The following is a 115343-nucleotide window of genomic DNA, read 5'->3' as shown; positions in this document are numbered from 1 at the left end:
TGAAGGCTGAACTCCGGAATGAATTCGGCGCCCGGAAGCTGGTCGAGCAGGTTCAGCGCGACGTCAAGGCCCAGCCCAGGGGCAGAGATTCGATCGATTGCCACGTAACTCGGCCGTCGATCCAAATTGGCGAGCAACTCACGAACCGATCGGCGGGTGACGGGATCGACCGCCTCTGCTCCAACCTCGGCCAGGGGTGAGAGCACGAATCGTCGAACGGCGAACCGCGGATGCGGAACGATCAGTTCAGGAGTTTCAATGATCTGATCACCAAAGAGGATCAGATCCAGGTCGAGAGTGCGGGCATCCCACCGGACCTCGCGAACCCTCCCCGCGTGGTGCTCGACCTCGATCAAGAGACGGTGGAGGGCGAACGGGTCGAGCGTGGTTTCCAGCGCCGCGGCGGCGTTAAGGAAGGCCCCCTGGCCGCCGGGGCCGCCGACGGGGGGTGTCTCGAGATACCGGCTGACCCCCCGAATCACGACCTCACGAGATTGAGCAAGTTCGGCGATTGCTTGGTCGAGGATCTCCGATCGATGGCCGAGGTTGCTGCCGAGGGCGATCGAGGCCAGGGTGGTGCCCATCGTGATCGCCCCGACCCGGTTCAGAAGGAAAGTTTGCTGATGCGAGCGACCGCTTCTTCGAGACGAGGCGAGTCGACGGTCAGCGCCATCCGGAAGAAGCCGTTGCCGGCATCACCGAAGCCCAGACCCGGAGTGGTGACGAGATCGGCTTGTTCGAGCAACTTGGAGCAGGTGCTCGTCGAGTCGTACCCGGCGGGGCAGGGGATCCAGACGTAGAAGGTCGCGGCCGGGGTCGGCACGTTCCAGCCGAGGTTTTTCAGGCCGGAGACCAGCACGTCCCGCCGCTCCTTGTAGAGGGCTCGGATCGGCGGCGTGATCGTTTCGTAATGGTCGAGCGCCGTGACGGCGGCCATCTGCACGGCGGTGAAGATGCCCGAGTCGCTATTGGCTTTCACCTGTCCGAGGGCCGAGACGAGCGGGGCACCGCCGACGGCGAATCCGACTCGCCAGCCTGTCATGTTGAAGGTTTTCGAGAGGCTGTGGAACTCGACGGCCACTTCTTTCGCGCCGGGAACCTGAAGGATGCTCGGCGGGGGTTCGTCGAAGTAGACCTCGGAGTAGGCAGCGTCCTGGGCGACGACGAACCCGTGCTCGCGGGCGAGGGCGACGACCTTCTCGAAGAAGGGGAGATCGGCCGATCCGGCGGTTGGGTTGTTCGGGTAGTTGAGGAACATCAGCCGGGCTCGCTTCCAGACGTCGGCCGGCACGGCGTCGAGGTCGGGGCGGAAGCCGAGGCCCGGCTCCAGCGGCATGATGAACGGCTCACCGCCGGCGAATTGGACGGCGGAGCGGTACACGGGGTAGCGAGGGTCAGGAACTAGCCCTACATCCCCAGGGTTAATCACCGCAAGGGGGAAGTGGGCCAGAGCTTCCTTCGAGCCGATTGTCGGCAGGATCTCGGTTTCGGGGTCGAGATTGACACCGTAGCGGCGGGAGAAGAACGAGGCGATCGAGCGTCGCAGTTCGGGAGACCCTTGATCGAGCGCGTACTGGTGAAAGCTCGGATTCTCGACGTGTTGCTGGAGGCTGCGGACGATCGGTTCGGGAGTTGGCTTGTCCGGATCGCCGACGCCCAGGTTGATCACATCGCGGCCGGCGGCGATGGCGGCTTTCTTCTTCTTGTCGATTTCGGCGAACAGGTAGGGGGGGAGCTGGCGGAGCCGCTCGGACTTGACGAAGGTTTCTGGCATCGTGATCTTCCGAGGAAGGCGTTCGAGGGGCGGCAACGCACCGCGAACAGTTTGCGAGGAGTCGAGCAGGGAGGAATTGAAGCGATCAGGACGCCATCGCTTCTTCGGGAATATTCTCGTTGCTGTAGATATTTTGAACGTCGTCGTTGTCGTCGAGCAGGTCGCGGAGCTTGAGCATCTTCTTCCCGTTCTCGACATCGAGATCGACCGTGGTTTGAGGCAGATAGCTGGTCTCTGCGCTCTCGGTGGGAATCTCGTGGTCTTCGAGCGCTTTACGGACGTCGTCGAAGGCCTTGGGATCGCTGGTGACGACATAGTAGTCGCCATCGCGTTTCAGGTCATCGGCCCCGGCTTCCAGGACGATCTCCATGAGCCGATCTTCTTCGACCTTTGCGGCCTCGACCAGAAACAGCCCCTTGTAATCGAACAGATAGCTGACGCAGCCGGTCGAGCCGAGGTTCCCGCCGCAGATGTCGAAGGCGCGACGGACCTCGCCGGCGGTGCGGTTTCGGTTGTCGGTCAGGATTTCACAAAGGACGGCGACTCCACCGGGGCCGTAGCCTTCGTAAATCACCTCCTCGTAGCTCTCGGCACCGAGTTCGCCGGTGGCCTTCTTGATTGACCGTTCGATGTTGTCTTTTGGACAACTGACGCCCTTGGCCTTGTCGATCGCATAGCGAAGGCGGAGGTTCGTGACCGGATCGGGGCCACCGGTGCGGGCGGCCACGTAGATGGCGCGGCAGAGCTTGCTAAAGAGCTTGCCACGCTTGGCGTCGACGGCGTTCTTGCGGGCTGCGACGTTTGCGGCGTGGGAGTGACCAGCCATCTGGGTATGAGACTCCAGGATCGGGCGAACCACCGAGAACGCGAGAGCAAGGATTGAGCTGAATCGGGCGAATCGACCGGCCGATCGCCAGAAGGCTCAGGCTTGCAACGCAACGGGAGGTGGATCGTCAAAGGTTCGGGAAGCTTGAGGACCACTCAGGGGTTGATCGTGTCGGTGTTGGCGTCGGAGGGGGGAGGTGGGTCGTCGTCTCCGAGGGCCTGGAGCTTTTCTCGGATCGACTCGAGCGTCGGGTCGGGAGGGTCGGCATCTTCCGCCAGGGATTCGGCTCGTTTCCAGGCATCGCGGGCTTCGTTGCGACGATCGAGCACGAAGTACACATCGCCCAGATGGTCGAGATTTACGGCGGAAGCTCTCAGGCGAACCGCCTCCTCCAGGTGGGTCAGTGCATCTTCTGGACGCCCGAGCTTGTAGAGGACCCATCCCAGACTATCGAGGTAAGCGCTGTTGGAGGGGTCGGCGTCAACTGCCTTGCGGATGAGTTCCTCGGCTCGATCCAGGTTGATTCCCCGTTCGGCCCAGAGGTAGCCAAGATCGTTGTTTAACCAGGGGTCATCCGGCTGTTCTTCGAGCAGTTGCAGGAGGATCCGCTCCCCCTCCTCGAATCGGTCAGCCGAAGCGAGGGCGTTTGCCGTCCAGATTTTGGACAGGCGAATGGCCTCGGGATTGCCGGCAAATCGCTCGGGAATGCCTTGATAGAGATCCAGGGCTTCCTCGAATCGTTTCAGGCGTTGCAAGGCGTATCCCACGAGCTGAATCATGGGGAGATCGTTCGGCTGGCGATCGAGGATCTTCCGGCCGCTTTCGAGCGCTTCCTCGATCTGGCCCGCGTCGAACTGCAATTCGGCCATGCGGGCAAGGAGTTGGGGTTGTTCCTGAAGTTCGGGATAGCGCTTGAGAAGTTGCTCGAACGTCTCAACGGCTTCTCCCGGTTGTCCGGCGGCCACCAGCGAATCGGCCAGTTCCAGATGGTTCTGCGGAGACGGATCCTGTTCGAGACTCAGGCGATCGAGTTCGACTCGCTGGTCGAGCTGGTCGGATCGGGACGCGATTTCCGAGAGCAGCTCGATCCCCACCTTCCCGAGACGAGGGGGATCTTCGTTCAACAAGGCAATCCCGGCGTCGAGGATCTCTCCTGCCAGTTCCGGATCGGTTCCGATCAAGCGGAGTTGGGTTTCGATCGCCAGACGGCCACTCCGCTGAGTGCTGGCGGTTTCGAAGAGGAGGATCAGTTCTTCAAGTTTCCCTTGCTCTCGAAGCGATTGAGCCAGCGTGGCCAATCCCTCCGGGTCGGGCTGATCGCTGATGAGGTTCTGATAAAGGCGTTGGGCTTCATCGCGGCGACCCTCGGCCTCGTACCGTTCGGCAAGCGCATACCGAAGTAGGAAGTTGGACGGATCAACCTTCGACGCTTGCTCAAGCCTGGGGATGATTTCGTCGGTTCGATTCAGAACGGTCAGCACCTGAATGAGCACATCGAACGTCACCCGTCCCGGTGGCCGATCCTTGACGATCGGTTCGAGCAACGAGAGTGCTTCCTCGGGCCGATTCGCTCGGAGCAATGCTTGCGCCAGGTACAAGGGGGTCTGCTGGCTGTCCGGGTCATACACCAGGCTGCGACGAAGGGCGACGATGGCCAGATCGAAACGGCCCGCGTTGAAGAAGGTCTCCCCAAAGCGACGGTAGGCATCAGCCTCGACTTCCCCGAAGACGTCCTGAACCTGGGCTGGGGTCAGTCGAGTCGCCTCTCGGGCGTCAAGCAACTGCACAAGCTGAGCGAAGGGTTCGACGGCCTGATCGAACCGCTGCGCATCGGCATACAGACGACCGAGTTCGTGCAAGACCACAAGCCGAGCCTGGCAAAAGTCTGGAAGCTCGGGATTCTCAAGCACGGATCGGAGGAGTTGCTCGGCCGCTTCGTCGTTATTTGACGTTCGGTAGTGGCGGACAAGCCGTCGAATCGTTTCTGCGTCTTCCGGCTCGGCCTCGAGTGCGGCCAGACCGGTTTCGAGCCCTTTTTGGATGCGGTCTTCACCACCAAGTCCGAAATAGAGCCGACTCAACCGTCTGAGAATCGCGACAGAGTCGGGTTCCAGTTGCCGGGCCTTCTCAAGCAGCTCAACTGCATCCGTCCATTCGCGACGAGCTTCGAGGGCTCGTCCCGCAGCATAAAGCCGCAGGGTGTCAAACCGTTCGATATCCTCGGCCGTCCGGGGGGAACGGGGAATAAAGAGATCCGGTTGATCAATCAGTGGATGCGATTGCCCACCACCGACGGCTTCAATCCCAACGGACGTCTCATCCCCTTCCTGAATTCCAGGGGGCAACGAGAATCCCATGAGGACGACGATCAACGCATGGACGCAGTGGGAACCGATCATGATCCTTGGTGATCCTCCACTGATCCCGGTCCCTTGAAGTCACCAACTTCGGAGACCGTTGAACCTGGGTCGGACACTGCATCACAGAACTCATTGCCGGCGCGATCGAGCCGCTGGCTCGATTGCCAGATGATTGTTGTTATCGTAGCACGACCACTCACGCCCTGCCAAGTCCGCGCGCTTCCTGATGAGCGACTCTCGTTTCTGCAGTCGCCTCATCGTGGCGACAAGACCTCGGGGTACTCGAACTCCCGGTGTCCCGACCAGCAAGACGCCGTGTCGTTCTTCGAAGGCGGCAACCACCTCCGGACTCGCCACCCGGCTTGAGACGAACTCCGTACGGCTCTGAGAATTGATCCGCGTGCCCATGCGTGGCGAGCTGTCGAAGCGCTGCATGAATGACGGAGCCATTCATCGATGTCGCCTGAAGCGATTGGGGAATTCTGCGAGGACGAGTCTTGAAGTCCTGAACAAACCGGCCAGCCTTCTTGGAGTTAATGACGAGGCGGAGGGTCAAATCGCCCTCGCAGTGCCTTCGCGTCACTCCAGAGTGATCGGAGCTCGTCTCGGTCGCCACGTTGAAGGGCATCTTTGAAGCGATCGAGCGTTTCTTGAAAGTCCTCAAGGGCCGATCGAAGATGTTCTGGATTCTCAAGAAAAATCGCGACCCAGAGGTCTGGGTCCGATGCGGCCACCCGAGTTCCGTCTCGATAGGCCCCTGCTGCCAGTGACAAATGCTCAGCCGGGATACTTAGCGCCAACGCCGCGGCAACGACATGAGGAAGGTGACTGGTCCGGGCCAGGGCTTCGTCGTGGGCATCGGGGTCGAGAGTGACGGTTCGACAACCGATTGCCGACCAGAACGATTCGGCCCGGCTGAACCGGTCCGAAGGCGTTCGATTCGTGGGAGTTAAGGCGCAGACCCGTCCGTCGAGCAAGTCGGCTCGCGACGCGGCGGCCCCTCGACGCTCCGAGCCCGCAAGGGGATGGGCTCCGACAAACACACGACGTGCTCGATCATCGCGCTCGACGGCATCGACAATCCGACGCTTGGTACTGCCGGCGTCCGTAATCAGAACCTCGGGACGACTTGCGGCCGCAAGTCGTCGGACATCGTCCGCAATCCGGTCGGTCGGCGTGCAAACCACGACGATGTCAGCCTGATCGACAGCGTCATGAAGTTCGGTCGTCCCTTCGTCAATCGTTCCCAGCCGTTTTGCCTCGTCGAGCCGTTCTGTGTCACGGCCCAGACCGATCACCCGATCCGCCAGGCCTCGGCTCTTGAGGGCCAGTCCGATTGATCCCCCAATCAGACCGACTCCGACAATCGTCACCGTCCCGAACTGTCCCAATCTGACCTCCTGAGACTCACTGGCTGATCTTGCCTGTACCGACCTCACCACAACGAACCCATTCGGAACACTCCTCTGATCGTCCTCTTGAGTGCGCCTTCTCCTCGATCGAGGAATCGGGTCATCATTGACCCAAAATCGATACGAACCGCACAACAATCCCCCGATCCAGGGAGAACTGTCAGAACCTTCCACTTCAATCGTACCAGGGTCTTGCTGCCGGAAGGATGATACCCTAGAATTCTGATCCTTGAAGGCGCCGTAGCCAAGTGGTAAGGCAGCGGATTGCAAATCCGTTATTCCCCGGTTCGAATCCGGGCGGCGCCTCTTTGAATAGATCTTGAGATTGTTGGCGAGAGGACCCGAGGTGATTCGTTCACCTCGGGTTTTTTACATGGTGGGAACAGCCTGAGAAGGTTCTGAAATCGAATCGTGAGGCAGAGGAAAGGGGAGGCACGGTTTCAGCGAGAAACAGAGAACTCCCCTTGTAATTAAGTCAGGAGTGGAATCAGGTTAGGTGCCGGTCGATTTCGGGGAGCAGGCGGGCGAAGTCGAGATGCTCCGGGCAGGCAGCCTGGGCGGCGGAGAGGTCGGCGTGGGACCAGTCTCGGGCCTCCGCAGAGAGGCGGGCGTACTGGCGGCGAGCCTCAGTGCGATCGCCCAGGTTCCGGGAATAGGTAAGGAAGCGGGTGAGATCGCCGAGGGCGGCACGAGTGCCGGCGGCAAGAGAGCATCGGCCGTCGCAGTTCGCGCAGAGGGTCGGGCCATGAGCGAGGGTGGCGTCTCGTAATCGGTTGAGGTCGGCAGTTTCCAGGGGTTCGAAACGCTGGGCGGCATCAACGTTTTCGCGAATTTGTTCGGTATTCCGCATGGAACAGCAAACACTGCTGATCCGTTCGTCACTCCAGATGGCATGAAGAAGTCCCTGGAACGGGGTGAGGTTGCGCTCCTTGAGGGTCGGGACGCGCTCAACAACGTCATCCAGGATGTTACCTTGCGGAGCATCACCGAAGAACTGGCCGGCGATCTGCTTCATGGAGATCAGGCCGATTCCTTGCTCCCAGCAGGCGTCGATCGCGCGGTTGAGTGGGGCATCCTTGTCGAGCCAGGGACGGTACTGCAACATGATGGCATCGACATGCCCCGCCTTGGCGGCTGCCTGGAGAATCTGCGGACGGTCCTTGTGGTGAGTGGAAAAGCCGACAAATCGCGCTTTCCCAGACTTTCGGATCGTTTCGGCGGTTTCTTTAAACTCCTGGCTTGAAACCATGTTGATGGCGTCGTCGAGCGAGTGATCATCTCCCAGTCCATGGATAAAGAAGAGATCGATGAAGTCGGTTCCGAGCGCCTCCAACCGGCGGTCGAGCTGCTCAATCAGATCTTTCGGAGTACGTGGCGTGTCCTTGGTGACGAGGAAAATCTGCTTGCGCACTTCAGGGGCTTGTTCGAACCATCGTCTCAGGTTGCCTTCTGTTCCATAAACACGAGCCGTGTCGAACATGCGGATGCCGCTGGCAAAGGCGAAGCGTAAGAGTCGGTCGTAGCTCGGTCCTCGAATGGCTCCTTGATTGAGCATGGTGACCTCGACCCCTGTCTTTCCGAGCGGGCGTCGAGGGAACGCTGCCTCTGCGGGGGGAGCGACCTCCTGCGATCGAGTTCCCGAGGCGGCGCCCACAACCGCGGCGGATGCGAATGCACCTGCCTGGAGAAATTGACGACGGTCGGTCGATTGAGTCGAGTCGTGGTCCATCGGATGATCATCCTAACGTGTATGAGAACAAAGATCAGAAACGCCGACACTCGGTGAGACAGGCTTCGGATCAGGCGGATCGATCGTCCAGGGAGACCACTGGGCGTTCCTGGGGACCGACGTACACGCTCAAGGGTCGAACAATCCGATTCCCCGGGAGTTGTTCCATGACATGGGCACACCAGCCGGTCACGCGGGCCATCGCAAAGATGGGTGTAAACATCGGAATGTCGAAACCGAGGAGTGCGTAGGTCGGTCCGGCCGGAAAATCGAGATTCGCGGGTATGCCTTTCTGATCGCGAACGGTTTGCTCGACGATCTCGGAGATGGCGATCCATCGCGAATCGCCCGTGGCCTGAGCAACACGATCGCGGTAGGTCTTCATGGTGGGAACGCGAGAGTCACCCAGGCGGTAAACGCGGTGGCCAAACCCCATGATTTTGCGACGATCTGCGAGCGCCTTGAGAACCCAGTCGCGTGCCCGGTCCGGAGTCTCAATCTCGGTGAGCATCTCCATCACGGCCTCATTGGCTCCACCGTGCAGCGGACCCTTGAGTGATCCGATGGCGGCAGTAATCGCCGAGCCGAGATCGGACAATGATGAGGCCACAACCCGAGCGGTGAAGGTCGACGCGTTGAAGCCGTGCTCGGCATAAAGGGTCAAGGAGGCGTCGAACGCCTTCACCAGGTCCGCACTCGGAACCTGCTCGAAGCACATCCAGAAGAAATTCTCGGCCGCGGGCAGTTCCGGGTGGGGAGGGATTGGGGTTTTCCCCTGCCGGATGCGGTAATCGGTCGCGACGATCGTGGGCAACTTTGCAACAAACAGATTGGATTTTCGAAGCAAACCTGCGTGATCTTCGGGACCCGAGAACGGGTCGGACATGCTCAGAAAACTCACGGCGGTTCGCAACGAGTCCATCGGGTGATGGCCCACCGGAGCTGCTTGCAAGACCGCGAGTGTTCCGTCGTCAATCGCTCGGTTCTGACGTTCGAAGTCGGTGAACACCTTGAGATTCGTTTGGTCAGGAAGTTCGCCATGCAGGAGCAGGTATGCGACCTCCTCGAAACGGCAGTGCTCGGCGAGTGCCGCAACCGGATAACCCCGATAAAGCAGGGTTTGTCGTTCGGGAATCACCTCCGAGATCGCTGTCTCGTCAAAGATGACTCCTTCGAGTCCCTTCTTTGCTCGGAACGGATCGACGTTCATATCATCTCCGGAAAAGCAGCCCACCTGTTCATTCCTGAGGGGATGCAAAATTGAAGAGATCACGATCAAAGGTCGCGTACGATTCGTAGTCGAGCAGGTCGTAAAGATCGTTGCGAGGTTGCATCATATCAAAAAGTTCGCGTTGGGTTCCGTGCTCAGCGATTGTACGAAGCCCTGATTCGACCGCAAACATTGCCAGACGGAGCGCGGTCACCGGATACAGCACAATATTGTAGCCAAGTTCGCCAAGGGTTTCTGTATCAAGAAGTTCCGATTTTCCGAATTCGGTCATGTTTGCGATTAGGGGAGCGCTGATTGCGCTGCGGAACTGCTCGAATTCCTTACGATCCCGCAATGCTTCTGGGAAAATGGCATCGGCTCCGGCGTCGAGATAGCGTCGGGCTCGGTCGATAGCACCGTCGATCCCCTCCGAGGCTCGGGAGTCGGTGCGAGCGATCAAGAGAAAATTGGGGTCGCGACGAGCCTCGGCGGCGGCTCGAATTTTTTGGACCATCTCCTCGGGAGTCACGAGTTGTTTGTGGTCAAGGTGACCGCAACGCTTCGGGTTGCGTTGATCCTCGAGATGGCAACCGCACAGCCCAAGATCCTCCAGCACCTGAATGGTTCGTGCGGCGTTAAGAGGTTCGCCGAAACCGGTGTCGATATCCACGATTGCCGGAAGATTCGTAATCCGAGCGATGGCATGGCTGCGAGAGGAAACCTCACTCAGGGTCGTCAGACCGATATCCGGTAATCCGAGATCGGCCGCGAGCACTGCGCCGGATAGATAGATCCCTTCGAAGCCAAGGCGCTCGATCATCAGGGCGACCAGTGGCGAGAAGGCTCCCGGAAACCGAAGAAGATCGCCTCGGGAGAGTGCTTGCCTGAGCGTCTGCCGTTTCTGAGACGGTGTCTGATGGGCGTGAAGCATCAGAAGATCCCCTTGGCTGAGGTGCCGGGGGGCCCGAGGCGGTCGGCGGGCACCTCGACCGAGAGACGATCAAGATCACCAGGGGCGAGATCTCCGAGTTCGAAACAGACACGAAGAAATCGTTCGGATTCGTCCGAATCAACAATTGCCTGGGTGAGACGTCGGAACTTGTCCAGATAGCCGTCACGAGCGAAGGGCCGAAGTCCCCGCGAGTGAGCGTGGGCGACTTCCAGTTGCTCGGTGATGACCTCACCATCCTTCATCCGAATCTCGACCCGTCCTCCGAACGCCTTACGATCTGGGTCGGGATCATGGTATCGAGCCGTCCAGAATGGATCTTCCACGGTCTCAATTTTCCGCCAGAGCCGGACGGTTTCGGGCCGGGAGGCACGCTCAGGTCGATAACTCTCCACGTGATGCCATCGGCCATCCTCGAGCGCAACCGCGAAGATGTACATGACGCTGTGGTCGAGCGTCTCTCGTGACGCTGAGGGATCGAACTTCTGAGGATCTCCTGAGCCGGTCCCTATGACGTAGTGGGTATGATGGCTTGTGTAGATCCGAATCGAATCAATGGCTTCGAGGTCGGGAATGCGATCCCTCAGATCAAAGGCAAGATCGATCAGGGCCTGAGCTTGATACTCGGCCGAATGTTCTTTGGTGTAGGTTTCCAGGATGGCGCGGCGAGGTTCGTCATCGTCGGGAAGATGAACGAGATAAGCGGCGTCCGGGCCGTTCAGAAATCGGGCAATAACACTATCTTCACCTTCGTAAATCGGCGATGGACTGGTTTCCCCTCTCATGCATCGATCGACCGCCTCGATCGCGAGCTTCCCGGCGTGAGCGGGAGCGTACGCCTTCCAGGAGGAAATCTCCCCTTTCCGAGACTGCCGAGAGGTCACGCAGACGTGAACGACTTGCTGGATGGCCTGGTAGATCACCTCGCAATCGAGGCCGAGCATCGCACCGATTCCGGCAACCTGCGCCGGCCCGAGATGGGCGATGTGGTCCACCTTATGCTCGTGGAGACAAATCGCCTTCACCAGGGCAACGTGAACCTCATAACTCGCCACGATGCCTCGGAGCAGATCGGCCCCCGATCGGTCGCATTGCTGCGCCACGGCAAGAAGTGGAGGGATTGAGTCGGCGGGGTGTGCGTAGTCGGCCGCGAGAAATGTGTCGTGCATGTCCAGTTCGCGGACGGCGGTGCCGTTGGCCCAGGCGGCCCACTCGGCATGGTAGCGGGCATTTCGGGGAAGCCCAAAGACGGTCGCACCCAGGGGGCGAGGGTGGGCGATCGCTTGCTGTCGAGCAGTGATGACGGGTTTCCGAGCCAGGGCCGCACAGGCAACCCCGGCATTGTCGATCAGGCGATTGATCACCATATCCACCACGTCCGGATCGGGTGGAGGAGTGTTGGCCGCGACCCGAGCGAGGTTCCAGGCAAGTTGCTCTGAACGGTCAGGGGTCTGTGCTGAGGGATAAACTCGAACTCGAATCGCTTGCATGAGTTTCTGTCACTTCGAGAGAGTGCCAGCCCCGATTCCTCCTGAGTCGGTTCGGAGCGTCTGTCGAACGGCAAGGCATTGCTGTCATCATAAGTGAGTCCTCACCGACCCGATAGAGGCCGGTCTCGGGAGGCTAAGCCAGACCAAGAACGCCGAGCTTCGCTCAAACTTCATGAGCCCGGAGCGATAAGTTGCGGTATCCTTGTCCCTGCTCGCGGAACGAGGCCGGAGCCAACCTGGGAAGTACGCACGTTGGACGACCTTGCATCACGATCGAGGATGCAAACGAACGGTTCCAAGACTCAATCCAATCTCAGAACTCGGGAATCCGCCATGCTCGATTTGAGACACCTCCGGGACGCTGCACGATCCGAAGGCGGCGTGTCGCGTCGGCTTTTCCTGTCTTACGCATCGGCCCTCGCCGCCGTGCCCTTGTTGGGAACTCGAGCCGAGGGACGAGTTTTTCGACGGCCTGCGTTTGATCGTGACCCGTTCAGCTTGGGCGTGGCTTCGGGCGATCCCGAACCGACCGGAGTGGTCCTCTGGACGCGCTTGGCTCCCGATCCATTGACACCGGACGGTGGGATGCCTTCCGACCTCATTGAAGTTCAGTGGGAGGTCGCGACCGACGAGGCCATGCAGCAGGTGGTCCAGCAAGGCACCACCGTGGCCACGCCACAACTCGCCCATTCGGTCCATGTCGAAGTGAACGGGCTTAAGCCCGACCGTTGGTACTGGTACCGCTTCCGGGCGGGTGATGCCGAAAGCTCGATCGGCCGGGCCCGTACAATGCCGGCGCTCATGGACGTGCCCGATCGCTTACGGTTTGCCTTTGCATCATGCCAGCATTATGAGTCGGGGCTCTACACGGCGTATGAGCACATGGCGAACGACGAGCTCGACCTCGTTTTTCACCTTGGTGATTATATCTACGAAGGCGCGGGACGAGATGGTCAGATCCGGAAGCACGAGGGCCCGGAGCTGGAGACGCTGGCGGACTATCGAATCCGTCACGCGCAGTACAAGACAGACCCAATGTTGCAAGCCATGCATCAGGCGTGCCCCTGGGTCGTCACCTGGGATGACCATGAATTTGACAATAACTGTGCTGCCGACATCTCGGAACAACCCGATGTGGATCCCGTCGATTTCCTGCTGAGGCGGGCAAATGCCTACCAGGCGTATTACGAGATGATGCCCCTGCGTCGTCGTTCGTTACCACACGGGCCGGACATGCAGTTGTATCGCACCATCACATTTGGGCGGCTCGCCAATTTCCAGGTACTCGACACGCGCCAGTATCGAACCGACCAACCGAACGACGACCGGCGAAGTCCCTTGAACGAGGAGGCACTCGACCGTCGCAACTCCTTGCTGGGCGATCGTCAGTACGGCTGGCTTCAGGCCTCGCTGCTCGATTCGAGTTCAACCTGGAACGTCCTGGCGCAGCAGGTCATGATGGGCATGGTCGGTTTCCCGACCGACGATGGCCAAATCGTTTACTCCATGGACCAGTGGCCCGGCGCGGCTTCCGAGCGGATGGCCCTGATGCGATTCCTGCAGGATCGCAAGGTTCCCAATCCGGTCGTTCTCACCGGCGATATCCACTCGAACTGGGCCAACGATCTCCGGGTTGATGACCGTGAGCCGGACGCCTCCATTGTGGCGAGTGAGTTCGTGTGCACCTCGATCTCGAGCGGCGGCAACGGGCGAGCGACGATTCCAGATCTGGAAAAGCGGCTTGCCATGAACCCTGGAGTGCAGTTCTTCAACGCCCAGCGCGGCTATGTTCGATGCACCGTGACCCCGGAATCCTGGAAGAGCGATTATCAGGTCGTGGAGGATGTGACCAAGCCTGGTGCCCCGGCGGTCACAAAGGGGTCCTTCGTCATCGAGGCCGGTCGGCCTGGAATTGAGCCAGCCTGATCGCTCACAACGCTCCTGGGGTGTGGCAGTTCGTGCTCGATCAGAACTCCCCGACCAGGATGCGAGGAAACGCGCCCTTGCAAACCCCCGCGGCGTCCTTCCCTGGACGACGGGGGTTTGCTCATTGCCTGAGCGATTACTTCAAGGGGCTGAACTCCGTGGGTACAAGCATCCAACGCTCGACCGAGGCGGCCAGCGGCACCCCGTCGGGTTGGCTCTCCTCTCGGACCTGATTCCAGGCCGGATCACCCCGGAAGGACTCCCACGCATTCAGGGCTCTGGGATAGCTTGGGTGCGCGAGAAAATAGACCAGGGTAGTGGTGGCTCCCTGATCAGCCTCGATCGGCATCGTGTAGAGAATGTTGGTCATCCCATGCTTGGCAAAGAGTCCCATGGTGTGTTCACGAAACCTTTGATTCAGCGCATCGAGTTTGCCAGGACTCGCAACGTAGCGTCTCAGTTCGAAGAGCCGGCGGTCGTCATCGGAAACGTCCGTCTTCGCCCGATCCTCGGGGTTGATTGACGAGACGGCACGACCACCGATCGCGGGGAGAGCAGGGCTGTAGTCGGTCGGACTGAGGTAAACGGTTTCGACGTCCGTGACAACTTCGTTGTGGATGCGTTTCTCGCGCTCGAAGGCATTGATCCATTCGGGATCAGTGGCAAAATTTTTCCAGCAAAGCTCAGCGGCCCTCATGCTTGGAAACCCGACGAGGTAGACGAGGCGATCGTCTCCCTCGTCCGATTCATGCGGCGTCCATGCGCCAATCAGCGTAATGCCATGTTTCTGAAACAAGGGAAGATTGACGCGTTGAAAACGCTCGACCAGGACATCGAGTTTCTCCGGTGCCGTGGTATACGAACGGAGTTGGTAAGTCATCGCAGGATCTTCCGCTCCTCTTGCGGAAGCAAGTCCTAGGGTGATCGTGAGGATCGAGTACGAAGCCAGGAGCATGAGGCGTGTCATCAGCAGCGTCTCCCCAAAGAGTTCTGAACCGCTGACCGTTCTATCCGTCTCGTTGATCGGAGGTCAAGAAGGAGCAAGCTCTGAATACGACGAAAGGAACGGAGAACGCATCGCGGCCCGGCAAGGCGATGCCTTGTCGGGCCACAGCGTCGTAACGCTTGATGGTGTCATCTGTGATGAGTGTTCCGAGAAACACCTTCGGTTTGGACCCTCAACGGGAGGGGTCGAGGCTCCCTTCCGTCTCATCCCGATTCGAAGGGGCAGGCTGAGCACCCGAGGGAATCCCGAGCGCTTCCCAATCCAGGTCGTCAAAGGCGCCCGTGGGATCGCCAGAGAATTGTTCGGTTTCCGACGGAGTTGATCCAGGCAACTGGCCGTTGAATTGCTCCCGCAACGACTGGTGAAGCTCTGCAAACTTCGGATAGAGGTCCTGGCGGTACAGAGCCTTTTCTTCTGGCGTCTCCGCCGCGCCGAACTGGAGGTTGTAGAACCGCATGAAATTCAGGAGGGTCGGCAGCGTAACCTGATCAACATCTGCTGCCTCGTCGATCACCTGCTTGACCTCGGGTTCTTCAAGCATCGCAATCATCGCAGCCTGGGCTTTGAGGTGTCTGAGAGCCTCCGCCGCCTTCGGGCCTTCGAGGTTGGCCTGCTCGATGGTTCGATACATCTCACCGAGGACTGCCCGAGCCTCAGAAAGCAATTCGCTTGGCACGGATTCTCCCTCCGGGATCTCGATGATCCGTTCGACCCTGTCCTCGTAGCGGTCACGGAGGGGGGCCAGGGCTTCAGCGCGGAGCGCAGCTGGCCAACCAGAGCCATCTGAAGTCAGCCGTCGCAGCGAGATGGCTGTTCCTCGGTGCGTGAACATAAAGGGGATTTTTTGGATCGACTTCCCAGGGATCGTCATGCCTTCGGCCGCATCCCGAACGACCGAATCGGGGATCGCCGGGTTGTCGATCTCGTAAAGGATCGTGTTGATCGCGTCGCCGGATTCGATGTCACGCGTGTTGGGGTCGTTTGTCCGACGATCCCTCAATTCCTCTCGGGCTTCCTCAACCCGTTCCTCGCTCTCCTGACGGGCGGCCGCGGCGCGGAGGCGGTGAAGCCGTGCCGATTGATACAGATACTCATTGAGTTCGATGAAGGACTGGGTGCGAACCGCGTCCGCCTGAGCAGACCGAAGATCACCCGCTCCCAGTCCTCGAGCAAAGGCCCCCATCCCCCGGAAGCCACTCCCGACCACCGTCTCGCCGCCCCAGCCGCCCCAGCCGTAGCCGCCGTAGATTCCGCCGGGGGCGATCTGACTGTGCGCCTCCGAAGAGAGTGTGAAGGCGAGCATTGCAACGAGAGGAGTGGCGAGTTGGCAGATCCAGGGACGATCTGAACGCCGGAAACGAAATCGATTCGCCATTTCTGATGTCTCCATGCAGGATCATTCGATGTCCGTGCGTCAGGGTGATCGCAATACGGACCTGAAGTGATCAACGCATCCGCAAGTCGTATGCCGAAAGGCTGGGGAGACGATTACAGAATGAGGCAATCATCGGTGAGCACAAAGTGGAACAGAAGATGCTGGTGTTTTGGTTGGTCCCGTCGCACCTCGAATCACGAACATCGCTTCGGTGAACGTGAATCAATCGGTGCGACGAGGCGTGTCTACGACACAAGAGGTCAAGGTGCCAACACAAAGCGACATGACGAGAGGAACAAGAATGAGCGTCAACGTGCGATTGTTCGCGGCAACATGGGTCGCTGGAAGTTTTCTGACCACCGTCTCCTTCGGCCAAGTCGTCGAAGTACGCCCCGCACCTCAGCCAGGACAACAGGTTCCTGCAGATCCCGCGATTCTTGAGGATGATGAGCAATCGACGACCACCGATGCCTTTGCTGGGCTCCGCCGTGTCAGTGAGCTGCTGGGTGGAGAGGCTCGCGGGCCCGGCGATGAAGGCCGCATCGCTGCCATCAGTGACCTGATCATGGATGGGCAGGGGCAGCCCCATTACGTCCTGCTCAGCCGAGGCGGTCTTGCCGGTGTGGGTGGTGACAAGATTGCCGTGCCGTTTCAGGTCGGAACCTTCATTCACAACGAGGATCAGAACTGGCACTATCAGTTAAACATGACGGGTGATCAACTCGACCAGGCTCCGGTTCTGGAGGAGGGCTCGCTTGCCCCCCTTCGTGATCCGAATTGGGTTCGAGTCAACCGCCAGTTCTTCAAAGCCGAGGTCATCGGAGATGAGGCGGGGACCGGAGACGATTCCTTCCTCTTCCGCGCTGATGCTCTGGTCGGTGCTGAGGTCCGTGGTCAAGACGAAGAGGATTCGATTGCGAATGTGGATGATGTGATCCTCGGCCCAGATTTTCGAGCCACTTACGTTATCCTTGGCTACGGTGGAGTCGCGGGGCTCGGAAAAAATCAGGTTCCCGTGCCGTTCTCGATGCTTCAGCTCGATGCCGAAGCCGATGATGATCGGTATGAACTTGTCGTGACCGTTCAGACGACCAAGGAACGCCTGCAGAGTGAGACTGCCCCGACCCTCGACGGGAATGAGGAGCGAATGCTCGACCCGACCTTCCTGGATCGAGTTCATGAGTACTTTGGTGTAAATCCATCGTGATCTGAGGGTCAATGGACCATCAGGAACACTGCTGGATGTTCTTTCCTGGCCGGTTTCTGAGAGGAACCGGCCAGAAACGTCACCGCTGGATCAATCCCTCGATCCAGCGGTTATGTTGTTCAGACAGTCCGGAACGAGATGCTTGGCGATTCGCAAACCACGTTGTCTTGGGTCAGGATCGACCAATCCCAAAATAGGTGAATCCCTGCTCGATCATACGGTCGGGCTCGTACAGGTTGCGACCATCGAAGACAACGGGGGTTCGCAGCAACCGCCGCATGATTTCGAAGTCAGGGTTTCGGAACTCATTCCATTCGGTCACGATGGCCAGGGCATCGGCCTGATTGAGGCAATCGTACGGGCGATCGCAGAAGGTCACACGATCACCATAAATTTCCTTGACGTTGGGCATGGCCTCCGGGTCGTGCGCACGAACCGAGGCCCCGGCCGCGAGCATGGCGTCGATCAGGACCAGGGCTGGGGCTTCTCGAATGTCATCGGTTTTCGGCTTGAAGGCCAATCCCCAGACGGCAATCGTTTTCCCTTTCAGGCCCTCCGTGCCGCCGAAATAGTCTGTCACCTTGCGCGGGAGGACCGTTTTCTGTGCTTCGTTGACCAGATCGACGGCCTCCATCATGAGGCTGGGCATCTCCTTCGAGCGGGCCATGTGGACCATCGCCCGCACGTCTTTCGGGAAGCAACTGCCGCCGTAGCCGACCCCTGGATGCAAGAAGTGGAAGCCGATCCGCTGGTCGTGGCCGATGCCCCGGCGCACGTCGTTGATGTCGGCCTCATAGGCTTCGCAGAGGTTCGCCATTTCGTTGATGAAGCTGATTTTCACGGCAAGCATGCAATTGGCCACATACTTGGTCATCTCCGCCGACTCGGGAGACATGACCAGAAAGGGCCGATCGGTTCTCAAGAACGGCGCATAGAGTTCGTGGAGTTTCTCGGCAACCTCAGGTTTTCGAACACCAATGACGACCCGGTCGGGCTTGGTGAAGTCCTCGATCGCCGCCCCTTCTTTCAAGAACTCGGGATTGCTCGCGACATGAAACGGAACGTCGGTTAAAAGCGACATCCGACGGGTCAGCTCGGCATTGGTCCCGACCGGGACCGTGCTTTTGATGACGATCGTTTTCGGCTCATTGTGGTCGGAAAGATGACGGGCAATCTCTTCTCCCACGGCCCAGACACCGCCGAGGTTTGCTCCTCCATCATCCCCCTGAGGAGTTCCCACGGCGATGAAGATGAGTTCCGCGTCTGCGATCCCTTCGGCCAGATTGGTCGTGAATTTCAGCCGACCGTCTTTGTAGTTTCGATGAACCAGTTCACTCAGGCCCGGCTCGTAGATCGGAATCTGGCCCTTTTGCAACCCGGTGATCTTTTCTTCAATTTTGTCTACGCAGACCACATCGTTGCCACTGTCGGCCAGGCAGGTACCTTGAACCAGGCCGACATATCCGGTGCCGATGACGGCGATCTTCACGGCGATCCGTCCTCAGTTGGTGTGGAGCAGGGGTGACCCGGTCCTCGGTGGATCGTTTCAGGATCCGAAACCGCATGGTCCGGACGAGTCTTCTTGAGAGAATATAGGACCTGCTACGGAGTCTGATGAACCGAGCGTTCCTTCTTCCCAAGAATTGATCGGGCTCGCGGGCGTCGATTGCATGATCCGCGTTCGATCTTCTGGGCAAAGGGGCATTATCTGACAGCGATCGTGATCCAGCAAGCCCGGTTGAATTGCCTGTCAAGGGGGGCTCCCTTTCCGACAGGATCAGATTTGATTGTGTTCAATCTTGAACTGATCGAGCATCCTGAGTAACTCCGCTCGAACGACGTCACGACCCTGCTGTTCCCAAAGCTCAAGCCATCGATCATCGGACCAGGCGCGTAGAAGGGCTCGGCGGGTTGCTTCCTCGCGGATCTGCTGGAGAACCAGCGGCCTGAGTTCGACCAGAAGCTTTACATGATCGGAAGCAGCTGGGCCGATGGCCCGCGCGGCTCGATCGCGCAGGGCCGATGCCAGGGCTGGACCGGCTCCGGAGGTCGAGACACTCAGCATGATCGGCCCCGATCGCCAGGAGGCGGGGACCGAAAAGTCACCCGATGCCGGTTCACTCGCCGAGTTCACGAGCAGGCCCCGACGATGGGCGTCACGAACGACCTCGGAATTCACCTCGGGACTCGCCGCGGCGAAGACCAGGACCGCGTCTCGAAGGTGGGCGTCCTGGTACGCTTCCCTCACGACTGAAAGGTCTGAAGGAGGTTCGGCCCCCCATCCTGCCGGATCGATCCCCTTGACCCTTGCTCCCGCTTCCAGTAGCCCGAGTGTCTTTCGGCGTCCAACTGCCCCGAGCCCCACCACGACCGCCAGACGACCGGCGAGGTGGAAGACCATTGGATACCCTGACATCAACGAATGCTCCACGTGTTTCGATCACTGAACGAGAGAGCGCCCATTCGAGTGGTTCTGCTCTTCACGTCCGTTCCTGACGCAATCAGAAGACGAAATCAGGCCCTTGGATTCCAGTTCGTGTCAGGGGGCACCACGTTGACGATGAGTCTCAGCCTGGATTCGGATTGGAGTTGAAGCTCGCCTCGTGGAATCGATTGGATTCCCGGTGGTCCATCGGACTCGGCCGGTTCATCGACATCAGCCAACGCAACGATTATGCTTCGGTCGAGAGAAACTGCCCGCGTTGAGGAGATTGTACCCGATGCCGACCCGTCGTACCTTCCTCCGTCAAGTCTCCGTAGGAACTGCCCTGGCGGGAACTCACCTAAGCCGTCCAGGTATTTCCCGAGGTGAGATTGTTCATGTCGAGGCTCCTGTCCGCGCCGTGACCACCGGCCCAAAGGCCCATTTCTTCGGCTACTACGATAAGTGCCCCTGGGACCTGACCGGACGCTTTCTGCTCGGGATGCAAATTGACTACTGCGACCGTCAGCCCGACCCGGGGGATAAGCTGACCGTCGGCATGATCGATCTCGAAGACGGTGACCGATTCCTTCCGATCGACCGCACGGCCGCCTGGTCCTGGCAACAGGGGACGATGCTCCAGTGGCTCGGCTCAGCGGCTGATCGTGAAATCATCTACAATCAGGTTGACGGCGATCGGTATGTTTCGGTGATTCGAGATGTTCACTCGGGGGAAACTCGAACGCTGCCTCGGCCGATCTACGCAGTGGATGCCTCCGCAACAACCGCCGTGACCCTTGACTTCGATCGCCTGAACCGCCTTCGCCCCGGCTACGGGTACAATGCCCTACCCGAGGCACATCCGGACGACCCCGCCCCGGAATCGGCGGGTATCTACGCGATGGATCTGGGCACGGGAGCGAATCAGTTGATCATTCCGATCGCCTGGGCGGCCTCGCACAAGCCCGACGATCGCTTCACGAGCGACTCACACCACTGGTTCAATCATCTGCAATTTAACCCTTCCGGCAGCTTCTTCATCTTTCTCCACCGCTGGGGAAAGTCTGGAACGCGCTGGGGAACACGGATGTATGTCGCCCGGCCCGACGGGACCGACATTCGCCTGATTCAAGATACCGGGATGGTCTCCCACTTCGATTGGCGAGACGACCGGACAATCCTTGCCTGGAGCGTCTCGCCCGACGGAGTGAACGCCTTCTATCTGTTCGACATTGAGACGGGAGCCATCGAGCCGATGGGCCAGGATGTCTTGCCCCGAGACGGCCACTGCTCCTACTCCCCCGATCGCCGATGGGTCCTGAACGACACCTATCCGGACTCCGATCGAATGCAGACCCTCATGGTTTACCGACCCGAGGACAACCTTCGCGTCGAGGTGGGTTCCTTCTACCTTTCTCCAAAACTCACCGGACCCTTCCGGTGCGATCTGCACCCGCGCTGGAACCGAGACGGGACGAAAGTCTGCATCGACTCGGCACACATCGACGAGACAAGGCAACTCTATGTCCTTGATGTTTCGGAGGTGACCCGCGCCTGAGTCCTCATCCATCAGGGGCGAGCCGCATGACGGCTCGCCCCAATCGATGGAGGGGCCAGGCCGAAGGCTCAGACCTCTCCCCCGGCCCGTTCAGACACCATCACGTCCACGACGTCCGGGCCGTTCGGGGCGATCTTCTTGAAGACGCTCGACCTCCTTGCGGAGCTGCTCGAGTTGCTCCGACAATTCTTCGAGCTGACGCTCGAGCTCGGGGGAGATCGGGGCTTCCATCAACTCTCGGGGCTGATTCGGCAATCGAGGGCGGCCAGGGACAGGACCAGGCCGAATCGCCCCGGTCTCGGGGTCGATCATGATACCGGGACCGAAGAAACGCATCCCGGAAGGGGCTCGGGGACCGCGAGGCCCTCCTGGCGGTGTCGGAGGAACCACAACCTTCTCCGGGGTGGCCTCGATGGTCACTTCCTCGCCGTCTCGGAGGAGCTCCAGGCTGATGGGCTTTCCTCCGGATCGCTGGACCAACTCGGCGAGTTCGGTGATCCCGTCGATTGGCTCGCCATCGAGTGAGATCAGCACGTCATTAGCCTTGAGCCCAGCCTTCTCGGCGGCGCTCTCGGCGGTGACTTCCATGACGATCACCCCCTGACCTTCCTCCAGACCGAGCTGAGCGCGGATTGCATCATCAGGTTCGTTGATCACAATGCCAAGGCGGAAGGCTTCCTCGGCCTTGGGCTCTTCGAGTTCCTGGCCCTTGTCCTGCTCGATCTCGATTGTGACGGATTGCTTCTCCCCTCGTCTCATCAAGGTGACGGAGATCGAGTCGCCTTCGATTGCTTCGAGGGCCTTCTCGATGTCGGCAACCTCCTGAATGTCGGTCTCGCCGATCTTCAGCAGGATGTCATTTGGCTCAATCACTCCTGCGGAGGGGCTGTTCTCCGCAACAACATCGACAACCATGCCTCCGGACTCGGGGAGGTCGAGATGCGATCGGAGGACCTCCGGGACGGGTCGAAGCATCAGGCCGAGTTTCGCCATCGCCGGTGAGTCGAACCGGAATCCCTGGATGAATCGCTCGGGGCCGGCCTCCTGGTACAGTTCGGCCAGTCGATCGAGCGGCATGTCGCGGAACTGGCCGGGATAGCGGCGCTGCATGGACTGCAGTTGCCGCATCGCCTCATTCATCCGCTCCATCTGCTCGGCGTCGAGACGACGCCCCTGGAATCTGCGGAGCTGCAAGGGCTGTTGACCTTCCTCCCGATTCCCTCGGGGGCCCTCAGCCTCCTGTGCCTGGGACGTCCCCAGAAACGCGAGGCAGAGGCCAAAGGCAAGGATCACTTGGAAGGGTCTGAAGGTCATCATTTCTGGATTCCTCCGAGAATCGGGTTTCATGACCGGTCCGTTGCTGGCCACGGATCGGTCATCGGGTCGGCATCAGTAGGTCATCTGAGCTTTCGAGCGGAACAGAACCTCGTCGACGGGGATGGTCAGATAGCGGCCTTCCTCGTCGATCTGGACCGAGACGAGCCTGCGCTGCGATTGGACTTCGTAGCCGAGCTGTTCCCAGCTCTTTCGGAATTCCTCGGGAACGAACGACGGCTGATCGCGGAGCCAATGGTCGTCGAGTCCAGGACCCGTCAGGACCGGCAGCTCAAAAACCGGCGCCTCTGGGTTGGAGTCGGTGGGGAAGCTGACGTAGCCGATGGCCTGAATCTCGGCTTCCCAGGGAGAGCGATCCGCCGTGGCTTCGATCTCGTCTGTCTTGAGACCACGCTCCTCGGTCGGATCACGCAGGCGTTCCACTCCGGAAACGGTGGCAACGCGTTCCGCTGGAATCGCCCCCGTTCCGACGGTCAGACGTCCGAGCAGAAACGCAGTGCCGATCAGGCCCGCCGCCAGGGTCATCGGGAACAGGAGGGATCGGGCCGAAGCCTTCGGCCGAGCCAGAATGGGAGGGTTCGATTGCGCGGGCTGAACCGTCATTGGGCCGAACGACTCGCGCCAGGCCTGTGCTTCGAGGAAGGCCAGCGCGCACCGTCGCCAGCCGTCCGGTTCGGTGTTGATCCGGGAGAGCAAGGCCCTCCGTTCGTTGGCCGTCAACGAGCCATCGGCCAGCCTGTCGAGGTCCTCGGTCCGGATCGGTTGTGGGGTCGCTTGAGCGTCCATTGGCAGTGGCATCTTCACCGTGAGGGTGAGTCGGTCCAGGATTTTGGTTGGAGCAGAAGACAGAACTCACGACCCAGGCTTCGCAGCGATCCGATTCACTCGGTTGGCCGCAGAGATCGGTCGAGCTTCCCACGCAGACGGGCTCGGGCCCGATGCAAGCGGGCTTCCACGGCCGACTCGGAGAGCCCGAGCCGATGAGCAAGCTCTCGGCACGACCAGTCTTCCGTGTACTTCAACAGCAGGAGTTCGCGGTCCTTCGGCGCCAGTTCATCGACCGCGCGACGGACCAGGGCATCGCGTTCGGTGGCCATCAACCAATCGAGCGGATCGCGTTGTTCGGTGGTTGAGCCTTCCTGGGCGATCTCGGTATAGCGGGCGGTGAGCTTGCGACGGCGGCCCTGGGATCGCCGATAGAGCAACGCCTGCCGAACCGCCAACCCGTAAAGCCAGGCGCCGATTCGAGCGGGGTCCGCGACGGCCGATCGCTGGGCAACAGCCGCTAGTGAGACCTCTTGCAACACCTCCTCAACGCCTTGCGGCTCTCCCAGCCGGGCGCGAATGACCGTACGGAGCCACCGACCGTGTTCGGCCAGCACAGCCGACCAGTCAAAGGGCTCCGGCCCGGACGCCGAACCAATCGTGAGTGAGGAAGAAGGGAGTGCAGCCATTCCAAGGGGAATCGTTGCCGCAGTCGCCCGCTCCTTGCGAACTTTTTTTGATCCCTTGGGTCTAAACTACCGCAACGATCATTCTGAATGCGGCGCAAACCCAACTGGCAATGGGGATTCCGGTGGTGAATGGTTCGGAAAATCCCCAGAGGCATCCACCACAAAGGTGGGCCAGGTGGATGATCGGAAATCCTCGGTCGCTCGGCTTGGATGGCGTGAGGAATGTCGCGACGACTTATGGGGTTGCTTCCGTGGCTCGCCAGAGTGCAATTCGCCGCAAGGTGACGCGAGCGGCGGAGATCAGGTCATCCCCCTCGGCCTCGAAGTGCTGGGAGACGGCCCGATCCCCGATCATCGGCACCACGCATCGAAAAATGACCGGGCCGCCGAATTCTCCCTCAACCCAGAAGCGGCCAACCCCGAGGTCCTCCATCTGAGCACGGACCTCGGCCCAATCGGACTGCCCTTCTGGTTCGCTTGAACGACTTGCGAGCCGAACGCTTGGGTCGATGGCGGCCGGCTGAGGAGGTTCCTCACCTGGGGAAGATGCAACCGCTTCAAACGGATTGGTTGCGGGAGGGGCTTCCGAATCGTTCGACGCTGCTGCCTGAGTCGGCTCGAAAGGTTCATCGGTGGCAGCAAGACCCGCCGATGCTTTCTGAGATGCGGTGGCTTCCTCAGGCGATCTGTCCTGATCCTCTGACCCCGTCATCCCTCGATCCGCAAGTTTCCGACGGGCGAGTTCGAGCAGAGAAGGGGGGGCCTCCGGGAGCTCTCGCGGGGTGGTCGTCGTGGGGTCGGGAGAGGCGGCATCCAGGGGAGAGGACTGGGTGGCGATCGTGGGACCAAGGGGAGCTTTGACCGTCGGCGCGGACTCTTCTTCCAGCTCCTCAGGAGAGAGAGCGTCGTGCGAAGGGGTTGCCTCGACCCTCAACGACGAGGATGCAAACGGTGAGGAGTCCGCGACCGGGAGCGGCGATCGAACCGAATCGGATTGATCCGTGTTGGTTCTGGGGCTGTCTAGGAGGTTGCTCGTGTCCAGTTCTGCGACAGGCGACTCGCTTGCAAGGGCCTCCTGATTGCCGGACAACTGCTTTGGCAGATGCTTCGAGAGAGAGGCGAGGTGTTGACGTCCCCACTCCAGGCCGGGGCCGTTCACCAGGGCACCCCCAGCGAAGGCGGCGAAGATCAAAAAGAACGCGAACAGGCCCTGTCGCACGTCGGCCTCCTTGCCCGACCCCGCCGTGGTCGTTCATCACGGAACACTCGCGGCGGCCGGCGACTCAAGCGTTGGCTAACCCCGTCGAATCCCTTTCTGGGAGCCGCATCAGTAGCAGAATCCGACAAACCTCGCAAGGTTGTCCGGCGCGTCGCCGGAGGGGCGGTCGAGGAACCCGAACCGGGAGATCCAGACCATGAGACCATCTAGATCCACCAGAATCGACCAATCATCCGGGGTGATTCGTCGTGGTCGCCTCAGGTCAAGGCCGGCGTCTTGTGAGAGGGTCGAGGTGTCCAACCCGCAGCCTTCCCTCAGGGAAGACTCCCACCATTATCCGGGATCTGCTACCCTGAAAACCATGAGAGGCGCGATGGTCCGTGCCCTGATGTGGCCGATCCGAGCCCTCCTCCAGACGATTGACTGGATGGGGAGAGCGGCGTCGTTGCTGCTCGGTTTCCTGCTGATGGTCGGGGGGGCAGCCCTCCTTGCCGGGCCGCTGATGCTCTTGGGGATTCCCCTGTTCCTGCTGGGGTTATTTCTGACACTTCGTGCCCTGGGTTAATCGGTCAAGACCGCTCCACGTCACTCTCAGGTCAGAACACCGACGCCTTCGCCTTCGACCACGTCGTTCGAATGAATTGACCGGGCCGGGATCGAGATTCATGGAGCCGATCTATCTCGACCACAACGCCTCCGCCCCGCTTGACCCAGAGGTCCTTGAGGCCATGCGGCCGTTCTGGCTGGCAGCGGGGAACCCGGAGAGCAGACACTCCCTGGGTCGGTTCCCGAGGCGGGCCTACGAGCACGCTCGCGAAACAATCGCCGCCATCCTGAATGCCGGTCCCTCGGAGGTGATCTTCACGTCGGGGGGGACTGAATCGAACAACCTGGCCATCTTCGGGCTTGTCGGAGACGAGCAACGAGGTTGCTCGCAGCATTTGGTGACGAGCCCAATCGAACATCCGGCAGTTTCCGAGCCCGTGCAGCATCTCGAATCCCGGGGTGTTGGTGTCGATCGGGCAGAGGTCGGGACCGATGGTCGGGTCGATGTCGAGGCCATGGCCGATCGACTTCGCCCGGCGAGCACGCTGGCGACCCTCATCCTCGCACAGAACGAGACGGGGGTGCTTCAAGACGTTGGCCGTCTGGCCGATCGTGCCAGGGAACAAGGAGTCCCGGTTCATACCGACGCGGTGCAGGCGGTCGGGCGGGTGCCGGTCGATTTCCGGGCCCTCGGCGTAGCGACTCTGGCCGCCAGTGCTCACAAGTTTCACGGGCCGGTTGGGGTTGGAGTGCTGCTGGTTCGATCCGACGTCTCACTCGCCCCCAGAGTCTTCGGGGGTGGCCAGCAGTCGGGCAGGCGGGCCGGGACTCCGGCCGTGGCACTCGCGGTGGGCATGGCCGAGGCACTGCAGCGCTGGCATCGTGACGCCGAAGAACGAAGGGATCGCTGGACCCGATTGAGGGATCGTCTGGAATCGTTGCTTCTCGCTGGGCTCGGACCGGACCAGGTGGTCCGAACGGGGCCGGAAGCCTCCGATGCCCGACTCCCTCAGACACTTCACGTAGGCTTTCCCGATCTGGATGGTGATGCCTTGCTCATGCAGCTTGACCTTGCCGGGGTGGCCGCGTCACTCGGATCGGCCTGCGCCAGTGGGTCGACCCAACCTTCCCCGACCTTGCTGGCGATGAAGATTCCGGACAATCGCTTGCGGTCGTCGGTGCGATTCAGCCTCGGCGCGACGACGACTGAGGACGAGATCGACGAGGCGGCTCGCCGGATCATCGCTGTGGTTCGTCGGATTCGCCCGGCTTGAGGAATCAAGCTCCCCGCTCGGAACGCCCCCGCGACCAATCACGAGCCCGGCCCTCGCCCGATCCATCGGGTTCAGGCCGGGTGATCCTCTCCTTGTTATTTCGGGGGATTCTGACACAGCTGGGCGCGTGCCTGGAGTTCATGAACCGCATGCTCCATCGCCTTGAGGGCCGCAATGGTCTCTCGGGAAACCTCGAGATGACCGTCAATCAGCAACTGGATTTGCTCTTGAAACAGTTTCTGATTTTCAACATTTTGGCTCATCAAGCGGTTGATTTGCTCCTGAAATGACGACTGCGATGCCACGGCTCGCGCATTGAACACATCGGTAATCTGGCTCAGGCTAATCTGGGTACGCTCCTGTTGTTTGAGAAAGAGGATGACGGTCACAATCAAGGCCGCGACGCTACCACCGCCTGGCAGCATCTTCAGCAATTCGACTTCCACGATCGGACTCTCCGGCTTGCAGGTGCAACGCTCGTGCGAGAGTGGTAAGAGTGCTCCTCCCTCGGGTCGTGTCCTGGGCTCGGGCCGCCGATCCGGTCAATCCCCAACGGAACGGGTGTTGTCAACAAGTGAGAACGTGCTCGTCCTGGATCTCCGCGAAGCGACCGGTGCGGCGAATGCTCCTGAAACCACCCTGAATGAAAAAAAGGAGGGGGCTGGCTGGAGTCGTCGGCAAACGGGTCACTGACTTCCGGAAATCGTCCGTCAGGAAAACGTGGGGGACGATGTCTTCGTCTCCCTGCTAATAAGATCACTTTCCGCTGGCACCCTTAGGCACTTTTTTCCGAATTCTTTTTCGATCCGCGATTCAACGATCACAGAACGAAACCTCGACCGCCGCAGCCAGTCGGATCAACTGCACTCCGAGGACGGGCCGGGGGCGTTCGAGGATTTCATCAGAGGATCGGTTGCAAAGGGGCTGAGCGCATCGGCCATGTCCTTGGCCGTTGGCCAGCGATCCGACGGGTTTTTCTCAAGGGCTCGTCGGATGATCCGATCCAGGGCATCCGGGACGTCTCTCCGGTGGACTCGGAGGGGCACCGCCGGGTGTTCGAGCGTCTTGTTGATGGCGTCGGCGTTCTTCGGATCGAAATCCAGGAAGGGGTAACGACCGCTGAGCAGGTAATACAGGGTTGCCCCAGCGCTGTAGATGTCGGCGGCCCCCTTTACGTCTCGGAACCCCCGGATGTGATCGGGGGAAAGGAAGCCCATCGAGCCGCCGAAGTCTCCCTCAATGGTCATGCCGTTGAAGCCGGCCTCATCGCGAAAGTTCTTGGCCAGACCGAAATCGGAGAGCTTCACCAGAGGGCGACGGACCCCACCCATCACCAGCACGTTTGAGGGTTTAATGTCTCGGTGGACGAACCCGCGCTGATGGGCGTGATCGAGAGCCAGAAGCAGTTGCTTGCCGATCGAGGCAATGGCCTGAATTGGCGGTGGACCAGGTAGCGCGTCGACCCAGTCGCGGGCTCCCTTGCCGTCGATGAACTCCATGAGTAATTGAAACTGGCCTTCATCCTCGATGGCTTCAAAAAAGGCGACTATGTTGCGGTGCCGCAAGTTCCGCATGACGTTCATTTCCCGAAGGAAATACGCGCGGATGCGATCTCCCGCGGCCACGACGGGGATCATCACCTTCAAGGCGACGGGAAGATTGTCCGCTTCTCGACGGGCGAGGAAGACTTCTCCCATGCCTCCACCGCCGATGTAGCGTTCGATCCAGTAGCCTTTTGGAGGCTGAGGATAGCGCCTTCGACGATCCGCGCATGCCCGGCAATACCACTCGACGACTTCTCCCGGCATGGCCGAGATCGTCAAATCAGCCGGTGCCGGAGTGGCGCACCCCCGGCACACGATCGGCAGCACTCCCGACGATTCAATGACGACCTGAAAGGCACTGTTGCCGGCGGCGATGGTGTCGCCATCCTGCAATCGCGTACATTCCACCCGAACCCCGTTGACCCGGATGCCATTAGTGCTGCCCAGGTCGCGCACCAGGCAGAGCGGTGGGTTGACTTCAACGAGGAAATGGTGGCGAGAAAGAAACGGGTCCTCAGGCATGGAGCACTGCGCGTCGGTCGCTCGGCCCACCGAAAACGCTGCGTGACGATCGAAATGAAACGTCTGCCCCTCGTGCGGCCCGGTGGAGACTCGCAGTTCCACATTCATGAGGGTCAGGACTCCGATGCCGGACCGATCGACAGCTCTTCGATGGAGCAGGCTCTGCCTGTCACCGACAATTCCTAAGCAGCAGCACGTTTCGTTGCGAGCGTTCAAGCCCCGAAGCTTCGTGAATTGCCTCAGCGGCTCTGATGCTCCCGGGCCAACTCCCGAAGCCGTCGGAGGTCCAGCTTGCCCGAGCCAAGCACCGGAATCGCATCGATGGGCACGAAGTCCTCGGCCGACGGAATCCAGAGTTTGGGCAGCGGACCTTCCTGCAGCTTTCGAACGAGCTCCTTCGGTTCGAGGGGCATCTCGGGCGTATGAAGCACGATCAGGCGTTCGCCTCGCTTCGGGTCTGGCACGGAGGTCACGGCCGTCACGGCCTCAACCCCCCCGACCAGTTCCTGAATGGCCGATTCGACTGCGCCGTGCGGTACCATCTCGCCGGCGACCTTCGAGAATCGATTGAGCCGATCGGTAATGATGATGAATCCGTCATCATCCACCCGCCCCAGGTCGCCTGTCCAGTACCAACCGTCTTTCAGGACCTCGGCGGTCGCTTCTGGCCGGTTCAGGTACCCCGGCATCACCTGGGGCCCTTTGACGCAGATGATCCCCTCACTGCCGCGAGGCAGGTCTTCGCCCGATTCCGCGTCCACGGTCTTGATGAGCGTTCCCGGGATCGGCTGACCGACCGTTCCCGGTCGATTCCCGGCAACCGGCTGCCCGTTCAAGGACCGGTGCTGCAGCGGAGTATTGACCGAGACGACCGGCCCGGTTTCGGTGCAACCGTAACCCTCGAGCGGTTCAATTCCCCAGAGTTCCTTGATTTGCTGGGCCAGCTCGGGTTTGAGCTTCTCGGCCCCGAGAACCAGCAAGCGAACCGTACTGAAGTCCTCTCGCTTGCAGCGTTTCAGGTAGCTTCGGACGAAGGTCGGAGTCGCCAGGATCACCGTTGCCTTGTGTTCTCGGGTCAACTTGGCCACGACCTGCGCATCGAGCGGGTTCGGGTGATACACCGCTTTCAGGCCAAGACATGAGACGGTCCAGAGCGGAACCGTGTAACCGAACGAGTGGAAGAACGGCAAGATCCCCAACACCACGTCTTCCGGGACGAGTTCAATCTGAGTCCGAATCTGTTCGGCGTTCGAAAGAATATTGCGGTGGGTCAGGACCACTCCCTTCGGCTGGCCGGTCGACCCCGAAGTGAAGATGATGGTTGCAGGAGCATCGAGGTTTTCGTCCCGAAGTCCAGGGAGGAACGCTCCCAGTGCCGAGGTCGGCACGAGCATCGCCACCGCGGCGGCCCACGCCTTGTCGCTCGGGCGGACGAGTTTCGCCACGTCCTCCAAGACGATGATCTCACCCTTTGGCGTCAAGGGAATGCGGTCGAGCATCCGCCTCGACGAAACGACGTGAGTGATCTCGGCCTGATCGATTGCCGAATCGACCGACTCCTGGCTGGCCGTGTAATTCAGGTTCACGGGAACCCGACCCCGGAGCGTTAGGGCCAGATTCGTCACGGCCCCCGCGCAGGTCGGCGGCAGCAGCACACCAACATTTGTCGCCGGTCCAATGACCCGATCAAGAACCCGGCCCAGGGCCAGAGCCTTAAGCAATGCCTGCCGATAGGTCAGCGAGGCTCCCGTACTATCAACGAACGCCTGGGCGCCTCGTCGCCTCTTTGCCGAGGTCACGAATGCTCGACCGAGGGATCTCCAGCTTGCCGGCAAATCCGGGAGGGGAATCAGGGGAGCGGGATCGGTCGCGACCTCAGAGGGACGCGTGGCGGCTTGCACACTCATCTCGAACACTCCCGACCTCAGGAGGGGCGACGCGAGGGGATGAATCGACAGCAAAACGCCCTCCGCGGCGTCGCTTATGACCATACGGGATCGGATCGCCTCAAGCAATGGAGACTCTCTCCGTGGTCCGGTTCCCGGTTCGAACGTGCCTCGGTCGTTCGACCTCAACCCCGTTCATGAGTGTTCCCTGCGAGACGAGAGACCACGTGTGCCATCCCGGTCCGGTCGAAATCCCAAAAAAAAGAGCGTTCTCCGAGTTCGCTGAAATAATGAGAGCACCCCGAGCATCCTTACGTGTGATGTCAGACGAGGGGCTTGGAATGGAGGAACCGAGTGAACCGGGATCTTCGGCGATGCCCGGTGATCCCACTCCCGAATCCCATCGCCTGGATGCCGAGCATGTCGCCCAACTGTTCGACGCGCACGGCCCGGAGGTCTACCGCCTGCTCCTCGGAATGCTCCGCGATCCTCATCAGGCCCACGATGCGTTCCAGGCAACCTTTCTCAAAGCAATCGAGCGGGGACATACCGCGTCGGTGGAAACCTTCCGAGGCTGGTTGTTCCGTGTGGCCGCTCGGGAAGCGCTCGCGTTGCGTCGCGCTGGCGAACGCCGTCGGCGACACGAACAGGGGTTCGCCTGGCTGAAGCACGCCCTAATCGCGAATCCGATCGGACCTGAAGACCCCCTGGTCCGTGGCGAACGGATCGAGGCGGTTCGGGTCGCCCTGACCGAACTGCCCCCCCTGGATCGCGCCATCATCCGAGCCCGGATGTTCGAGGACAAAACCTTCGCTCAGATTGCCCAGGATCACCACCTGCCCCTCGGAACCGTGCTGACCCGCATGCGAAGGGCGTTGAAACGTCTCTCCCAACGGCTCCACGACGAGGACGAGCCATGACCTCTCGCGATGCTCCGGACGACCTATTCTGGTTCGCCTTTCGTTACGTCTCCGACGAGCTTGACGATTCGACCCGACACGCGTTCGAGGCCCGCCTCCTTCACGATTCGGAGGCGTGTGCCGCCGTGGCCCAGGCGGTCGACCTGCTCGGAGTCTGTCTCCAACTGGAATCGGCCGGTGCGGTGGATTGTCCTGTCCGACCCTTCCCTCGCCGATCGGTCTTCGCCCTGACCACGGTATTCGCGGCGGCATCGATCTTGGTCGCGACCGTTGCGAATCCCTGGAGTCGGACCCCGGCCGATCAGCAAGAGGGAGCGGGGCAGACGATCCCCCTGGAGCTTGCCTGGTCCAGCCTTCCGCGCGAGCCAGATCTTCCCGTCCCCGAGATCACCCTCGACGACTGGCGGGTCGATCTGGCCGCTGGTGAGGACGAGGGCCCGATGCACGATCCTGACGGCGAACTTGCCCCGAACCCTCCCCACTGGCTGCTCGTTGCGGTGGATCGTGCCGACTCCTCCGGGGCGTCGGAACCTGGACGATCGGAGAACTGAGCCGATGCGGCGCGTTTTCATTCTGCTCCTGGTCCCTACTCTGACGATCCTCACCGCCGCCATCTCGGCGCAGGACGCGACTCCAGAGCGCTCCGAATCCCTTACTTCCCCGAATGCGACCCGGAAGGCAGATCGAGAGCGTCTAGCCCTCGATTTCGTCCGCCAGCACCACGAGGAGCTGGCCGAGTTGCTCGGATCGCTCCGCGAGAGAGACCCTGACGAGTACGCCGAGGCCATTCGGGAACTCGTTCGAGCCCGAGAAAATCTCGATCGGATCCGCCGGCGCGACCCCGATCGCGCGGTTCTGGTGTTAGATACCTGGAAAGCCGGCTCACGGGTCCATCTGCTCACGGCTTACCTGATCAGCAAGCCTGATTCCAGGCGAGACGCTGAGCTGCGAGAGGCCCTGGCCGACCAACTGACCGCTCAGCTTGCCTTGCAGAAATACGATCGGGCCCAGCTTCGCAAGCGGCTCGATCAGCTTGATCAATCAATCCGCAGACAGGAGCAAAGGGCCGACGCTCTGATTGAGTCTCGGCTCCGGGCCGTTCGGAACAAGGCGCAATGCGTTCGTCGTCAGGCCGAGACGGAGGAACCGCCCGCTTCGGCATCCTCCCCGGCTCGTACCCAAGGAGAATCGATGTGAGGAGCCGATCCCTCGTCCTGTGCTTCGCGGTTCTGGTCGCGACGCTCGGAACCGTGCCCGATGGTCGGGCGTCAGACACGCTGCCTCCCCTCTCCCTCCGGTTTGCCGAGGAGTCGGTCGAGGACATTCCCGACTTTCAACGGCATGTGTTGCCGCTTCTCAGTCAGATGGGCTGCAACGGACGTTCCTGTCACGGCTCGTTTCAGGGGCAGGGGGGCTTCCGCCTGTCCCTGTTCGGCTACGATTTCGCCGCCGATCACGACGCCTTGCTGAGCGACGGTGAAGGCCGCGTGGACATCGAGGCTCCTGAACTGAGCCTCATCCTCGAAAAGCCCACCTTGACCCAGCCCCATAAAGGGGGCCAGATTCTCGAATATGACACTTGGCAGTACCATGTGCTCAAGCGTTGGATCGAGGGCGGTGCCCTTCCCGCCGCGCAGGAAGCGACCTTCGAACGGCTCGAAGTCATTCCTAACGAGATCGTCTTTCAACGCGACGGTCAGGCCACGCCGCTGCAGGCCTTGGCCCACTGGTCCGACGGCTCGATCGAGGACGTGACCTGCCTGACTCGCTTCCAGACCAATGATGAGTCGATTGCGACGGTCGATTCCTCGGGCCGTGTCACGAGTGTCGGCCTCGGAGACACCGATATTGTCGCCTTCTACGATAACGGGGTCGTGAGCACTCAGGTCATCCGCCCTGTGTCCGATCGGATCGGGGAAGCCTACCCAAAGGTCGCCGCTCCCACTGAGATTGACCGCCTGATCGGAGCCAAGCTCGAAAAGCTGGGCATCATTCCTTCAGAGATCTGCTCGGATGAGGAATTCCTCCGCCGCGTCAGCCTCGATCTCACCGGATCACTTCCCACTCCCGATGAGGTCCGCGCCTTCGTGGCCGACTCCGACCCGGAGAAGCGATCGCACAAGGTCGATGAACTCCTGGAACGTCCGACGTATGCCGCCTGGTGGACCAACTTCCTGTGCGACATTACCGGAGCCTCGCCCAGGAATCTCAACGGCACTGCGCTGCCCAACGAGATCGCCCGGCAATGGTACGATTGGATTTATCAACGCGTCTCCGACAACACGCCCTACGATGAGTTGATCGCCGGCATCGTGCTCGGTACGAGCCGGGCTCCGGATCAGTCGTACCTGGGTTACATGCAGGAAATGGCCGGGTACTTCCGCAGCGACGATCCCGAACCCTTTGCCGAGCGTGAGACGATGCCCTACTTCTGGGCCCGTCGCAATCTCCGTCAGCCCGAGGAAAAGGCGCTGGCCTTCAGTTATGCGTTTCTCGGGGTCCGTCTCGAATGCGCCCAGTGCCACAAGCATCCGTTTGATCAGTGGACCCAGGACGATTTCAACCAGTTCACCGCGTTCTTCCAGCCCATTTCCTACGGAATCAATCCGTTCGTACGGCCTCAGGTCCGCGATCTTGAGCGAGAGCTCGGTGTTGCCGACCAACCGGTCGGCCAGCGTCGGCGGGCCTTCGGCAGACGCCTACGCGACGGCGAAATCGCGCCGATGGAAGAAGTCTACATCAACCCCAACCGCATGCGAGCGGCGGCCCGCGGCTCCTCCTCACGATCTCAAGGGGGCCGAGTCTTCACTCCCCGGGTGCTCGGAGGAGAGGAAGTTCCCCTCGCCAACGTCTCCGACCCCCGCGAACCGTTGATGGACTGGCTCCGCAGCGAGGACAACCCCTATTTTGCCCAGGCCTTCGTCAATCGCGTCTGGGCCAATGCCTTCGGCGCCGGAATCATCAACCCGCCCGATGACATGAATCTGGCCAACCCTCCCAGCAACCCGGCCCTGCTTGATCAACTGACCCAGGGGTTCATCGCCAGCGGCTACGACATGAAGTGGCTCCATCGGGAAATCACCGGCAGCCTTGCCTATCAACGAAGCTGGCAGCCGAACGAAACGAACCTGCTCGACGAGCGCAACTTCAGCCGGGCCGTGGTCCACCGTCTCCCTGCCGAGGCCTTGCTCGACGCGGTTCGTCAGGTCACGGCCTCCTCCAATCAGCTCGAATCGTTCGCCATGACGGCCGACTTCCGATCGTTCGGCCCGTCTCAGAGCGTTGGAAACCTCCGTCGAAACGCCAATTACGCTGAAGGAGTCTTCGGCCGATCGACCCGCGAGACGAACTGCGATTGCAGCAAGTCCATCGAGCCGAATCTTCTCCAATCCATCTATCTCCAGAACGATCAGGACATCCACGCTGCCCTTGATCGTCGCGGTGGCTGGGTCCAGTCGGTGGCCCGAGCTTCCGACAACGCACCAGAACCTGACGACCTGATCGAGGACGCCTTTCTCCGCGCCCTGGGACGATTGCCCAACGCCTCGGAACAAGAGGCGTCCCTCCACTATTTCGAGACCTCGGAATCCCTTGACCAGGGATTGCGCGGCCTCCTCTGGGCCCTCTTGAACACCAAGGAATTCCAGACCAATCACTGAGCCCGGCACCGTCTCAGGACCTCGACCCGAGCCTTGCTTGACGGCTCGACACCCTTGGGTCGTGGTCCTGGACACGGTGACGGTCTTGATTGATCGATTGATTCGTATTCACACAGATTGCTTTGACATGCTCGCTGGAGGAGGCGATTTATGGCCACGAGCCGGACGTGCGACGGGGTCCGTCGCCGCGATTTTCTCAAGATCGGTGTCCTGGGTGGAACCGGGCTGACCCTCTCCTCGTACCTGCGGCTGGCCGAGGCGGGCGCGGTGCGATCAGGGCGGGCGACCGCGGCCATTCACATCAATCTCGGGGGCGGTCCCTCGCATCTCGATACGTTCGACCCCAAGCCCGAGGCTCCCGATGGGATTCGAGGGGAATTCGCAACCATTCCCACCTCCATCTCCGGTGTTTCGATCAGTGAACATTTACCCAAGCTGGCGCAATGTGCCGATCATTACACGATCATCCGCGGGGTTAGTCACTCCGTCGCCGCGCATGACCTGGGGACGAAGTACCTGAACACCGGGAATCGGCCGCTCCCGTCCCTGGTCTTCCCTGGCTATGGAGCGGTGGTCAGCAAGGAACTGTCCTCACCCCGAGACATTCCGCCCTTCGTGGCTATCCCAAACACCCCGCAGGTTTCCGGGTACCTCGGCGTCGAATACGCCCCGTTCAGCACCCAGACGGCCCCCCGAGCCGGTCAGCCGTTCAACGTGCGGGGTATCTCGCTCGGCGGAGGCTTGACGGTCGAAGAAGTGGGCCGACGCCGAAACTTACTCCAGCAGATCGACCAGACCTTTGCTGGGTTCGAGTCGAGTGACCTGATCAACGGCCTCGATGCCTTTTCGCAGCGGGCCTGTGACATCATCAGCTCGTCTCGATCACGAGAGGCGTTCGACATCAGTCGAGAGTCCCGATCCGTCACCCGGTTGTTCGGTCGTGATTCCTTTTCGCAAAGCTGCCTGCTCGCCTCGCGTCTCGTTGAGTCAGGCGTCCGGTTCGTCGCTGTCTCGCACGGCGGCTGGGACACCCACCAGGACAATTTCAATCGCCTGAAGACGCGAAACCTTCCCGAACTCGACGCCGGGCTTTCCGGGCTGTTCCTGGCCCTGGCGCAAAAGGGGTTGTTGGAATCAACCCTGGTCATGGTCTCCGGAGAGTTCGGCCGGACACCGAAAGTCAACGCGAGAGGGGGCCGCGATCACTTCCCCCGCGCCATGTTCGTGGTCATGGGAGGTGGCGGGATCGCTGGCGGCCGCGTTGTCGGGGCCAGCGACGACACCGGTTCCGGACCTGCCTCCGGCTCCGGTTTCGCCCCCGACGACGTCGCGGCGACCCTCTACTCTTGCCTTGGGATCGATCCCAAGGCCGAATACCACACCCCCACCGGCCGCCCCGTCGCCATCGTCCGAGACGGAACCCCGATCACCGAGGCGTTTGCCTGAGTCGATCTTTTTCCGCTGGCCTCATGGTTTGCGGACCTACAACGGAGAACGCCCCCACGATCGAAGCGGATCGATCGTGGGGGCCTGATCGTCTCATGGCGACCTGTCAGTCAGGTCGCCTGGAAGCTCACGCAGGGGGCCGGGGGAATCCCAGTAACTGCACCAGTCCCCCAATCACCTGGAGGGCTGTGATTGCACTCATCATGAGGATGAATCCCGATTTCCGGCGTTTGTGGCCAAGCCAACTGATCCCGATCCAGGCTCCCACCGAACCACCGATCGCCGCCAGGCCGAGTAAGACCACCTCGGGTACACGTCGGCGATTTCGCACGGCTCGGTGTTTATCCCAGGCCCAGACCGCCAACGTCGCGGCATTGAGAAGGACGATCCAGGCGACGATCCAGGGCATCCCCGCCATGCCTAGCCCGATCATCCCCACGACGAGGAACCCGCCCAACCCCAGCGCGAACGACTGTGCGGGGGTCAACCCAACCGTTCCCGGAATGACTCGGACCGCCCGAGGGCCTCGGTCCCCCTGCTCAATCGAGAACCAAACCCGTTGCCCGGGACGAAGCCGGCGGTTTCCCGGGACCGCCGAGACATGCACAAATACGTCCTCTCTCAGATCCGGGGTCCGGATGAATCCAAATCCACGATCGTCGTCAAACGAGACGACGACTCCCTGGGCCTGTTGATTCATCCTCGCGTCTCCTCCCGAATCCCCGAATCCCCGGGGCGTTCGTCCGGCGCTCGGATCAGTTCGGGACGTTCCGTCTCGGATCGGAACCGTTTCACGAGTGCCATGTCGTCCCAGATCCGGGCAAGGATCTCAGGGGCCAACTCCGGAGATCGATGAGCCTCGACCACGCGTCGTTCCAGGTCCGATCGCAGCGCCTGAAGCCGTGATCGATCCATCCGGCCGGTGCCGACCACCTCCTCCAGCATGGTCTCAGTGTCGGCAACGGCTTGCAGCCAGTCGTTCCGGTCGATCCCTGGCGGTTCCAGGGCGGCCAGTTCGGTAACAATCGGAAGCACCTGGTTCTTGCCAAACGCGATGCGTTCCTCGACCCCCGATCGCCAGAACCAGAAGAGCACGTAGAGCGCTCCCCAGACCATCAGCAGTCCGACCACCGCGGCTCCGACGAACCACCTTCCCGACACTCCTCGACCTCGGATCGCCGTTGATCCGTCTCCTCGATCGTCGACTCGGATTCGAGGGCCTTCCCGTCGGACTCCGGGCGATCGCTGAGACATGACCATGCCGCTCCAGGGGCCGAGGATGAAGGGGCCGGAACACCCTCATTGTAGACTGTTCGACCCGATTCCGGCGACGATCAGGCCGGTGCCTCCGGTTTTCGGAATCGCCTGAGCACCCGTTGCAAGTCGGAGCGGCCAGCGGGAATGAGGGCATACCCTGCCACGAAGCTCGCACACCCGACCCCAAGGTGGGTCACGAAGGGCACCATACGCATCACGGGATCGTCCCCGCTCGGCGCCGCCGTGAAGGCCGCCCGTTCGAGCAGGATGCTGGTGGAGACCATTAACGACGCCCCCACGGCCGGCGCCAGCAGGGTCCGGCGCAAATAGGCGGCCGGTCGGACCTCGAGCACCTTGAACGTGTAGATGATCGGCACCAGAAAGTTCGAGAACAAGGTGGTCAGCACCGTCCCCCAGATTACCCCCGCGACTCCGAGCTGGCGCGTCAGCACATAACTGAGCGGCAAGTTGACCGCCGCCCCTGCGATCGCCGCCACGGCCACCACGGCCAGTTTCCCTAGTCCCGTACAAACCTGCACATGGACCGCGATCAGCAAGGGAATGGCGGCGACCAGGAAGAGCCGCATCAACCGCGTCATTTGCGGGATCTTCCCCGGAAGAGTGTGACCGACGATTGATGTGGCAGCATCGATGACCTTGGTCTTGACGCTCGGGGAGACTGGCGACTGATCCGACAAGCCAGCGAGGAGCGATTTCAGCTCATCAAGCTTTGACGCATCATGGTCGGGCAATTGAGTCTCGTCGGTGTCCACGGTGATCTGACCATGAGTGTCAAAAATCCGGAAGTGAAGGACACCTTGCACGTCGGCCACGATGACCAGATCCACGCCCTTGGTCGGGATGTCGCCCACGTCGTTCACAGAGGACATCAATCCTAGGCCATACTCCCCCGGAAACTTGGGGCCGACCCAGAGTTCCAGGAACGGCCCGGCATAGAGGAACGCCAGCAATCCGACGGCGAGGACGAAGGCCGAATGCAACCGGGCCCCGTCGTAGGTCACCCGGTCGAGCCCCTCGCGGTCTCCCGCCGCTGCCAGGCTCGCCACGGCCGGCATGACGAAGTAGGCCAGCGTCCAGCCCATCTGCCTCAGTTGCAAGAAGGGGCTGCTCACCGCCGTGTACACCGCGACCGCCGGCGATCCCAGGACGAAGCCGAGGATCGTGGTGTCAACCTTGTCCGCCAGCACGACACTGAGCTGAATCAAGAACATGTAGGCGCTCAGTTGCGCCAGTCCTCGGAAGTCTCTCAATCCCACCCGGACGAACCGGGGCCGATAGTCAACTTCGCGACGAATGACCCAGAGCGCCGGGCCGAAGCTCAACGCCATCGAGAGAACCGTCTGCGCGATAACGATCGTCAGCAAGCCCGCGCCGAGCGCGATCCCGCCGACGAGGACCCCGAACCGCGCCGCGACGATCAGAAATTCGAACCGCGGCAAGACCTCGTAACGTCGAGCCGCCTGGAGGATGCTCGACAGCACCACGCCGATCCCAAAGCTCGGCGAGGTCAGGATCTGGATCCAGAGCAACTTGATGATCAGATCATAGTCGCTCCCGGAGAACTCCTTCGAGAATGGCATCACCCCGTAGGCGATCCCCATCAAGACGAGCGACTGAATCAGGGCGATGACCGCGTAGAAGAGGGAGCCGCAGGTGATAGCTCGATCAACCCCGGCTTTGTCTCCTCGGGTCCAGCGGTCGGACACCTCTCGCTGGAGCGCCGAGCTCATCCCGAATTCGAGCAGCAGCTGGAAGAACCCGAGCCCCCAGGCGAATCGGTAGGCACCGAACGGCTCCTGCCCGAACGCCCCGATCATCAGGGGGACGCTCCAGAAGGCCGTGACCGCCGACAACGGGGTCCGCAGTGCGAGCCAGAAGGTCCCGCTAAGCAGCGTTCCCAGGATCGGCGGCAAGGGTCGAGGAGCGGTCGCATCCTCGGTGCCGGAGGGAGGCGGGGGAGACGGCGGTGGCGGGGTCACCGGCTTCAACGTAGTCGAGCTCACGGGAATCCGTCCCCGCCGATCGAGACATCCTGGTTCATTCTCGAAAACGCCGGAACTGGCGTGTAGTTCAATCATCTTAGCCGTGATCGAACCAGGAGGATAGGCCAGTTGTTTCGGAGCCCCCACGTTGGGAACCTACGGCTGGCCTTCCACCTCATCCCTGGCGATCCTCGCTCTGGACCTGTTCGACCGAAGCCGTTCGCTCTATGATAAATGGGTTGACCCAACCCTTGAGGCCGCACCGAGAAACCTTCCTTTCCGCGAGATGAAACGGCGATGTCGCTTCCCAGGTCTTTCTTGCTCGTGCCACTCCTGGCGAGTGTCGGCCTTTCCTCGGCGTTTTCGGTTGCCGAGGCAAGGCAGGACCCCCAGATCGGCCAGACGTTTCGCATCCCCTATCGCTTGACCGAGACGAACCACTTCATCGTCCGGACCCGGATCAACGGCAAGGGGCCATTCAATCTCGTGGTCGATACCGGGGCCCCGGCCCTCTTTCTCTCGGAAGAAGCCGCCAAGGCCTCGGGCCTGGTGCTGAACGACCGCCGCTACTTCAATCGGATCGACCGGCTGGAATTTGAAGGGGGCGCCGAACTTGAGGACGTTCAGGCCCGGGTCGAAGACATCTTCCAACTGGTTGGGATGAACGCGCTCGGGCTTCCCGGCGTCAAGATCGACGGCATGCTCGGTTTCAATGTCCTGGCCCGTTACAAGATCGAAATCGACCCGACCGACGATCGCATGACCTGGACCCGGCTCGACTTCAACCCCCGAGACCTCCCCGACCCCGGCCGCCGCGGCAACAACGCTCCGGCCGAGGTTCAGGCCATGGGATTGCTGGGTGGCGTGGCCAAGCTCGCGGCCGTCTTCGTCGGCAAGCAGCCGGAGGACCAACTCATTCCTCGGGGGTTTCTCGGACTCGAATTGAGTGAGACCGACGGCGTCCTGCTCGTCACCGGAGTCCTGCCCGGTTCCGCCGCCGAGGAAGCCGGGGTCGCCCCCGGTGATCGCCTGGTTCGGGTTCTCGGCCGCTCGGTTCAATCACTCGACGAGGCCCGATCAGCCATTTCTCGCATCGAACCCGGCGATCGCGTCGAGGTTCAACTCGTCCCTGCCGAAGGCGAGGCCGAGGCCGACGCCCGGAAGCTCACCCTCACCGCCGGAAAGGGGCTTTGACATCATGAGTTACGCATCACGACCTCAGCCAATGGCAATGGTCACCGCCGCCTTACTCCTGTTCGGCATGGGGGCAAAGTGCCTCGAACCCACCCCCCAGGCGGTGGCGGAGCCCGAGGCGAAGGTTGACGTTCCCTTCGAGATGCTCCCCTCGAATCACATGCTCGTCGCCGTCTCGCTCAATGGCGAAGGACCGTTCAACCTGATCTTCGATGTCGGCTCTCCCGTCACCCTGATTGGCAATGATGCGGCGAAGGACGCCAGGATTGTCGACGGCAATGCGCCCTTCGCCTTCCTCTTTGCGGCTCGGGGAGAAGCCGAGGTCGATTCGATGCAGGTCGGCGACCTGACCACCGAAGACGTACCGGTGATCGTCATGGATCACCCGGTCGTCTCGGCGCTCGGTCGCATCCTCGGCAAGCCGATCGACGGCCTGGTCGGGCACTCCTTCTTCGCCCGGTACAAGACGACGATCGACTACCAGGCCAAGGTCATGAGCTTCGAGCCGGTCGATCATGAGATCCGGGACTTCATCGGTGATCTGCCCGATCGCATGATGGGTCCCAAGGTCGCCCGCCGGATCATCCTCGAACCGGCGGCCCTGTTCGGGATGACCCTGGAGAATTCCTCGGATGAGTTCCCCGACGGCGTGATGATCGCCTCGGTCGTTCCCGACTCTCCCGCCGCTCGTGCCGGACTGCAACCGGGCGACGTGATGACCACGCTCGACGGCCGCTGGACCATCAACGTGGCCGACGCCTACGCCGCCGCCTCGAAGGTCGAGCCCGGCCAGGAAGTCGAGGTGATCGTCCGTCGAGAGGGCGAAGACATGACCCTCTCCATCACCCCGAAGGCCGGTTTCTGAGTGCCGTTGGCGAACCAATCCCGATCACGACCACGTTCCGAGGCGAGCCCTTTGTGCTCGCCTCGGAACGTTTCGTTTCGGGGGCCTCAGGCGCCGAACTTCTGAAGCCGGTTTGCGTGCGCCATCGCCAGCGGCATGATGTGCTTGGCGAGAATCTGGCCGAGGCCGCCTCTCATGCATGGCCGCTCGCCGAACTGTTTCACCTCGTCGGGACGCACGGTCGCCGGTGCCCAGATCAGGAGCGGGACCGGATGGAAGCTGTGCGACTTCATCCGGCTCGGGGTTGAGTGGTCGCCGGTCACCACCACGACATCCGGCTTCAACTCCATCAGGGCCGGCAATTCCTTGTCCAGCGCCTCGATCACCTTGACCTTCTCAACGAAGTTGCCGTCCTCGCCCGTGCTGTCGGTGTACTTGTAGTGGATGAAGAAGAAGTCGAAGTTTCCCCACTCCGCCTTGGCCACGGCGAACTGATCCGTCAGTGTCTTGCCCGGCTCGACCACGGTCATTCCCACCAGCTTCGCCAGGCCGCGATACATCGGATAGACCGCGATCGCCGCCGACTTCAGGCCGTAGACCTTCTCCATCGTGGCGATGTTCGGAAACTTGGCGAACCCTCGCATCATCAGGAAGTTGGCCGGCTGTTCATCCTTGAGAATCTCCTTCGCCTGACGGAGGAACTCGGCGGCGATTTTTGCGGTCTTCTCAGAACCGGGATCGGTCGCCTTTGGCTCCAATGTGTGCAGGCCGGTCTGGAGCGGGTCGGTATCGAGAACCATGTCCCCGAGCCCTTCCCCTCGGAATCGAACGACTAGCCGATATTCCCGAACTGGCTTGACCAGGATTTCAACCCCGTCGATCTTCACCCCTTCGGCCAGCTTCGCCACCAGTTTCTCGCCGATTTCCGTCGGAATCCGGCCCGCGCGGCGGTCGGTCACGCGCCCTTCGGCGTCGATCGTGCAGAAGTTCCCCCGGATCGCCACATCCTGCGGGCCCACTTCCACCCCGATTCCGAGCGCTTCCAGCACCCCTCGACCGATCTGATACTCGAGTGGATCGAACCCAAAGAGCCCCAGGTGTCCCGGTCCCGAGCCCGGCGCAATCCCGTGAGCCACCGGAATGCTCAAGCCAACCGTCCCCTCGCTGGCCAGTCGATCCAGGTTCGGCGTATTCGCCTCCTCCAGCTCCGTCGGCCCGCCCGGCTCAATGGGCAATCCTCCCAGACCGTCGGCAATCAGCATGACGATCTTGGTCTTATTGTCGTCTCGGAGTTGCTTGATGAGTTCCTGCTGATTCATCGCGTGCGGGCTCTTTATTTTTTGCGCTCGGCGCTTGGGTGGGTCAGAGGATCGTTCAATCGCACCAGAGAGTCGGCATTGTCACCTTCATCGCCCTGCAAGGTCAACTCGACTCCCCCGCCTTCATTTTCGGGAATCCCTCGGAATCTCCCTCTACCGATTCCTTGGTTGGTGTGTTAGTATTCTCTTGGAAACTGAAGCCGGGGCGACCGCCCGACGTGCTTCTCATCATCCTTGCCGAAGTGGCGGAATGGCAGACGCGCCGGACTCAAAATCCGGTGGGGTAAAACCCGTGTGGGTTCGAGTCCCACCTTCGGTACTTTTTTTCGATTCGTGAAGCCCGGCGAACTTCGCCGGGCTTTTTTTGTGATGTTCGGAGCCTGATCCCATGAGCGACCGCATCATCTTGCGAACTGGCGAGGCCCTAGTTGAAGGGGATGAGGACCATCTGGCCGCTGAGCCCGAGGTGGTGATCGGCGAGCTGGATGGCCCCGTCGGCCACGCTTTGGCAAACCTGATCGGCGACCAGGTGAAGGGGCACACCAAGGTCTTTGCCATCCTGAACAGCGATGTCCAGGTCCGACCCGTGACGGTGATGGTCAGCAAGGTCACGGTCAACAACGCTCGGTACACCAACATCCTGATGGGAACGGTTCAGGCGGCTGTCGCCAATGGCGTGCTCGATGCCGTTCGCGCCGGTGACCTGCCGAAAGACAAGGTCAACGATCTCGGCATCATTTACTCCGTCTGGCTCGATCCGAGCGTCGTCGAGGTGGAATCGCTCGATCACGAAGCGCTCTTCCGCATCCACCGTGAGGCAACGGCCAAGGTCATCCGTAAGGCCATGCGGCACGAGCCCTCCATCGACTGGTTGCTTGAGAATCAAGCCAATGTTGAGCATTATTACCACCGCCTCGGGCTCGACGGTGAGCTGTAATCGATCGGCCTGACTTGGAGTTGCATCGACCGCCTGGAGGGGCGACTCGCCAACGATCTCCCCGGTTCCGTCGCCAACTCTGTCTGTCCGCAAGGCACTCATGCCTTGTGCGAAGGCGATTCGTGCGAGACGATGGGACCAAGGAGCATCGCGGCCGGGCAATGCCGCGATCGGCCCGTGACGCCCGTCGTTTTCGTTCGAGTCTCCGGATCGGACCTGCTTCGACCCCCGCGCCGACCTCGCCCGCGAGCGCTCCGGAGTCGAGCGTTTCCCTCCGGCGATCGTCCGGGCCAAGTCTCCGTACCCACCGCTCTGCGCGAGGATCGTGCGATGTCCCGACCGTTTTCCCGACCGACCGCCCTGCTCGGCGCGTCGGCCGCCGTCGTTCTGACGCTCCTCCTCGGAGGAGCAGGCGTAATACCCCAGGACGAGGGCGGGTTTGAATCCCTGTTCAATGGCAAAGACCTCTCCGGCTGGGAGGGAAACCCGGACCTCTGGTCCGTCGAGGACGGGCTCTTGACGGGCCGAACCTCCGCCGAATCACCGCTCAAATCCAATCAATTCTTGATTCATCGCGGCGAACCTGTCCGGGATTTCGAGCTGCGAGCCACCTTCCGCCTGATGGGCGACAATAACTCCGGTATCCAGTATCGGAGCCGTCGGTTTCCCGACGCCGGAGACTTCGTCGTCGGTGGCTACCAGGCCGACATCCATCCCTCCCCCGCCTACAACGGCATGCTCTACGACGAGCGCGGTCGTGGCATCGTGGCGCAGAGCGGCCAGCGCGTCGTCGTCACCGCCGACGGGGAAAAGAAGGTCGAGGGGCAGACCGAATCAGAACGTCCCGAACTCGACCTGAGCGACTGGAACGAACTGACCATCATCGCCCGAGGCAACAAACTTGTCCACAAGCTCAACGGGAAGACCGTCGCCGAAATCACCGACAATCAGGAGGCAGAACGTGAGTTGGAGGGGATCCTCGCCCTTCAGGTACACGCCGGTCCTCCCATGACCGTCCAGTTCAAAGACATTCAGCTCCGTCGATTCGAGAACACGGAAACCGCCGCCGCTCCCGCGCGGAAAAAGGCCCGCCGCAAGGTCCAGACGCCCCCTCCCGGCCAACAGGCGACCGACGCCGATCTGCTCAAGGTCGCCGATGGCTTCAAGGTCGAGCTGCTTCACTCCGTCCCGGCCGAGACGCAGGGCTCGTGGGTCTCGATGGCCGTCGATCCTGAGGGGCGCCTCATCGTCTCCGACCAGTACGGCAAACTCTTTCGCGTCACCGTTCCCCCGATCGACGAAGCGGGCGACGTCGTCGTCGAGCCGATCGACGTGAACATCGGTGAAGCTCAAGGCTTGCTTTGGGCCTTCGATAGCCTCTATGTCATGGTGAACCGAGGGGGCCAGTACGAGAGCGGCTTCTATCGGGTCCAGGACACCAACGGCGACGGCGATCTCGACACGGTCAAGCAGCTTCGCCCACTCCAGGGAGGCGGTGAGCACGGCCCCCACGCCATCATCCCCAGCCCCGAGGGTGACGCCCTCTTCGTCGTCTGCGGCAACGGCACCCAGTTGACCGACTTTCAAGCGACCCGCGTTCCCCCCATCTGGGGAGAAGATCATCTCCTGCCCCGGATGCCTGACGGTAACGGCTTCATGGCCAACGTCCTCGGCCCTGGAGGAGCGATCTACAAGGTCGATCCCGAGGGCGAAACCTGGGAGCTGATCTCCGTCGGCTACCGCAACCCCTACGACATCGCCTTTAACCGCCAGGGAGAATTGTTCACCTACGACGCCGACATGGAGTGGGATATCAACACCCCCTGGTATCGCCCCACCCGCGTCAATCATGCCGTCAGCGGTTCCGATTACGGCTGGCGCAACGGCACCGGCAAGTGGCCGTCCTACTACCTCGATAGCCTGCCTGCCGCGGTTGACATCGGCCCCGGCTCTCCCACCGGCATTGCCTTCGGCTACGGCGCGAAGTTCCCCCAGAAGTATCAAAACGCCCTCTACATCTGTGACTGGAGCTACGGCAAGCTCTACGCCGTGCACCTCGAACCCGACGGTTCCTCCTACACCGGCACCGCCGAGGAATTCATCACCGGCACCCCCTTGGCCCTCACCGACCTGGTCATTAATCCCAGGGACGGCGCGATGTACTTCGCCGTCGGCGGCCGTCGGACCACCTCCGGCCTTTACCGGGTGACCTACGACGGGGACGAATCGACCGCTCCCGCCGCGGTTGCCGACGATTCCGGCACCGAACTCCGCGCCTTGCGTCGGCAGCTCGAAGGTTTCCTCGGCCAGCAAGATCCGGCCGCCATCGACCTCGCCTGGGAAAACCTCGGCCACGAGGATCGTTTCGTTCGCTTTGCCGCCCGGGCGGCGCTCGAATTCCAGAATGCCGGCGCCTGGTCCGAGCGTGCCCTGGCCGAAGAAAACCCCCGAGCCGCGACGAATGCCCTGCTCGCCCTCGTCCGGGTCTCCGCTCCTGATCCCTTCCACCGGCGCCCGACCGATCCTCCGGTCGATATGCTCTTGAAGCAGCGGATTCAGAACGCCCTCGACCGTGTGGCCCAGTCCTGGGACGAACTCAGCTACACCGAGAAGCTCGATCTGCTCCGCGTCTACTCGGTCTTCTTCAACCGCATGGGACCGCCCGACGACCGGACCCGAGCCGAGCTCATCGCCCGCTTCGATGCCGTCTACCCCAGTTCCGGCGTCGAGCTGAATACCGACCTTGGCCGATTGCTCGTCTATCTCCAGTCACCGACCGCTGCGGCCAAGACCGTTGCCTTGCTCGAAGCGGCTCCGACGCAGGAAGAACAGATCGACTACGCCATGATGCTCCGCAAGCTCCAGCCCGGCTGGACTCCCGAGCTTCGCGAGCGCTACTTCCGCTGGTTCCTCAAGGCCGCGAACTACCGAGGCGGTTCGAGCTTCGCCAACTTCGTCCGCAACATCAAAAACGAGGCGGTCGAGGCCCTCACCGAGGACGAGCGGGTCGCGCTCCAGCCCATCATCGAGGCCCAGCCCGAACCGGCCGAGATTGCGGCCGTCCAGCGCCCGTTCGTTAAGGAATGGACGCTTGAGGAACTGACCGGCCTGATCGAGGACGGTCTCGGCGGAGGACGCGACTATGACCGTGGTCGTCGCCTCTTTGCCGAAACCTCTTGCTTCTCCTGCCACCGATACGCCGGGGAAGGGGGGGCCGTCGGCCCCGACCTGACCGGCATCGCCGGCCGCTTCAGCCCCCGCGACCTGCTTGAGTCGATCCTCGTCCCAAGCAAGGAGGTCAGCGACCAGTACTCCGCCGTCATGATCGCCACCGACGACGGCCGGGTTGTCACCGGCCGGATCGTCAACCTCAACGCCGACAACCTGATGATCATGACCAACATGCTCGAACCCAACGCCCTCGAAGGCGTTGCCCGCTCCCGGATCGAGGAGATGCAGCCCTCGCCCGTCTCCATGATGCCCGAGGGCTTGCTCAACACCCTTGAGGAGGATGAGATCCTCGACCTCCTCGCCTACCTCCTCTCCCGAGGCGACCGCGAGGCCGAGATGTTCGACTGACCGACCGGGACTTTCCAGCACCCTCTCCTCCTCTCGCGGGGAGGGGGGGCTCGGGAAGCACTCAAGCCCTGGATGGCGAGCCGTACCCACGGAGGCCGACTGCCAACTCTTGGCGGTCGGCCTCCGAGCGTTTCTCCGCAAGCCAGCCTGCACAATCTTCCTTCCGAAAGTGACTGCCGACGCTTCAATTCCCGATGATATCTTCGGCGGCAGTTCGCCTCCTTGTCCCTTGTCCTCCCGCCCATAACCGGTGACTTGCACCTGCTGAGCGTGCCTCACGCCAGGTTCACCCCGGGTGACTCCTCGTGGTCATCGATCGCCCAGCCGTTACTGCCTGGTTCGACCTTGAAGATTCCCTTTGATTTCCCGAAACGAACTGATGATCCGTGACCGAACCCCAGAATTCTCAAACGATTACGATTGGCAAACCCGGTTCGTACCAGGCGCACCTAACGGCGCACCGCAAGCGCACCGGCTGGCGCACCGAGATTGCCTCGAACTTCGGTTCTCCGGCGCACCACGCCGCGCACCTTGGGCGCACCGCAACCGTCTCCGACCCCTGGCTCTGAAGTGTCGAACTCGACTCCCGGGAGAAATCATCCCGGCAAAGTCCGAAACGTTTTCCCAAATCGGGCCAGGACGGAAGCGGAACGAACTGCGTCGCGCCATTCCCGAAACGAAAGGGGTTATGGCTATCGTAACATAAGATTCGATCAGCAATTACGACCAATGTTTCGTCTCGTCGAGAAGCGCACCGTTCCGCGCACCATCAGCGCACCGAACCGAGCCGGTCTCCTGAGGGACCGACCGTTTTCGAATGCTGATACGCACACGACCGTCCCGATCCACCCTCAAATTGAGGGTGCCGAGTCGGCCTCGGGTCGGGATAATACGATCTCTCTTGACCGCCCTTTGATTTCGACTTCCTCTCCGATCCGATTTGGCTGGAGCACACGGATGACCTTTCTTTCCGACCGCGACCCCGAGGTCTTTGACGCCATTGTTGCCGAGGAGCGCCGCCAGCGCGACGAGCTGGAGCTGATTGCCTCGGAAAATTACACCAGCCGAGCCGTGATGGAAGCCGTCGGGTCGGTCCTGACCAACAAATACGCCGAAGGTTTGCCCGGTCGCCGCTACTACGGCGGTTGCGAGCACGTCGACACGACCGAACGCCTCGCGATCGCACGTGCCAAGCAACTGTTCGGGGCCGATCACGCCAATGTCCAGCCCCACTCCGGGGCCTCGGCCAACCTGGCCGTCTACTACGCTGCCCTCGAAATCGGCGACACCGTGCTGGCGATGGACCTGGCCCACGGCGGCCACCTGACCCACGGCATGCCCCTGAACTACTCCGGACGCTGGTACAAGACCATCGGCTACGGCGTTGATCGTGACACCGAACGGCTCGATTATGACGCCATCGCCCGGCTCGCCCGCGAACACCGGCCGAAGCTCATCCTGGCCGGGGCCAGCGCCTATTCCCGGATCATCGACTTCGATCGGATCGCCGAGGTCGCCCGAGAGGTCGGGGCCCTGCTGATGGTCGACATGGCCCACATCGCCGGCCTGGTCGCCTCGGGATTGCACCCGAACCCCGTCCCGGTGGCCGACTTCGTCACCTCGACCACGCACAAGACCCTCCGGGGGCCCCGAGGCGGCATCACCATGTGCCGCGCTGACTGGGCCAAGAAGATCGACATGGCCGTTTTCCCTGGCCTTCAGGGTGGCCCCCTCGAACACGTCATCGCCGGCAAGGCCGTCTGCTTCGGCGAGGCTCTGGCCGACGACTTCAAGACCTACTCCGCCCAGGTGATTACCAACGCCCGAGCCCTCGGTGAGGAGCTCGCCCGCGGAGGCTTCCGGCTCATCTCGGGAGGGACCGACAACCACCTGATCCTCATCGACGTCTCGACCAAGGGCCTGACCGGCAAGATCGCCGAGGCCGCCCTCGGCCGCGCTGGGATCACCGTGAACAAGAACCTCATCCCGTTCGACCCCCGCAAGCCGCTCGACCCCAGCGGCATCCGCATCGGCACCCCCGCCCTGACCACCCGAGGGATGAAGGAAGACGCCATTCGTCAGGTCGGCTCCTGGATCGTTGCCGTGCTCGATGCCCCGGACGACGACACGCTCACCACCCGAATCCGTGGCGAGATCGCCGAATTTACCCGCGATTACCCCGTGCCGAGCGACGCTCCCGCCCCGGCCGCCGTCTGAGTCGGAAACCGGCCGCCGGATGGAAAATCCAAACCACACCATCCGGCGGTACTGTCTCTTGAATCTTTCGCAAGTCACTCATGTTTGACGCTTGCCCCGGCTCGACGAGCCGGAACGCTCTTTCTCAACCAAAGAACACTTGAGTTCACTCGGACGTGTTCTGATCAGGGTCGAATCCAGCCCCGACCCAGAGATTTCCTTTCCAATCGACGGGAATCGGGCCGGAAAGTTGACCATCATGCGAATCATGGCTAAGATTGCGAACATTCGAAGTCAATCGCATCGGATCGAGGTCGAGCCATGACGGTCGAAGCCCCCCCGAATCTCAAGGTGGACCTGGCGGACGCGAGTCAACGACTGCAATCCGCCTCGGCCTGGGAGATCCTCCGCTGGTCGGTCGAGACGTTCGGCTCCAAGCTGACGATGGCCACGGCGTTCGGTCCCGAGGGATGCGCGATCCTTCACATGCTGTCCCATGTCGACCCCGATCGACAGGTCCGTGTCTTCAACCTCGACACCGGCTACCAGTTTCCCGAGACGCTTCGCCTCCGCGATCGCATCGCCGAACGCTACGGAATCGAGGTGGAACTGGTCCGGGCCGACTCGACCGTTGCCGAGTTCGAGGCCGCCAACGGCGGGCCGGTTTATGCGAAGGAACCCGACCGCTGCTGCTTCGAACGGAAGATCGTTCCGCTGCGTCGCGCTGTGGTCGGCTACGACGCCTGGATTTCCTCCATCCGCGCCGATCAATCGGTCCACCGAGCCAAGGCGAACATCGTGGGCTGGGACGCAAAGTTCGACCTCGTGAAGGTCAACCCCTTGCTCCAGTGGTCGCGTCGCGATGTCTGGGCCTTTGTCGTGGCCAATGCGATCCCGTACAACCCCTTGCACGACCAGGGCTACCCATCGATTGGCTGCTGGCCCTGCACTCGCCCGGTCTCCGAAGGTGAGACCGACGAACGAGCCGGCCGCTGGGCCGGTCAGGCGAAGACCGAATGCGGCCTTCATTCGCTCGACAGCAGCCAGCTGTAATCGGTGGGGCTTTCGATCGATCCCTGGTCACACTTCCCGAATCTCTCGTACGAGTGTCGATGCCCTTGGAATCTGCCTTCCGCTGATGAAACTCTCCGCGAAAGCCGAATATGCCTGTTTGGCGATGCTTGCCCTCGCCCGCCATCGGCCCGACGAGCCCCCCATGCGCATCCGGGAAATCGCGGAGAGCCAGGGAATTCCCGAACGCTACCTCGTCCAGATTTTGCTCCATCTCAAGGGAGCCGGTCTGGTTTCCAGTGTCCGGGGCGCTTCGGGAGGCTACCGCCTGACAAAGTCCCCCGACCGGATCTCGATTGGTGAAGTTCTGCTGGCAATTGACGGCCCCGAAGAACCGCACCGAGAGCCCCAGGCCCCCGAAGCTCGGGCCCTCGCCTCCGTCTGGGACGAGATCCGGCGCGCTGAGCAGGCTGTGCTCGATCGGATCAGTCTGGCCGACGTCGCCGAGCGAACGGCCCCGCGAGACTGGGTCATTTGATGCCTGGCCGCGACATTCTCGGATCGCCTGCCATCGCATCCGATGACCTGGCTTTGTTACGATTCGGAAGTGTTCTGTATTGGTTCGACTCCGATTGAGGAGTCTTTCAGAAGGAGACCCTGACGATTTCTGCCTCGACTTCCCATCCTGGTCCCAACACCCCCTATGGCGGATCGCTGGTTGACCTGATCGTCGATGACGCCCGCGCCGCCGAAATGCGGGCAACCTCTCAAGAGTACCCGAGCCTGACGCTCGACGAACGTGGTCTCTGTGACCTGGAATTGCTGGCCACCGGCGGCTTCTCGCCGCTTCGAGGCTTCATGGGTAAGGCCGACTACGAGCGAGTAGTCGCCGAGATGCGCCTGGCCGACGGCACCCTCTGGCCCTTGCCGGTCACCCTGCCCGTCGATCCCTCCCAGGGAGTGACCGAAGGCAAGCCGCTGGCCCTCCGAGACGTCTACGGCAACCTGCTCGCCTTCCTCCATGTCGAGGAAATCTACGCATACGACAAGGAGGCCGAGGCCAAAGGGGCCTACGGCACGACCGACGCCAAGCACCCCTCCGTCGCCTATCTGAACCGCCAGCCGGGCCACTACGCCGCCGGCAAGCTCGAAGTCATCCGTGTCCCACCACACTACGACTTCGTCGAACTCCGCAAGACCCCGGCCGAGGTCCGAGCCCACTTCACCGAGAAGGGCTGGGAGAAGGTCGTTGCCTTCCAGACCCGAAACCCCTTGCACCGGGCCCACGAAGAACTGACCAAGCTCGCGGCCAAGCAGGTCGGCGGCGGCCTGCTCATCCACCCGGTCGTCGGTGTCACCAAGCCTGGAGACGTGGACCACTTCACCCGTGTCCGCTGCTATCGGGCCCTGGTGGACGACTACTACGACGAGAACTCGGTCGTCCTCAGCCTCTTGCCGCTGGCGATGCGGATGGCCGGACCTCGCGAGGCCCTCTTCCACGCGATCATCCGCCGCAACTTCGGCTGCACCCATCTCATCGTCGGTCGAGACCACGCCGGCCCCGGCAACGATTCCTCGGGCAAGCCCTTCTACGGGCCGTACGACGCCCAGGAATTCATGCAGAAGTATGGCGATGAAATTGGCATGGGCATGGTCGATTTCAAGTTGATGGTCTACCTGCCCGACGAGGACCGGTACTGCCCCATCGACGAGGTCCCCGAAGGGGTCAAGACCGCCAACATCTCCGGTACCCAGGTCCGCGACGACTATCTCGCCAAGGGCGTGCCCCTGCCCGAGTGGTTCAGCCGCCCTGAGGTTGCCGAGATCCTTCGCGAGACCAACCCGCCGAAGTTCAACCAAGGGTTGACGATCTGGTTCACCGGCCTTTCCGGATCGGGCAAGAGCACCATCGCTCACGCCTTGACCGAACGCCTGGCCGAGTACGGTCGCAACGCCTCGATGCTCGACGGCGACGAGATCCGGACCCACCTGTCGAAGGGGCTCGGCTTCAGCAAGGAAGATCGAGATACGAACATCCGTCGCGTGGGCTACGTCGCTGGCCTGGTCGCCCAGCACGGCGGCACGATCCTCTGCTCGGTGATCAGCCCCTATCGCGAAACTCGCGACGAAGCCCGCAAGATGTCGAAGGGGAACTTCGTTGAGATCTTCTGCGACACCCCGCTCGATGTCTGCGAGCAGCGCGACGTGAAGGGCCTCTACGCCAAGGCCCGCAACGCCGTCGCCTCCGGCAAGCCGATGGGCTTCACCGGCGTGGACGACCCGTACGAGGCCCCGTTGAATCCCGAGGTCACGCTCGATACGAGCAAGCTCTCGGTCGAGCAGTGTGCCGACCAGATCATTGAGGCCTTGCTGAAGCTCGGGTACATCCAGCCTCACGGCCACCGTTGATTCGAAGCCTGAACCTCGCCGGGTCATCGACAAACCGATCCGGCTCGGGTAAAGTTCTCCGCATGCTCCGAAGGGCCTGAGGATTCTCTCGCCCTTTGGATCTCCGCAACGAGGAAGGGACGCCGCTTCAGAGGACCACGGAGGGTCCGCCATGTCTCATTCGACATCGTCTCCTCCCTTAACCCGGACGACTTCGGGTTCGCTGAACGCTCGCGAGACTGGGACGTGTCTCGGCAACGATGGGTCCCGGGACGATCCTAGCCGGCTCGACCTGTGGGCCGATTGGTGTTTCCAGCGCGTGCTCCCCTTGGCAACGGCAATACTCTGCCTGTTCATGCTCGCGAGCTGGGTGCCGCATTACCTCTCCTGGCCCTGGTGGCCCGATCTGGATACCAACGCGACCATGGCCCTGGCCTGGTCTGAGGGAATCCGACCCTACCGCGACTTCTCGGCCTTCGCATTCCCCGGACAAATCCTGCTGTTCCGTGGGCTGATTGCCGTGTTCGGTCCGGGAAAGACCTGGCCGATCTATGCCCTCGATGCTGCAATGGTTGCCGGGCTGGGGCTGTTGCTCATCCGTTGGTCGCGTCGTCATTTTGAGGGTGTCTGGCCGGGGCTCGTCGGGTTCGCGGCCTTGCTTGGCTATGTCACGAACCTGAACTTCTCACTGGCGGCCCAACGCGACTGGCAGGCCACGTGGTTCATTGCCGTGGCCTTGCTCTCGTCGACGACGTGGCCGGGCCGATGGGGGCGGGTGGCTTCGGCCCTGGCAACCGCCGCTGCTCTGTCCTTTCGACCCCACGTCATCGTCTTCGCACCGGCGCTGCTCTGGGCTGTTGTGGAATCGGACCGAGAGAACGCCCGGTCATCGATCGTCCGATGGATCGCGCTGGTGACGGGCGGAGTGGTCCTGGCCTTCTCGCCGCTCATCATTCAAGGAGTGTTTGATGATTTCCTGCGAGGGGTTCGGCTTGCCTCGTATGGAAGTCGGTATAACCGGGCGACACCGTTCGGGATCATCGCGGGAGTCGTTCGTCAGGCAACCGAGCTTCGATGGCTGGCCCTGCCAGTGATCCTCGGATTGCTTGCGAACTCGAGCGGACACGCAATCCATCGTGAAGCTCGGATCTGGCTGCTGGCCGCGATCGGCGTCCTGTGGTACAAGCCGCTGCACCCGTTTCCGCATGATTATCTTGACCATCCTCGATGGGTCGTATGGTCGGTGATGCTGGGCCTGATCGCGGCAAGTCTCTTGAAGCGAACCGATCTTTCAGGTCAGCTTCGACTGGCACTGGGCTTGGTTGTGTTGGCGGCCGCGGTCCCTGCCAAGCCGGCATTTTGTGACACGAGGGCTGCCCTGGCGGCAATCGTCGATCGCAACACTCAACACTCCTCGACTCCGCCCGGGTATGTCCATCATATGACGGCGTACCAGGCCAACCTTTATCCCTGGCGTGACTATCAAGCCGCAATCGGCCATCTCCGAAATGAGTTGGGAGCCTCAACCACGGTCGCGAACTTGCTGAGCTATCAGCTTTCGGCTGTCGGGGTTGCAGGACGCTTGCCGGTGTTCCGAAATGAATCGGGATTCCTGTGGAAAAGCCAGGTCGGATGGGATGATCAGGTGTTTCTTGATCAACTTGAGGCCGCGGTCGATTCCGTGGTGATCTGGTCACCCGATCTGGAAGGGCCCGAGCCGGACCTTCTCTCTCCGGCGATGGCCGAGGCGGTTCGCCTGTGGTACGAACCGGATCAGTCTTTCGGGAACATCGAGATCTGGAAACGAAAGCCGTCGAGAGAGACCGCCCAAGGCGAGTAAGGCTTATCGGTCGTTCAGGATTCGTTGATACCACAGGAGCAGACGCTCCAGGTCGTTCAGCTCTTCAAGCTCCGCGCGTCGAGCAACCAGCAACGCCGGGTCCGAGGTGATTACGTCGGCAACTCCTCGTTGAACAAGTGTGACGAATTGGTCTGGATCGCTGACCGACCAAACATGGACCGGTCGGCCTCGTCGGCGTGCTCGGGCGATGAAGTCGTCGGTCGCAAGGGCATCGCGGACACTGAGGAAGTCGAGATCGAGTCGGGTCGGGTCGCCCACGGCCTCGAACACGATGAAGCCGACGCGCATTTCGGGTGCCTGGCGGCGGACCTCAGCGAGTGCAGGATACGAGAGGGTTGAGATGACACAACGTGAGTGAGCCTGCTTCCGCTCAAGGGCTTCAAGGACTCCGCGGACCAGAGGAGCTGGATCTGATTGGGTCCGTGTCAGCTTCAACTCGATGTTGAGTCCGAGACGGTCGCCAGCCTTATCGAGGGCTTCGTCGAGGGTTGGAATGCGTTCTCCCTTGAATTCGGGGGCGAACCAGGAACCGACATCGAAGGCCCGGACCTCTTCAAAGGTCAGGTCGGAGAGGCGTCGAGGATCGTTGGCCAGTCGCATCAGGTCTTCGTCATGAAAAACAACGACCTGGCCGTCGGAGGTCAGTTGGACGTCGATCTCGGCCGCGTCGGCACCAGAGGCGAGGGCGGCTCGGATGGCAGCCAGGGTGTTTTCGGGAGCGTCGTGGGCCGCTCCGCGGTGCGCGGTGATGGTGACGGTTGGTGAAACGCCGACGGTTGCGAGGAGTCCCAGCGCTGCCAGAGAAGACATCACGACCAGGAGCATGACCCCGACGAACACCTTGCGAAGGAGACGACGCCTCGAAAGGGCGCGGAGTGTTTTCAGCTCTGAGGCCCTGAGGGTGTGTCGATCCGGCTCGATGAGACCGTGTTCATGTGCGATTCGAAAGATCACCAGGCCAACCAGGATTGAGCCCGAGATTTCAACGGCCTCGAACAGGAGGAAGTGAATCCCGAGCAATCCTCCCAGAGCAGGGATGGTGATGTCCAAGCGTTCTGGAATCAGGCTTAGCACCCGGTCACTGATGCTTGCGAACAGTCCGGCCGCGAGAGCCCCGAGCAGCGCCACTGCGAGCGTTGCGGCGATCAGGAGCCCCAGGTTCCTCATCGACTGACCAGAGACGCGCTGCTTGCTGGTGCGTAACGCATCTGCCGCGGAACTACCTTCGACAAGCATCAATGGGAGTGAGACCAGCCATTGGAGGAACATTCGCACCACGAAGAATGTTCCCACGGCAATCGTAAGACCGGCCACCATCACACCGATCCAGAATGGGCGAGGACGGGCCTTGGTGAGAAAGTAGAGGTCGGCGTCTGACCAAAGCAACCAGTAGGCCAGCCCAACCAACGTGAGGACCGGGAGGACGACCAGTGCGTACCGGGCGATCTGCTGGACACCGAGTTGAATCATTCCCGGAATGTTGAGCAGCACCCGCCAGAAGGCTCCGAACGCCGAGAGGTGGCGACCTCTGAGCCTGGCATCAGCGATGAGGATGGCCCCGGCATGCTGGAGGAACAAATTGAAGACCGTGACAATTCCCGTCACAAGGACCACGGTCAGGCCAAGCGGGGAGAAAGCGAAGGTGATCAACTCGACATTTCCGACCGCATAGCGTCCCGTCATGCCAATCAGCGATCGCAAGAGCCAGGCACTTGCAGGGGCGATGAGGATGAAACCTGCGATCCGATAAAGAACCTCATATCCGACAAGAGGGGCGAACGAACGGCTGAAGTCCCCCAACACTTGCTTCAGAATTGAGGGGAGCGAAGTCTGTGGCTTCATTGAAGCATCCCACGGCCCTGTGCGGAGGAATTCACGGGGAGCAGAACGTCGCCTGGAGTCAAAGCCCTTGTGGGCTCAGGGATTGTGGCACCGTTGCCTTCGCTGCGGTGAGAACCAATCCTCAGGAGCCGATGAGGTCTCGAATCGCTTCACGAGTGGCCGGGCGAATCACACCCCGTTCGGTGATCAAGGCAGTGATCAACGTCGCCGGCGTCACATCGAAGGCAGGGTTATAAACCTCGATGCCTTCGGGGGCCGTTGCGTAACCGAACCCGTGGGTAATCTCTCGCGGGTCGCGTTGCTCGATCGGAATGGAAGCACCGTCGGGCAGGCTCAGGTCGAAGGTGCTCGACGGCGCCGCGACGTAGAACGGGATGTCGTGGGCTCGGGCTGCCAGTGCCACGGAGTAGGTGCCGATCTTGTTGGCGGTATCGCCATTGGCGGCGATTCGATCGGCGCCGACGACGACAGCCTGGACTCGTCCTTCCTTCATGACCTGAGCGGCCATGTTGTCGCAGATCAAGGTGACGGGAATTCCACGGCGCTGGAGTTCCCAGGCGGTCAGACGAGCCCCTTGAAGCAGTGGCCGGGTTTCATCAGCAAAGACATGAACCGACTTGCCCTGTTCGGCGGCGGAAAAGATCACGGCCAGGGCGGTTCCATAGTCGGCCGTGGCCAGGCCGCCGGCGTTGCAGTGGGTAAGCACCCCCTGGCCCGGTTTCAGAAGCTCGGCACCGAAGCGGCCGATGGATCGGCACATGGCTCGATCTTCATCCTGGATCGCTCGGGCTTCCGTGAGCAATCGCTCCAGTAGAGCACTGGGATCGGAGAGACGAGAGGCTTCGGCCTCAACGGTGCGGTCCATGCGGTCGAGTGCCCAGAACAGATTCACTGCCGTGGGGCGGCTGGTCCGCAAGTGGGCGGTGGCGTCATGGAGGGCAGAGCGGACCGACTCGATGGATTCGGTCCCCTGGCTGCGAGCGCCCAAGAGGGCACCAAAGGCCGCGGCGATGCCAATGGCAGGAGCGCCGCGGACCCGAAGCATCTTGATCGCTTCCCAGACCTGATCGACCGTCTGACAGTCGATTCGGGTGAACATCCCGGGCAGGAGGGTCTGGTCAATCAGACGAACGCACCCGTTCTGGGCCGAACCGACCCAGCCGACGGTTTCGATCGTCGGGCTGAGGTCGTTATCGCTGGAATCGACGGTCATTCGTCGTCTTCCTCGTCGTCTTCCTCGATCTCTTCGGGGTCGATCCAGGAGTAGAATTCGGAGTAGAGTTTCCAGATGGTCCGCATTGCCTTTTCCGACTCGTCGCCCTTCAGGGGGCCATGCTCACCGGCGTAGCCGGCCACCCGAGCGGCGATTTCGAGGAGTTCGAGGTTCTGCTGACGCATCGAGAGGAAAATCTGCGTTCGGGCATCGGCCCCGAGTTCGCTGAGAAGTTCGGTGGCGTCGATTTCTTCGTGTTCGGCGTCGTGTTCGTGACCGTTGTCCATGGTAGGGCTCCGGAAAGGATCTCGGGGAGAGAGAGGAGGGAATCGGGTCAGGCAGTCTGGGCCCAGGGGGTGAACGGAAGGCCGAAGGTTTCCGCCACGGCGCGGTTGGTGACCTGGCCCGCGACGATGTTGATCCCCTGGGCAATGCCGGGGGTTTGCTCGGCAACGGTTCGCCAACCCTGGGTTGCGAGCTTCAAGGCATAGGGCAGAGTGACGTTGCAAAGGGCGTAGGTGCTCGTCCGGCCAACGGCGCCAGGCATGTTGGTCACGCAGTAGTGGACCACGTCATCGACGACGTAGGTCGGGTGGCGGTGGGTGGTGGGTCGGCTTGTTTCGAAGCAGCCACCCTGGTCGATCGCGACATCGACGACGACCGCGCCGGGTTTCATGCGTCCGAGATCGGCCCTGGTGACCAGTCGGGGGGCCCGGGCTCCGGCAATGAGGATGGCGCCGATGACCAGATCGGCCCGCTCGATCGATTCTCGGATGGTGTGGCGGTCGGAGTAGAGGGTGGTGACGTTGGGGGGCATGATATCGTCGAGATACCGAAGCCGGTCGAGGTTGATGTCGAGGATACGGACATTCGCCCCAAGGCCTGCGGCAACCTTCGCGGCGTTGGAGCCGACGATGCCTCCACCGAGAACCGCGACTTCCGCCGGAGCGACGCCGGGCACTCCGGCGAGAAGAATCCCTCGGCCTTCCTGCGGGCGTTCGAGGAACTTGGCCCCTTGCTGGATGCTCATGCGGCCGGCCACCTCGCTCATGGGGGTGAGCAAGGGGAGATGTCCTCGGGCATCGGCGATGGTTTCGTAAGCGATGGCCGTGATGCCGCTGTCAATGACGGCGCGAGTCAGAGCCTCGTCGGCCGCGAAGTGGAAGTAGGTGAAAACGACCTGACCGGATCGCATCTTCGGCCATTCGGCGGGTTGAGGCTCCTTGACCTTTATGACGAGGTCAGAACGAGACCAGATCTCGTGAGCGTCGGAGACGATGGTCGCGCCAACGGATTCATAGAAGGAGTCGAGTAACCCACTGCCCAGCCCGGCCCCGGCCTCGATCAGGACCGAGTGACCGGCGGCCGTGAGTTCCTCGGCTCCGACGGGCAACAGACCAACGCGGTATTCGTCTTCCTTGATCTCTCGGGGCACCCCGATGATCATGGTGCGGCTCCGATGGGGACGCGGGCGAAGAATTGATCCCCTATTCGACCAGAGCGCAGGGGAAGATCGCAAGCCGGGCGCGAGGGAGGTCGCCCGGCCGAACGATCAGGTGGAAGAACCGGGTTGCTCAGGCTTCGGTCTTGGCCGCTTTGGGATTGCGGCGGAGGGCCTGGTCAGCCCGCCAGTCGGTGAGGAGGGACTTGAGTTCCTCGAAGGTGACCCCACCATGATCGTCGCCGGACTCCCAGCGCTTCATCAGTTCGCGGTGCCGATCGCGCAGAGGGCCCCGGGGAAGGAACCGGCCCTTGAACTTCTTGAGAACCTTCAGGCGAGGATCGGGAGCGGGTCGGTCGGCGTTTTCTGGCGCGGCCATGGGTCGAGTCCGTATCGGAGGGAGAACGAACAGAGCCGCACCGGAGCGCGGCCGTTGAAGGTCTAGATCATACCGATGGACGATCGATTGCTTCAAGGTGAAGCCAGACGGAGGGAGTGAAGAACCGCGGGGCGGAGATCGATCGTGCTGGGGGTGTTAGACCCGAGGGGACCGGGAGGGGCTCCCAGGCGTTCGGAGTTTCCAGAGTTTCGGACCAGAGAGGGCAGAGCGGGGTTCGGCGGTCACGCTGGACGAACTCCGAAGATGAGGGGCGCCTGGGACCTCGGTTCCCGCATCGAGTCGATAGGAACGCAGCCCATGAAGGACCAGTTCGGCAACGCGGAGGGCGTCGAGGGCCTCGGTCCCCGGAACACGGGGGGCGTGACCGAATCGAACGGCGTGGACGAAGTCGGTCAGTTCGGCGGTGAGTTGGTCGACGGGGGCAGGGGGGGCGATTTGCTCGACCTGCAAGACGTTGCCGAACAGGTGGTCGCGGATGGCGTCGGGACGGGTGAGATCAACGCCTTCGAGGTTCATCTCACCGCGACGAAGGGCTTCGGACGGACGGACGAGCGTCGCCTGTCGGGAGGCGAAATCGATCGAGGCGTAGCCTTCGGCTCCCCAGAGCCTCATCCGACGAGAGGCCTGATAGCTGGCTCGGCTGGCGGAGATGTCGGCGATGCAGCCGTCCTCAAATTCGAGTCGGGCCTGGGCCAGGTCTTCATGACCCCCGAAGACGGGAGTGCCCAGGGCCGAGACCGCCACGACCGGAGCCTTGACGAGCGAGAGAATGAGGTCGATGTCGTGGATCATCAGATCGAGCACGGCGCCGACGTCGGTCGATCGGAAGGTATAAATGCCCAGGCGTTCGGCGTCGAGGTAGCGAGGCCGAGGGCAGCGGTCGAGGGTGACTTCCCAGATGGGATTGAAGCGTTCGATATGGCCGACGGCCAGAATTGCACCGGAGTTTCGGGCCAGTTCCACCAGCTCTCGACCTTCGGCGGCGGTGCCTGCGAGCGGTTTCTCGACCAGCGCGTGAATGCCTCGGGAAAGGAAGGCGCCCGCGACTTCGTGGTGGAGTGTTGTTGGCACGGCGACCGAAACGGCGTCGACGCGGTCCAGGAGTTCTCGGTAATCATCGAAGGCTGACGCACCAAGCGGTCCGGCGACGGCGAGTGCCTGATCCGTCCGAACATCGGCCACTCCGACGAGTTCCACCCCGTCGATCCCCGCGAGGATCCGGGCATGGTGCCTGCCAAGATGCCCCACTCCCACAACAGCGACCCGCAACCGATCCCTGGTCGTCACCTTCCGCTCCTTCTTCAAGCCATCCGGGCGATTCGTCGCGTGGCATTGCGATGAGTTAACCGATGGAACCTTCGCCGCGTCCGATTACCGCTCCGACGGCGTCCGGGAATCGTCGAAGTGCCTCTCGGGCCCGGCCATGCCGGCCGGATTGTTGGGCGTGCAGCGATTCGAGGAGGCGGATCACTTCATGAGTCATGTGACCAAGATCCACCAATCGGTTGGCCGCTGCGTTCAGGTCGAGACCGGCACGATAGATCAGGCGGTGCGCTTCGCGCAGCGACCGAATCGAGGGTCGGGAAAAACCCCGGCGCTTCAGGCCGATCAGGTTGATGGATCGCACCTTCGAAGACGATCCGTCGACGAGCAGATAGCGGGGGATGTCTCGGAAAATTCTGGCCGGCCCGCCTGCGAAGGCATGTTCCCCAACCGTGGCGGCAGGGTGAACATCGACGCCAGCGGTGAGCTGAGCGAAGGACTCGATTCCGGCCATCAGGCCCAGGCGAACCCCGGCGCCCAGCATCACGTCGTCTTCGATCCAGGCGTCTCCGGAGATGGCCACGTGAGGTCCGAGCTGGTTGCGGCTGCCGATCCGAGTTCCTGAACCGGTGCCGGCCTCGATCGAGGCCCCTTCGCGGATTGTGTTCTCCTCGCCGATCACGACCCGGCCGAGCGGTCTACCGGGCGGAGGGACGGTTCCAATGACCGAGAAGGGGCCAATCCGGTTGCGATCGCCCATCTGGACGGAACCGAACAGGCAGACGTGGGCGATCAGGTGGGTCCCCGAGCCTAGCCGCACGTCGGGACCAACGACACAGTACGGTCCGATCTCGACGTCGTCGGCCAGTTCGGCGCCGGGATCGACGGTTGCCGTGTCGGCGATTCGAATCGCCATGAGCATTCCCCTCCCTGGAACGCATTGCCGGTCGAGGGGGCAAGGCCCGCGCGGCGAGCATGGAGCCATGCCTCGCGTCGCGGACCAGCCCGGTCAGAGATCGTCGATGGATCGGATCAGGCTGCAACCTGATCGGTTGGCAGCACGGCGAATCGCAGACGAGCCTCGGCGGCAATCTGGTCACCGATGCGGGCGACGCCGTGAGCCTCGGCCATCTTGGATCGGGCCCGGAACCGATCGATTTCCAGCACGAGTTGATCGCCGGGAACCACCTGCCTCCGAATTTTCACGTCGTCGATCGAGGCGATCATGGCCATGTGGCGGTCGGGATCGAACCGATGGCTAATGAGGATTCCTGCGGCCTGAGCCAAGGCTTCGAGGATCATGACTCCTGGCATGACTGGGCGGTCAGGCCAGTGTCCGGGAAAAAACGGTTCATTGAACGTGACATTCTTCAACGCTTTGAGCGTTCGGCCCGGATCGATCGAGAGAACGCGATCGAGCAAGAGAAACGGGTAACGGTGGGGCATCAATCGCATGATTGCGCCGATGTCCATTGCCGGCGGAGTTGTCGAGATCACGCAGCACTCAGAGGCCGACTCCGGTTCCGAGCATTCTTCTTCGGCGGCGAGCAAGGCCCGGGCAAGTTCGACGTTCAGGCTGTGACCGGAGCGATGGGCCACAACATGGCCGACCAGATCCTTGCCGATCAAAGCAAGATCGCCCATCACATCGAGCAGTTTGTGGCGGGCACACTCGTCTGGAAACCGAAGGGAATTGCCGATCAGACCATCGGAGCCGAAGATCAAGAGGTCGGCCTCGCTTGTTCGGGAGCCAATGCCAGAGGCGCGGAGGGCCTCGGCTTCGGCGGCGAGCAGGAACGTCCGGGCGGGAGCGATCTCGCGAAGGAAGCGTTCGGGAGACGGTTCGGCGAAGTACGCCTGCGCGGGGATAGGCGAACCGTTGCCGTAGTCGAGCTGGTAGGAAAGGACGAGGCGATCGGGTTCTCCCGGATAGGCGGCAACCGATGCCTTGCCGTCTCGAACCGAGACGGGGCGGTCGATCACCAGAACCTGTCGGGGGCGGTCCTGCTCGATCGCACCGGCAGTGGCGAGAGCTCGGGCGAAGGCGAGAGAGGACCCGTCCATTCCCGGAGTTTCAGGTGCGTCCAGCTCGACCGTGCAGTTGTCAATCTGGAGCCCGGCAAGCGCGGCCATGACGTGCTCGACCAGCTCGACCACGGCCTCACCGCGTCGAAGGGCCGTCCGACGCTCCCGGGGCTCGACGTAGGTTGCCAGTGCCGGCACGGAAGGCCGGTCGGGAAGGTCAACCCGGACGAACTGGATGCCGGAATCGGCATCGGCGGGTCGGAACCGGACGGTGACGTCCGATCCGAGAAGATAGCCGATGCCCCGGACCTCGGCGTCTCGGGCGATCGTCCGCTGCGGTCGCGATCCTCGCGTGGTCATGCCGGCGTGATCTTTCCTTGATCGGGTGAGCCCGTCGGTTCGATCGGCACCGCCGGGCGAAGGAAGGGGGCGACCGGTGCGGATCGGTCCAGGATGTTCGTAAACGGATGGAGAGAGACAGGGTCGGGTACCCTTGCAGATCAGAACGGCCCCGACCCCAATCGATCCGTCTCAGTTGCCGCCGGCTGCGGGGGCGGTTGCAGGGGTTCCGGCGGCGGGTGCAGCACCACCCTGCTGCCCTTGTGCCTTCCGTTGCTTGTGGTACGCATTGAGCGTGGTGACAACCTGATCGGTGATGTCGGCCGTGGGGTCGTTCCAAACGACATTCCGAGCGACGGCGGCCATCACATCGTTGGGGTTCTCACCATTGATCTTGTCGTTGGAGCCGATCTGGACGACGAAGGTCACGCCGCGTTTCTTGGCGATGAAGTCCACGACATAACGAATGTCGTTATAGATTTCGGCAACTGCGTTTGACTCTCGGATGGTGAAGTCGGCGGCGATCTTCTGCTTCTGAGCCTCGAACTTGGCCTGCGTGTCGGCGAGCAGGTCACTGAATTTCTGGTAGTCGGGCGTGCCCACGCCGAAGGAGTCGCGCTTCTCGGCATAGCCCTTGGCCTCGGCGAGGAGCAGTTCAAGCTCCTTTTGCTTCTGCATGGCCTCGGCCTTGAACTTCTCGCTCGACTCCTTGTAACGGTCATACTCGTTGATGACCCGTTCCATGTCGATTCCGGCAATCACGGCGGGAGCCATGGCGACGGCCGCAGATCGGGCGGGTTGGCCGGCGTCGGCGGCAGTGCGCTGGACCTGAGTGTCGGGTTGCTGACCAAGGATCGGATGGACGGTCAGGCCAAGCAGTCCCAGTAGACCGAAACCAGCAAGAACAACCGCACGGGTCTGAATCGGCATCGGATCGGCTCCTTCCTCAAATGTCCGGGGGGCCGGTGATGCGATGCCGAGGTGTCTCGACATCGGGGCACGACCACACCCGCTGCTGCTCAGAGAGCCCCCGCGCATCCGAGCACGGGACGGCCGCCCAAAGCTCGTCAGATCGACCACGAGCCATTCGGGCGAGACTCGAACGAGGCGTGATTTTGCAAAGAGTTGCAAATGGGGTCAAGACGAACCGCCGGTTCCAAAAAAACCGGCGGGATACGCATCCTCAGTGGTTCGTCGGGAAATCAATCGACCGTCAATTGAAAACGGTGGAATTTGATCTTGCGCGGAATTCGACCGGCGTTGGAGAAGAGCTGAGTCATCAACTCGCCAAACTGGTCGGCACGAACGCTGTAGAAATTGTGCTTCCCTTCGCGGCGCGACTCGATCAATCCAGAGACACGGAGCAGAGCAAGGTGATGGCTGACCGCCGGCTGGCTCTGTCCGAGACGGTTGCAGAGATCGGTGACGTGCAATTCCCCACTGCGTGCCAGGTAGAGCAAGATTCGCAGACGAGTCTCATCGCTCATTAGCTTGAAGACCTGAGCCAGTTCCCGGACCGACTGATCGGAAACGGGTGGCAGAACATCGACCGCGGCGGTGCCGTTGGTGCCTTCGGTCGTCTTGGTACTTTTTCGAGCCATGGTTGGGGGGTCCGATTCTTCGGTGATGCGATGTGAACCCGTTGGTCCGTGGAAACGCGGATCGACCCGGAAGGCCCGAGTCGGTCGCATTCGGGCGGCGGATGGGATTTCGCCGACCGATGCATCAGGGCCAACAGGGAATAAGCAAGTCTTGTGCCGATCAGCCAGAGAAGGAAGGTTTCCAAAGGTGGGCTGGCTGTCGGCTCTCTCGGAGTGACGGTCTGAGCGATGGACGCAAATCCCGACACCGGAGTGTCTGCACACATCCTACACGGTTCATGCGACCGAGACAAGTGTCTTTAACGTCATTCGATCCATAGAATTGATGTGAAATCAATCCGATGGCAAGGTCTTGCTTGAATGATTTGATCAAGCATCAAGCAATCCCGCGTTGCGAAGTGAGGTGCGAAGCGCATCGATCCCAGAGGAATCCGGGGGACAGAGGGGAAGTCTCATGGAGCCGTCGATCCGTCCCAGAAGCCCCATGGCGGTCTTGACCGGAATGGGATTGGCGGCGATGGAGAGCAGGTCTCGGCAGAGCGGGAAGAGTTCGAGGTGAAGTCTGCGGGCCTCGGCAAGGTCTCCCCGGAGGAAGGCGTCGATCATGGCGATGATGGGGCGGGGAACGAGGTTGGCCGCGACAGAAACGACCCCTTCGGCGCCGACGGCGAGCATGGGCAGGGTCAAGGAATCATCACCCGAGAGGATCGTCAGGTCGGTGCGCAGACGGATTTCACTGACCTGATCAATGGAACCGCTCGCCTCCTTGATGGCCACAATGCGGGCCACTCGGGCCAATCGCTCGACTGTGGTCGGTTCAATATTGCGGGCGGTTCGGCCAGGAACATTGTAGAGAACCAGGGGTAAATCCGTCGCCTCGGCAATCCGGGCATAGTGGGCGTACAGGCCCTCCTGGCTGGGGCGATTGTAATAGGGAGCGACCAACAAGGCTGCATCGGCACCAGCTTTTTCGGCGAATCTGGTCAGCCGAACGGCCTCACTGGTCGCGTTGGAACCGGTGCCGGCCATGACATTCGCGCGGCCCTGCGAACGCTCGATGACAGTGGCGATTACCCGCTCGTGCTCGTCATGCGAAAGAGTCGGAGATTCCCCCGTGGTCCCGACAGGGCTGATCGTGGGCGTTCCCTGTTCGAGGTGCCAGTCAACCAGACGCTTGAGGGCGTCCAGATCGATTTCCCCATCACGGAACGGAGTCACGAGAGCAACGGTGCAACCCTTGAAACGTTCACCCTTGGTCGGCATCGTCACGCCTCGAACTCAATCAATCGGAAGGAAACAGGGAACCGAGTCCGCCTGAGAAATTCCATCTCAGCATACCAAAATCAGTTACGTTGCGGGAAGATCCGACTCCCGAGCGGGGGGAGGTCAAGGGATTGGTGTTTCGATTCGACGCGAAAATATCTTGACAACGGTCGTTGGTGAGTGAGTCTGCCGGTTCGACAACGAAGTCACGAATCCCTCTGGTTGGACGGCGTTCAACGAACCGGATTCGGTTGTGTGAGCGCGTCGAGGATGGCTTGTTTCATTTCGGCCACTGCTCGTTCGAATCCCACGAATACGGCGCGAGAGACGATGCTGTGTCCAATGTTTAATTCCAGCATTCCAGGGATGCGGGCAACTGCGGCAACATTCTGAAGGGTGAGCCCATGTCCGGCGTGAAGGAGCAAACCATCCTGCTGGATCCGACGACCGGCGTCGAATAATGCGTCGAGTTCGCTTTGACGCGATGAGGCGTTGATCGCGTCGGCATAGCGGCCGGTGTGGAGTTCCACGGCGATGGCACCAACCGCAGCGGCGGTCTCGACCTGCGCCGGATCGGGGTCGAGAAAGAGACTGACCTCGATTCCTGCTTCGTGGCATCGCGACACGGCTTCGGCGATTCGATCACGATGACTGAGGAGGTCGAGGCCTCCTTCGGTTGTCACTTCCTGGCGGTGTTCGGGAACGAAGGTGACCTGATCGGGGCGGACGTCGAGGGCGATGGCAACGATTTCCGGAGCGAGGGAGATCTCAAGATTCAAGCGAGTTCGAACGGTTTCCCTGAGAATGCGGAGATCACGTTCCTGAATATGCCGGCGGTCTTCCCGCAGGTGGACGGTGATGCCATCGGCGCCTCCGAGTTCGGACAGGACCGCCGCCCAGACCGGGTCGGGTTCGCGCCCCCCTCGGGCCTGTCGAATGGTGGCAACGTGATCGATGTTGACGCCGAGGCGAATCATGATCGGACAACTCCGAGACGAACCGAGATCAATCGGCAAGGGGGGGGCGTGAATTGGAACAGGATCCTTCTGGCCAGACTTCGAGGAGACGTCAAGGGTTCGGTATTGACGAGCAAAATGCGGTGCATTTCCGAATATGGATCTGAAGGGGTTGTCAAGGTCAGGATCGTTTGACCGGTCGGAGCGGCGACCGAGCTAGTACGAATGTTCGTTCCCCTCCCACGGTGAAGGCGACCCGTCCTTTACGGTTTGGGCCGGCTCCGTCGATGGAAACAATTTTCCCGAGCCCGTACTGCGGGTGGAGCACGAGAACCCCTGGACGAAAGGCAGACAGGTCGCCGGTCGATTCCGCATCGGGGCGTGCCCCCGATCCTGGGGGGTTGGCCAGCGCGGCGGCGGTGGTCAAGCGGAAACGATCTGCGGGAACTGCGGAGACAGGGCGGGAAGGAGTCGGGGAGGGGGTTCGAGCCACTCGCCGGGAGGAAAGCGGCATTTCATCGTCACCCCCGGTGAGGTCGCGATACCGGATCGGGCCTTCCGGTAATTCCATGAGAAATTGCGAGGGAATGGCAACCGATCGCTGGCCCCGGAACTCTCGGACCCGGCAATGACTCAGACGGAGTTCGCGCTGGGCTCGGGTGATACCGACGAAGAAGAGGCGACGCTCCTCCTCCAGTTCGGCATCGTTGTCGGAGGCTCGGGAATGGGGGAGGAGCCCTTGTTCCAGCCCGACGATAAAGACGACGGGGAACTCCAGACCTTTCGAGGCGTGGAGGGTCATCAAGGTGACGGCTCCCCCTTCGTCCTTCCAGCGATCGACCGCCGAGCTCAGGGTGACATCGGCCAGGAAGTCAAGGACTGTGGACTCGGGATGTTCCAGGTCAAACTGTCGGGCCGCGGAGACGAGTTCGTCGAGGTTGGCGACGCGGTCCTCGCCGTCCCCCTTAGGTTGATTGGCCCAGTAATCCCGGTATCCGCTGAGGTTCATAAGTTTTCGAGTGAGTTCCTCGGCTGAGGAGTGATCGCTGAGCGCTGCGAGTTCATCCATCAGGAGGACGAAGTCACGAAGTCCGGAGCGTGCCTTGGGGGTTAGACCGGCGATTGAGGCGGCCTCTCGAACAGCGGCACTGAGGGGAATTCCGCGGTCACGAGCGTAGCCCTGGAGCCGGTCGAGGCTGACTTTCCCGAGCCCCCGAGGGGGGGCATTGATTGCTCGGAGAAACGCAACATCATCTTTCGGATTGTTGAGGAGGCTCAGATACGCAAGCACATCCTTGACTTCGATGCGCTCGTAGAACGAGACGCCGCCGACCACCTGATAAGGAATGGCGAGCGATCGGAAGGCGGATTCAAGCCCGCGGGTTAGGGCGGTGACCCGGACAAAAACGGCGATTTCTCCAAACGAGTACCCTCCATTACGCACCAGGTCGGCGATGGTGGAGGCAATGGCTTGCGCTTCTTCCGTTTCGTTGGCAAAAGTGGTCAGTTCGACCGGATCACCCTCGGGGTTTTCGGTCGTCAGGACCTTGGCCTTTCGGCGCCGGTTGTGATGGATGACGTGATCGGCAACCCGAAGGATATTTTTGGTGCTGCGATAATTGTGTTCGAGGCGGATGACCTTGCAACCGCGGTAATCATGCTCGAATTCGAGGATGTTATTGAGGTTCGCGCCCCGCCATCCGTAAATGGACTGGTCGGGATCGCCCGTGACACACAGGTTGGGAGTATCGACCGAAAGGGCTCGGACGATCGCATACTGGGCGAGGTTGGTATCCTGATATTCGTCGACGAGAATGTATTTGTAGCGGTCGTCGAGGCGGGCTCGGAGTTCGTGATCCTGGCGGAGCAACGTTACGACGTGGGTGAGGAGGTCGTCGAAATCGACGGCGGACGACTCCAGGAGTCGAGTCTGATACCCTTTGAAGACCCGTCCCACCACGGCGGAGACGTGATCGGCGCCATCTCCGCGGCGGGCCAAGTAGGTTTCGGGGTCAAGCATTTCGTTCTTGGCCCGGCTAATGGCGGCTTCGACCTTTTCCGGGGCGACACCTGCATCGAGCAGGTCGAGTTGCTCCATGACCGATTTGAGGACGCGGAGGCGGTCGGGCTGATCGTAGATGGTAAAGCCACGATCGAGGCCGATTTTCGGGCCGAATTCGCGAAGCAGACGAGCACAGAGTGCATGGAAGGTGCCGACCCAGACACCGTGATCGGGCACCAGGGCGGTGATCCGTTCTCGCATCTCGGTGGCGGCCTTGTTGGTGAAGGTCAACGCCAGGATATGCCGTCCCGGAATGCCGTGCCCGAGGAGTGAGGCGACTCTGCGGGTGATGACCCGCGTTTTGCCTGATCCGGCTCCGGCGAGGACCAGGAGCGGGCCATTCACATGGGAGACGGCCTCTCGCTGGGGGGCCGTCAAATCGGAGAGCAAATCCATCAGCGATCCGTCCCTGGCATGGTGGCGTCGAGAGCGGTACGTCCGTATCGCATCCAATGGCAGTATAGCATCGTGCAGTATCCTCCGCGATGCGATTCCCTTATCGGGCCGCAGGCGCTTCATCCGGCAGGAGAGGTCTCCCACTCGGGAGATTTGAGGTCGGATTGGCCTGGTGGGCTCAACTCGGATAGACTCAGGAATCGCACCAGGGTTCAACGGATGAACCAGGCGTTTTGCTTCGAACAGAGGGTCGACCACGTATGAACATTCTGGGGATCGGGACCGACATTATTGAGGTGCCCCGGATTGGCAAGATGATCGAGCAGCATGGTGAGTTGTTTCTGCGCCGCGTTTATACCGAGCGCGAAATTCGATATTGCCAGGGACGAAAACACGCCTTCGAGCATTTTGCCGGTCGGTGGGCGGCCAAGGAAGCAATTCTGAAGGCGATCGGGACTGGTTGGGTTCGCGGGATCTGCTGGACCGATATGGAAATCCGGCGTGACGGAATGAGTGGACCAACAGTCTTCGTGCGAGGTGGTGCGCGCGATGCGGCTGTGAAACGTGGCATTGGCGAGATCTTGATCTCGCTCTCCCATTGTCGGACCTACGCGACGGCCACCGCCATTGCGATGGCCGCCGATTCGAAGAAGCTCTCTCTGGACGAGCCCCAGGATTCGTGACGTGAGGCTCGGAATTGTAGAAGAATACCCGTCCCCTCTGAAGCGACAGGGGACGGGCGAGGTGGGCCTGTCAAGGCGTGGCCAGGGTTCCTCGATCAGGACTTGGACTTGCCACGGGTTGTGGTTTTGCGTCGTCCACCGCCGGTGGATTTCCGGCTGGCGGCTTCTTGGAGTAACGGGATTGCTTCGTCGAGGGTGATTTCGTCTGGCTTGCGATCTTTCGGGATCGTCGCGTTGATTTTGCCGTGCTTGACGTAAGGACCATAACGCCCTTCGAAGACGGCGACCTGCTGATTGTCTTCGGGATGTTCGCCGAGGACCTTGATGGGTTCGGCGCCCCGTTTCTTGGGAGCTTCGGCGATCAGCTTCACGGCTCGATCGAGGTCGATTGTCAGCACATCGTCCTCGGGCCGAAGAGTGGTGTATTTCCCTTCGTGAAGGACATAAGGTCCGTAGAGGCCGCTCCCGGCCTTGACGACTTTGTTCGTCTCCGGATGCTTGCCCAGGTTGCGAGGGAGTGAGAGCAGCCCAACGGCCCGATCGATCGTGACCGATTCCGGGTCCATTCCTTTCGGGACGGAGACACGTTTGGGCTTCTTCCCTTCACCAAGCTGGACATAGAACCCATAAGGGCCTTTTCGGAGGCTGATGGCTTGCCCCTCAGCATCCTCACCGAGCACCTTGGGCTCGAGCGTTGCTGGAGCACCCGAATCACCGTCAGCCGAGCCGTCACCCTTGTCTTTGTCCTTGGTCAGTTCCCGGGTGTATCGGCATTCGGGATAATTTGAACAGCCGACGAACGCGCCGTACTTACCGACCTTCAACGAAAGCTGGCCGGTGCCGCAGGAGGGGCATTTCCGGCGTTCCTCCAGGCTGCCTTCGCCGGGGAACAGGAGCGTGGCGAGGGCCTCGTTGAGTTCGGAGATGACATTCGTGATCTCCAGCCCCTTGGCCTTCTCCACATTCGAGGCGAAATGATCCCAGAAGGCTCGCAGAACCTCTTTCCAGTCGATCTGGCCGTCGGAGACGCGGTCGAGTTCGTTTTCGAGGTTCGCGGTGAAGTCGTACTCGACATAACGCTGGAAGAAGTGCGTCAGAAACGCGGTAACGACCCGGCCGCGAGGTTCCGGGAAGAATCGCTTGCTCTCCAGCTTCACGTAGTCTCGATCTTGAAGGATCGAGATGATACTGGCGTAGGTGGAGGGTCGGCCGATGCCAAGTTCTTCCATTCGCTTCACGAGGCTGGCTTCGGTGAAACGAGGCGGCGGCTCCGTGAAGTGTTGCGCCGGTAAGATGTCGGCAAGATCAACCACCTCCCCTTCATTCAGGGCAGGCAAGGCACCGCTTTCCTCGTCATCTTCCGAGGAGTCGTCGCGGCCTTCACGATAGAGGCGAAGGAAGCCATCGAACTTCATGGTCGTGCCGACGGCTCGAAGGGTGGCCAAGCGGTCTGCCGCGTCGATCTCCGCAACGACCTGATCGAAGACAGCGGTGGCCATCTGGCTGGCCATCGTCCGTTTCCAGATGAGGTCGTAGAGCTTGGCCTCGTCGGCCTCGACGTCCTTCGAAACGCTTGCGGGAAGCAAGGAGAGATCGGTCGGTCGGATCGCCTCGTGAGCTTCCTGAGCGTTGGCGGCCTTGCTCTTGTAAACCCGGACGGAGTCGGGAACGTAATCCTTGCCGAACTGTCCTTCGATCTGCGATCGAATGGCCCGCAGGGCTTCCGGGGCGATTTCCACGCCATCGGTTCGCATGTAGGTGATGCGGCCCGATTCGTAGAGCCGCTGGGCGACCTGCATGGTGCGCTTGGCGCCGAAGCCGAGCTTTCGGGAGGCCTCCTGCTGAAGCGTTGACGTGGTGAACGGTGGGTTCGGGTTTCGACGGACCTGCTTCCGTTCGACCGACCGGACCGAGTAGTTCTTACCAGTCAGTCCTGCGACGACCCGATCGGCTTCCGCCTGATTGGGGATGTCGAACTTGTCGAGCTTTTTGCCTTCGAAGTGGGTCAGGCGGGCGAGGAATCGAGATCGGGTTTCGTCTTGCTTGAGAAAGGCACCGCGGACATCCCAGTATTCCTGACTGATGAACCGCTCAATCTCATCTTCACGATCGCAGATCAAGCGGAGGGCGACCGACTGGACCCGGCCGGCAGACTTGCTTCCCGGGAGCTTTCGCCAAAGCACGGGAGAGAGGGAGAAACCGACCAGGAAATCGAGGGCTCTGCGCGCTTGCTGAGCGTTGACCAGCGCCATATCGAGGTCGCGAGGGTGGGCCATCGCGTCGAGCACGGCGTCCTTGGTGATCGAGTTGAACACGACCCGGCGAACCTGGAGATCCTTGCGCAGGGCCCGTTTCTGGCGAAGCATTTCCAGAACGTGCCAGGAGATGGCCTCACCCTCACGGTCGGGGTCGGTGGCGAGGATCAGGGCATCAGCCTGCTTGACGGCATCGACGATGGCCTTGACGGCCTTGGTCGAGCTGGGCTGGATTTCGTAATCCATCGAGAAATCCTCGTCGGGCCGGACCGAACCGTCCTTCGGAGGTAAGTCTCGGATGTGGCCGAACGAGGCGAGCACCTGATACTCGTCGCCCAGGTATTTGTTGATCGTCCGGCACTTCGCAGGCGATTCGACGATGACGACATTCATACGCGGCGATCAACCCCAGGGGCCCCCTCCCGGTCGGGTTGGGGGACAGATTCGAAGCGATTTGTGATGGCAACACGAGCGGAGCGCAGGCCGATCAGACCCGTTGCGAACGTCTTCCGACGCAGTCGCGTTGGATCAAGACCGGTCAGGAGACTGGGGGGCTCGGCATACCTTCGAGGAATCGCCAGGCAAGCCCTCCGTGCTCCACAACCGTGAGAACAAAGGAGGCGTCGGGGAAGCTCCGTTCGACGAAAGCTGTTTGCAGGCAATTCAACCCGCGGGAGTGCAGTTCCGTCGTGATGGTCATCCCTGGTACACTACGTCCTTTCGGGCACGATTGATCGACCCGCATCGCCATTCTGACTTAGCGAGCATCGTCGCGGCTGTCAAGGGGTGATGGACAAGAGGTCAGCAGGGCGGAGTGGGCCGGCGCGACCCTGACGTCGTCGTCGAAGATCGCCGCACTCGATCAGGGCTGAAGGCCCGAATTGCCGACTGTCATCGAGGACAACGTCATGCCGTTTCAGGTCTTCCGTCGACATCGCAGAAAAATGCTGGCCGCCCTGGCCATCCTGGCCATGTTCGCGTTTGTGCTGGCTGACTCACTTCCGCGACTCTTTAATGACTATGCCCGTCCGACAACGGTCGACCGTGTCGTGGTCGAGATGGGGGGGCGAGAGGTGCGCACCAGTGATCTGGAGCAACTCCGGATCGAACGTATCCGCGCAAATTATGTCCTCTCACAACTCGCGCTGAGGCTGGGGGGCATGCCGCTGGTTCCTTATTTTAATCCTCCGCCGTTCGGTCCGACCGATGATGCCGCGATGGTCGATGCGATGCTGCTGGAGCGCAAGGCCGACGCGATGGGCATCCCTCGCACCCCGGATCTGGCTCGGAATTGGATTTTCGAACAGGCTCGGATGCAACATGAGCTGTACCGCCAGCTTCAACCAACGTTGCCGGAATTCGACCCGATCGATCTGGCTGAGCAACTCCAGGTCATCTTCACCCAGGCCTTCGGTCGCGAAATGACCGAGGAAGGATTCCTGGCCGAGGTTTCGGACCAGGTGCGGATTCTTCAGACGCTGGAACTGCTCTCGCAGTCGATGGATACGCCGCTCGACGCCTTCGATGTCTACCGCGATCGCCTGGTCGAGATCGAGTCTCGGTATGTGTCGTTCCCGGTGAACGACTTTCTGGACCAGGTTGGCAGTCCGGACCAACAAACGCTTCGTGACTTCTTTGAGGAGCACAAAGAGCGACTGCCTGATCCAATCACCGGGAGGATCGGCTTCAAGATTCCCCGACGAGTCAAGGTGGAGTACCTGACACTGGGGCTGAACACTATCGATCTGCTTCGAGAGCAGATTCGAGGCGAGCCGTTGGAGCAGGAGATCCGAGCCGCAGATGGATTTGAGGAGGATGTCCACGAACAATATCGCACGGAGATTCAGGAGCGTGAATCGGCCCGATTTGCCCAGGCCCTCCCGGTGAATCCCTTCACCGATCCGGAGGCTGAGCAAGGGGTCGAGCTTTCGTACCCGGCGGAGTACGAACGGCAGTACGTTGCTCAGATCCTTGAACAGCGGGTTCAGGAACGATTGCGTGATCGGCTTGAAGATTTGTTTGAGCCAGTGAAGGAGGCGATGAGCGTCTTCGGCGACGAAATCGGGAGAGACTTCGACTCGATTCAGACCGGCCTGGAACCGAACGTCGATCGCGAGAGCCTGCCGAACCTTGAGGAAGTCTTCCGAGATTCCGAGGCGGCTCAGCCGCTGATCGAAGTCCTTGGAACGGCTGCCCGGAGCGATGAAGCCATCTCCTTCGTCCGGATTGGTCTGACCCGGCCGTTGGCCGATCCCGAGACCTTCCAGCAATTGCTTGATCCCCAGGGGATTCCCGAGTTCTGGAAGGATTACCTCGCACTTGCTCGATTGGACTGGGCCGATGCATCGTACCGTTTGCTGCGGAATGTCCAGCAGTTGACCCGAACGGTCGAAGGAATTGAGCGGCCAGACTCCGCCACGCCCACGGAATTCGGCGCGTTTGCCGATGTGATGTTCGAGGAGAACAGCCCTCTGTTCGATCCTCGCGAGTTCACCGATCCGGAAGGGCGACGGTATCTTGTCTGGAAGACACTTGACCTGCCCGAGACGAGTCGCACCTTTGAACAAATGCCGGAAGGTCTGGTCGAGTCGCTCTGGCGACGAGCCGAAGCCCGGAAACTCGCCACGGAAGCGGCGGAAGCGCTCGCCGATCGCGTTCGAGAGGAAACCGAGGAAGGGGGGATTCCCTCAGACACGCTCGATCGAGTTGCGGCCGAGGATGGAATGCTTGTCCGATCCACCGGTCCTCGTCGTCGGGTCGAACAGGACAACGCGTTCTCCCCGATCGATCCGGGTGACGAGTTCCGAGAGGCTCTGTTCGGGCTGGGAGACTCCGGTGCGGATGGGGTGACGGTAGCCCCGGATCGCACGGGGGAATCCGTTTATGTTCTGGCGTTCTACGGTCGAGCCGATAGCAGCGGAGGCCAGGACGTGCTTGCGACGTCAGGGATCGACTTCCAGAACGTTCTGTCCAACCTTCAATTCTTCCTGAGGTCCGATGTCGATCAAACGACCGAGCGAAACCGCGTCGAGTCGGTTATCGATTTTCTCCGCAAAGAGGCTGGGATCGACCCGAACTGGACCCCAGCGAGCACTGATCGGGGGTGAGGGCAAAGCCTTTTGGGATTGATTGGCGTGAGCCGTGGTTTGGCGACCGATCACCACCTCGCACTTCAGTCGAGGACGAGTGATCGGGAGTCAGACCGCGGAGATCCACTCTCCGCCGTCATCACCCCACGCCCATTCGGCGTCGAGTTCTCCCGGGGGGAGCAGGATCGACCAGGCGAGCCGACCCGTAGCCAGGTTGAGCGGAGGGGGCGGGATCGAAGGCCGAGAAGACCACGGGCCGAGGCTTCCCAGACCCGGACACGACAGTTCGACATCCAGCCGGATTGCGTGTTCCAGACGACCCGAGAGCAAGAGCCGGTGCGCTCGGCCCCCGACTGGACGTTCGTACCTGAATCCAACGCGGCCACAGGGAAAGTTGCGGGTGATGCCAATGCGCGGCCAGCTTGGGGGAAGGACGGGTCTTAACGATAAGCGCCGGTCGATGGCGTCATAGTCGAGTTCAACGAGATCCAGAATGGTGTCGATCAGCATGGTGTGCAGCCCCCAGACCCCCTGAAAGTAGCGGGCGAGGCTGCTAGAAAACGGGTTGGAACGCGGACCGGGACGAAGACTGAGACCAAGCGGTCCGAGTCGAGCGATCATTCGATCCAGGAATTCGACGGCCTGCGCGCAGTGCCTCGATTCTCCCGTCTCGCGTGCCAGTCGAATGAGATAGCGAGCCATCCAGAGCGTGGCAAGGCACGAAGGAGTTTCGCGCTGAGAATCACCGGGGGCGAGTGAGGTTTCGTCGAGCCGGATCGGGTCAGGAGCCCATCGCGTCAGGCCACCCGGGTCGGCTCGGTTGACGTTGTGCACCAGCATGGCTCCGGCCGTTCGGCGGAGTCGCGGATCGGAGGCCTCCAGAAGGTTGAGCGGAACGGCCAGACCGAGAACCCCGATATCAAGCGCGGCCGAACGCTCAACACAGGAGCCGGGTTGATCCGACCAGAATCCCAGGCGAGTCGAGATCCGTCGGCCTTCCAGGAATCGACCGCTTTGGGGGTCGACCAGGCCGGGTTGCTCCCGTTGATCCCCTTCCCCAAGAATCCCTACGTTCCAGATCCGATCCGCCCGTTCCTCCCACTGTTCGATGAGATCGGTCGCCGAAGGGGGATCGAGCAGCCGGGCCAATCGTACCGCCGCCTGGAGACCGGCGACCACGCAGGCATTGCTCGACAGGTAGGCGCCGAAGCGGGTTTCCCAGAGTCCGGCCGAGCTGAACAGTGCGAGATCCTCGCACCATTTCAAGCCCGGGTGGCCATCCCCATGAAGACAGACACTGGCCATCCGTTCGACCAGCGGCCAGTGTTTTCGGGCCAGTTCGAGATTTCCGGTCCGGCGCACATGCTGTTCCAGGGCCCATGAAACCAGTGCAGTCTGATCAATCGCGGGGGTTTCCCATTCCGGTAGGCCATCGAGCGTGTACTTCATGAACCAGGCCTGATTGACCTGCGTGCGCCCTCGGACGCGTCCAAGCCAATCGAAGAACCGTTCTGCCACCTCGGGCATCCCAAGACGGTCCATGGCAGTGGTGGCCCAGATGGCATCGCGAGGCCAGCAGTACGCATTGATGCCCCGGTCAAATCCGGCAGCGATGGAACCGTGGTCCGAATCACAGTGGAGCAGGGCCGACAGGGCTGATCGGCGCAGCACCTCGGCATGCCCAGGTCGGGAGGATTCGACCATTGGAAGGGACTGAACGACCCCGACCCATTCGGCAGCGGCCGAGTGTTCGACCCGGTTCAGGTCGACTGAGCGAAACCAATCCAGTGCGGGTCGAAGCCAGTGTTCGAACGTTCCTTGATCGCCCCGCCAGCCGGTGAAGGCACCACTGATCAGAACATCGACACAGACTTCACTTCCTGGGAGAAGCTCCAGGTTGCGGAAAATGATGGCTTCGCTCGGCCCTGTCGGCTCGCAATCGACTGGGCCGCGGTCATCGAGACCAATGGCGAACTCAACCGTGGCATCCCGGGCAAGTTTGCGGTTGGCGTGTCCGTGCCCTCGGTTCGCGGCAAGGAGGCAATGGCCGGAATCTTGCCAGCTAAGGCTTGGCTCGCCGATCCCTCCGTTGACCTCGGCATGGACATAAAGCCCGAACATCGCAGAGAGGGACTCGGTACTCTCGTTGAGAATCCGGAAGCGTTTGATGTACTGGCCTCTCGATTCCAGTCCCCCGCCGGTCCGAGGAAAGTCCGGACCCATGGCGGCAAAGTCAACCGCAATGACCCGAACAGGGCCGCGACGCCATCGAAACTCGGTTTCGAGGAGATTCGTCTCGGGGCGATAGTGTTGAGACGCGTCCCAGCTCATACGCTCGGCGAACCAGTCGAGCCGCGAACCAAGGGCGAGTCCACCGACGATTGTCCGGAAATGGGAGCGGCTGTTCGATAAATCACCCTCGGCTGGCCGAACATTGGAGTGCAGGCCCACGGTCGGGAAGAACAGGTCGAAGGTGGCCGCCCGTTCGTCGACACGGGCAGTCATGTGGCGATTGCCGACCAGTCCGATCGTGAGCGGCTCGGATGACTCGGTGAGAGCCGGCAGATTCGGTCGGACCTGGAATTCTCGCCAGGAACCTTCTGCCGGAGGTTCTCCCTCCCGAATTGCGATCGGACGGTAGCGCAGTCGGGAACCGATCCGCTGTGGAGGGATGGGGGCATGCCAAAGGCTATTGACCCCCCGGTCTTCAAGCCAGTAGGCGGGAAGCAGGCCAAGCGACTCCTCATCAACGATCAGTTCCAGCCAGCATTGGGTTTCGTCATGGTCGGCCGGGTGCGACCCCAGCACCACCGTGCCCCACATCCCGGCCCGGATCGGACCACCGAGTCGCCCACTCGCCGCCGCCTCGATCCAGGACGTCAGCATCCTCGCTCTCGCTCCCGCCCACCTCCGCCCAAGCCGGACTCGACCGCGATCGCCGCGGCGTCAGACAATCCGACCAAAGTCCCGCCGCATGGTTGATGATTCTCCCGAGTCGGAACCCCCCGCGCCAAGAGAGAGGCGAGAAGAGAAGCGAGGAGACCTCGATGAGATGTGGTGATCTCGGGTGAGCAAGGACTGGACGACCGAAGGTCGCGACGGATACGATGCCTCCCCGGACTCGATTGATTGGGGCATCGCGATCTTGCTCGGACCAACGCCATGTGGCCTGCGCTCAGTCTCCGAATGCTTGGGTTGCGGTTCGATGCCCACGTTGCAATCGAGCTCGCGGCGCGATTCAGATTCCAAGGGGTCGAACTGCTGATCCGGGATCTCGTCGAGCAGAACAAAGACGTGGCTGTCCTGGCCTCGATGATGGACGATCTCGGCCTTCGGGGAGGCAGCTGGCCCTTACCCGTCGATTGGAAGGGGGAATCGGATCTGTTTCGACGGGATCTTTCTCTGCTGCCCTCCTTCGCCCGAATTGCTGCACAACTGGGCCTGAACCGAACCGGCACCTGGGTGCTTCCGGAAATCCTCGATCCTGGCCTGCTCGAACAGGAGCAACCGAGGGAGGCCGCAGTTGCCTGGCATCTGGAACGCCTGGTCCCGATCGCGACGATCTTGAGCGATCACGGACATCGGTTTGGCCTGGAGGCCATCGGGGTTTCCTCGTTCCAGACAGGACGGGGGCTTCGATTTATCGACCGGCTTGAAGCGCTTCGCCCGCTGCTTCGCATGCTTCGTGATCGAGGATGCGATGTGGGAGTGACGGTCGATTCGTTCCACCTGTACGCTGCCATGGAATCGCCCGAGATCGTCCGGCAATTTGATCCGGAGGAGATTGTCTCGGTCCACGTCAGCGATGTTCTCGACAAGACGTCACACGATCTGACGATGCTTCAAGACAATCAGCGCAGTCTCCCAAGCACGGCAGGACCCGTGCCCAACCGTTCGCTCCTTCAGAGCCTCGCGGAACGTGGATATTCTGGTCCCGTTTTCCCCGAGCCTGTTGTTGAGGGAGGAGTCAGTGAGATGATGCTCGGCCCGCTGGCGGATCAGGAGGCGGTCGTTCGATTGGCCGCTGAGGCACTTCAATCAATCTGGCCGCGCGATTCTTCGTGATATGCCGAGAGTCAGCAAACGAACTCGGACAAAGAGAACGCCGAAAGTCAGCGGAGCACGGTTTCTCGAACACGGGGTGACGATTGATTCGGGGCGATTTCTTCTCGATAAACCGGCACATCGTTCGGTGCTTCGATTCCGAGCCGAATCTGATTGCGATCGATTTTGACCACGGTCACGACGATATTTTCGCCAATGACAATTTTCTCACCGAGCTTCCTGCTGAGCACGAGCATGACACTTTCTCCTTCGATGTGTGTCCCAAGCTGATCCTTCTGATTCTGGTCCTTCACCAGATTGTAGACGTCCCCGTACGCAAGCGAAGTGCCATTCGAGGTTGATTTCTGGGAATGTTTCTCTAACTGCTTGTCGTGTCTCAGCTTAGGGGAAGTTGTTGTCCTTTTTGATCGCGTTGCAGTGACGGAGAAGTGGCACTTGTTCACCCATTCTCGGATGTGATTGCGAAAAATGGGAAGCTAAAATCTCACACTTTCGGGCTTCAAGGTTACGGGGGAGGGGCGATCAATATGAAGAGGGCGGAACCCGATTGCGTCGGCGGCGACGAAATGATAACGCACGCCTCTCACGATGCCTTGAACGGCGAACGACCATTGAAGCTCGGCATGCAAGTGACCGTAGACGCAGGCAGTGACATTGGCTTTTTCGAACAATGTCACCCAGGGCCCGGGCCGTCCATGTTGGTCGAACGGGGGATGATGCCAGAGCACGTAGAGCGGCATTCCGGGAGCTCGGAGTGAAGCGGCTTCGTCGAGCATGGCCTGGGCGGTAGAAGCGACACGCACGGCCTGCTGACGGTGTGTGAGGTTGGCCCGGTCGAGATCGATGACATCGACACTTCTCATTCCGCAGACCACCGCGCCCGCCTCGACGATCGCATTCCCATCGACGGCGCGTTGGGAACGTCGAAGCACGGTCTGGACATTCTTTAATCGCCCCCACCAACGGTCATGATTCCCGGGGGCGAAGATCTTGATTCCTGGCAATCGTCCGAGCCAGTCCAGATCGGCCTGGAGATCACGATGGTTCGAGGCCATCGAAATGTCTCCCGGAATGAGGACAAGGTCGCGGGAACCAACGGTCTCGACCCAGTGTTTTCTGATTGATTCCGCGTGGTCCTGCCACCTCGCGGCATACTGCTCTCGGCGTTGCGGATTGGCGAAGGAAAGATGGAGATCACTCATCGCCCATACAGCCACGATGGCAGCCCTCCTGTTCGTTAGCTTGCGGCTCGCGGACTGAACACGGAGGATGGAACCCTATCAATGTTGACCGACCAACACGGGTTCGGATCGGCACCTTTGCGTCTATCAAATCAGGGTGACGGAATGGATCGCTCGGAATCCGAATCGGAGATGGATCGCGTTGGACCCACGTCTCGCCCGGACGATCGGTGTGTGATGCGTCAAATTTGGTCTGATCTGCTCTTTCTTCACTGGGCAGTTCCCGCCGAGGTGATTGCCCCGACGCTGCCGCCAGGGCTTGAGGTGGACACCTTCGGAGGGAACGCCTATCTCGGTCTGGTCCCGTTCACCATGAGGGGAGTTCGGCCTCTGGGGTTGCCCGCAGTCTCGTGGCTCTCGAACTTTCATGAAGTCAATGTTAGGACTTATGTCCATCGCAAAGGAAGAGACCCGGGTGTCTGGTTCTACAGTCTGGACGCGGAAAATCGCATCGCGGTCTGGCTTGCACGTTTGAGCTTCCATCTGCCTTACAACTGGGCTCGCATGAGCTTGGACCACGATCAGGCTGAGGAGGGAGTGATCGATTATACGTCGACGCGCCGAGGATCGGGGACTTCGGCATCGTGTCGAATCCGATACCGTCCGATCGGTCTCCCATTGCCGGCCGCGCCGGGAACGCTCGAATTCTTTCTGCTGGAGCGCTACCTTCTGTATGCGTTTGGCCGGGGGCAGTTGCATGTCGGCAGAGTCCATCATCAGCCATATCCAGTCCAGGGGGCAGAGCTTCTGGTCTTCGAGGAGGAATTGCTTGCAGCGTCAGGGTTCAAGCGACCAGACAATGGGGCCTTGATCCATTACGCATCGGGAGTCGATGTCGAGGTCTTCCCGCTACGATCGATCGATTAATCAAGGCGGTACTGTTCTGCTCGTTCACCGACGTAGGGATTCCGAACGCGCTCGGTCCCGATGGTTGTCTCAGGACCATGACCGGGCAAGACGCGCGTGTCGTCAGGGAGGTCAAAGAGCTTCGATCGAATCCCATTGACCAGCAGGTGGCCATCCCCACCGGGAAAATCGAAGCGACCGATCGAGCCGGCAAACAGCACATCTCCGCCAATGACGATCAGAGGCGATTCGTTCCGGACCACGAAGACGACCGATCCGGGGCTATGGCCTGGAATTTCACGAACCTCAAGGACGAACCCCGCGAGTTCGAGTATTTCCTTATCATCCACGAGCTGGTCAGCAGGTGGGCTAATCAGGTTCTGGCCGAAGGCGGCGCTCAGGTTGGCGACCGGGTCGGTCAGAAGGTGAGCTTCGTTGCGACCAATCACGAGGGGAGCATCAGGGAACGCCTCCTTCAACGTTCGGTTGCCTGCGATGTGGTCTGAGTGTCCGTGGGTATTGAGAATGGCGGCCAGCCGAAGGTTTCGGTGGCGGATTGCATCCAGCAACAGGCCAGTCCGAAAGCCTGGATCGACGACGAGCACATCTTCCCGTCCCTGCTTCCCGAGGAGATAGGACCACTGCTCGAAGGTGGGTGAGAGGAACGATTCGACGAAACAGCCTGGTTTCGACGGTTCATTGGGTTCCATACAAGAAGGTTCCTTGACTTAAACGGTCCAAAGTTTGGGTCGGAGTACGACTCATTTCAGAGATTGTAACGAGATCAATGGCGGTTTGAAAAAATGGCCCTAAGCCGTCGCCTCGGCGGGTGTCAAAATCGGAGGAATTGCTTCGATGTTACCAGGAGGAGTTCGAAATTCATGAAGCGAAACGGTTTGGGCTTTCTCGGTCCGAAGTTTGCGTGGTACATTCCCGTGTTGACTGCGACCTCTTGATGAGAAACCTCCCGCGTGATGTTCCGAACTTGCCCAGGCATGTTTGGGACTCGCGTCTCGATGAACCCCCGTGGTCGCCCCAAACCCAAACCGTTGTGGGATGCACCCGATTCGAGACTTCCTGGGAGGGCTCCGCGATGAGAGCAGAGGGAACGACCCGAACGCGACGGACCCGAACTGTGCTCGGGTTGGTTGTGTTGCTTGGGAAGTGTTTGTTCGTGGCTGGAGCGGTTTCAGCCGCGGACGATCTTCCGGAGGGCTCGGGAAACCATGCGGGAGGCTTGGTCTCTGATTTGACTTCACTCGGCTTCGCGATCGATCCCCCGTCGAGCGAAGCGGTAAAAACTCCTGACGATCCCGCAGTCCGAGAGACCGAGACGGACCTGGAGTCTTCAAATGGCTCTGAGTCAGATCAGTCCAAGCTCTCCTCGGCCAAGAAGGATGCAGCCGCGCAGGCGATTCCAGAGCCAGATCCCCTGCGACTCGCCAACGCAAGCCCTGTCGATCGGATGCCTCTCGGTCTGAATATTCGACGATCTGACATCGATCCTGCCTCCGCCCCAATCAGTTACGCCAAGGCGGCACTTGCGGAGAGTAAAGACCGCTTCGCGAGCGTTCGAGACTACACGTGCACATTTATTAAGCGAGAGCGAATTCAGGGCCGACTGTCGGGCTACGAAGTGATGAGCATGAAGGCTCGGACGAGTCCTCAGAGCGTCTATTTCCGATTCAAGCAGCCCAAAGCAGGGCGTGAGGCGATCTATGTGCACGGACGCAACGGCGGGAAGGCGATCGTGCATGATGTGGGTTTCAATAAATTCCTCGCGGGGACCTTGCATCTCGATCCCAAGAGCCGTCGAGCGATGGATGGGAACCGTCACCCGATCACGGAAGCGGGGCTCGGTTTTATGATTGAGACCCTCACTGAAGGGTGGAATCGAGAGATGAGCGTCAGGGACAGCGATGTGACGATTCGAGAACGCGTGTTGGTCAACAAGCGGCCTTCGACCCTAATCATCTGCAAGCACCGGAATCGTCGTCCTGATTTTGTGTTCCACGAAGTGCGGCTCTACATAGATCACGAACTTGGCTTGCCAACTCGTTTTGAGGCGTACGACTGGCCCGCGCGCGATGGCCAGCCTGCCCCTTTGCTTGAGGAGTACATCTACTCGGACCTGAAGATTAATGTGGGGCTGACCGACGCGGATTTTGATCCTTCTAATAAGGCATATTCGTTTGGGCGATTCTGAAGGCGAGCGTCTCAGGATCGGCTCCGATCCGGCCGATAAGAGGGTGTGAGAAATGGCCTGGTTTCCACCGGGCCATTCCTTGAGAGGGAGCGGAGGAAGCGGGGTTGGCAGCCCCGGGAGGCTCCGATAGAATCCGCCCCGCCTTGGCGGAGGATTCCGGCCCATCGCGATTTCGCGGGGCCTTCGGGCCCGGCCAGGGATCACCTCCAACCCATCCTTCGCGGACCGTTCCGCGGATCGGATCCCACTGTCTCCACGTCGGTTCTCGGCAGGATGCTGAGGGCTCGCCGTCTTTAATTTGTCCACGGAGGGAGGCTCGATGAGCACGGTGCCCACCGCCAAGGCCCAGGTCCGCGTGCACATTCGCTGGATGATCCGACGCGATATGCCCGAGGTCCTGGCCATCGAGCATGCGAGTTATGAATTTCCCTGGTGCGAGGAGGAATTCCTCCGCGTGCTCCGTCAACGAAACTGCATTGGCATGGTCGCCGAATGCGGGGAGCGGGTTGTCGGATTTATGATCTACGAGCTGCACAAGTCGCGGCTCCAGGTGCTGAATCTCGCGGTGGCTCCCGAGTACCGACGCATGGGAGTGGGCCGCCAGATGGTCGCCAAGCTCGTCGGGAAGTTGTCCAGCCATCGCCGAACAAAAATTCTGCTTCAGACTCGTGAGTCGAACCTCTCGGCTCAGCTTTATTTCCGAGCCCTTGATTTCCGAGCCGTCGAGGTTGTCCGGGAAGCATATGAAGACACCGGGGAGGATGCCTACGTTCTGCAGTACGTCTTACCGGACTTGATCCCGACCGAGTTGGCCGAGGGAGTGCCCGTGAATCGGATTGCTCGGCAACTCGAAGGCTGACGGACTTGATCGCCTTCGCTTCGAAATCCGCTGACACAGCTCAATCGCCGCGCTGGAATCCGAAAGGGTTCCTCTGCGCGGCGTTTTGTGTTGAGTTCGGAAGAATGATTCGCAACAGCGTGCAATCGAGAGAGTGGAGATCGAAGGAGGAGTGTTGCGGGCACGAGACTTATCCCCTTCGGAAAGTCCTGCTACACTGAGCGAAGGAATCTCTCGAAGCGAAACGAGTCGTGAGTGGCGGGGGACTTCGGTTCGGAACGAACCTGTCGCCAACATCCGGCTTGTCCGTTTTTGCACCATCGAACCACTTCATCGAGCCCATCGAGTCGCCATGAAGCCAAACCTGGTCGGCGCCTTCGCATGCTTGGCGATCCTCGCTTCGCCTGCGGCGGCCCAGTCGCTCAGCGTCATTGATCGTGACGCGACGGCCCAATTCGCCGCGCAACGACAGAATCCTGATGGCGGTTTTGCTGCAGAACCGGGGGGGCCATCCTCGCTCGGTGCAACAACGGCTGCAGTTCGGGTTCTTCGATACACGACAGGTTCAATCCCCGACGTTTTGGCCTGTCTCGACTTCGTCCGGTCCTGTTTCGATCCGGAGTCCGGCGGCTTTGCACAAACTCCTGGTGGAGCCGCGGACGTTGGCTCAACGGCATCAGGCTTCATGGCTCTCAGCGAGCTGAGAATTGAGAACGAGGAACTCCTCAGGAGGGCCTCCGAGTACCTCTCGATTCATGCGGAATCGTTCCCCGAGGTGCGCATCGCGATTGCCGGTTTCGAGGCGGTGGGTCGTCCGTCGCCGAAAGCTCAGGAGTGGACCAGGGAACTCCTCGATTCACGCAACGACGACGGGACATGGGGTGAAGGGCCGAGTCTCGCCTTCGATACGGGCGGTACCGCGGCGGCATTGCTTCGAATGGACCATGCTCTGGACCGTCGAGAGGTCGTCATCAACGCGATTCTGGCTGGTCAGCAGGCCGATGGGGGATGGACCCAGGGAGAAGGTGGAACAGATCTCTCTGCCTCGTACCGAGTCATGCGGGCTGCGTACATGCTGGGAGTGGCTCCTGATCTCGACGCCCTTCGCGGATTTGTCGCAGAGTGCCGTCGGGAGGACGGTGGCTATGCTCCCAGTCCGCAACAAAACGACGCGACCCTCGGTGGAACCTACATGGCCACGATCCTTCTCCGCTGGGCAGATCAGCTCGAAGGATTACCACCCGTGATTGAAACGGCCGGATTCATTCCCATGTTCAACGGCCGGGATCTGACGGGCTGGGAAGGGGATGACACACTTTGGTCCGTTCGCGACGGGATGCTCGTGGGGTTGTCTCCGGGACTTGAGCGGAACGAGTTCCTTGCGACGGAAGATCGTTTCGGAGACTTCTACTTTCGCTGCACGTTTCGGCTGGTTGATGGAGAAGGGAATAGTGGAATTCAGTTCCGGAGCGAACGGACTGCCGGTCACGAAATGATTGGCTATCAGGCTGATATCGGTGAAAATTACTGGGGTTGCCTCTACGACGAATCGAGACGGAATCGTGTGCTGGAGACTGCATCTGATCGAGCGAGAGCCTCCGTTCGGCTCGATGGCTGGAATCAATATGTCATTCGAGCAATGGGGAATCAAATCCGACTGAGTCTTAACAGTGTCCCCTCGGTGGATTATCTCGAAACGGACCAGGAGATTCCTCAGACGGGCCGTATTGCAGTCCAGCTCCATTCCGGAGACCCGATGGAGATCCACTTCAAAGACCTGCTGGTCCAGCCCTTACCTCGGCCGATCACGAACGGAGATTCCAAGAAGCCGGGATTCCATCTTCGTCGTCTGCGGACTGAGCAAGGCGCTCGTTACTCGGTGTTCGTACCCGATGGGTACGACGGTGTTCAAAAGTTCCCAGTTGTTCTCTTTCTGCATGGGGCGGGAGAACGAGGCGATGACGGGGTGGTTCCGAGTCAGGTCGGACTAGGCCCGAGTATCGCCTCAAATCCCTCGGGTCATCCTTATCTCGCCGTGTTCCCACAAGCTCGAGAAACCTGGTCGGCCGCTTCGCCCGATGGGGAACGAGCGATGGCGATTCTTGACGAGGTCATTTCCGATTTCGCCGTGGATACCAGTCGTATTGTGCTGACCGGGCTTTCGATGGGAGGGATGGGAACCTGGTCCCTTGCAACCACCTATCCCGATCGATTCTCGGCACTGGTGCCGATCTGTGGTCCGGGGGAACCCGCGCAGGTCGAGTCGATTCGGACCATTCCGACCTGGGGATTCGTGGGGGACGAAGACCGCGCTCCCTTCGTGGCTGGCATGCGTGAGATGGCCCGATCCCTCAAGGACATTGGCGCACCAGTCCGTTATACGGAATATCGCGGGGTTGGCCACAATAGCTGGGACCGGGCGTATGCCGAACCGGAACTGGTCGAGTGGATGCTCAAACCTCGCCGAATTACTCCCTAATTCGCAGACTCGAAGTGAAATGAGGAATGATCGCATGTTCCAACCAGTGTTTAAAACAGCCTTGGCTGGCTTGTTGATCTTGCTTGCGGTTCAGGTCGGATCCGCACAGGAATCAGACGAAGCTGAGCCGATGATCGAGCGGGGAGGCATTCGCCTGATGCTCGGAGGCGCCCAGACGATTCTCGAGGGGGCCCAAGATCAGGCCAAAGCGATGGGCTTGAAGGTGAATATCACCGTCGTCGATGACGGCGGCCACCCGATTGCCTTTGCACGAATGGACGGCGCCCGCTCGGCCAGTTCGTATACCTCGATGACCAAGGCCATCGCTGCAGCAACACTTCGGCAACCGACTGGTCCGGTCCCCCCTGGAGTCGAAATTCCCGATGTTCTGCTCAACGTCAGTCTTCAACTCACTGCGTCGGCATCCGGGGGGACGGTGACGACCCTCTACGGAGGCGTACCGATCGTCGTCGAGGGGCAGATCCTCGGTGGAGTTGGAGTAGGTGGCGCGACGGGAGAACAGGACGCCGAGATCGCTCGAGCAGGGATCGCTCGGCTTCTCGAATCGATCAAGACCCATCAAGACGACGACGATGAATGAGGCTGAGTGATGCAATCGTTGACCGCCCCGCCAGATGCACCGAAAACGATCAACCCAGGCGCATCCCCTTTCGCAAGAGTCGCGTCGGGTCGTAAACGTATAGGTCTCATGTTGGTTGCCGTCGTCGCTATAACGACGGCTGGGGTGGGGGCGTGGACAACCTGGTTTGCATCCCAGGCAAGCCGGGTGCCGATTTATAGCGTTGAGATCGTGAAGGTATATCCACATGATCTCAATGCCTTTACCCAGGGTCTCGAATTCTCCGACGGAATCCTTTATGAGGGAACCGGTCAATATGGTCGGTCTCGACTTCGGAAGGTGCAACTGGAAACCGGGACCGTGTTAAAAGAGGCTGCGTTACCCAACGACGTCTTCGGAGAAGGAATTACCGTCTGGAAAGATCGGATTCTCCAGCTCAGTTGGCAGGAACGCCTTGGATTGATCTTTGACAAGGAAACGTTTGAGCTTCGAGGGCGCTTCCGTTACGCGGGTGAGGGCTGGGGATTAACTCATGACGACAAGCATTTGATTATAAGTGATGGCACTGCAACCTTGCGATTCCTTGACCCAGAGTCTTACCGGCTCGTTCGATCGATTCGGGTGCTGACTCCAGATGGGCGGCCGGTCGATCAGCTCAACGAACTCGAATACATTAACGGAGAGATTCTCGCCAATATCTGGAATACCTCGACCATTGCTCGTATTTCGGCTCGTACTGGTCGCATCGTGGGTTGGATCGATCTGAGCAACGTTCGTCCTCAGCAAGCAATTGGTAGCAATGCGGTACTGAATGGCATTGCGTACGAATCGAAAAGTCGGCGGTTATTCGTCACGGGCAAGAACTGGTCGGACTTGTTTGAGATTCGAGTGGTCCCTCGCCCCTGAATTTGATGGAACGACCGTCAGAACCGATCAGATCCGGTTCTGACGGGATTGAGGATCACTGGCGATCAAGGAGCCAGGTGACTGCGGTCTCACGTTCGTCTTGCGGCTCACCACCGATGAAGGAATCGGGTCTCGGACCTGCCGTCGCGCGATAGGCGTCGAGGATGATGTCGGGAAGTTGGTTTCCCTCCCCTGAGACCCAGAGTGGTGTAGGAGCGCAGAGCGCGAGGAGACTCGGAAGATCACCGTACTTCAAGGCGCCTGGCCAAAGATCGGGATCGCGGTGGTCGATGATCCGACCGAACCGGTAACCGTTGGTCCCGAGAGCAATGGCATCCAGAGTTCCGGTGGCCACAGCCGCGGCAGCCGCGGCCCAACGACCGGCTCCACTCAGAGCCACGAGTTCAACACGCCCAGGGCTAAAGTCATGGTGTCGAACGAAGGCGAGAACGGAAAGCAAATCATGGACTCGTTGTGCAAACAGCGGATGGTTATATCCTAGTGTGTACCCAAGAAACTCCCGGGGATTCTCGACGGTTCGTGATTGAGTCCGGGGGTCGTCCTTGAGCCACTCTCCTTGATCGAGGAGATCACAACCGACGACGGCGATCCCCTGGTCCATGAGTCGTCGAACGGGACCGATAGGTTGGCCGTCTTTGTCGTAGAGTGAAGACTTGCCGGCTTCGTCCACCCAGACCACAACTCTCCCACGGTAGGACTTGGGATAGAGAAAGACGGTGGGAACGAGCTCAGCTTCAGGCTCATAGCGTAACAAGGCGAGCGTTTCGAGCCAGTCGCCTCGATCGATCTCTCGGTGCTTGTCATAGACGACATCTCCTGCTTCGGGGAATGATCGCCCGACCATCGTTCTGATCGCTCCTCCGACGATTTTTTGAAATTCGAGGAGTTTATCAGTGTCGATAGGTCGAAGATCGGCCATCTTCGAGTGAGAATCGGCATCGAGCAGGGTGAGAAGTCGAACCTCGGCGTCCTCGTCTGTTGGCGGCTTGGGATGCCCTTCATTCCAGACAGTTGCTTCCTCCCGGGTTAACGGAATGTAATCGCGTTCTTCAAGCGAGACATCGGGGCCAAGCCCGAGTTGCTCTGCCATGAAGCTGTACATCATTGCCCGGCTTTGAGCGTTGTAATTGTGCCCGAAGTCAAAGTACCGAGCGATGACATTTCCTGGAGCGTTCGCAAGTTCATAAAGGCGCTTCAGCTCGGGGAGTCCTTTGGTTTCGATCTCCCGGGTCCAATCGTTTGCGCCGGTGAGTCCCAGTGGTCGAGGAGCGAAGAGCGCGGCAAACTCGACATTTCCTGTTCCGATTCGGAGATAGGTTGCATTTTCGCATGTGCACCCTCCTTGCATTGCAGTCGAAACCATCACTGCAGGAAAGGCTGCGGCGGGACGAGGGTCCACGGCTGACAGTAGGAAGGTCTGAGTTCCTCCACCACTCGCACCGGTCACGGCTATACGAGTCGGGTCTACATCAGGTAAATCGGACAGAAAGTCGAGCGCTCGGATCGAGTTCAGTAATTGCAATCCAAGAACATTTTGGAGCCGAAGTTCAGCTTGAGCGCTGAAGAGTCCCCAACGATTAGGACTGCTCAGGCTTGGTCGCTGGCGGGAAAACCCATGAGCGATCTCGAAGGTGATGGGAACACTGTCTGCATAGCCTAGCATGTCGTAGAGAAACACGACGCAGCCCATGCGGGCGAGTTGAACACATCGGGCCTGGAGTGGATGACGTCCACCGACCTCGAACCGTTCTGCGCCCGACTCGAGTTCTTGCCGCACGACGTCCTCGCCGTGGTCGTGGAATCGCCCCTCCGACCAGTGCCCATGGGGACTGAGGACGGCCGGCTTCGGACCCTCGATACCTTTGGGTCGGTAAAGGCTACCTGTCACGTACAAGCCCGGCACGCTCTCAAAATAGACTTTATCGACGGTGTATTCTTCGCGATCGACCGTACCGTGAATGACCGGGATCAACTCTGGCATTGTGGGCATGGGCCAGAGACCAGCTGAGACGAGAATGCGTCGGCGAACCTCGTCGGCCCTGACCTGCCACTGCTCAAGTGACTCAGGGACATGAAATGGGAAGTCGCCATTCAAATCCTTGAGGGGGCCGAGGCGAGGATCGTCCGGAAATTCTGCTTCGGGAAGGACGCGAGGAGGTCCCTGAGCTTTTTCCTGAGCCCAGAGGGTCGCGGCAGGCCAAACGCCGGAAACGCTCCCGGCCATCATGGTCGAGGAGAAGGCCTGTAACGCGGCGCGACGGCTCACATGGTTGGTCGATTTCATCGGGATGCGTGCTCCTCATCACCCTGGGTGGTCAATCGTGAAGGGTTTTCCAGGGTGAACTCTGGGTGAGTCTATCACTCACGGGAGTCACTCGCCATGCTCAAGCACGGGATGAAAAAGAGGCGTCTTGGGTGATCACAGAGACGCATCGCTCACTCGACTCTGGTATGATCGACAGCACTCTGAGAGACGTATCAGAGCCTTTGGGAGGTGTCTTGAGGGCCTGATGCAAGTCGATTCAAACAAGATGATCTCACGGGACACAAATGATGAACTCGCGAACTCTGATTGCGTTCCTCGTGATCCTCTCCCCTTGCCTTGCCCTGGCAGGCGAGCCAGTTGCCCTGTTCAACGGGAACGATCTGAGTGGTTGGACTGCAGTTCTGGCAGATGAGAATGCCAAGGCTGAGGATGTCTGGAGCGTTCACGACGGGGTTTTACACTGCAAGGGCCAGCCTGTTGGATACATCAAGACAGAGAAGGAGTACAGCAATTATGAATTGTCACTCCAATGGAGATTTCCTCAGGGAAGCCAGGGGGGAAACAGCGGAGTGCTCGTTCATACATCAGAGCCCGGGGCGATCGGGATCTGGCCGAAGTCGATTGAGGTCCAACTGCACCGAGGAGATGCTGGGGACTTTTGGGTCATCGGGACCGATCTGAATGTTAAGAATGAAGAAGAGCGCAAGATGGGGCGTCGTCACCTGAACCTCACCGATGATTCCGAAAATCCCATTGGTGAGTGGAACACGATGGTGATCGTTTGTCAGAAAGATCGGATTACCGTTACGGTCAACGGAGACCTTGTCAACGAGGCATCCGATTGCTCGGTGACGGCGGGAGCCATCTCGCTTCAGTCCGAAGGAGCACCGATCGAGTTTCGAGAGATCGTCCTGACTCCACTTGACGAGTGAGTAGAGCTTAGCCTTGAACGCGTCCTGATGGGACGAACGGTTGGTCTCGGCCAGTTCGGGACCAGCCGCGTGTTTCGAACCCAGACAAGGATCACGATGAATGTCGGAAAAGCCAACGATAAGCCCAGATGTGTGTAGATTCGTTAGGAAGAGTTGGTGGGCATGCCTGGACATGGCATGCGCGTCGGCCAGCTTCTCGGAGATCGGTTCGAGCGGGCGGGACGGACTCGAAACTTAATATGGCTGTTCCAGACGTTGCGAGACTCCAGGAGACGCCTGATGGACTGGCATCGACAATCTGGCCGGAAGGAAGGTCAACGGCGTAGGTGCTCGCCAGATTGTGGAGCTCAATTCGGCATCGATCAGCCACTTCGACTGAGACCGCAACGGAGCCTTGCGTCTCCCGAACGGTAAAGACTACTGAAAAATGATGGGCCCCACTTTGTCCTACGAGCAAAGCCTGGAGGACTTCGGGGTCATCGTCAGGTTGTTGAAACTGCAGTTGCTGCAGGGTGGGGCTAACAATTCGACCAGCATCCGCCTGACCTTCAACAGAGACTGCAATCTGCTGGAAGCGGGATTCATGTTCAAGGTCGATTGAATGACACCAACGGTCGCCGATCCAAAAGAAATTCAGGCGAAACCCCGAAGCAAGAATCACGTGGCGTTCGTCAGACTCGTCGAGTTTAGGCATCGGGGCACTGACTACTTACGGTTGGGGACTCGATATCCTCATCAAACCGAGAGCGGACTGACCATCTCCGAATTTGGATATGATCAGTCCGCTTCCGAGTCGAGGCGGAGGGAATCGGAGATCAGATCGATACGGATCACGTTGCTGGGGTGGTCTCACCCTGTTCAAGCTTCATGCGGAGGTAAGCCTCAATGAAGCCGTCAATCTCGCCGTCGAGTACGGACCGAGGGTTCCCGACCTCGTAGCCCGTACGGAGATCTTTGACGAGTTGATAAGGTTGGAGGACGTAGTTCCGGATCTGGCTCCCGAAACTAATCTCACCTTTCTCGTCGTATAACTTGGCGTATTCCGCCTCGCGCTTCATCTCCTCCATCTTGATGAGCTTGGATTTCAAGAGGGCCATCGCATTGGCATCATTCTTGAACTGCGAGCGCTCTGAACGTGATTCGGCAGTAACTCCGGTCGGAACATGGCGGTATCGGACGCCCGATTCCGTTTTGTTCTGGTGCTGACCGCCCGGTCCCCCGCAGCGGAAGACCTCACGCTCAAGATCACAGTCTCGAATTTCGATGTCGATCGAGTCGTCAACTTCGGGCAGGACATCAACCGAGGCGAAGGAAGTCTGTCGACGGGCCTGAGAATCGAATGGGCTGATCCGCACAAGGCGATGCACACCGGTTTCACACTTCAGATACCCATACGCCAGGTTGCCGGTAATGTGCAACGTGGCCATTGAGATACCTGCCGATCCTCCGTCTTCTCGGTCAGTGATTTCGACCTTGTACCCGTGGGCCTCGGACCACATGATGTACATGCGCATCAACATCTCAGCCCAGTCACAGGCCTCGGTCCCACCGGCTCCCGCGTGAATCGAGACGTACGCGTTGCGATGGTCATTTGGCCCGGAGAGCATCGACCGCAATTCGAACGACTCGAAGTCTCGGAGCGCACGATCGGTGGCCTGACGCAGTTCATCGTCGAAGGAATCGTCTCCGGCCTCTTCTCCGAGTTCGATCATTGCGCCAAGGTCATCGCCTTGGGTGATGAGTTCCTCAAAGGGTTTGATCACTCCGTTGAGGGTCTTGAGCTCACCGATGATGGTCTGAGCTTGTTCCTGGTCGTTCCAGAAATCAGGCTGTCCCATCTCTTGCTCAAGTTCATCGCGTCGAGCTTGTTTGTCGGCCAAGTCAAAGAGAGTCTCGCAGGTTGACGATACGATCGATCACGCTACGAGCTTCGCGTTTCAGTTCGGCATCCATCGTCAGGAAGACTCCAAAAGGTCCGTTTCGGTCAGAAGGTCGATTCCCTAAGGGGCTCGACGGTAGGATTGTACGATGCCCGAACCCACCCGACCAGCCAAACTCCAAAACCGTGGGCGCTTCGAGCTAGCTCCAAGGATCCGCATGGTCAGAATGAATAATGAAACGCATGGAATTGCTGGTGCCAGAACTCCGAACGAATCAGGTGGTGGGCCGATTTGCCCCCTCTCCAACAGGTGGATTGCATGTGGGGCATGCTCGAACGTTTCTGATTGCCTGGTTGATGGCTCGATCAGTCGGTGGAAAGGTCGTGCTTCGGATTGAAGACCTGGACACCAGCAGGGTACGACCAGGAATGATCGATCAGGCGATGGTCGATCTCCAGTGGCTCGGTCTCGACTGGGATGAAGGACCGGATCGAGGAGGACCATCCGGGCCCTATCTTCAATCGCTTCGCTTTGATCACTATACAAGGGCCCTCGACCAGCTCAAGCAAGCCAATCGAATCTACCCATGTACCTGTTCCCGGGCAGAGATCCAGCGGCTCGCATCAGCTCCTCATCTGGGTGAGGAGGGGCCAGTATATCCAGGAACCTGTGCATGCCGATGTTCGGACGACGCGGAGAATCTGGAGAATCAACCCTTTGCCTGGCGATTCCGGGTCGAGGATCGCGAGATTCCATGGGACGATCTGTTTCTCGGAAGCGTTGCGAACAACCCTGCTTCCACGGTCGGAGATTTCATCGTTGGGAGGTCCGATGGCAGCATCTCCTATCAACTTGCAGTTGTGGTTGATGATGCAGCCATGGGCGTCAATCAGGTGATTCGAGGAAACGACCTTGTGTCCAGCACGCCGAGGCAACTCTTGATTAGTTCCGCGCTTGGTCTGCAAACACCTCAGTTTGGGCATGTACCACTGGTGATGGATGCACAGGGGAGACGTCTCGCCAAGCGAGATGAGTCCATCAAACTTGCGACGTTGAGAGCCGAAGGCGTTGAACCTGCTCGATTAATGAGCTGGATCGGTCGATCGCTCGGTTTCCAGACTCATGACCGCGCAATGCCTTGCGATTGGGTCGGTGAGTTTCCGTCCGCTACGGGCGGAGCCGAGGGGATTGTCCTGGACCTTGACCTCATTCGCTGATGCCGACGGAAGATCGACCGACGAGGATCGAAGGCTTAGGCCTGGAACACTTCGACTTGAACGTGATACCTGGTGTTATCCGAGACTCCTGGGAATGACTTGCAAACAGGGAAGATGAATCAATGGCTGGTTGAGCCATCCGGCCCAGGGAAGGTAGTTCAGGAATTGTCCGACATAGATTTGTCCGATCACGATGAACCAGAGAATCGACGCCGTAAGCAGGGCGAACAAACTCGAGGTCGATCGCGCACTCCACCGAACCATTCGAAGGGCCGGGCCGCGACGGGGGGGATCTTCCGGAATGAGACGGTACTCAAACAGTGTGGCCCGGATGGAATGAGGCAGTCGATGAATGAGTCGAGGATTCTGTTTCAGCGATTTCCGTAACGCTGAGCGATAAATGCGTGCGATCAAAAGGTGGAGCAGTACGAAGGCGGGAAACAGGTAAATGCCTGCGGCGAGTTGATATTGGCTCAACACGCGGAGCACTTCTTCCGGCTCAGCGTCTGCCCAGGCATCCGGATCGCCGAGAACAAAGGCGAACGGGGCTGAACGCAGTGCCAGAACAGGAAGCGTCGCCATCGAAAAGATCAAGGCATAAACGGATACAGACCAACCACTCGACCAGATTAATCGAGCGAGAATTCCAAATTGAAATACCGATCGAATCTGCCCGGAAGCCGCGAGATGTCCCCAGGCCATCGGAACGTAGAGCATCGCGAGCACAAACAGAAGATGAGCGAACAGCCCAGCTTGAAGACCCACAAAAGCGTTTTCGTATCCTTTAGTGAACGAGTTATTCCATCCGTCATACCATGACCCAAGCCAGAGAACACAAGCAGGGTAGGTGAGGATGAGCGTGCAGAGGAACGCCATGATCCCCCATCGAAGGTTGCTGCGGAGCGCACCGGTCAATTCCCGGGGAAGGCGCGCGATTCTTCGCAACCGGGTTGGCGGTGAATCGTCTGGTGTTCGCCGGCCAAGCGATTCAATGACACGTTCGCTGACAACCCAGCGAGGAAGCGTCGCTACCGGGAATTGATCGTCGAACCGAACACTCTGTGCATCCAGCGGAACGTGCTCATCAGAGTTCCGCTCGTTCCACCAACCGAAGAAGATTCGGCGTCGCATGAGCCGAAACGTCCAGCCAACCACGAGGATTGCTGTCCAGGGGCTTGCCGATAACAGGATACCGATGCTCACAGTGAGAAGGAAGCTTAGTTTTCGAGGGATTGGTCGAATCAGGGGCTTCCGAGGTTGAGAGGCATTCGTTGCGAGCGGGATACCTGGAGACTGATCCATGACTGTGCTCATCCGAAGGCCTCCTCAAGCGAGCCGCCGTCTGCAAAGGGCATGGGGAAGCCCATGATTGCTGCGATTGTTGCCGCGACGTCAGCTTGCTGAACGGTTCGATCAACAATTCGCCCACGATCAATCCCTGGACCAGCAATGGCCGCGAAGATGTGATGCGCATTGAAATGATGCTGGAATGGAACGGCGACGAAGGGATTCGTGTCGCGTCCGCAGTCAGGCACCACGACGAATACGGTGTTGCCGCGATACGCCGGGAGCCGTTCCGCCTCTTCCCAGAGACGTCGAAGGGCGCTGTCGACAATCGAAATCCCACGCGTGTAATGGGATGCAATTCCCCAGTGGACGTAGTCCGGATCGTTGAAATTGACCATCATCAAGGCGGGCTGTAACGTTCGCATTGCCCACACACCGAGTTCCGCCAGGAGTCGGTCTCCCCTTGGGTTGACCAGTCCCGTTCGACCGAAGTACGAGGTCCAAGATTCCCAAAAGGCATCGAGTTCCGGCGTGGTTGGCTCGGCATCTCTGGCGCGATGATCGACGGCTTCAAGCTTTCGGAGTTGATCACGCTTCTGGATCGCTTCCTCGCCGGAATACCGACCTTGTGCCAGGTCGGAGCGAAGCACGTGGAGCTTGTACCGGTAGAGACTGAGAACGGTCGACCGGAAATGAACACCAAATAAATGATGGTTGCTAAATGCGTAGAATTCCTCGTCGGTACGATCCTCGCCATTGACGATGATTGCTCGATGGGGAGGGAGATCGTACTGTTTCCGGAGTGCCTCGAAGAGCGTCGGTACCTGAGCTTCAAAGCGAGATCCGAGAAACTTCCCCGAGACGTCTTCGTACTTATCGTAACGCCCTGTCAGGAGGTAGAGGGTTCCATGTCCGTGGTTGGTCTCGACGCCGGGAGCGTCGGCGATTTCCATCCGGGGGAAAAGGACGCCCTGAGGTGCAAAGACTTTCTTGAGGAAGGGACTGTGAGTCTCGTCCGATGCGATCGTTTCCTGTCGTCGAACACCCCCTCCGAATCGGACGAGGATGACATTCGGTCCCTTGTAGGAGGGTCGTCGATCCACGTTCTCCGCTTGGCTGGCGACAGGGGTAATTGACGAGAGGCCGAGGGCGGCGGACCCCTTCAAGAACGTTCGTCGATCCAAGGGAACGATTCGTTTCGGAATCATGATTCGTCTCCAAACCTCAATCCACCACTTCGGCGTTTAATGGTCTCCTCTGATACCTCGATACAGGGTTGTGGTGTTTCACGAGTTGGGACTCACTTTCCAACGCTCGGATTTGGCCCAAGAGTTGCTCCGAAACTCGCCGATCCAATTCGCCGCCGAGGGACTCACTCTTGGCCGGCTTGCGAGGCAAGTTGAGAACGTCTTATGTCCATTATCGTGTCTCAAAAGGAACGGATGACCTTGCGGGGGAAACTCCGCGAACACTTTGGATTTCAGCGCTTCCGAGACGGTCAGGTTGAAGCCGTAGCCTCAGCGATGCAGGGGAAAGACACTGTCGTGGTCATGCCCACCGGATCTGGGAAGAGCCTTTGCTATCAGCTTCCGGGTCTGGCATTGGATGGAACGACGGTGGTCGTAAGCCCATTACTCGCCTTGATGAAAGACCAGGCGGATGCCCTTGCCAAACGCGGATTTCCTGTGGCGGAGGTCAACAGCACGTTAAACGACCGGCAAACAAAATTGGCAGAGGAAGCGATCGAGGTGGGACTTCCCGAGTTTATCTTCACGACTCCAGAACGGATGGCCGACCCAGACTTTCGAGCGATCCTGAAACGTCGGAAACTCGATCTCTTCGTGATCGACGAAGCACATTGCATCAGTCACTGGGGGCACGACTTTCGTCCCGACTATCTGGAACTCGGCTACGCGATCGACGACCTGGGAAATCCCCCTGTACTTGCCATGACAGCGACTGCAACGCAAGAAGTTCTTGAAGATATTCTTGAGTCATTGCATCTGGCTGATGCGGAGATCGTGCACACGGGGTTTTATCGACCGAATCTCTCCCTTTCGGTTGTTCCGGTGGAGGGAGATGAAGCCAAACAGAACATTCTCACTCATCTTCTCCAGAGATTCGAAGGTACTGGCATCATCTATTGCGCTACGGTCAAAGCTGTCGAGGAGTTGACCGGTTTGCTTGCGGAACCTGGATTGAAGGTTGCCTCATATCATGGACGCATGTCGAACCGAAAGCGATCAGAGGCGCAGAATCAGTTCATGAACGGCGAGATCAAAGTGTTAATCGCGACCAATGCGTTTGGGCTGGGAATCGATAAGCCCGACATCCGGTTTGTGATTCACTATCATATCCCTGGAACACTCGAAGCCTACTACCAGGAATTCGGTCGAGCCGGTCGAGATGGTGCTCTGGCCAGTGGTGTCTTGCTTTCAGATCCCTCTGACCGATCACTCCAGTCCTTTTTTCGAGGAAAGCTACCCGAAGCTCAGGACCTCATGAACGCATTTCATACCGTTGCTCGCATGTCCGACGAGCCAAGAGCACCGAACCTCTCCGATCTGATGCCGATCAGTCCCTTGCCGAGGAATCGGCTCCGCATCTGTCTTGGAACACTTGAACGCTTTGGGTTCGTCAGCCTTGAGAAGGGCCGTCGTTACCGAACGAATCGATCTCAACTTCTCCCGAGTGAAGCAGATCGTCTGGCGTCCCGCTTTCGAGAACGAGAAGAGCGGGTCCGGCTCAAGCAACATCAGATGAACGAGTACGCTCAGTCTCGACGCTGCCGTTGGGCCGTATTGCTCGATTACTTCGGTCAAGAGGAACCGGTTAATCCTCTCTGTGGCCATTGTGACCTTTGTGTTGGGTCGGACTCTCGACCAGTCGATGCTCACCCCGCCTGGTCGACACAAGAGGGCTGAACGGATCTGTTCCGTCGCAAGACGAATCCACCTGGACAAATCGGCATCCGTCGAGCCAGAGCATCTCAGCACAGAATGAGTTCTGAAAGTACAGTGACGAACCTTCAAAGCCGTTCGTTCTGGTGTCAGGCGAGTTCGACAACGTTTCAACGCCCGGAGAAGATGATTGATCTGGAGAGGATGTGGCAATCATCCCGAGTCCGAGGGTAAGCTAGGAGGATCAACTGTCTTTCTTCATACGCCGGATTGATCACTGCGGTTCCTTGAGGTGGCCGCAGCGCGTCTCCGTGTAAGGAATTCAAGAAGATCCTCCTATGGCCGTCGCACAGACCGTCGACATTTCCCAATCGCTCCGAGCCGAGTTGATCCGAGTCGTCGGCGAGGAGAATTTGTTACACCATCGAGACGAGTTGATCGTCTACGAGTGTGATGGCTACGTCATTGAAAAAAATGTCCCGGACGTGGTCGTCTTTCCGACCTCGACGGAACAGGTCGTTGCCATCGTCAAACTCTGTCAACAGTTTGAGGTTCCGTTCGTTCCGAGAGGAGCCGGGACTAGCCTCTCAGGCGGCACCCTCGCGGTTGGCGGTGGTGTCATGATCTGCCTGACCCGCATGAAGCAGATTCTGGAGATCAATCTTCGCGATGGGTATGCGGTGGTGGAGCCAGGGGTCGTGAACGTTTGGCTCACACGAGCGCTCGCCGGTTCCGGGTTCCATTATGCACCTGATCCCTCCAGTCAGACGGCTTGCACCGTTGGTGGCAACGTCGCCACAAATTCTGGAGGACCGCACACCCTGAAGTACGGCGTGACGGTCAACCATGTTCGCGGAGTGGAACTGGTTCTCCCGGACGGGCGAGTGGTGGAAATAGGTGGCAAAGTTCAGGATCTTCCCGGGCTCGATCTGACCGGCCTTGTTGTTGGTAATGAGGGGACCTTCGGGATCGTGACCAAGGTGATCGTCAACCTGACACGAGACCCGGAGGCTGGTCGAACGTTCCTGGGAGTCTTCGAGACGGTTGATCAGGCGACGGAAACGGTGAGCGGTCTCGTTGGAGCTGGCATCGTTCCGGCTGCCCTGGAAATGCTCGACAACTTGATGATTCGAGCGGTGGAGGAAGCCTTCGGATTCGGGTTTCCAACGGAAGCTGGGGCCGTCCTCATCATCGAGGTCGATGGACTGCAAGCAGGTCTTGATCACGAAGCGGAGGCTGTTCAAAAGATCGTTCGGCAGAAAGGTGGCTCAGTCAACAATGCGATTGCCTGGTCGACGCGGAAGGAGCCGGAATATGTCGCAATCTGGAAGGCACGCAAATCTGCCTTCGGAGCGATCGGTCGGCTAAGTCCGACCTTCTGTACGCAAGACGGGGTCGTGCCACGCACCAAGCTGCCCCACATTTTGCGACGGATCACAGAGATTGGGGAAAAGTATCACCTTCAGATTGCAAACGTCTTCCACGCCGGCGATGGCAATATCCATCCAATCCTGTTATTCGACGAGCGTGATCCGGAACAAATTCGAAAAGTCCTTGACGCAAGCCATGAGATCCTCGACGAATGCATTGCTTGTGGCGGCAGTGTTTCAGGGGAGCATGGGATCGGCGTCGAAAAACTCGAGTTCATGCCCAAACTTTTCTCCTCAACTGATCTGGATGCAATGGTTGCTATCCGAAACGTTTTTAATCCTGAGGGACGCTGCAGCCCCGGGAAGATGTTGCCGATCGGTGTGGGTTGCATCGAGCGGAAAAGCCCCGGACGTCGGGCCTCTGCTTGATCCTTGGGTCGGTTGATGGAGCCACGATGAGAGGTGGCGCCGTGAGCAAACGTCCGAAACCATCGAGGCGGAGACAGGTGTCCGGAACCTTCCGCACTCACGAGCGGAGAGAGTCGGACCCAAACGCCGAACCACAGCGTTTGGTTCTCTATTTACCGATCGACGCCCTGGACCTGGCCGAACGACAGGCCTCTCAGGCTCGCGTGGAGACCGTGCAACGCTACTGTGAATCATTACTCCTGCAAGCCCTTGGCACAACGAACGGTCAGTGTCCCGACTCAAAACAAAGCAGCAGCCTCGAAGTTCGTCCTGGAAAATCACGGACGGTTACCGATGACCCGGATTATCTCGCGGAGTGGATCGCCACCATACTGGCAGACTTCGACGCCCCCCAGGTACTGACCGATCCCGGTCTGACAGACCCATCGTTGGCGAGACCCTCCATCGCTCCCGAACCGTCGGAGATAATCGTTGAACGACCGGCAGTTGAAGTGGTCTTGCGTCATGCAGGCTTACGAGGCAGCGATCCAGACGCGTTCTTGATCTCCCTGAGACATGATGGAAGACTCGCTCCCGGAGTTGGTCCCGAACTGATCCAGGCGCTTGTGGAACTTGAGGCCGAATTTCGCAACGCGATCGTGCTCGACCGACTCCTCTGTTTCGCTTTGCATAAGCTCGCATTCGAGGGGCAGATTCTCGTCACGGAAGGGACCAGAAACGCTGAGATGGAGGTGTCGGTCGTGGAGCTGCTACGACTGGTTCAAGAAGGTGTCGATCGTATCCTTTCGGGTCAAAATATCCGGTATTTCAGCAGCCATGATCGCGACGCTTCGATCTACGGCTAACCCGAGCCGCTCGGGTCCCGGCAGCTCCCGAGGGTGGTTCGGGGGCCTTCACTCGGCTCCAACGATGCTGGTGCCGGCACAGGCTCTCTTGCCAGTTGAGCATCCACTCACTTTGGTGAGCATCGTTCTCCTCGTTGCATTACTGATCGCGGCACTGACAGCCATCAGGATGCTTCGGACTCGAGCAGCGCATTTAGATGAGGAACTTCGGGCTCAATCCGTAGAGCGAGACAAGGCAGAGGATGCCTGGCTTGTGTCCGAGGCGTTCTACCACTCGCTTGTCGAGAACCTTCCACAAAATATTTTTCGCAAAGATTCTCAGGGACGATTCACTTTTGCGAATCGTCGTTTTTGCCACTCGCTCGGGCGGGAATTGAATGAAATCCTGGGTCGTACGGATCGGGATTTTTACCCCGAAGAACTCGCAGAAAAGTATCGACGCGATGACCTCCGCGTCATGCAAAGCGGAGAAGTCCTGGAAGATGTCGAGGGGCATGTCACGACCGAAGGAGAAGTCCGTCGGGTCCAGGTGACCAAGTCTCCGCTGAGGGATCCTTCAGGAACGGTTGTCGGTCTTCAATGCATCTTCTGGGACGTTACCGAACAATATCGCACACTCGAAGCGCTTGCAGAGAGCGAGGAACGGTTCGCGCTCGCCGTTCGAGGGACCAACGACGGGCTCTGGGACTGGGATCCAAGAACCAATGACACTTATTATTCACCAAGATTTAAGCACCTTCTTGGATTTGGTGAGGACGACCCTTTTCCACATCGAATCGAAACGTTCCTCGAACTCCTTCACCCCGTCGATCGACCTCGCGTTGAGGAGGCTGCACAGCGGCATCTTTATGGAGGAGAACCTTTTGATATTGAGTACCGGCTCCATACCCAGTCCGGAGAGGATCGCTGGTTCCTTGCTCGTGGCCAGGCCGTTTGGGACGAAAGTGGTCAGCCGATTCGGATGGCGGGCTCGATCAGCGACATCCACGATCGCAAGATGGCGGAAGACTTGCTTCGAGCTCAGAACCAACTTCTCCAGGAGATGGCTCGCTCCGAGCGCCGGGCTCTGGAAGAACGAGAACAGGCCCAGAGTCGCATGGTCGAATCCGCCAAGCTTGCCGGGCTCGGGCAACTGGTCGCGGGTGTTGCGCATGAGATTAACAATCCCTTGGCGTTCGTGGGGAACAATGTTGCCGTACTCCAGCGAGACCTGTCGGAACTCCACGATTTGATCCGGCTCTATCGTTCTGCAGACTCCTTAATCAAGCGCCACCACCCCGAATTGTACCATGAGATTTGTGCTTTTTGTGAAGAGATTGACATTGACTATACTCTCGATAACCTTCGTGGCATTCTGGAGCGCACCCGTGATGGACTCAGGCGAATTCACGATATCGTGAGAGATCTCCGAGCGTTTGCCAGGCTCGATGAAGGGGATCTCTCCGAGATGGATTTAAATGTTGGGATCGAGTCCTCGATGAATATCATTCTAGGTTATGCCAAGAAGCAGCAGGTGGAACTGATCCCAACGTTAACGCAATTGCCACCCGTAATGTGCCATGCGGCAAAAATCAATCAGGTTTTGATGAATCTTATCGTGAATGCAATCGACGCGTGCAACCCTGGCGGTTCCGTGACCATTCGGTCACGAAGTGATCCAGACGCTGGTGAAGTTTGTATCGATGTTCTCGATAATGGCTGCGGGATCGACCCCTCGATTCTCGACCGGATTTTCGACCCCTTTTTCACAACCAAGCCGGTTGGTGTGGGGACCGGGCTCGGACTGTCGATCAGTTACGGGATCGTTCAGGACCACGGCGGTCGAATCGAGGTGGACGCTGTGCCAGGAGGTGGTTCAAAATTCACCGTGCGATTGCCCTTGAAACCACCGTTTCTTCGTTCCAGGCCTGCGATGCACGGGGCGGTTTGAGCTGCGATCGTGAAAACGCCTGATGCAATTCGTTGAGCATGGCATCTCTCTCCTTCTTTCAGTGAGTGTTCGATGAACTGGCCCGAATCCTCGAATGAGCTCCCCTTGGGAGATGGTCGCTTTGGCTTGGCTGCGGAACATCCCTCCGATCGTGATTCTCTGGCCGACAGTGTGCGAAAACATGTCTCCGAAGGGGCCGCCATCTATCCGCAAGGAGGCCGAACCGCCTTGCATTCCGGAGGTCCTCCGGAGCGTCCTGGAATCGTGCTCGATGTCTTGCAATTAAACCGGGTGATCGATTATCCGGCCGCGGACATGACCATTACGGTCGAGGCGGGGATGACCCTGGCTGCGTTACAGGATCTTCTCGGTACTGAGGGGCAGCGGCTTCCGCTTCACGCGCCGTTCGCCGATCGCGCCACCCTTGGAGGAATCTACGCGACTGATACCTCAGGACCAAGTCGTTACGGACTCGGTCGGCCCCGAGACCAGATTCTCGGCGTTGCGTTCGTGACCTCTCAGGGACACCTGGTGAAAGGGGGAGGTCGTGTTGTCAAAAACGTAGCAGGGTATGATTTTCCAAAGCTCTTGACAGGTTCCTACGGCTCCCTTGGCACGATCGTCGAACTCACCTTGAAAACTCGTCCCAAGCCCGAAGCCACGGCGTTGGTCTGGACTCAATGGCCAACCCATCAGCCACTGGAACCGATTCTCTCGGCACTCACGACATCTCGATCTCGCCCGGTCGTCTTTGAACTTCTCAACACACCCGCTGCCGAGGTGGTGACCCGAGAGTCTGGGCTCGATCTTCCGACGTCGGGACAGATTCTGGCCCTGGGTCTTGAGGGGACATCGGAGGTGGTGCAATGGCAATTGGATGTTCTCCGAGAAGAGCTTGCCGCTGCAACGGAGATCTCCGAGGCTCGCGACAGCCATGCAGACCGACTCTTGCAAACGCTTACTGCGCACCCTGCGACCGAAACGCCGATGAGTTTCAAGGCAACGCTCTTACCATCAGCGGTGGCCAATTTCTTCGCGGAGGTTGATCCTGCGCGTTGGGCTGTTCAGAGTCATGCGGGGAGTGGGATCGTCTGGGGATTGGCACACTCCGATGTGCCGATCTCAGTATTGGCTCAAGACATCGCTCACCTCCGCGAACTCGCAGTCGCCGCTGAGGGGAACTTGATCCTTCCCCAATGCCCGACCGACCGCAAAGGGGACCTCGGCGTCTGGGGGGTTCCTCGGATCGATTGGGAACTGGCCAGGATGATCAAGCGATCCCTCGATCCTGCCGGGGCGATGAACCCAGGCAGGTTCCTTTGATACAATGAAATAACCCCAATTTCGCTTCATGCCGCGATCGCACTTTTTCTTCCCATTTGTTTGCGAGCCGTTTCATGACGACCGCCGAATCTGCGACCCGGACGGTTTCCTCCCAGAAGCCCGTCGAGGACCCGGCCTCCCGACCGGTTGACGCGGGGGTCGACCTGGATTGGCTGGCTTCGAAAATCGATTACCGCAGGTTTCAGGAATGCATCCATTGCGGGCTTTGTACCGCAAGTTGCCCGACTTACGTCGAAACCGGAAACGAAAACGACAGTCCCAGAGGGCGCATCTACCTGATGCGATCGGTGGTCGACGGCAGGCTCGGGGTCAGCGATGATGTTCGTCGCCACCTCGACCTCTGTCTCGACTGCCGAGCTTGCGAGACGGCCTGTCCCTCGGGGGTTCGGTATGGCCAGCTCATCGAGCCATTTAAGGTCGCCCTACAGCAATCTGCTCCTCCCGGAAAGCGAAGCTGGTTGCAGACCCTCATCCTGCGCTACCTGTTTCCCTACGGCGAGCGAGTCAAAATCGCCCTCGCTCCTGCTCGCTTGATGCAGCGAGTTGGCTTGCTCGATGCTCTGGATACAGTGGGTCTGACTCGACTGCTCCCACCAACCTTGCGACGCATGCAGGCTATGCTTCCGAAGCTCTCCTCGGGGGGGGCGAAACTCCCTGAGGTACTTCCGCCGATTGGACCAAAACGCGCTCGCGTTGCCTTATTTCTTGGTTGCGTCGCGGATGCGATGTATCCTCAAACGACGGCCGCGACAGCCCGGGTTCTTCAACGAAACGGGTGCGAGGTCGTCGTTCCTCGAGGACAGGCCTGCTGCGGTGCAATCCATTATCACTCGGGAATTGAGGAACCCGCGTTCGACCTGGCAAGGGCAAACCTGCGTGCCTTCGATCTCGACTCAGTTGATGCCATCATTGTCAATGCTGCCGGGTGCGGGGCGATGCTGAAAGATTATGGCCACTTGCTGCCACAGTCAGACCATGATTTGGCCAGGCGATTCGCATCCAAGGTTAAGGACGTCTCCGAGTTCCTCGTGCAGCTCGGACCGATCGCGCCGGCACACTCAGTTTCTTACCGAAAGGTTACCTATCACGATGCCTGCCATTTGGTCCACGCTCAGCGCGTGCGAAGTCAGCCGAGACAACTCCTGGAGATGATTCCGGGATTGGAATTAATTCCCCTGGAAGAAACCGAAATCTGTTGTGGCGCTGCAGGAACCTATAACCTCACTGAACCGGAGATGTCGGAACGCCTGGGGCGTCGCAAGATGGAGCATATCCTCGCGACGGGAGCCGAGGCGGTTGTCACCGGAAACGTGGGCTGCATCCTTCAAATTGCTCGCAAAGCCAAGGAATACGGCACCACGATTACGGTTGAACATCCGATCGATCTCCTTGATCGAGCCTACGAGGGTCGCTGAGGTTTCTTTCCTTCCCGTTCAAGGTCCGCCAGGTTTGTCTGCCGTGGACCTTGATCGAGGCAGGATGATGTCGACACCTGAGGCGATCAACGGCCGACCTCGGGAGGGTTCGTTCCCTTTGCAAGTCGGCTGAAGATCGCTTCGACCAGTTCAGCCAGGCGTCCACTGACTGCAAGACTGGTTTCCAGGACTTCGGTGTGAGACAGAGGATTTTGAGAGATCCCGGCAGCCCAGTTGGCCACGATGGCCAGGCCAAGCACGTCCATTCCGCCATGGCGGGCCACGATCGCCTCCGGCACGGTTGACATACCGACGATGTCGGCCCCCAGAACACGAAGCATTCGAATCTCGGCAGGAGTCTCGTAGTGTGGGCCGGGCATACAGGCATAAACACCTGAGGCGAGTGTCAGACCCAGGCGGTTTGCCTCTTCGCCGGCGAGTGTCTGGAGATTTCTTGAGTAGACCTCGGTCAAGTCAAGGAACCGAGGACCAAGACGATCGTCGTTGGGACCTCGCAGCGGGCTTGCTCCGAGAAGATTCAGATGGTCTGAAAGGCATACGATTGTACCGGGACTGAGGTCATCACGAATTCCCCCCGTAGCGGCGGTAAGGATCACCCGAGGGACCGAGAGGCATTGAAGAATTCGGATCGGGAAGGTCACTGCGTCGAGATCATGCCCTTCATAGAAGTGAAATCGCCCTTGAAAACAGGCCGTCTTCAATCCACCGAGTTCGCCGATCAGCAACTTGCCGTCATGACCCGAGACCGTGGGTGTTGGAAGGTGAGGAAGATCTCCATAAGAAATGACGATCGGTGAATTTAGTCGATCCGCCAGGGTTCCGAGACCGGATCCGAGGACGATGCCGACGTCAATCGGCCCTGAAGCACGAGCGAGGATTTCTGCCGCTGCTTCAGTCGCATGCTGATGGACCATGAACATCCTCAAGGTAGCAACATTCCAGCAATACTTGCTGTCAACACGTTGGCAAGAGTGGCCGCGAGCAGGGCTCGAAAGCCGAGGCGGGCCAAATCCGAGCGGCGTTCCGGAACCAACGCTCCGATGCCACCGACCTGAATGCCAATCGAACTCAGGTTCGCAAATCCGCACAGTGCGAAGGTCGCAAGCGTGACTGAGCGAGGATGGAACTGAGTCGCCATCGCCCCCAACTGCCCGTACGCGACCAGTTCGTTCAGGACGAGTCGGGAACCGAGAAGTCCCCCAATTCCGACACAATCACTCCATTGAACTCCCATGATCCAGGCGACCGGGGCAAGTAAGGTTCCAAGGATCATTTGCAGCGACAACCCTTCGATCGGGAGTCGGCCATCCGACCACTGTGCCACCAGTCCTCCGAATCCTCCAAGGGCCGCGTCGAGGAGTGCGATCAGAGCCAGAAACGTGATCAGCACAGCCGCGATATTCAGCGCCAGGTGTAAGCCTTCGCGAGTGCCACGAGCCGCGGCATCGATGATGTTGGCATCACGCGGAGTTGCATCAGCACTCACACGGCCAAGAGTTAGGGGAACGGCCGTTTCGGGGACGAGGATCTTTGCCAGGACAATCGAAGCAGGTGCATTCATAAGGATCGCAGTGAGCAGAATTCCCGGAGACGCCCCGGCCTCAATATACGCCGCGAGTACTCCTCCAGACACAAGGGCCATCCCAGAGACCATGATGACCATCAACTCTGATCGGGTGAGTTGAGCAAGAAATGGTCTGATTGTGAGCGGAGCTTCGGTCTGACCCAGGAACAGAGATGCCGCAACGTTGAGGGATTCTGCTCCGCTTGACCCCAGCAGTTTGGCCATGGTCCATGCAAAGGCACGGACAATGATCTGCATCAGCCCGATTTGGTAGAGCACTGCAAACAGAGCCGCCACGAAAATCACGGTGGGAAGCACTCGGAACGCGAACACGAAACCAGCCGGGCCCGATGGATCAACCAGGTTCGATCCGAATACAAACTCTGCCCCAACGATTGCACAGTTAAGGATCAACACCACGAAGTTCGAGACCGCTTCCATGACGTGTTGTCCCGCCGGGACAAGAATCAGAAGCAACCCGAGACCCATCTGAATTGCAAGCCCAGGGACCACCGTTCGAACGGAGATGGCTTTTCGATTCTCAGAAAGCAGGACGGCAAGCCCCACGATCAACACAATCCCAAGGAGCCCTTGAGCCCTCCCGCTCGTGATTTCGGAGCCGATCGTGACAAACTCTCCCGCTGGCGAAACCGGTTCCGGGGCGAGCGGCTCTCCATTGCTCGCTTCAATTCCCTGAGCCGATGCCACTGCCGAGCAAAGGATGAAGACAAGCGGCAACAACCGAAGCACTCGGGACATGGTTGTGGGTCTCTCCAGAGTCGGGAGTCACTTCGCTGATTGAGTGATCAATTCCGAGTCTGAGACTTCCGGGTCATGATTTGGGCCGCAAATGGGAATAATGAGTTCAAAGATCCTCGTCCAGGATGATTGGAAGTCCTGGGATCAGGGAGTCGTAATCCGTGACCGAGCCTCCGTCGAGCATGCATTCGATAATCCGCCGACCAAGTGGGTCGAACTCGGCCATTTGATAACTCTTGAGCTCTTTCTGGAAGAACTCGGTCAGAATCTCGGCTCCAGCATCATAGCCCTGCTCCCCGACCTCACTTTGGCGTTCGACCTGGAGGAAGATCGGAGGAATGTCTTGGCCTTCGATGACCATCGAATTCAAGGCATAACCGAGTAACGGGCATCGGGCAGGCTGAACCATCCCGGGGGTGAAGGGATCGGGGCCTCGACGGGCGAGATAGTCGCGAGCGATCCATTGGCCCATGAACCCGACTTGCCAGGCGCCGATGTGCTGGTTTGGAATGAGGATGTGCCTCATTCGGTGCCCTTCCTGGAATTGCTTCAGCAGCAGATTGGCCTGATCGACCTTCCGTCCTGTTGCGAAGGGCCAGTACGATCCGACCCCTTCGGAACTCATTCCTTCGGTCTGGACGATACTCGGGTTGGCGTAGCCCCGAGGGGCCACAAGACGCCACAGCCAGGACAGGGCCGGTGGAAGAACGTGGAACAGCCCAAGAATTCCGAAACTCGGTTTCTCTCGGGTACAGGGCGGGGTTCTGACGCCGAAGGATCGAACATCCACACGGACGGGCTGATTGATAATTCCGGGAATCAACTGCCTCGGCACAACGACCCGAGGGTTCGGACATGGTTTCCCCGGCTCGTCCTCAATATGCTGCCAGATCAGGGCCGTTCCATCGGGGACAGCTTGAATGTTCAGAAAGAGGAGCGGTTCCTTGGCATGGATCGTAATTTCCTCAAGGTGAGGGTCAACGCCATAGTGATCGATGTGGTTGACGCGGATGAACCAGGCGGACTCTGCATCGACGAGGGTCAATCGCCCGTCGTCATTTTGAAGGCTGGGGTGGCAAAGGGCCATATCGTCGGTGACGGGATGAAGTTCACAACCACGAGGGAGGATCAGGTGACGCTCGTCCGCGTCGAGCAGGCGTTTTCCGAGGAGGAGCCGTCCATCACGCTCTCGGTGAATTTCTTCGAGCATTTCGCTCTTTCCGCCACCGCTTGCCCCCTCGTGCATGATGGTCAAGCGACTGCCATAAGGCGTAATCACTCGAACGGTTGAGCAATGGGTTGTGACCCATTGTTCCCGTTCCCCAATCGCCAAAAGAACGCCGTAGATGCCTTTCTTCGCACTGGGGCCCGGATAAAGGTTGTAGCTGAACAGTTCGTGCAGCTTCGCCAAGCGATTATGGACGACGACCTGCTTGCCATCAAAGTGCGAGTGCCGGAAGGGCGGTGCAACGTAAACAACCGCTTTGGGATTGAATTCCGTTGAGAGTGCCGATGGATCAAGAATCCCTTGCAAAAGTGCCAGGCCGAACCCGAAGAACCCTGCGTTGGCGGGCACCACGGCAACTGCGTCGATTCCTTGATCCGGGACCCCCGAGGTAAAAGGGAACAGAACCAGTTGCTGTGTCTTTAACCAGTCGAACGTCTCGCGTCGCGTTCGTTCAAAGTCCTGGCCAAACCGTTCGGCGTAGCGAGGCTTGTTCGTGGGCTCGTCGTCACCAATGACCATGCAATCCGGGTCTCGGCGCCTCATATAAGGTTCGAGGTAATTCGCGGCGATGCCGTTCGATACACGACACACGCGAGCCTCGACGATCGACCCTTTCCCAGGAACGTTATAGGCAACCTCATGCCAGCCTTCAACCGTGTCGTTGACTGCCAGCTGGGCGAGTTCCTCCACATTATGTGCAATCTGCCAGCCGGGGCACGCCGCCAAGATCGCCTTGAGTTCCTCGGGAACGTTGAAGACATTAAACGGCCCAGATTGCACCGCCATTGCAAGACACTCCGTTGGGAGAACTCAGAGATCCAAGGCGCGATCGGCTCGGAATCACTCACAAGCAATCTACTCGACAATCGGTTCCCTCCCCACGCCCGACCGGTACAGGTTGGCTGGAGATCAACCAAAGAGCTGAAACGAATGTTCGAGCCGATCGACGATCAGGTCCGGTACCTCGACCGCCGATTCCCCGACCTCGAACGCTCCGGCAATGAGCTTGCTGGCCTCTTCCAATGCAGCGTCTTCCGAATTGGCAAGGATCGTGCAAAGTGCTTCCCCCTGCTGAACACGGTCCCCACATTTTTTGTTGAGCAACACTCCCACGGCGTGATCAACGTGGTCCTCTGCCCTTGCTCGACCGGCACCGAGGAGCATGGCTGCGTGTCCGATTGGGCGGGCATGAACTGCCGTCACGAATCCCTTCCGAGGGGAAGGAACCTCCCGAAGCACTTTCGGCAACGGCAATCGCGTCAAATCATCGATGACGCTCGGATCGCCCTCCTGAGCCTCAACCACCCGTCGGAAGCGTTCAAGGGCTGAGCCATCGTGGATCACTCGGAAGCACATGGCCTTCGCTTCCTCAAGAGTTCGAGCGGCCCTTCCCAGCACCAGCATCTCGGACGCCAGCGCAATCGAAAGGTCGCGGAGATCTGAGGGGCCTTCGCCTCGCAAGCATCGGACACACTCGGCAACTTCAACCGCGTTGCCGACGGCCTTGCCAAGCGGTTGGTCCATCCGTGTGATCAATGCGACCATGTCCTTCCCGAGACCTCGACCGATTCGGCACATGGATTCGGCCAGGGCTTTCGCGTCCTCAAAACGCTGCATGAACGCGCCGTCGCCGGTTTTGACGTCGAGCACGAGTCCGTCAATCCCTTCGGCCAGTTTTTTGGACAGGATTGACGCCGTGATCAATGGAATCGATTCGACGGTTGCAGTCGCATCGCGAAGGGCATACAGGCGTTTGTCGGCCGGGGCGATTTCCTTGGTCTGCCCGATGAGGACGAGGCCACACTCGTTCAGGACACGTCGGTAACCTTCAAGATCCAGATCGATTCGGAATCCGGGAATCGCTTCCAACTTATCCAGGGTGCCACCGGTGTGACCAAGACCGCGCCCCGAAACCATCGGGACCGGTACACCACAAGCCGCGACGATTGGGGCCAGGACAAGTGAGGTCTTGTCTCCCACCCCCCCCGTGCTGTGCTTGTCGATTTTTCGACCGGGGATGATCGAGAGATCGACGATGGTCCCCGAATTCATCATGCTGCCGGTCAGCGCTTCGGTTTCCTCCGGGGTCATCCCTCGCCAGAGGATCGCCATGAGCAGCGCTGTCCACTGATAGTCCGGGACTTCTCCCGAACCAAGCCCCTCGACCAACCATTGAATTTCGGAAGGATGAAGGGTGCCTCCGTCACGCTTACGTCGGATGAGATCGACGGCTCGGGGAGTCATGGAAGGTGTTTCCCGAAGGCCATGAGCTTGATTCCTGGGGTTCGGATACGATGGCACACGGTGTCGATCTCTGGCAACACAGCACTTCCCCCGATCTCGCAGTCGTCACCAGTGACTCCACCCGAGAGATTGCGATGCAGATGCAATGCCCTTTCCGGGCGCCAGAAGGTGTCTCTGGACCAATTCTCGTGCTTCTCGGATGGGTGCGGCGCGACAAATTGATTGGAGGGTCATTGACTCGTCCAGCCGCCTTTCCCCGATTCCGGCAGGGATGATCCGGTCAAGCGATTACTGCGCTATCCGGTTGCAAATTGACGGTCGCCCGCGTCACCAAGTCCCGGATAGATGAATCCGATTTCGGTGAGTCGCTCGTCAACCGCTCCTGCAAAAATCGGGACTTCGGGCATTGCGGAGCTGAGGCGCTCGATTCCTTCTGGGGCTGCGATCAGGCAGAGGTATCGAATGTCCGTGATGCCCGACGCTCTGAGGAGTTCACAGGCCCGAACCGCGGATCCTCCAGTCGCAAGCATCGGGTCGGCGACCAGAGCAACCCGAGCCTCACCGCAATCGGGAACCCTGTTGTAGTATTCCGTGGGCTGAAGCGTGTGTTCGTCACGATAGAGACCAATATGCCAGACCAGGGCTTCTGGTATCAGGTCGAGCAGCCCTTCCGCCATCCCCAGGCCGGCTCGAAGGATCGGGACGATCGCAATGGGGCCATCAACTTCCAGTCCGCTGGTGTCTCCCAGGGGAGTACGCACCCTCCGCGATCGTGTTGGAAGGTTTGCGGTTGCTTCCACTCCGAGCAGGGTTCCCAGCAGCCGGACGAGTGCCCGGAAATTCGGCGGGGACGTCTCGACAGAACGGAGCGCGGCGATCTTCTCCTGGACCAACGGATGTTTCGACTCAAAGACGAACCCCACAAAGCACTCCTTTCCCGGGAGTCCCGGGCCATGCGCATCCCCCCTGGCCGGGTGGACAGGTCTCGTCTCACTGATACAATGAGGGAGCCCCGAAGGCAACGGGACACTCGGAACCGGGCCGGATTGCGTGGGGGAGAAGTCAGGGAGGATACGGAGTTCGCCGATGGCACTCGGGTTTACGGTCCTCGCCAGCGGCTCGAAAGGCAACGCTTCGCTGCTTCAACTCGACGGTGCTTGCTTCCTGGTTGACGTGGGGCTTGGACCCCGAGCCCTCGCTCATCGTCTTGAATCCATCGGAACCGCTTGGGATCGGATCTGTGGTGCCATCATTACTCACACTCATGGTGACCACGCCCACGACGCAACGCTTCGCGGAATGGCTCGGTTTCGGATCCCAGTCTATTGCCATCCGGGGCATTGGGAGGAAGCCGGCCATCGTGCTGGTTTTCGAGAACTGGCGAAACTTGGGTTACTTCGATTTTTTGATGATCGTCCGCTCCTTGTCGCACCTGGACTTTGGGTCGAATCGTTCACGCTTCAGCACAGCGGGCCGACCTTCGGATTTCGCTTCGAGGGTAGAGTCGGACGGAGAGGCCGCCCATCGACTCTGGGTTATCTGACCGATACGGGATGCTGGGACCATCGTGTTGTTGATGCGCTTGCAGATGTCGATCTGCTAGGTATCGAGTTCAACCACGATGTGGAAATGGAACGCCAGTCGGGTCGGTCTCCTGCATTGATCTGGCGCAATTTAGGGGATCGAGGACATCTTTCCAACGATCAGGCCGCTGAATTACTCCTGGCGATCCTCGACCGATCCGGACCAGGAGCGGTCAATCAGGTCGTCATGCTTCATTTGAGCGAACATTGCAATCGTCCGGAGCTGGCAGTGAAGGTCGCTCGCGAAGCCCTTCGAACACGTGACCGACGCGCCAGAATTCACACGGCGAGCCAAACAAGTCCGCTTGGAAAACTCTGGGTTAAACCCGCTCGAAGACCGAGGGTGGCATCGACCGTTGGGTTCCCGTGGGAATCTTAACATTATCTCACGTCCGAGAGGACCGATCGATCCCGTGGCCGATTACTTCGTCAGCGATGTGCATCTTAGGCTCGACCATTCCGAGCGGTCGAACCGATTTGC

The 115343-nt window shown here is 60.1% G+C and carries 90 protein-coding genes, 2 tRNA genes and 1 pseudogene (2 of these 93 cut by a window edge); 42 read left to right on the top strand and 51 right to left on the bottom strand.

Going from position 1 to position 115343, the window contains the following annotated elements; genetic code table 11:
- The 5 genes from folK to GA615_RS15885 all read right to left on the bottom strand — a co-directional run.
- On the bottom strand, positions 1 to 584 hold the 5' portion of the coding sequence (folK, locus tag GA615_RS15905) for a 2-amino-4-hydroxy-6-hydroxymethyldihydropteridine diphosphokinase (RefSeq protein ID WP_152052299.1). It extends 433 nt beyond the left edge of the window; the window shows 584 of its 1017 coding nt (coding positions 1-584); its start codon is at positions 582 to 584; the stop codon falls past the left edge of the window.
- A 20-nt stretch (positions 585 to 604) separates the two neighbouring features.
- Positions 605 to 1774: an LL-diaminopimelate aminotransferase gene (locus tag GA615_RS15900; RefSeq protein ID WP_152052298.1), complete on the bottom strand. Its 1170-nt coding sequence runs from the start codon at positions 1772 to 1774 to the stop codon at positions 605 to 607.
- 85 nt (positions 1775 to 1859) lie between these two features.
- The gene (locus GA615_RS15895) at positions 1860 to 2600 is read right to left on the bottom strand and encodes a YebC/PmpR family DNA-binding transcriptional regulator (RefSeq protein WP_152052297.1); all 741 of its coding nucleotides are present in this window, start codon (positions 2598 to 2600) and stop codon (positions 1860 to 1862) included.
- Between the two features lie 155 nt (positions 2601 to 2755).
- Positions 2756 to 4999: a tetratricopeptide repeat protein gene (locus tag GA615_RS15890; RefSeq protein WP_152052296.1), complete on the bottom strand. Its 2244-nt coding sequence runs from the start codon at positions 4997 to 4999 to the stop codon at positions 2756 to 2758.
- Positions 5000 to 5493: 494 nt separating this feature from the next.
- Positions 5494 to 6333 (bottom strand): prephenate dehydrogenase, encoded by an 840-nt coding sequence (locus GA615_RS15885; RefSeq protein ID WP_235905495.1) that lies wholly within the window; start codon positions 6331 to 6333, stop codon positions 5494 to 5496.
- Between the two features lie 273 nt (positions 6334 to 6606).
- Here GA615_RS15885 and GA615_RS15880 point away from each other — a divergent pair.
- Positions 6607 to 6678 (top strand) — tRNA-Cys (locus tag GA615_RS15880).
- Positions 6679 to 6859: 181 nt separating this feature from the next.
- Here the strand turns inward: GA615_RS15880 and GA615_RS15875 are convergent.
- From GA615_RS15875 to GA615_RS15860, 4 genes are all read right to left on the bottom strand, one after another.
- Positions 6860 to 8101, bottom strand: a complete 1242-nt coding sequence (locus tag GA615_RS15875; protein WP_152052294.1) for an aldo/keto reductase — start codon at positions 8099 to 8101, stop codon at positions 6860 to 6862.
- 70 nt (positions 8102 to 8171) lie between these two features.
- Positions 8172 to 9311 carry a bifunctional 2-methylcitrate synthase/citrate synthase gene (locus tag GA615_RS15870; protein WP_152052293.1) on the bottom strand — a complete coding sequence of 380 codons (1140 nt, stop codon included), beginning with the start codon at positions 9309 to 9311 and terminating at the stop codon, positions 8172 to 8174.
- A 28-nt stretch (positions 9312 to 9339) separates the two neighbouring features.
- Complete coding sequence (gene prpB, locus GA615_RS15865) at positions 9340 to 10242, bottom strand: methylisocitrate lyase (RefSeq protein ID WP_201750206.1); 903 nt, start codon at positions 10240 to 10242, stop codon at positions 9340 to 9342.
- Positions 10242 to 11750 (bottom strand): MmgE/PrpD family protein, encoded by a 1509-nt coding sequence (locus tag GA615_RS15860; protein WP_152052291.1) that lies wholly within the window; start codon positions 11748 to 11750, stop codon positions 10242 to 10244. The genes prpB and GA615_RS15860 overlap by 1 nt, the downstream gene beginning before the upstream one ends.
- Before the next feature lie 333 nt (positions 11751 to 12083).
- On the opposite strand from GA615_RS15860, the gene GA615_RS15855 reads away from it, so the two are divergent.
- Positions 12084 to 13676, top strand: a complete 1593-nt coding sequence (locus GA615_RS15855; RefSeq protein ID WP_152052290.1) for an alkaline phosphatase D family protein — start codon at positions 12084 to 12086, stop codon at positions 13674 to 13676.
- Positions 13677 to 13812: 136 nt separating this feature from the next.
- Here the strand turns inward: GA615_RS15855 and GA615_RS15850 are convergent, their stop codons facing one another.
- Both GA615_RS15850 and GA615_RS15845 read right to left on the bottom strand, forming a co-directional pair.
- Complete coding sequence (locus tag GA615_RS15850; RefSeq protein ID WP_161602372.1) at positions 13813 to 14556, bottom strand: NIPSNAP family protein; 744 nt, start codon at positions 14554 to 14556, stop codon at positions 13813 to 13815.
- A 298-nt stretch (positions 14557 to 14854) separates the two neighbouring features.
- Positions 14855 to 16057: a hypothetical protein gene (locus GA615_RS15845; RefSeq protein ID WP_152052288.1), complete on the bottom strand. Its 1203-nt coding sequence runs from the start codon at positions 16055 to 16057 to the stop codon at positions 14855 to 14857.
- Positions 16058 to 16358: 301 nt separating this feature from the next.
- Between GA615_RS15845 and GA615_RS15840 the strand changes: the two genes are divergently transcribed.
- Positions 16359 to 17264, top strand: coding sequence for a PRC-barrel domain-containing protein (locus GA615_RS15840; protein WP_161602371.1), 906 nt, complete (start codon positions 16359 to 16361; stop codon positions 17262 to 17264).
- A 172-nt stretch (positions 17265 to 17436) separates the two neighbouring features.
- Here GA615_RS15840 and GA615_RS15835 read toward each other — a convergent pair whose 3' ends face one another.
- Both GA615_RS15835 and GA615_RS15830 read right to left on the bottom strand, forming a co-directional pair.
- Positions 17437 to 18753: a UDP-glucose dehydrogenase family protein gene (locus tag GA615_RS15835; protein ID WP_152052286.1), complete on the bottom strand. Its 1317-nt coding sequence runs from the start codon at positions 18751 to 18753 to the stop codon at positions 17437 to 17439.
- 288 nt (positions 18754 to 19041) lie between these two features.
- Complete coding sequence (locus GA615_RS15830) at positions 19042 to 19680, bottom strand: precorrin-2 dehydrogenase/sirohydrochlorin ferrochelatase family protein (protein WP_152052285.1); 639 nt, start codon at positions 19678 to 19680, stop codon at positions 19042 to 19044.
- A 304-nt stretch (positions 19681 to 19984) separates the two neighbouring features.
- Here GA615_RS15830 and GA615_RS15825 point away from each other — a divergent pair, with 304 nt between their 5' ends.
- Entirely contained in the window at positions 19985 to 21244 is a 1260-nt protein-coding gene (locus tag GA615_RS15825; protein ID WP_152052284.1) for a hypothetical protein, read from the top strand.
- A 90-nt stretch (positions 21245 to 21334) separates the two neighbouring features.
- Here the strand turns inward: GA615_RS15825 and GA615_RS15820 are convergent, their stop codons facing one another.
- From GA615_RS15820 to GA615_RS15805, 4 genes are all read right to left on the bottom strand, one after another.
- Positions 21335 to 22561: a PDZ domain-containing protein gene (locus GA615_RS15820; RefSeq protein WP_161602370.1), complete on the bottom strand. Its 1227-nt coding sequence runs from the start codon at positions 22559 to 22561 to the stop codon at positions 21335 to 21337.
- Between the two features lie 72 nt (positions 22562 to 22633).
- The gene (locus GA615_RS15815) at positions 22634 to 23365 is read right to left on the bottom strand and encodes a hypothetical protein (protein WP_152052282.1); all 732 of its coding nucleotides are present in this window, start codon (positions 23363 to 23365) and stop codon (positions 22634 to 22636) included.
- Between the two features lie 95 nt (positions 23366 to 23460).
- Entirely contained in the window at positions 23461 to 24033 is a 573-nt protein-coding gene (locus GA615_RS15810; RefSeq protein WP_152052281.1) for an RNA polymerase sigma factor, read from the bottom strand.
- A 235-nt stretch (positions 24034 to 24268) separates the two neighbouring features.
- Positions 24269 to 24466, bottom strand: a complete 198-nt coding sequence (locus GA615_RS15805; RefSeq protein ID WP_152052280.1) for a hypothetical protein — start codon at positions 24464 to 24466, stop codon at positions 24269 to 24271.
- A gap of 1159 nt (positions 24467 to 25625) precedes the next feature.
- On the opposite strand from GA615_RS15805, the gene GA615_RS15800 reads away from it, so the two are divergent.
- Positions 25626 to 25817: a hypothetical protein gene (locus tag GA615_RS15800; protein WP_152052279.1), complete on the top strand. Its 192-nt coding sequence runs from the start codon at positions 25626 to 25628 to the stop codon at positions 25815 to 25817.
- A gap of 100 nt (positions 25818 to 25917) precedes the next feature.
- The gene (locus GA615_RS15795) at positions 25918 to 27072 is read left to right on the top strand and encodes a cysteine desulfurase family protein (protein ID WP_152052278.1); all 1155 of its coding nucleotides are present in this window, start codon (positions 25918 to 25920) and stop codon (positions 27070 to 27072) included.
- 95 nt (positions 27073 to 27167) lie between these two features.
- Here the strand turns inward: GA615_RS15795 and GA615_RS15790 are convergent, their stop codons facing one another.
- The 3 genes from GA615_RS15790 to GA615_RS15780 all read right to left on the bottom strand — a co-directional run bounded on the left by GA615_RS15790 (position 27168) and on the right by GA615_RS15780 (position 31045).
- On the bottom strand, positions 27168 to 27518 hold the full coding sequence (locus tag GA615_RS15790) for a hypothetical protein (RefSeq protein WP_152052277.1): 351 nt from the start codon (positions 27516 to 27518) through the stop codon (positions 27168 to 27170).
- A 411-nt stretch (positions 27519 to 27929) separates the two neighbouring features.
- Entirely contained in the window at positions 27930 to 29246 is a 1317-nt protein-coding gene (locus tag GA615_RS15785) for a protein kinase domain-containing protein (protein ID WP_152052276.1), read from the bottom strand.
- A gap of 131 nt (positions 29247 to 29377) precedes the next feature.
- Positions 29378 to 31045, bottom strand: a complete 1668-nt coding sequence (locus GA615_RS15780) for an AMP-binding protein (RefSeq protein WP_152052275.1) — start codon at positions 31043 to 31045, stop codon at positions 29378 to 29380.
- Between the two features lie 353 nt (positions 31046 to 31398).
- Between GA615_RS15780 and GA615_RS15775 the strand changes: the two genes are divergently transcribed.
- The 5 genes from GA615_RS15775 to GA615_RS15755 all read left to right on the top strand — a co-directional run bounded on the left by GA615_RS15775 (position 31399) and on the right by GA615_RS15755 (position 37049).
- On the top strand, positions 31399 to 31944 hold the full coding sequence (locus GA615_RS15775; RefSeq protein ID WP_161602369.1) for an RNA polymerase sigma factor: 546 nt from the start codon (positions 31399 to 31401) through the stop codon (positions 31942 to 31944).
- Positions 31941 to 32495 (top strand): hypothetical protein, encoded by a 555-nt coding sequence (locus GA615_RS15770; protein ID WP_152052273.1) that lies wholly within the window; start codon positions 31941 to 31943, stop codon positions 32493 to 32495. The genes GA615_RS15775 and GA615_RS15770 overlap by 4 nt, the downstream gene beginning before the upstream one ends.
- 4 nt (positions 32496 to 32499) lie before the next feature.
- Positions 32500 to 33141 carry a hypothetical protein gene (locus GA615_RS15765; RefSeq protein WP_152052272.1) on the top strand — a complete coding sequence of 214 codons (642 nt, stop codon included), beginning with the start codon at positions 32500 to 32502 and terminating at the stop codon, positions 33139 to 33141.
- Positions 33138 to 35603, top strand: a complete 2466-nt coding sequence (locus tag GA615_RS15760) for a DUF1549 domain-containing protein (protein WP_161602368.1) — start codon at positions 33138 to 33140, stop codon at positions 35601 to 35603. The genes GA615_RS15765 and GA615_RS15760 overlap by 4 nt, the downstream gene beginning before the upstream one ends.
- Before the next feature lie 150 nt (positions 35604 to 35753).
- Positions 35754 to 37049 carry a DUF1501 domain-containing protein gene (locus GA615_RS15755; protein ID WP_152052270.1) on the top strand — a complete coding sequence of 432 codons (1296 nt, stop codon included), beginning with the start codon at positions 35754 to 35756 and terminating at the stop codon, positions 37047 to 37049.
- 127 nt (positions 37050 to 37176) lie between these two features.
- On the opposite strand, the gene GA615_RS28585 is transcribed toward GA615_RS15755, so the two are convergent.
- The 3 genes from GA615_RS28585 to GA615_RS15740 all read right to left on the bottom strand — a co-directional run bounded on the left by GA615_RS28585 (position 37177) and on the right by GA615_RS15740 (position 40330).
- Positions 37177 to 37749 carry a DUF1294 domain-containing protein gene (locus tag GA615_RS28585; RefSeq protein ID WP_152052269.1) on the bottom strand — a complete coding sequence of 191 codons (573 nt, stop codon included), beginning with the start codon at positions 37747 to 37749 and terminating at the stop codon, positions 37177 to 37179.
- Positions 37746 to 38303, bottom strand: a complete 558-nt coding sequence (locus GA615_RS15745; RefSeq protein WP_152052268.1) for a hypothetical protein — start codon at positions 38301 to 38303, stop codon at positions 37746 to 37748. The genes GA615_RS28585 and GA615_RS15745 overlap by 4 nt, the downstream gene beginning before the upstream one ends.
- An 80-nt stretch (positions 38304 to 38383) precedes the next feature.
- Positions 38384 to 40330 carry an oligosaccharide flippase family protein gene (locus GA615_RS15740; protein WP_161602367.1) on the bottom strand — a complete coding sequence of 649 codons (1947 nt, stop codon included), beginning with the start codon at positions 40328 to 40330 and terminating at the stop codon, positions 38384 to 38386.
- Positions 40331 to 40606: 276 nt separating this feature from the next.
- Between GA615_RS15740 and GA615_RS15735 the strand changes: the two genes are divergently transcribed.
- Entirely contained in the window at positions 40607 to 41503 is an 897-nt protein-coding gene (locus tag GA615_RS15735; RefSeq protein WP_152052266.1) for a retropepsin-like aspartic protease, read from the top strand.
- Positions 41504 to 41507: 4 nt separating this feature from the next.
- A complete protein-coding gene (locus tag GA615_RS15730; RefSeq protein WP_152052265.1) occupies positions 41508 to 42368 on the top strand; it encodes a PDZ domain-containing protein in 861 nt (286 codons plus the stop codon).
- An 86-nt stretch (positions 42369 to 42454) separates the two neighbouring features.
- Here GA615_RS15730 and GA615_RS15725 read toward each other — a convergent pair whose 3' ends face one another.
- Positions 42455 to 43666 carry a 2,3-bisphosphoglycerate-independent phosphoglycerate mutase gene (locus tag GA615_RS15725; protein ID WP_152052264.1) on the bottom strand — a complete coding sequence of 404 codons (1212 nt, stop codon included), beginning with the start codon at positions 43664 to 43666 and terminating at the stop codon, positions 42455 to 42457.
- A 236-nt stretch (positions 43667 to 43902) separates the two neighbouring features.
- Here GA615_RS15725 and GA615_RS15720 point away from each other — a divergent pair.
- The 9 genes from GA615_RS15720 to GA615_RS15680 all read left to right on the top strand — a co-directional run bounded on the left by GA615_RS15720 (position 43903) and on the right by GA615_RS15680 (position 55617).
- Positions 43903 to 43985, top strand: a tRNA-Leu gene (locus GA615_RS15720).
- A gap of 69 nt (positions 43986 to 44054) precedes the next feature.
- Positions 44055 to 44603, top strand: a complete 549-nt coding sequence (gene fae, locus GA615_RS15715) for a formaldehyde-activating enzyme (RefSeq protein ID WP_152052263.1) — start codon at positions 44055 to 44057, stop codon at positions 44601 to 44603.
- A 330-nt stretch (positions 44604 to 44933) separates the two neighbouring features.
- The gene (locus tag GA615_RS15710; RefSeq protein WP_152052262.1) at positions 44934 to 48182 is read left to right on the top strand and encodes a family 16 glycoside hydrolase; all 3249 of its coding nucleotides are present in this window, start codon (positions 44934 to 44936) and stop codon (positions 48180 to 48182) included.
- Positions 48183 to 48568: 386 nt separating this feature from the next.
- A complete protein-coding gene (locus tag GA615_RS15705; protein WP_152052261.1) occupies positions 48569 to 48751 on the top strand; it encodes a hypothetical protein in 183 nt (60 codons plus the stop codon).
- A gap of 388 nt (positions 48752 to 49139) precedes the next feature.
- Positions 49140 to 50399, top strand: coding sequence for a serine hydroxymethyltransferase (gene glyA, locus GA615_RS15700; RefSeq protein WP_152052260.1), 1260 nt, complete (start codon positions 49140 to 49142; stop codon positions 50397 to 50399).
- A gap of 300 nt (positions 50400 to 50699) precedes the next feature.
- On the top strand, positions 50700 to 51431 hold the full coding sequence (locus GA615_RS15695; RefSeq protein WP_152052259.1) for a phosphoadenylyl-sulfate reductase: 732 nt from the start codon (positions 50700 to 50702) through the stop codon (positions 51429 to 51431).
- Positions 51432 to 51516: 85 nt separating this feature from the next.
- Positions 51517 to 51927 (top strand): RrF2 family transcriptional regulator, encoded by a 411-nt coding sequence (locus tag GA615_RS15690; protein WP_152052258.1) that lies wholly within the window; start codon positions 51517 to 51519, stop codon positions 51925 to 51927.
- Positions 51928 to 52046: 119 nt separating this feature from the next.
- Entirely contained in the window at positions 52047 to 53798 is a 1752-nt protein-coding gene (locus GA615_RS15685) for a bifunctional sulfate adenylyltransferase/adenylylsulfate kinase (protein ID WP_152052257.1), read from the top strand.
- 151 nt (positions 53799 to 53949) lie between these two features.
- A complete protein-coding gene (locus tag GA615_RS15680) occupies positions 53950 to 55617 on the top strand; it encodes a hypothetical protein (protein ID WP_152052256.1) in 1668 nt (555 codons plus the stop codon).
- 3 nt (positions 55618 to 55620) lie between these two features.
- Here the strand turns inward: GA615_RS15680 and GA615_RS15675 are convergent, their stop codons facing one another.
- From GA615_RS15675 to GA615_RS15615, 13 genes are all read right to left on the bottom strand, one after another.
- A complete protein-coding gene (locus tag GA615_RS15675; protein WP_152052255.1) occupies positions 55621 to 57480 on the bottom strand; it encodes a glycerophosphodiester phosphodiesterase family protein in 1860 nt (619 codons plus the stop codon).
- A gap of 121 nt (positions 57481 to 57601) precedes the next feature.
- Positions 57602 to 58693, bottom strand: a complete 1092-nt coding sequence (gene mtnA / locus GA615_RS15670; protein ID WP_152052254.1) for an S-methyl-5-thioribose-1-phosphate isomerase — start codon at positions 58691 to 58693, stop codon at positions 57602 to 57604.
- A complete protein-coding gene (locus GA615_RS15665) occupies positions 58690 to 58980 on the bottom strand; it encodes a hypothetical protein (RefSeq protein ID WP_152052253.1) in 291 nt (96 codons plus the stop codon). Before GA615_RS15665 ends, mtnA begins: the two co-directional genes overlap by 4 nt.
- Before the next feature lie 47 nt (positions 58981 to 59027).
- A complete protein-coding gene (ald, locus tag GA615_RS15660; protein WP_152052252.1) occupies positions 59028 to 60140 on the bottom strand; it encodes an alanine dehydrogenase in 1113 nt (370 codons plus the stop codon).
- A gap of 127 nt (positions 60141 to 60267) precedes the next feature.
- On the bottom strand, positions 60268 to 60513 hold the full coding sequence (locus GA615_RS15655; RefSeq protein ID WP_152052251.1) for a hypothetical protein: 246 nt from the start codon (positions 60511 to 60513) through the stop codon (positions 60268 to 60270).
- Positions 60514 to 60669: 156 nt separating this feature from the next.
- Positions 60670 to 61821, bottom strand: coding sequence for a Gfo/Idh/MocA family protein (locus GA615_RS15650; protein WP_152052250.1), 1152 nt, complete (start codon positions 61819 to 61821; stop codon positions 60670 to 60672).
- Between the two features lie 55 nt (positions 61822 to 61876).
- Complete coding sequence (locus GA615_RS15645) at positions 61877 to 62713, bottom strand: acyl-ACP--UDP-N-acetylglucosamine O-acyltransferase (RefSeq protein ID WP_152052249.1); 837 nt, start codon at positions 62711 to 62713, stop codon at positions 61877 to 61879.
- A 116-nt stretch (positions 62714 to 62829) separates the two neighbouring features.
- Entirely contained in the window at positions 62830 to 64182 is a 1353-nt protein-coding gene (lpxC, locus tag GA615_RS15640; protein ID WP_152052248.1) for a UDP-3-O-acyl-N-acetylglucosamine deacetylase, read from the bottom strand.
- 171 nt (positions 64183 to 64353) lie between these two features.
- Positions 64354 to 65091: an OmpH family outer membrane protein gene (locus tag GA615_RS15635; RefSeq protein WP_161602366.1), complete on the bottom strand. Its 738-nt coding sequence runs from the start codon at positions 65089 to 65091 to the stop codon at positions 64354 to 64356.
- 272 nt (positions 65092 to 65363) lie between these two features.
- The gene (locus GA615_RS15630; protein WP_152052246.1) at positions 65364 to 65762 is read right to left on the bottom strand and encodes an ArsR/SmtB family transcription factor; all 399 of its coding nucleotides are present in this window, start codon (positions 65760 to 65762) and stop codon (positions 65364 to 65366) included.
- 369 nt (positions 65763 to 66131) lie between these two features.
- Positions 66132 to 67025, bottom strand: a complete 894-nt coding sequence (gene dapA, locus GA615_RS15625; protein ID WP_152052245.1) for a 4-hydroxy-tetrahydrodipicolinate synthase — start codon at positions 67023 to 67025, stop codon at positions 66132 to 66134.
- Between the two features lie 233 nt (positions 67026 to 67258).
- Complete coding sequence (locus GA615_RS15620; protein WP_152052244.1) at positions 67259 to 68002, bottom strand: pyridoxine 5'-phosphate synthase; 744 nt, start codon at positions 68000 to 68002, stop codon at positions 67259 to 67261.
- Between the two features lie 160 nt (positions 68003 to 68162).
- Positions 68163 to 70439: an ATP-dependent helicase gene (locus tag GA615_RS15615; protein ID WP_152052243.1), complete on the bottom strand. Its 2277-nt coding sequence runs from the start codon at positions 70437 to 70439 to the stop codon at positions 68163 to 68165.
- Positions 70440 to 70753: 314 nt separating this feature from the next.
- On the opposite strand from GA615_RS15615, the gene GA615_RS15610 reads away from it, so the two are divergent.
- A complete protein-coding gene (locus tag GA615_RS15610; RefSeq protein ID WP_235905487.1) occupies positions 70754 to 71122 on the top strand; it encodes a holo-ACP synthase in 369 nt (122 codons plus the stop codon).
- Positions 71123 to 71217: 95 nt separating this feature from the next.
- Here GA615_RS15610 and topA read toward each other — a convergent pair whose 3' ends face one another.
- Complete coding sequence (topA, locus tag GA615_RS15605; protein WP_152052241.1) at positions 71218 to 73770, bottom strand: type I DNA topoisomerase; 2553 nt, start codon at positions 73768 to 73770, stop codon at positions 71218 to 71220.
- Between the two features lie 488 nt (positions 73771 to 74258).
- Here topA and GA615_RS15600 point away from each other — a divergent pair, with 488 nt between their 5' ends.
- Positions 74259 to 76484 (top strand): hypothetical protein, encoded by a 2226-nt coding sequence (locus GA615_RS15600; RefSeq protein WP_161602365.1) that lies wholly within the window; start codon positions 74259 to 74261, stop codon positions 76482 to 76484.
- Between the two features lie 90 nt (positions 76485 to 76574).
- Here GA615_RS15600 and GA615_RS15595 read toward each other — a convergent pair whose 3' ends face one another.
- Entirely contained in the window at positions 76575 to 79352 is a 2778-nt protein-coding gene (locus tag GA615_RS15595; RefSeq protein WP_152052239.1) for a glycosyl hydrolase, read from the bottom strand.
- Positions 79353 to 79628: 276 nt separating this feature from the next.
- Between GA615_RS15595 and GA615_RS15590 the strand changes: the two genes are divergently transcribed.
- Positions 79629 to 80531, top strand: coding sequence for a sugar phosphate isomerase/epimerase family protein (locus GA615_RS15590; protein ID WP_152052238.1), 903 nt, complete (start codon positions 79629 to 79631; stop codon positions 80529 to 80531).
- A 47-nt stretch (positions 80532 to 80578) separates the two neighbouring features.
- Here GA615_RS15590 and csrA read toward each other — a convergent pair whose 3' ends face one another.
- Both csrA and GA615_RS15580 read right to left on the bottom strand, forming a co-directional pair.
- Entirely contained in the window at positions 80579 to 80767 is a 189-nt protein-coding gene (gene csrA / locus GA615_RS15585; RefSeq protein WP_152052237.1) for a carbon storage regulator CsrA, read from the bottom strand.
- 240 nt (positions 80768 to 81007) lie between these two features.
- The gene (locus GA615_RS15580) at positions 81008 to 81733 is read right to left on the bottom strand and encodes a metallophosphoesterase (RefSeq protein WP_235905503.1); all 726 of its coding nucleotides are present in this window, start codon (positions 81731 to 81733) and stop codon (positions 81008 to 81010) included.
- A gap of 216 nt (positions 81734 to 81949) precedes the next feature.
- On the opposite strand from GA615_RS15580, the gene GA615_RS15575 reads away from it, so the two are divergent.
- Positions 81950 to 82639, top strand: a complete 690-nt coding sequence (locus GA615_RS15575; protein ID WP_152052235.1) for a YqjF family protein — start codon at positions 81950 to 81952, stop codon at positions 82637 to 82639.
- Here GA615_RS15575 and GA615_RS15570 read toward each other — a convergent pair.
- Positions 82636 to 83328, bottom strand: a complete 693-nt coding sequence (locus GA615_RS15570; RefSeq protein WP_152052234.1) for an MBL fold metallo-hydrolase — start codon at positions 83326 to 83328, stop codon at positions 82636 to 82638. The two genes, GA615_RS15575 and GA615_RS15570, sit on opposite strands and share 4 nt — an antisense overlap.
- 464 nt (positions 83329 to 83792) lie before the next feature.
- Here GA615_RS15570 and GA615_RS15565 point away from each other — a divergent pair, with 464 nt between their 5' ends.
- The 5 genes from GA615_RS15565 (at position 83793) to GA615_RS15545 (ending at position 89627) form a co-directional block, all read left to right on the top strand.
- Entirely contained in the window at positions 83793 to 84824 is a 1032-nt protein-coding gene (locus tag GA615_RS15565) for a DUF1571 domain-containing protein (RefSeq protein ID WP_161602364.1), read from the top strand.
- Between the two features lie 319 nt (positions 84825 to 85143).
- Positions 85144 to 85683: a ribosomal protein S18-alanine N-acetyltransferase gene (rimI, locus tag GA615_RS15560; protein ID WP_152052232.1), complete on the top strand. Its 540-nt coding sequence runs from the start codon at positions 85144 to 85146 to the stop codon at positions 85681 to 85683.
- Positions 85684 to 86014: 331 nt separating this feature from the next.
- A complete protein-coding gene (locus GA615_RS15555; RefSeq protein ID WP_152052231.1) occupies positions 86015 to 88141 on the top strand; it encodes a family 16 glycoside hydrolase in 2127 nt (708 codons plus the stop codon).
- A 130-nt stretch (positions 88142 to 88271) separates the two neighbouring features.
- Complete coding sequence (locus tag GA615_RS15550) at positions 88272 to 88742, top strand: GlcG/HbpS family heme-binding protein (RefSeq protein ID WP_235905485.1); 471 nt, start codon at positions 88272 to 88274, stop codon at positions 88740 to 88742.
- A 9-nt stretch (positions 88743 to 88751) separates the two neighbouring features.
- On the top strand, positions 88752 to 89627 hold the full coding sequence (locus GA615_RS15545) for a glutaminyl-peptide cyclotransferase (RefSeq protein ID WP_201750205.1): 876 nt from the start codon (positions 88752 to 88754) through the stop codon (positions 89625 to 89627).
- A gap of 55 nt (positions 89628 to 89682) precedes the next feature.
- On the opposite strand, the gene GA615_RS15540 is transcribed toward GA615_RS15545, so the two are convergent.
- Complete coding sequence (locus GA615_RS15540; protein ID WP_152052229.1) at positions 89683 to 91932, bottom strand: alpha/beta hydrolase family protein; 2250 nt, start codon at positions 91930 to 91932, stop codon at positions 89683 to 89685.
- A gap of 299 nt (positions 91933 to 92231) precedes the next feature.
- On the opposite strand from GA615_RS15540, the gene GA615_RS15535 reads away from it, so the two are divergent.
- Together GA615_RS15535 and GA615_RS27540 are read left to right on the top strand one after the other, a co-directional pair.
- Positions 92232 to 92846 carry a 3-keto-disaccharide hydrolase gene (locus GA615_RS15535; RefSeq protein WP_201750204.1) on the top strand — a complete coding sequence of 205 codons (615 nt, stop codon included), beginning with the start codon at positions 92232 to 92234 and terminating at the stop codon, positions 92844 to 92846.
- A gap of 427 nt (positions 92847 to 93273) precedes the next feature.
- Complete coding sequence (locus GA615_RS27540) at positions 93274 to 93447, top strand: hypothetical protein (RefSeq protein WP_161602363.1); 174 nt, start codon at positions 93274 to 93276, stop codon at positions 93445 to 93447.
- Positions 93448 to 93676: 229 nt separating this feature from the next.
- Here GA615_RS27540 and prfB read toward each other — a convergent pair.
- Positions 93677 to 94799 (bottom strand): peptide chain release factor 2 gene (prfB, locus tag GA615_RS15530; RefSeq protein ID WP_152052227.1). Its coding sequence is split into 2 segments (ribosomal slippage): positions 93677 to 94729 and positions 94731 to 94799, totalling 1122 coding nucleotides; the frame shifts between segments, so codons are not numbered across the junction.
- 169 nt (positions 94800 to 94968) lie between these two features.
- On the opposite strand from prfB, the gene gluQRS reads away from it, so the two are divergent.
- On the top strand, positions 94969 to 95943 hold the full coding sequence (gene gluQRS / locus GA615_RS15525) for a tRNA glutamyl-Q(34) synthetase GluQRS (RefSeq protein ID WP_235905483.1): 975 nt from the start codon (positions 94969 to 94971) through the stop codon (positions 95941 to 95943).
- Between the two features lie 75 nt (positions 95944 to 96018).
- Here gluQRS and GA615_RS27535 read toward each other — a convergent pair whose 3' ends face one another.
- Together GA615_RS27535 and GA615_RS15515 are read right to left on the bottom strand one after the other, a co-directional pair.
- Positions 96019 to 97074, bottom strand: a complete 1056-nt coding sequence (locus GA615_RS27535; RefSeq protein ID WP_261343943.1) for a DUF4013 domain-containing protein — start codon at positions 97072 to 97074, stop codon at positions 96019 to 96021.
- Between the two features lie 179 nt (positions 97075 to 97253).
- Positions 97254 to 98438 (bottom strand): hypothetical protein, encoded by a 1185-nt coding sequence (locus GA615_RS15515; protein WP_152052224.1) that lies wholly within the window; start codon positions 98436 to 98438, stop codon positions 97254 to 97256.
- A 204-nt stretch (positions 98439 to 98642) separates the two neighbouring features.
- Between GA615_RS15515 and GA615_RS15510 the strand changes: the two genes are divergently transcribed.
- The 6 genes from GA615_RS15510 (at position 98643) to GA615_RS15485 (ending at position 107463) form a co-directional block, all read left to right on the top strand.
- On the top strand, positions 98643 to 100154 hold the full coding sequence (locus tag GA615_RS15510) for a RecQ family ATP-dependent DNA helicase (protein ID WP_152052223.1): 1512 nt from the start codon (positions 98643 to 98645) through the stop codon (positions 100152 to 100154).
- A gap of 314 nt (positions 100155 to 100468) precedes the next feature.
- Positions 100469 to 101929, top strand: a complete 1461-nt coding sequence (locus GA615_RS15505) for an FAD-binding oxidoreductase (RefSeq protein WP_152052222.1) — start codon at positions 100469 to 100471, stop codon at positions 101927 to 101929.
- Positions 101930 to 102006: 77 nt separating this feature from the next.
- Complete coding sequence (locus GA615_RS15500; protein WP_161602361.1) at positions 102007 to 102774, top strand: hypothetical protein; 768 nt, start codon at positions 102007 to 102009, stop codon at positions 102772 to 102774.
- Positions 102775 to 102889: 115 nt separating this feature from the next.
- Complete coding sequence (locus GA615_RS15495; protein WP_161602360.1) at positions 102890 to 104704, top strand: PAS domain-containing sensor histidine kinase; 1815 nt, start codon at positions 102890 to 102892, stop codon at positions 104702 to 104704.
- A 126-nt stretch (positions 104705 to 104830) separates the two neighbouring features.
- Positions 104831 to 106027, top strand: coding sequence for an FAD-binding oxidoreductase (locus GA615_RS15490; RefSeq protein WP_235905479.1), 1197 nt, complete (start codon positions 104831 to 104833; stop codon positions 106025 to 106027).
- Between the two features lie 74 nt (positions 106028 to 106101).
- On the top strand, positions 106102 to 107463 hold the full coding sequence (locus GA615_RS15485; protein ID WP_152052218.1) for a (Fe-S)-binding protein: 1362 nt from the start codon (positions 106102 to 106104) through the stop codon (positions 107461 to 107463).
- Between the two features lie 86 nt (positions 107464 to 107549).
- Here GA615_RS15485 and GA615_RS15480 read toward each other — a convergent pair whose 3' ends face one another.
- The 5 genes from GA615_RS15480 to upp all read right to left on the bottom strand — a co-directional run bounded on the left by GA615_RS15480 (position 107550) and on the right by upp (position 114202).
- Complete coding sequence (locus GA615_RS15480) at positions 107550 to 108398, bottom strand: purine-nucleoside phosphorylase (protein WP_152052217.1); 849 nt, start codon at positions 108396 to 108398, stop codon at positions 107550 to 107552.
- 8 nt (positions 108399 to 108406) lie between these two features.
- Entirely contained in the window at positions 108407 to 109624 is a 1218-nt protein-coding gene (locus tag GA615_RS15475) for a NupC/NupG family nucleoside CNT transporter (RefSeq protein ID WP_390622237.1), read from the bottom strand.
- A gap of 289 nt (positions 109625 to 109913) precedes the next feature.
- The gene (locus GA615_RS15470) at positions 109914 to 111821 is read right to left on the bottom strand and encodes a DUF4914 family protein (RefSeq protein WP_152052215.1); all 1908 of its coding nucleotides are present in this window, start codon (positions 111819 to 111821) and stop codon (positions 109914 to 109916) included.
- Positions 111822 to 111944: 123 nt separating this feature from the next.
- Positions 111945 to 113279: a thymidine phosphorylase gene (locus tag GA615_RS15465; protein WP_152052214.1), complete on the bottom strand. Its 1335-nt coding sequence runs from the start codon at positions 113277 to 113279 to the stop codon at positions 111945 to 111947.
- Between the two features lie 296 nt (positions 113280 to 113575).
- A complete protein-coding gene (gene upp / locus GA615_RS15460; RefSeq protein WP_152052213.1) occupies positions 113576 to 114202 on the bottom strand; it encodes a uracil phosphoribosyltransferase in 627 nt (208 codons plus the stop codon).
- Positions 114203 to 114365: 163 nt separating this feature from the next.
- On the opposite strand from upp, the gene GA615_RS15455 reads away from it, so the two are divergent.
- Both GA615_RS15455 and GA615_RS28735 read left to right on the top strand, forming a co-directional pair.
- Positions 114366 to 115241, top strand: a complete 876-nt coding sequence (locus GA615_RS15455; RefSeq protein WP_152052212.1) for an MBL fold metallo-hydrolase — start codon at positions 114366 to 114368, stop codon at positions 115239 to 115241.
- Positions 115123 to 115343: pseudogene (locus GA615_RS28735) on the top strand (metallophosphoesterase); its annotated part runs 502 nt beyond the window's last position; the annotation flags it as partial. The gene GA615_RS15455 and the pseudogene GA615_RS28735, both read left to right, overlap by 119 nt.

This window comes from Tautonia marina, assembly GCF_009177065.1.
GTDB lineage: Bacteria > Planctomycetota > Planctomycetia > Isosphaerales > Isosphaeraceae > Tautonia > Tautonia marina.
The sequence above is the reverse complement of the archived record's forward strand: the minus strand, read 5'-3'. Positions and strand labels throughout refer to the sequence as shown.

Bases quoted from the DNA above. Each gene is read 5' to 3' on its own strand.
- GA615_RS15675 (WP_152052255.1), bottom strand. From the start codon at position 57,480: ATGAAGCCACAGACTTCGCTCCCCTCAATTCTGAAGCAAGTGTTGGGG.
- GA615_RS15455 (WP_152052212.1), top strand. From the start codon at position 114,366: ATGGCACTCGGGTTTACGGTCCTCGCCAGCGGCTCGAAAGGCAACGCT.
- GA615_RS15595 (WP_152052239.1), bottom strand. From the start codon at position 79,352: ATGCTGACGTCCTGGATCGAGGCGGCGGCGAGTGGGCGACTCGGTGGT.
- GA615_RS15840 (WP_161602371.1), top strand. From the start codon at position 16,359: ATGAGCGTCAACGTGCGATTGTTCGCGGCAACATGGGTCGCTGGAAGT.
- GA615_RS15810 (WP_152052281.1), bottom strand. From the start codon at position 24,033: ATGGCTGCACTCCCTTCTTCCTCACTCACGATTGGTTCGGCGTCCGGG.
- GA615_RS15755 (WP_152052270.1), top strand. From the start codon at position 35,754: ATGGCCACGAGCCGGACGTGCGACGGGGTCCGTCGCCGCGATTTTCTC.
- GA615_RS27540 (WP_161602363.1), top strand. From the start codon at position 93,274: ATGATGGGCCCCACTTTGTCCTACGAGCAAAGCCTGGAGGACTTCGGG.
- GA615_RS15745 (WP_152052268.1), bottom strand. From the start codon at position 38,303: ATGTCTCAGCGATCGCCCGGAGTCCGACGGGAAGGCCCTCGAATCCGA.
- mtnA (WP_152052254.1), bottom strand. From the start codon at position 58,693: ATGACCGTCGATTCCAGCGATAACGACCTCAGCCCGACGATCGAAACC.
- GA615_RS15510 (WP_152052223.1), top strand. From the start codon at position 98,643: ATGTCCATTATCGTGTCTCAAAAGGAACGGATGACCTTGCGGGGGAAA.
- GA615_RS15780 (WP_152052275.1), bottom strand. From the start codon at position 31,045: ATGAGTGTGCAAGCCGCCACGCGTCCCTCTGAGGTCGCGACCGATCCC.
- GA615_RS15775 (WP_161602369.1), top strand. From the start codon at position 31,399: ATGCCCGGTGATCCCACTCCCGAATCCCATCGCCTGGATGCCGAGCAT.
- GA615_RS15555 (WP_152052231.1), top strand. From the start codon at position 86,015: ATGAAGCCAAACCTGGTCGGCGCCTTCGCATGCTTGGCGATCCTCGCT.
- topA (WP_152052241.1), bottom strand. From the start codon at position 73,770: ATGAATGTCGTCATCGTCGAATCGCCTGCGAAGTGCCGGACGATCAAC.
- GA615_RS15465 (WP_152052214.1), bottom strand. From the start codon at position 113,279: ATGACTCCCCGAGCCGTCGATCTCATCCGACGTAAGCGTGACGGAGGC.
- GA615_RS15630 (WP_152052246.1), bottom strand. From the start codon at position 65,762: ATGGCTCGAAAAAGTACCAAGACGACCGAAGGCACCAACGGCACCGCC.
- GA615_RS15845 (WP_152052288.1), bottom strand. From the start codon at position 16,057: ATGGCGAATCGATTTCGTTTCCGGCGTTCAGATCGTCCCTGGATCTGC.
- GA615_RS15580 (WP_235905503.1), bottom strand. From the start codon at position 81,733: ATGAGTGATCTCCATCTTTCCTTCGCCAATCCGCAACGCCGAGAGCAG.
- GA615_RS28585 (WP_152052269.1), bottom strand. From the start codon at position 37,749: ATGAATCAACAGGCCCAGGGAGTCGTCGTCTCGTTTGACGACGATCGT.
- GA615_RS15725 (WP_152052264.1), bottom strand. From the start codon at position 43,666: ATGAATCAGCAGGAACTCATCAAGCAACTCCGAGACGACAATAAGACC.
- GA615_RS15540 (WP_152052229.1), bottom strand. From the start codon at position 91,932: ATGAAATCGACCAACCATGTGAGCCGTCGCGCCGCGTTACAGGCCTTC.
- dapA (WP_152052245.1), bottom strand. From the start codon at position 67,025: ATGCCGACCAAGGGTGAACGTTTCAAGGGTTGCACCGTTGCTCTCGTG.
- GA615_RS15590 (WP_152052238.1), top strand. From the start codon at position 79,629: ATGTGGCCTGCGCTCAGTCTCCGAATGCTTGGGTTGCGGTTCGATGCC.
- GA615_RS15830 (WP_152052285.1), bottom strand. From the start codon at position 19,680: ATGTCAGGGTATCCAATGGTCTTCCACCTCGCCGGTCGTCTGGCGGTC.
- GA615_RS15805 (WP_152052280.1), bottom strand. From the start codon at position 24,466: ATGGAGGACCTCGGGGTTGGCCGCTTCTGGGTTGAGGGAGAATTCGGC.
- lpxC (WP_152052248.1), bottom strand. From the start codon at position 64,182: ATGACCACGCGAGGATCGCGACCGCAGCGGACGATCGCCCGAGACGCC.
- GA615_RS15875 (WP_152052294.1), bottom strand. From the start codon at position 8,101: ATGGACCACGACTCGACTCAATCGACCGACCGTCGTCAATTTCTCCAG.
- GA615_RS15895 (WP_152052297.1), bottom strand. From the start codon at position 2,600: ATGGCTGGTCACTCCCACGCCGCAAACGTCGCAGCCCGCAAGAACGCC.
- GA615_RS15730 (WP_152052265.1), top strand. From the start codon at position 41,508: ATGAGTTACGCATCACGACCTCAGCCAATGGCAATGGTCACCGCCGCC.
- GA615_RS15470 (WP_152052215.1), bottom strand. From the start codon at position 111,821: ATGGCGGTGCAATCTGGGCCGTTTAATGTCTTCAACGTTCCCGAGGAA.
- GA615_RS15545 (WP_201750205.1), top strand. From the start codon at position 88,752: ATGCAATCGTTGACCGCCCCGCCAGATGCACCGAAAACGATCAACCCA.
- GA615_RS15485 (WP_152052218.1), top strand. From the start codon at position 106,102: ATGACGACCGCCGAATCTGCGACCCGGACGGTTTCCTCCCAGAAGCCC.
- GA615_RS15655 (WP_152052251.1), bottom strand. From the start codon at position 60,513: ATGGCCGCGCCAGAAAACGCCGACCGACCCGCTCCCGATCCTCGCCTG.
- GA615_RS15680 (WP_152052256.1), top strand. From the start codon at position 53,950: ATGTCTCATTCGACATCGTCTCCTCCCTTAACCCGGACGACTTCGGGT.
- GA615_RS15695 (WP_152052259.1), top strand. From the start codon at position 50,700: ATGACGGTCGAAGCCCCCCCGAATCTCAAGGTGGACCTGGCGGACGCG.
- GA615_RS15710 (WP_152052262.1), top strand. From the start codon at position 44,934: ATGTCCCGACCGTTTTCCCGACCGACCGCCCTGCTCGGCGCGTCGGCC.
- GA615_RS15550 (WP_235905485.1), top strand. From the start codon at position 88,272: ATGATCGAGCGGGGAGGCATTCGCCTGATGCTCGGAGGCGCCCAGACG.
- GA615_RS15505 (WP_152052222.1), top strand. From the start codon at position 100,469: ATGGCCGTCGCACAGACCGTCGACATTTCCCAATCGCTCCGAGCCGAG.
- glyA (WP_152052260.1), top strand. From the start codon at position 49,140: ATGACCTTTCTTTCCGACCGCGACCCCGAGGTCTTTGACGCCATTGTT.
- GA615_RS15765 (WP_152052272.1), top strand. From the start codon at position 32,500: ATGCGGCGCGTTTTCATTCTGCTCCTGGTCCCTACTCTGACGATCCTC.
- GA615_RS15860 (WP_152052291.1), bottom strand. From the start codon at position 11,750: ATGCAAGCGATTCGAGTTCGAGTTTATCCCTCAGCACAGACCCCTGAC.
- prpB (WP_201750206.1), bottom strand. From the start codon at position 10,242: ATGCTTCACGCCCATCAGACACCGTCTCAGAAACGGCAGACGCTCAGG.
- GA615_RS15890 (WP_152052296.1), bottom strand. From the start codon at position 4,999: ATGATCGGTTCCCACTGCGTCCATGCGTTGATCGTCGTCCTCATGGGA.
- GA615_RS15735 (WP_152052266.1), top strand. From the start codon at position 40,607: ATGTCGCTTCCCAGGTCTTTCTTGCTCGTGCCACTCCTGGCGAGTGTC.
- GA615_RS15785 (WP_152052276.1), bottom strand. From the start codon at position 29,246: ATGAATGTGGAACTGCGAGTCTCCACCGGGCCGCACGAGGGGCAGACG.
- GA615_RS15850 (WP_161602372.1), bottom strand. From the start codon at position 14,556: ATGACTTACCAACTCCGTTCGTATACCACGGCACCGGAGAAACTCGAT.
- GA615_RS15825 (WP_152052284.1), top strand. From the start codon at position 19,985: ATGCCGACCCGTCGTACCTTCCTCCGTCAAGTCTCCGTAGGAACTGCC.
- GA615_RS27535 (WP_261343943.1), bottom strand. From the start codon at position 97,074: ATGCGACGCCGAATCTTCTTCGGTTGGTGGAACGAGCGGAACTCTGAT.
- GA615_RS15570 (WP_152052234.1), bottom strand. From the start codon at position 83,328: ATGGAACCCAATGAACCGTCGAAACCAGGCTGTTTCGTCGAATCGTTC.
- GA615_RS15515 (WP_152052224.1), bottom strand. From the start codon at position 98,438: ATGATTCCGAAACGAATCGTTCCCTTGGATCGACGAACGTTCTTGAAG.
- GA615_RS15615 (WP_152052243.1), bottom strand. From the start codon at position 70,439: ATGGATTTGCTCTCCGATTTGACGGCCCCCCAGCGAGAGGCCGTCTCC.
- GA615_RS15855 (WP_152052290.1), top strand. From the start codon at position 12,084: ATGCTCGATTTGAGACACCTCCGGGACGCTGCACGATCCGAAGGCGGC.
- fae (WP_152052263.1), top strand. From the start codon at position 44,055: ATGAGCGACCGCATCATCTTGCGAACTGGCGAGGCCCTAGTTGAAGGG.
- ald (WP_152052252.1), bottom strand. From the start codon at position 60,140: ATGATCATCGGGGTGCCCCGAGAGATCAAGGAAGACGAATACCGCGTT.
- rimI (WP_152052232.1), top strand. From the start codon at position 85,144: ATGAGCACGGTGCCCACCGCCAAGGCCCAGGTCCGCGTGCACATTCGC.
- GA615_RS15815 (WP_152052282.1), bottom strand. From the start codon at position 23,365: ATGGACGCTCAAGCGACCCCACAACCGATCCGGACCGAGGACCTCGAC.
- GA615_RS15800 (WP_152052279.1), top strand. From the start codon at position 25,626: ATGGTCCGTGCCCTGATGTGGCCGATCCGAGCCCTCCTCCAGACGATT.
- GA615_RS15900 (WP_152052298.1), bottom strand. From the start codon at position 1,774: ATGCCAGAAACCTTCGTCAAGTCCGAGCGGCTCCGCCAGCTCCCCCCC.
- GA615_RS15820 (WP_161602370.1), bottom strand. From the start codon at position 22,561: ATGATGACCTTCAGACCCTTCCAAGTGATCCTTGCCTTTGGCCTCTGC.
- GA615_RS15645 (WP_152052249.1), bottom strand. From the start codon at position 62,713: ATGGCGATTCGAATCGCCGACACGGCAACCGTCGATCCCGGCGCCGAA.
- GA615_RS15870 (WP_152052293.1), bottom strand. From the start codon at position 9,311: ATGAACGTCGATCCGTTCCGAGCAAAGAAGGGACTCGAAGGAGTCATC.
- GA615_RS15480 (WP_152052217.1), bottom strand. From the start codon at position 108,398: ATGGTCCATCAGCATGCGACTGAAGCAGCGGCAGAAATCCTCGCTCGT.
- GA615_RS15620 (WP_152052244.1), bottom strand. From the start codon at position 68,002: ATGATTCGCCTCGGCGTCAACATCGATCACGTTGCCACCATTCGACAG.
- csrA (WP_152052237.1), bottom strand. From the start codon at position 80,767: ATGCTCGTGCTCAGCAGGAAGCTCGGTGAGAAAATTGTCATTGGCGAA.
- GA615_RS15690 (WP_152052258.1), top strand. From the start codon at position 51,517: ATGAAACTCTCCGCGAAAGCCGAATATGCCTGTTTGGCGATGCTTGCC.
- gluQRS (WP_235905483.1), top strand. From the start codon at position 94,969: ATGGAATTGCTGGTGCCAGAACTCCGAACGAATCAGGTGGTGGGCCGA.
- GA615_RS15665 (WP_152052253.1), bottom strand. From the start codon at position 58,980: ATGGACAACGGTCACGAACACGACGCCGAACACGAAGAAATCGACGCC.
- GA615_RS15795 (WP_152052278.1), top strand. From the start codon at position 25,918: ATGGAGCCGATCTATCTCGACCACAACGCCTCCGCCCCGCTTGACCCA.
- GA615_RS15635 (WP_161602366.1), bottom strand. From the start codon at position 65,091: ATGCCGATTCAGACCCGTGCGGTTGTTCTTGCTGGTTTCGGTCTACTG.
- GA615_RS15770 (WP_152052273.1), top strand. From the start codon at position 31,941: ATGACCTCTCGCGATGCTCCGGACGACCTATTCTGGTTCGCCTTTCGT.
- GA615_RS15575 (WP_152052235.1), top strand. From the start codon at position 81,950: ATGCGTCAAATTTGGTCTGATCTGCTCTTTCTTCACTGGGCAGTTCCC.
- GA615_RS15610 (WP_235905487.1), top strand. From the start codon at position 70,754: ATGATCGAGCAGCATGGTGAGTTGTTTCTGCGCCGCGTTTATACCGAG.